This is a genomic window from Streptomyces sp. NPDC058579, from assembly GCF_042718575.1.
GTDB lineage: Bacteria > Actinomycetota > Actinomycetes > Streptomycetales > Streptomycetaceae > Streptomyces.
Window position 1 is genome coordinate 1 of the sequence record NZ_JBHXPI010000003.1, and the last position, 113,288, is coordinate 113,288.

Annotated in this window: 101 protein-coding genes (1 of these 101 running past the window's edge); 50 read left to right on the forward strand and 51 right to left on the reverse strand. The window is 71.7% G+C overall.

Going from position 1 to position 113,288, the window contains the following annotated elements; translation table 11 throughout:
* Nucleotides 1-172 precede the first annotated feature (172 nt).
* From ACFWRO_RS05325 to ACFWRO_RS05350, 6 genes are all read right to left on the reverse strand, one after another.
* Nucleotides 173-1,984 (reverse strand): IucA/IucC family protein, encoded by a 1,812-nt coding sequence (locus ACFWRO_RS05325; RefSeq protein ID WP_384504531.1) that lies wholly within the window; start codon nt 1,982-1,984, stop codon nt 173-175.
* Entirely contained in the window at nt 1,981-2,562 is a 582-nt protein-coding gene (locus ACFWRO_RS05330; protein WP_384504533.1) for a GNAT family N-acetyltransferase, read from the reverse strand. The genes ACFWRO_RS05325 and ACFWRO_RS05330 overlap by 4 nt, the downstream gene beginning before the upstream one ends.
* Nucleotides 2,559-3,842: a lysine N(6)-hydroxylase/L-ornithine N(5)-oxygenase family protein gene (locus tag ACFWRO_RS05335; protein WP_384504536.1), complete on the reverse strand. Its 1,284-nt coding sequence runs from the start codon at nt 3,840-3,842 to the stop codon at nt 2,559-2,561. Before ACFWRO_RS05335 ends, ACFWRO_RS05330 begins: the two co-directional genes overlap by 4 nt.
* The gene (locus ACFWRO_RS05340) at nt 3,829-5,337 is read right to left on the reverse strand and encodes a pyridoxal phosphate-dependent decarboxylase family protein (protein WP_384504539.1); all 1,509 of its coding nucleotides are present in this window, start codon (nt 5,335-5,337) and stop codon (nt 3,829-3,831) included. The genes ACFWRO_RS05335 and ACFWRO_RS05340 overlap by 14 nt, the downstream gene beginning before the upstream one ends.
* Nucleotides 5,338-5,509: 172 nt before the next feature.
* A complete protein-coding gene (locus ACFWRO_RS05345) occupies nt 5,510-6,361 on the reverse strand; it encodes a siderophore-interacting protein (protein WP_384504542.1) in 852 nt (283 codons plus the stop codon).
* A gap of 3 nt (nt 6,362-6,364) precedes the next feature.
* Nucleotides 6,365-7,417, reverse strand: coding sequence for an ABC transporter substrate-binding protein (locus ACFWRO_RS05350; RefSeq protein ID WP_384504544.1), 1,053 nt, complete (start codon nt 7,415-7,417; stop codon nt 6,365-6,367).
* Between the two features lie 217 nt (nt 7,418-7,634).
* Between ACFWRO_RS05350 and ACFWRO_RS05355 the strand changes: the two genes are divergently transcribed.
* Nucleotides 7,635-8,474: a Scr1 family TA system antitoxin-like transcriptional regulator gene (locus ACFWRO_RS05355; RefSeq protein WP_384505416.1), complete on the forward strand. Its 840-nt coding sequence runs from the start codon at nt 7,635-7,637 to the stop codon at nt 8,472-8,474.
* Nucleotides 8,443-8,757: a DUF397 domain-containing protein gene (locus ACFWRO_RS05360; RefSeq protein ID WP_384504547.1), complete on the forward strand. Its 315-nt coding sequence runs from the start codon at nt 8,443-8,445 to the stop codon at nt 8,755-8,757. Before ACFWRO_RS05355 ends, ACFWRO_RS05360 begins: the two co-directional genes overlap by 32 nt.
* A gap of 707 nt (nt 8,758-9,464) precedes the next feature.
* On the opposite strand, the gene ACFWRO_RS05365 is transcribed toward ACFWRO_RS05360, so the two are convergent.
* Entirely contained in the window at nt 9,465-9,911 is a 447-nt protein-coding gene (locus ACFWRO_RS05365; protein WP_384504550.1) for an anthrone oxygenase family protein, read from the reverse strand.
* 91 nt (nt 9,912-10,002) lie between these two features.
* Between ACFWRO_RS05365 and ACFWRO_RS05370 the strand changes: the two genes are divergently transcribed.
* The gene (locus tag ACFWRO_RS05370; RefSeq protein WP_384504553.1) at nt 10,003-10,581 is read left to right on the forward strand and encodes a TetR/AcrR family transcriptional regulator; all 579 of its coding nucleotides are present in this window, start codon (nt 10,003-10,005) and stop codon (nt 10,579-10,581) included.
* A 774-nt stretch (nt 10,582-11,355) separates the two neighbouring features.
* Here ACFWRO_RS05370 and ACFWRO_RS05375 read toward each other — a convergent pair.
* From ACFWRO_RS05375 to ACFWRO_RS05390, 4 genes are read right to left on the reverse strand one after another with little or no spacing between them, the layout of a single operon-like run.
* Nucleotides 11,356-12,522 carry an acyl-CoA dehydrogenase family protein gene (locus ACFWRO_RS05375; protein WP_384504556.1) on the reverse strand — a complete coding sequence of 389 codons (1,167 nt, stop codon included), beginning with the start codon at nt 12,520-12,522 and terminating at the stop codon, nt 11,356-11,358.
* 8 nt (nt 12,523-12,530) lie between these two features.
* Nucleotides 12,531-13,466, reverse strand: coding sequence for a hydroxymethylglutaryl-CoA lyase (locus ACFWRO_RS05380; RefSeq protein WP_384504558.1), 936 nt, complete (start codon nt 13,464-13,466; stop codon nt 12,531-12,533).
* Nucleotides 13,463-15,652: an acetyl/propionyl/methylcrotonyl-CoA carboxylase subunit alpha gene (locus tag ACFWRO_RS05385; protein WP_384504561.1), complete on the reverse strand. Its 2,190-nt coding sequence runs from the start codon at nt 15,650-15,652 to the stop codon at nt 13,463-13,465. The genes ACFWRO_RS05380 and ACFWRO_RS05385 overlap by 4 nt, the downstream gene beginning before the upstream one ends.
* Before the next feature lie 14 nt (nt 15,653-15,666).
* Nucleotides 15,667-17,274, reverse strand: a complete 1,608-nt coding sequence (locus ACFWRO_RS05390; protein ID WP_384504564.1) for a carboxyl transferase domain-containing protein — start codon at nt 17,272-17,274, stop codon at nt 15,667-15,669.
* A gap of 87 nt (nt 17,275-17,361) precedes the next feature.
* Here ACFWRO_RS05390 and ACFWRO_RS05395 point away from each other — a divergent pair, with 87 nt between their 5' ends.
* Both ACFWRO_RS05395 and ACFWRO_RS05400 read left to right on the forward strand, forming a co-directional pair.
* On the forward strand, nt 17,362-17,958 hold the full coding sequence (locus ACFWRO_RS05395; RefSeq protein WP_384504567.1) for a TetR/AcrR family transcriptional regulator: 597 nt from the start codon (nt 17,362-17,364) through the stop codon (nt 17,956-17,958).
* A gap of 81 nt (nt 17,959-18,039) precedes the next feature.
* Nucleotides 18,040-18,819: a phosphatase gene (locus ACFWRO_RS05400; RefSeq protein WP_384504570.1), complete on the forward strand. Its 780-nt coding sequence runs from the start codon at nt 18,040-18,042 to the stop codon at nt 18,817-18,819.
* On the opposite strand, the gene ACFWRO_RS05405 is transcribed toward ACFWRO_RS05400, so the two are convergent.
* The 4 genes from ACFWRO_RS05405 to ACFWRO_RS05420 all read right to left on the reverse strand — a co-directional run bounded on the left by ACFWRO_RS05405 (nt 18,789) and on the right by ACFWRO_RS05420 (nt 23,153).
* Entirely contained in the window at nt 18,789-19,826 is a 1,038-nt protein-coding gene (locus ACFWRO_RS05405) for a cation diffusion facilitator family transporter (RefSeq protein WP_384504572.1), read from the reverse strand. The two genes, ACFWRO_RS05400 and ACFWRO_RS05405, sit on opposite strands and share 31 nt — an antisense overlap.
* Before the next feature lie 23 nt (nt 19,827-19,849).
* The gene (gene tesB, locus ACFWRO_RS05410; RefSeq protein WP_384504575.1) at nt 19,850-20,710 is read right to left on the reverse strand and encodes an acyl-CoA thioesterase II; all 861 of its coding nucleotides are present in this window, start codon (nt 20,708-20,710) and stop codon (nt 19,850-19,852) included.
* Entirely contained in the window at nt 20,711-21,868 is a 1,158-nt protein-coding gene (locus ACFWRO_RS05415; RefSeq protein WP_384504577.1) for an acyl-CoA dehydrogenase family protein, read from the reverse strand.
* A 124-nt stretch (nt 21,869-21,992) separates the two neighbouring features.
* Nucleotides 21,993-23,153: a helix-turn-helix domain-containing protein gene (locus ACFWRO_RS05420; RefSeq protein WP_384504579.1), complete on the reverse strand. Its 1,161-nt coding sequence runs from the start codon at nt 23,151-23,153 to the stop codon at nt 21,993-21,995.
* Between the two features lie 170 nt (nt 23,154-23,323).
* On the opposite strand from ACFWRO_RS05420, the gene ACFWRO_RS05425 reads away from it, so the two are divergent.
* Nucleotides 23,324-23,935, forward strand: coding sequence for a hypothetical protein (locus tag ACFWRO_RS05425; RefSeq protein ID WP_384504582.1), 612 nt, complete (start codon nt 23,324-23,326; stop codon nt 23,933-23,935).
* A 9-nt stretch (nt 23,936-23,944) separates the two neighbouring features.
* Here the strand turns inward: ACFWRO_RS05425 and ACFWRO_RS05430 are convergent, their stop codons facing one another.
* Nucleotides 23,945-25,462 carry a PucR family transcriptional regulator gene (locus ACFWRO_RS05430; protein WP_384504584.1) on the reverse strand — a complete coding sequence of 506 codons (1,518 nt, stop codon included), beginning with the start codon at nt 25,460-25,462 and terminating at the stop codon, nt 23,945-23,947.
* Nucleotides 25,463-25,660: 198 nt separating this feature from the next.
* Between ACFWRO_RS05430 and ACFWRO_RS05435 the strand changes: the two genes are divergently transcribed.
* The 6 genes from ACFWRO_RS05435 to ACFWRO_RS05460 all read left to right on the forward strand — a co-directional run bounded on the left by ACFWRO_RS05435 (nt 25,661) and on the right by ACFWRO_RS05460 (nt 36,055).
* Nucleotides 25,661-27,193 carry a sodium:solute symporter gene (locus ACFWRO_RS05435; RefSeq protein ID WP_384504587.1) on the forward strand — a complete coding sequence of 511 codons (1,533 nt, stop codon included), beginning with the start codon at nt 25,661-25,663 and terminating at the stop codon, nt 27,191-27,193.
* An 82-nt stretch (nt 27,194-27,275) separates the two neighbouring features.
* Nucleotides 27,276-28,253, forward strand: coding sequence for an agmatinase (gene speB, locus ACFWRO_RS05440; protein ID WP_384504590.1), 978 nt, complete (start codon nt 27,276-27,278; stop codon nt 28,251-28,253).
* Between the two features lie 92 nt (nt 28,254-28,345).
* Nucleotides 28,346-30,028 (forward strand): thiamine pyrophosphate-binding protein, encoded by a 1,683-nt coding sequence (locus ACFWRO_RS05445; protein ID WP_384504592.1) that lies wholly within the window; start codon nt 28,346-28,348, stop codon nt 30,026-30,028.
* 180 nt (nt 30,029-30,208) lie between these two features.
* The gene (locus ACFWRO_RS05450) at nt 30,209-33,952 is read left to right on the forward strand and encodes an ABC transporter ATP-binding protein (RefSeq protein WP_384504595.1); all 3,744 of its coding nucleotides are present in this window, start codon (nt 30,209-30,211) and stop codon (nt 33,950-33,952) included.
* A gap of 88 nt (nt 33,953-34,040) precedes the next feature.
* Complete coding sequence (locus tag ACFWRO_RS05455) at nt 34,041-34,448, forward strand: hypothetical protein (protein ID WP_384504598.1); 408 nt, start codon at nt 34,041-34,043, stop codon at nt 34,446-34,448.
* A gap of 155 nt (nt 34,449-34,603) precedes the next feature.
* Nucleotides 34,604-36,055: an aminopeptidase gene (locus ACFWRO_RS05460; RefSeq protein WP_384504600.1), complete on the forward strand. Its 1,452-nt coding sequence runs from the start codon at nt 34,604-34,606 to the stop codon at nt 36,053-36,055.
* Between the two features lie 83 nt (nt 36,056-36,138).
* Here the strand turns inward: ACFWRO_RS05460 and ACFWRO_RS05465 are convergent, their stop codons facing one another.
* The 3 genes from ACFWRO_RS05465 to ACFWRO_RS05475 all read right to left on the reverse strand — a co-directional run bounded on the left by ACFWRO_RS05465 (nt 36,139) and on the right by ACFWRO_RS05475 (nt 39,741).
* Nucleotides 36,139-36,759 carry a hypothetical protein gene (locus ACFWRO_RS05465; protein WP_384504602.1) on the reverse strand — a complete coding sequence of 207 codons (621 nt, stop codon included), beginning with the start codon at nt 36,757-36,759 and terminating at the stop codon, nt 36,139-36,141.
* A gap of 76 nt (nt 36,760-36,835) precedes the next feature.
* A complete protein-coding gene (locus ACFWRO_RS05470; RefSeq protein WP_384504604.1) occupies nt 36,836-38,710 on the reverse strand; it encodes a glycoside hydrolase family 3 protein in 1,875 nt (624 codons plus the stop codon).
* A 116-nt stretch (nt 38,711-38,826) separates the two neighbouring features.
* Complete coding sequence (locus tag ACFWRO_RS05475) at nt 38,827-39,741, reverse strand: LysR family transcriptional regulator (protein WP_384504606.1); 915 nt, start codon at nt 39,739-39,741, stop codon at nt 38,827-38,829.
* Nucleotides 39,742-39,870: 129 nt separating this feature from the next.
* Between ACFWRO_RS05475 and ACFWRO_RS05480 the strand changes: the two genes are divergently transcribed.
* Nucleotides 39,871-40,821 carry an EamA family transporter gene (locus ACFWRO_RS05480; RefSeq protein ID WP_384504609.1) on the forward strand — a complete coding sequence of 317 codons (951 nt, stop codon included), beginning with the start codon at nt 39,871-39,873 and terminating at the stop codon, nt 40,819-40,821.
* Nucleotides 40,822-40,970: 149 nt separating this feature from the next.
* Here ACFWRO_RS05480 and ACFWRO_RS05485 read toward each other — a convergent pair whose 3' ends face one another.
* Nucleotides 40,971-42,017, reverse strand: a complete 1,047-nt coding sequence (locus ACFWRO_RS05485; RefSeq protein WP_384504612.1) for a LacI family DNA-binding transcriptional regulator — start codon at nt 42,015-42,017, stop codon at nt 40,971-40,973.
* Nucleotides 42,018-42,209: 192 nt separating this feature from the next.
* Between ACFWRO_RS05485 and ACFWRO_RS05490 the strand changes: the two genes are divergently transcribed.
* From ACFWRO_RS05490 to ACFWRO_RS05500, 3 genes are read left to right on the forward strand one after another with little or no spacing between them, the layout of a single operon-like run.
* Nucleotides 42,210-43,370: a Gfo/Idh/MocA family protein gene (locus tag ACFWRO_RS05490; RefSeq protein WP_384504615.1), complete on the forward strand. Its 1,161-nt coding sequence runs from the start codon at nt 42,210-42,212 to the stop codon at nt 43,368-43,370.
* Nucleotides 43,367-44,560 (forward strand): dihydrodipicolinate synthase family protein, encoded by a 1,194-nt coding sequence (locus ACFWRO_RS05495; RefSeq protein WP_384504617.1) that lies wholly within the window; start codon nt 43,367-43,369, stop codon nt 44,558-44,560. The genes ACFWRO_RS05490 and ACFWRO_RS05495 overlap by 4 nt, the downstream gene beginning before the upstream one ends.
* A complete protein-coding gene (locus tag ACFWRO_RS05500) occupies nt 44,557-45,369 on the forward strand; it encodes a sugar phosphate isomerase/epimerase family protein (RefSeq protein WP_384504620.1) in 813 nt (270 codons plus the stop codon). The genes ACFWRO_RS05495 and ACFWRO_RS05500 overlap by 4 nt, the downstream gene beginning before the upstream one ends.
* A 12-nt stretch (nt 45,370-45,381) precedes the next feature.
* Here the strand turns inward: ACFWRO_RS05500 and ACFWRO_RS05505 are convergent, their stop codons facing one another.
* Nucleotides 45,382-45,846 (reverse strand): DUF937 domain-containing protein, encoded by a 465-nt coding sequence (locus ACFWRO_RS05505; protein ID WP_384504623.1) that lies wholly within the window; start codon nt 45,844-45,846, stop codon nt 45,382-45,384.
* Nucleotides 45,847-45,993: 147 nt separating this feature from the next.
* Here ACFWRO_RS05505 and ACFWRO_RS05510 point away from each other — a divergent pair, with 147 nt between their 5' ends.
* Both ACFWRO_RS05510 and ACFWRO_RS05515 read left to right on the forward strand, forming a co-directional pair.
* A complete protein-coding gene (locus tag ACFWRO_RS05510) occupies nt 45,994-48,219 on the forward strand; it encodes an ATP-dependent RecD-like DNA helicase (protein WP_384504625.1) in 2,226 nt (741 codons plus the stop codon).
* 237 nt (nt 48,220-48,456) lie between these two features.
* Entirely contained in the window at nt 48,457-49,746 is a 1,290-nt protein-coding gene (locus ACFWRO_RS05515; RefSeq protein WP_384504628.1) for a citrate synthase, read from the forward strand.
* Between the two features lie 461 nt (nt 49,747-50,207).
* Here the strand turns inward: ACFWRO_RS05515 and ACFWRO_RS05520 are convergent, their stop codons facing one another.
* Together ACFWRO_RS05520 and ACFWRO_RS05525 are read right to left on the reverse strand one after the other, a co-directional pair.
* On the reverse strand, nt 50,208-52,439 hold the full coding sequence (locus ACFWRO_RS05520; RefSeq protein ID WP_384504631.1) for a heavy metal translocating P-type ATPase: 2,232 nt from the start codon (nt 52,437-52,439) through the stop codon (nt 50,208-50,210).
* 119 nt (nt 52,440-52,558) lie between these two features.
* Complete coding sequence (locus ACFWRO_RS05525; protein WP_384504634.1) at nt 52,559-52,792, reverse strand: heavy-metal-associated domain-containing protein; 234 nt, start codon at nt 52,790-52,792, stop codon at nt 52,559-52,561.
* 154 nt (nt 52,793-52,946) lie between these two features.
* Here ACFWRO_RS05525 and ACFWRO_RS05530 point away from each other — a divergent pair, with 154 nt between their 5' ends.
* On the forward strand, nt 52,947-54,161 hold the full coding sequence (locus ACFWRO_RS05530; RefSeq protein WP_384504637.1) for a cation:proton antiporter: 1,215 nt from the start codon (nt 52,947-52,949) through the stop codon (nt 54,159-54,161).
* Here ACFWRO_RS05530 and ACFWRO_RS05535 read toward each other — a convergent pair.
* Nucleotides 54,139-54,837 (reverse strand): TetR/AcrR family transcriptional regulator, encoded by a 699-nt coding sequence (locus ACFWRO_RS05535; RefSeq protein ID WP_384504639.1) that lies wholly within the window; start codon nt 54,835-54,837, stop codon nt 54,139-54,141. The genes ACFWRO_RS05530 and ACFWRO_RS05535 overlap by 23 nt on opposite strands.
* Before the next feature lie 418 nt (nt 54,838-55,255).
* Between ACFWRO_RS05535 and ACFWRO_RS05540 the strand changes: the two genes are divergently transcribed.
* On the forward strand, nt 55,256-57,475 hold the full coding sequence (locus tag ACFWRO_RS05540) for an MMPL family transporter (RefSeq protein ID WP_384504642.1): 2,220 nt from the start codon (nt 55,256-55,258) through the stop codon (nt 57,473-57,475).
* 4 nt (nt 57,476-57,479) lie between these two features.
* Here the strand turns inward: ACFWRO_RS05540 and ACFWRO_RS05545 are convergent, their stop codons facing one another.
* Both ACFWRO_RS05545 and ACFWRO_RS05550 read right to left on the reverse strand, forming a co-directional pair.
* Entirely contained in the window at nt 57,480-57,677 is a 198-nt protein-coding gene (locus ACFWRO_RS05545) for a helix-turn-helix transcriptional regulator (RefSeq protein ID WP_384504645.1), read from the reverse strand.
* A gap of 249 nt (nt 57,678-57,926) precedes the next feature.
* On the reverse strand, nt 57,927-58,835 hold the full coding sequence (locus ACFWRO_RS05550) for a sugar phosphate isomerase/epimerase family protein (RefSeq protein ID WP_384504648.1): 909 nt from the start codon (nt 58,833-58,835) through the stop codon (nt 57,927-57,929).
* 164 nt (nt 58,836-58,999) lie between these two features.
* Between ACFWRO_RS05550 and iolC the strand changes: the two genes are divergently transcribed.
* The 5 genes from iolC to mmsA all read left to right on the forward strand — a co-directional run bounded on the left by iolC (nt 59,000) and on the right by mmsA (nt 65,331).
* The gene (gene iolC / locus ACFWRO_RS05555; RefSeq protein WP_384505419.1) at nt 59,000-59,947 is read left to right on the forward strand and encodes a 5-dehydro-2-deoxygluconokinase; all 948 of its coding nucleotides are present in this window, start codon (nt 59,000-59,002) and stop codon (nt 59,945-59,947) included.
* A gap of 230 nt (nt 59,948-60,177) precedes the next feature.
* Nucleotides 60,178-61,119: a deoxyribose-phosphate aldolase gene (locus tag ACFWRO_RS05560; RefSeq protein WP_384505422.1), complete on the forward strand. Its 942-nt coding sequence runs from the start codon at nt 60,178-60,180 to the stop codon at nt 61,117-61,119.
* 29 nt (nt 61,120-61,148) lie between these two features.
* Nucleotides 61,149-61,940 carry a 5-deoxy-glucuronate isomerase gene (gene iolB, locus ACFWRO_RS05565; protein ID WP_384505425.1) on the forward strand — a complete coding sequence of 264 codons (792 nt, stop codon included), beginning with the start codon at nt 61,149-61,151 and terminating at the stop codon, nt 61,938-61,940.
* The gene (gene iolD / locus ACFWRO_RS05570) at nt 61,937-63,805 is read left to right on the forward strand and encodes a 3D-(3,5/4)-trihydroxycyclohexane-1,2-dione acylhydrolase (decyclizing) (RefSeq protein ID WP_384504651.1); all 1,869 of its coding nucleotides are present in this window, start codon (nt 61,937-61,939) and stop codon (nt 63,803-63,805) included. The genes iolB and iolD overlap by 4 nt, the downstream gene beginning before the upstream one ends.
* Before the next feature lie 14 nt (nt 63,806-63,819).
* A complete protein-coding gene (gene mmsA / locus ACFWRO_RS05575; RefSeq protein WP_384504653.1) occupies nt 63,820-65,331 on the forward strand; it encodes a CoA-acylating methylmalonate-semialdehyde dehydrogenase in 1,512 nt (503 codons plus the stop codon).
* A gap of 57 nt (nt 65,332-65,388) precedes the next feature.
* Here mmsA and ACFWRO_RS05580 read toward each other — a convergent pair whose 3' ends face one another.
* The 3 genes from ACFWRO_RS05580 to ACFWRO_RS05590 form a co-directional block, all read right to left on the reverse strand.
* Nucleotides 65,389-67,995 (reverse strand): hypothetical protein, encoded by a 2,607-nt coding sequence (locus ACFWRO_RS05580; protein WP_384504656.1) that lies wholly within the window; start codon nt 67,993-67,995, stop codon nt 65,389-65,391.
* A 255-nt stretch (nt 67,996-68,250) separates the two neighbouring features.
* Nucleotides 68,251-69,432: a S8 family peptidase gene (locus ACFWRO_RS05585; RefSeq protein WP_384504658.1), complete on the reverse strand. Its 1,182-nt coding sequence runs from the start codon at nt 69,430-69,432 to the stop codon at nt 68,251-68,253.
* A gap of 112 nt (nt 69,433-69,544) precedes the next feature.
* Nucleotides 69,545-69,970, reverse strand: a complete 426-nt coding sequence (locus tag ACFWRO_RS05590; protein WP_384504661.1) for a GNAT family N-acetyltransferase — start codon at nt 69,968-69,970, stop codon at nt 69,545-69,547.
* A gap of 132 nt (nt 69,971-70,102) precedes the next feature.
* Here ACFWRO_RS05590 and ACFWRO_RS05595 point away from each other — a divergent pair, with 132 nt between their 5' ends.
* Together ACFWRO_RS05595 and ACFWRO_RS05600 are read left to right on the forward strand one after the other, a co-directional pair.
* Nucleotides 70,103-72,769: an alpha/beta fold hydrolase gene (locus ACFWRO_RS05595; RefSeq protein ID WP_384504664.1), complete on the forward strand. Its 2,667-nt coding sequence runs from the start codon at nt 70,103-70,105 to the stop codon at nt 72,767-72,769.
* Nucleotides 72,766-73,647: an ABC transporter permease gene (locus ACFWRO_RS05600; RefSeq protein ID WP_384504666.1), complete on the forward strand. Its 882-nt coding sequence runs from the start codon at nt 72,766-72,768 to the stop codon at nt 73,645-73,647. The genes ACFWRO_RS05595 and ACFWRO_RS05600 overlap by 4 nt, the downstream gene beginning before the upstream one ends.
* 15 nt (nt 73,648-73,662) lie before the next feature.
* Here ACFWRO_RS05600 and ACFWRO_RS05605 read toward each other — a convergent pair whose 3' ends face one another.
* Nucleotides 73,663-74,349: a DNA-binding response regulator gene (locus ACFWRO_RS05605; protein ID WP_384504669.1), complete on the reverse strand. Its 687-nt coding sequence runs from the start codon at nt 74,347-74,349 to the stop codon at nt 73,663-73,665.
* Nucleotides 74,350-74,589: 240 nt separating this feature from the next.
* On the opposite strand from ACFWRO_RS05605, the gene ACFWRO_RS05610 reads away from it, so the two are divergent.
* From ACFWRO_RS05610 to ACFWRO_RS05645, 8 genes are all read left to right on the forward strand, one after another.
* Nucleotides 74,590-76,194, forward strand: coding sequence for a von Willebrand factor type A domain-containing protein (locus ACFWRO_RS05610; protein WP_384504671.1), 1,605 nt, complete (start codon nt 74,590-74,592; stop codon nt 76,192-76,194).
* A gap of 89 nt (nt 76,195-76,283) precedes the next feature.
* A complete protein-coding gene (locus ACFWRO_RS05615; RefSeq protein WP_384504675.1) occupies nt 76,284-76,751 on the forward strand; it encodes a DUF1772 domain-containing protein in 468 nt (155 codons plus the stop codon).
* Between the two features lie 206 nt (nt 76,752-76,957).
* The gene (gene crcB, locus ACFWRO_RS05620; RefSeq protein WP_384504677.1) at nt 76,958-77,380 is read left to right on the forward strand and encodes a fluoride efflux transporter CrcB; all 423 of its coding nucleotides are present in this window, start codon (nt 76,958-76,960) and stop codon (nt 77,378-77,380) included.
* Nucleotides 77,377-77,730, forward strand: a complete 354-nt coding sequence (gene crcB / locus ACFWRO_RS05625) for a fluoride efflux transporter CrcB (protein ID WP_384504680.1) — start codon at nt 77,377-77,379, stop codon at nt 77,728-77,730. The genes crcB (ACFWRO_RS05620) and crcB (ACFWRO_RS05625) overlap by 4 nt, the downstream gene beginning before the upstream one ends.
* 93 nt (nt 77,731-77,823) lie before the next feature.
* On the forward strand, nt 77,824-78,315 hold the full coding sequence (locus tag ACFWRO_RS05630) for a DMT family transporter (protein WP_384504683.1): 492 nt from the start codon (nt 77,824-77,826) through the stop codon (nt 78,313-78,315).
* 3 nt (nt 78,316-78,318) lie between these two features.
* On the forward strand, nt 78,319-78,765 hold the full coding sequence (locus tag ACFWRO_RS05635) for a DMT family transporter (protein ID WP_384504686.1): 447 nt from the start codon (nt 78,319-78,321) through the stop codon (nt 78,763-78,765).
* 145 nt (nt 78,766-78,910) lie between these two features.
* On the forward strand, nt 78,911-79,708 hold the full coding sequence (locus ACFWRO_RS05640) for a BTAD domain-containing putative transcriptional regulator (RefSeq protein WP_384504688.1): 798 nt from the start codon (nt 78,911-78,913) through the stop codon (nt 79,706-79,708).
* Between the two features lie 86 nt (nt 79,709-79,794).
* On the forward strand, nt 79,795-81,768 hold the full coding sequence (locus ACFWRO_RS05645) for a GAF domain-containing protein (protein WP_384504691.1): 1,974 nt from the start codon (nt 79,795-79,797) through the stop codon (nt 81,766-81,768).
* Here ACFWRO_RS05645 and ACFWRO_RS05650 read toward each other — a convergent pair.
* From ACFWRO_RS05650 to ACFWRO_RS05705, 12 genes are all read right to left on the reverse strand, one after another.
* Nucleotides 81,729-82,958, reverse strand: coding sequence for an IS701 family transposase (locus ACFWRO_RS05650; protein WP_384504694.1), 1,230 nt, complete (start codon nt 82,956-82,958; stop codon nt 81,729-81,731). The genes ACFWRO_RS05645 and ACFWRO_RS05650 overlap by 40 nt on opposite strands.
* A 216-nt stretch (nt 82,959-83,174) precedes the next feature.
* Nucleotides 83,175-84,359, reverse strand: a complete 1,185-nt coding sequence (locus ACFWRO_RS05655) for a 3-hydroxybenzoate 6-monooxygenase (protein ID WP_384504697.1) — start codon at nt 84,357-84,359, stop codon at nt 83,175-83,177.
* A gap of 8 nt (nt 84,360-84,367) precedes the next feature.
* Complete coding sequence (gene aroA / locus ACFWRO_RS05660; protein WP_384504700.1) at nt 84,368-85,645, reverse strand: 3-phosphoshikimate 1-carboxyvinyltransferase; 1,278 nt, start codon at nt 85,643-85,645, stop codon at nt 84,368-84,370.
* Nucleotides 85,646-85,765: 120 nt separating this feature from the next.
* Nucleotides 85,766-86,098: a hypothetical protein gene (locus tag ACFWRO_RS05665; protein WP_384504703.1), complete on the reverse strand. Its 333-nt coding sequence runs from the start codon at nt 86,096-86,098 to the stop codon at nt 85,766-85,768.
* Nucleotides 86,086-87,978 carry an anthranilate synthase family protein gene (locus ACFWRO_RS05670; RefSeq protein WP_384504706.1) on the reverse strand — a complete coding sequence of 631 codons (1,893 nt, stop codon included), beginning with the start codon at nt 87,976-87,978 and terminating at the stop codon, nt 86,086-86,088. Before ACFWRO_RS05670 ends, ACFWRO_RS05665 begins: the two co-directional genes overlap by 13 nt.
* 29 nt (nt 87,979-88,007) lie before the next feature.
* The gene (locus tag ACFWRO_RS05675) at nt 88,008-88,664 is read right to left on the reverse strand and encodes an isochorismatase family protein (RefSeq protein WP_384504709.1); all 657 of its coding nucleotides are present in this window, start codon (nt 88,662-88,664) and stop codon (nt 88,008-88,010) included.
* A gap of 22 nt (nt 88,665-88,686) precedes the next feature.
* Entirely contained in the window at nt 88,687-89,457 is a 771-nt protein-coding gene (locus tag ACFWRO_RS05680) for a 2,3-dihydro-2,3-dihydroxybenzoate dehydrogenase (protein ID WP_384504712.1), read from the reverse strand.
* Between the two features lie 56 nt (nt 89,458-89,513).
* Entirely contained in the window at nt 89,514-90,686 is a 1,173-nt protein-coding gene (locus ACFWRO_RS05685; protein ID WP_384504715.1) for a 3-deoxy-7-phosphoheptulonate synthase, read from the reverse strand.
* Between the two features lie 261 nt (nt 90,687-90,947).
* Nucleotides 90,948-91,250, reverse strand: coding sequence for a response regulator transcription factor (locus ACFWRO_RS05690; protein ID WP_384504718.1), 303 nt, complete (start codon nt 91,248-91,250; stop codon nt 90,948-90,950).
* Nucleotides 91,251-91,350: 100 nt separating this feature from the next.
* Nucleotides 91,351-91,929: a TetR/AcrR family transcriptional regulator gene (locus ACFWRO_RS05695; RefSeq protein ID WP_384504721.1), complete on the reverse strand. Its 579-nt coding sequence runs from the start codon at nt 91,927-91,929 to the stop codon at nt 91,351-91,353.
* Between the two features lie 119 nt (nt 91,930-92,048).
* A complete protein-coding gene (locus ACFWRO_RS05700) occupies nt 92,049-92,465 on the reverse strand; it encodes a RidA family protein (RefSeq protein WP_384504724.1) in 417 nt (138 codons plus the stop codon).
* A gap of 45 nt (nt 92,466-92,510) precedes the next feature.
* Entirely contained in the window at nt 92,511-93,482 is a 972-nt protein-coding gene (locus ACFWRO_RS05705) for an alpha/beta hydrolase (protein WP_384504727.1), read from the reverse strand.
* 145 nt (nt 93,483-93,627) lie between these two features.
* On the opposite strand from ACFWRO_RS05705, the gene ACFWRO_RS05710 reads away from it, so the two are divergent.
* Complete coding sequence (locus ACFWRO_RS05710; RefSeq protein WP_384504729.1) at nt 93,628-94,923, forward strand: helix-turn-helix domain-containing protein; 1,296 nt, start codon at nt 93,628-93,630, stop codon at nt 94,921-94,923.
* Between the two features lie 142 nt (nt 94,924-95,065).
* Nucleotides 95,066-96,301: a Cmx/CmrA family chloramphenicol efflux MFS transporter gene (locus tag ACFWRO_RS05715; RefSeq protein ID WP_384504732.1), complete on the forward strand. Its 1,236-nt coding sequence runs from the start codon at nt 95,066-95,068 to the stop codon at nt 96,299-96,301.
* 77 nt (nt 96,302-96,378) lie between these two features.
* Here ACFWRO_RS05715 and ACFWRO_RS05720 read toward each other — a convergent pair whose 3' ends face one another.
* A complete protein-coding gene (locus ACFWRO_RS05720; RefSeq protein WP_384504734.1) occupies nt 96,379-97,140 on the reverse strand; it encodes an SDR family NAD(P)-dependent oxidoreductase in 762 nt (253 codons plus the stop codon).
* 189 nt (nt 97,141-97,329) lie between these two features.
* Here ACFWRO_RS05720 and ACFWRO_RS05725 point away from each other — a divergent pair, with 189 nt between their 5' ends.
* Genes ACFWRO_RS05725 through ACFWRO_RS05735 form a run of 3 tightly spaced genes read left to right on the forward strand, consistent with a single transcriptional unit; the run spans nt 97,330 to nt 99,565 of the window.
* Complete coding sequence (locus ACFWRO_RS05725) at nt 97,330-97,812, forward strand: cupin domain-containing protein (RefSeq protein WP_384504737.1); 483 nt, start codon at nt 97,330-97,332, stop codon at nt 97,810-97,812.
* Nucleotides 97,812-98,609 (forward strand): arylamine N-acetyltransferase, encoded by a 798-nt coding sequence (locus ACFWRO_RS05730; protein ID WP_384504740.1) that lies wholly within the window; start codon nt 97,812-97,814, stop codon nt 98,607-98,609. The genes ACFWRO_RS05725 and ACFWRO_RS05730 overlap by 1 nt, the downstream gene beginning before the upstream one ends.
* Nucleotides 98,609-99,565 carry an amidohydrolase family protein gene (locus tag ACFWRO_RS05735; RefSeq protein WP_384504742.1) on the forward strand — a complete coding sequence of 319 codons (957 nt, stop codon included), beginning with the start codon at nt 98,609-98,611 and terminating at the stop codon, nt 99,563-99,565. The genes ACFWRO_RS05730 and ACFWRO_RS05735 overlap by 1 nt, the downstream gene beginning before the upstream one ends.
* Before the next feature lie 95 nt (nt 99,566-99,660).
* Here ACFWRO_RS05735 and ACFWRO_RS05740 read toward each other — a convergent pair whose 3' ends face one another.
* From ACFWRO_RS05740 to ACFWRO_RS05755, 4 genes are read right to left on the reverse strand one after another with little or no spacing between them, the layout of a single operon-like run.
* A complete protein-coding gene (locus ACFWRO_RS05740) occupies nt 99,661-100,341 on the reverse strand; it encodes a DsbA family protein (protein WP_384504745.1) in 681 nt (226 codons plus the stop codon).
* A complete protein-coding gene (locus ACFWRO_RS05745; protein WP_384504747.1) occupies nt 100,338-100,817 on the reverse strand; it encodes a nucleoside deaminase in 480 nt (159 codons plus the stop codon). Before ACFWRO_RS05745 ends, ACFWRO_RS05740 begins: the two co-directional genes overlap by 4 nt.
* A gap of 14 nt (nt 100,818-100,831) precedes the next feature.
* A complete protein-coding gene (locus ACFWRO_RS05750; RefSeq protein ID WP_384504750.1) occupies nt 100,832-101,149 on the reverse strand; it encodes a DMT family transporter in 318 nt (105 codons plus the stop codon).
* Nucleotides 101,150-101,207: 58 nt separating this feature from the next.
* Nucleotides 101,208-101,630 (reverse strand): multidrug efflux SMR transporter, encoded by a 423-nt coding sequence (locus tag ACFWRO_RS05755; protein WP_362006776.1) that lies wholly within the window; start codon nt 101,628-101,630, stop codon nt 101,208-101,210.
* A gap of 139 nt (nt 101,631-101,769) precedes the next feature.
* On the opposite strand from ACFWRO_RS05755, the gene ACFWRO_RS05760 reads away from it, so the two are divergent.
* The 7 genes from ACFWRO_RS05760 to ACFWRO_RS05790 all read left to right on the forward strand — a co-directional run bounded on the left by ACFWRO_RS05760 (nt 101,770) and on the right by ACFWRO_RS05790 (nt 107,505).
* The gene (locus ACFWRO_RS05760; RefSeq protein ID WP_384504754.1) at nt 101,770-102,210 is read left to right on the forward strand and encodes a MarR family winged helix-turn-helix transcriptional regulator; all 441 of its coding nucleotides are present in this window, start codon (nt 101,770-101,772) and stop codon (nt 102,208-102,210) included.
* A gap of 271 nt (nt 102,211-102,481) precedes the next feature.
* Nucleotides 102,482-103,951: an AMP-binding protein gene (locus ACFWRO_RS05765; protein ID WP_384504756.1), complete on the forward strand. Its 1,470-nt coding sequence runs from the start codon at nt 102,482-102,484 to the stop codon at nt 103,949-103,951.
* Complete coding sequence (locus tag ACFWRO_RS05770; protein ID WP_384504758.1) at nt 103,948-104,223, forward strand: acyl carrier protein; 276 nt, start codon at nt 103,948-103,950, stop codon at nt 104,221-104,223. Before ACFWRO_RS05765 ends, ACFWRO_RS05770 begins: the two co-directional genes overlap by 4 nt.
* Before the next feature lie 99 nt (nt 104,224-104,322).
* Nucleotides 104,323-104,697 (forward strand): ectoine synthase, encoded by a 375-nt coding sequence (locus ACFWRO_RS05775; RefSeq protein WP_384504761.1) that lies wholly within the window; start codon nt 104,323-104,325, stop codon nt 104,695-104,697.
* Between the two features lie 78 nt (nt 104,698-104,775).
* Nucleotides 104,776-105,894: an acyl-CoA dehydrogenase family protein gene (locus ACFWRO_RS05780; protein WP_384504764.1), complete on the forward strand. Its 1,119-nt coding sequence runs from the start codon at nt 104,776-104,778 to the stop codon at nt 105,892-105,894.
* 79 nt (nt 105,895-105,973) lie between these two features.
* A complete protein-coding gene (locus ACFWRO_RS05785; RefSeq protein WP_384504767.1) occupies nt 105,974-106,651 on the forward strand; it encodes a transglutaminase family protein in 678 nt (225 codons plus the stop codon).
* A 14-nt stretch (nt 106,652-106,665) separates the two neighbouring features.
* On the forward strand, nt 106,666-107,505 hold the full coding sequence (locus ACFWRO_RS05790; RefSeq protein ID WP_384504769.1) for a maleate cis-trans isomerase: 840 nt from the start codon (nt 106,666-106,668) through the stop codon (nt 107,503-107,505).
* Nucleotides 107,506-107,599: 94 nt separating this feature from the next.
* On the opposite strand, the gene ACFWRO_RS05795 is transcribed toward ACFWRO_RS05790, so the two are convergent.
* Entirely contained in the window at nt 107,600-108,496 is an 897-nt protein-coding gene (locus ACFWRO_RS05795) for a ScbA/BarX family gamma-butyrolactone biosynthesis protein (protein ID WP_384504772.1), read from the reverse strand.
* Between the two features lie 167 nt (nt 108,497-108,663).
* Between ACFWRO_RS05795 and ACFWRO_RS05800 the strand changes: the two genes are divergently transcribed.
* Nucleotides 108,664-109,290, forward strand: coding sequence for a ScbR family autoregulator-binding transcription factor (locus ACFWRO_RS05800; RefSeq protein ID WP_384504775.1), 627 nt, complete (start codon nt 108,664-108,666; stop codon nt 109,288-109,290).
* Nucleotides 109,287-110,249, forward strand: a complete 963-nt coding sequence (locus tag ACFWRO_RS05805; protein WP_384504777.1) for an NAD-dependent epimerase/dehydratase family protein — start codon at nt 109,287-109,289, stop codon at nt 110,247-110,249. The genes ACFWRO_RS05800 and ACFWRO_RS05805 overlap by 4 nt, the downstream gene beginning before the upstream one ends.
* Before the next feature lie 122 nt (nt 110,250-110,371).
* On the opposite strand, the gene ACFWRO_RS05810 is transcribed toward ACFWRO_RS05805, so the two are convergent.
* The 3 genes from ACFWRO_RS05810 to ACFWRO_RS05820 are packed head-to-tail and all read right to left on the reverse strand — an operon-like array spanning nt 110,372 to nt 112,845.
* Nucleotides 110,372-111,163 (reverse strand): ABC transporter permease, encoded by a 792-nt coding sequence (locus tag ACFWRO_RS05810; protein WP_362006753.1) that lies wholly within the window; start codon nt 111,161-111,163, stop codon nt 110,372-110,374.
* Nucleotides 111,160-112,119 (reverse strand): ATP-binding cassette domain-containing protein, encoded by a 960-nt coding sequence (locus tag ACFWRO_RS05815; protein WP_384504781.1) that lies wholly within the window; start codon nt 112,117-112,119, stop codon nt 111,160-111,162. Before ACFWRO_RS05815 ends, ACFWRO_RS05810 begins: the two co-directional genes overlap by 4 nt.
* Nucleotides 112,120-112,173: 54 nt before the next feature.
* Nucleotides 112,174-112,845, reverse strand: a complete 672-nt coding sequence (locus ACFWRO_RS05820) for a DUF4097 family beta strand repeat-containing protein (protein WP_384504784.1) — start codon at nt 112,843-112,845, stop codon at nt 112,174-112,176.
* A gap of 259 nt (nt 112,846-113,104) precedes the next feature.
* Here ACFWRO_RS05820 and tsaD point away from each other — a divergent pair, with 259 nt between their 5' ends.
* Nucleotides 113,105-113,288 carry the start of a tRNA (adenosine(37)-N6)-threonylcarbamoyltransferase complex transferase subunit TsaD gene (gene tsaD / locus ACFWRO_RS05825; RefSeq protein WP_384505428.1) on the forward strand. Its footprint extends 878 nt past the window's final position, so the window shows 184 of its 1,062 coding nt (coding positions 1-184); its start codon is at nt 113,105-113,107; the stop codon falls past the right edge of the window.

Below are 113,288 nucleotides of genomic sequence, written 5' to 3' on the forward strand. Positions count from 1 at the left end.
GGGCCGCGCTGGTGCCGGTTTTTGTGGCCCTGGTGAACCAATACTCCCGGGCCCCGCCGGGGCCAGGGCCTGCGGCGCGTTCACACCGCGAGGGGCGCCCCCGGTGCCCCGTACTCCGGGGGCGCCCGCCCTGTTCACGCCACCGGGGGCTCTGCCCCCGGACCCCCGCTCCTCAAACGCCGGAGGGGCTGATTTTGAACCGCGCGATCGGGTTCACCAGGTCGCCGACCAGCTGGAGGGCCGCCGACGGGTCCGCCAGGTCCACCATCTGCTTGTTGTCGCGCAGTTGGAGGCGGTTGAGGGCGGAGAGCGCGAAGGTCTCCGCGAACATGTCGTACCGCTCGAACTTCTCCGCCAGCTCCGGCTTCGACTCCTGGTACGCGCGCACGCACTCCGCGACTGTCCGCCAGAAGGCGTCCTCGTCGAGCGTGCCCTCCGCCGCGAGGGTCGCCGCGAAGAAGCGGAAGAAGCAGTCGAAGACGTCCGTGAAGATCGACAGCAGCTTCATGTCCTCGGGGACGTCCGCCCGGATCCGCTCCACGGCCGGCGGCAGCACCGCCGTCGGGTCCATCACGCAGATCTCCTCGGCGATGTCCTTGAACACCGCCCGGATCACCGCGCCCTGCTCGTCGAGGACCAGGATCACGTTCTCGCCGTGCGGCATGTAGACCAGGTCGTACACGTAGAAGCTGTGCAGCAGCGGAAGCAGGTACGCGTCCAGGTAGCCGCGCAGCCACGCCGTCGGCTCCAGACCCGAGTCCGCGATCAGGGCGCCCGCGAAGGACGCGCCCGCGTGGTCGACGTGGAGCAGCGAGGCCATCGTCGCGAGCCGCTCGCCCGGCGCCAGGGAGGCCACCGGCGACTCGCGCCAGAGCGCGGCGAGCATCTTGCGGTACGGGGAGTACCGGTCCGTCGCCGCCTCGTACTCCAGGTGCCGGTAGCCGACCGCCGCCCGCTCGCGGATGATCGAGAACCGCGCCTCCTTGAAGACGGCGTCGGCGTCGATCAGACCGGCCAGCCAGTCGTTGATCGCCGGGGTCGCCTCCATGTACGCGGCCGAAAGGCCGCGCATGAAGCCCATGTTGAGGACCGAGATCGCCGTCTTGACGTAGTGCTTGGCCGGATCCGCCGTGTTGAAGAACGTACGGATCGACTGCTGCGCCAGGTAGGCGTCGTCGCCCTCGCCCAGGTACACCAGGCGCTGCTGGGCGATCTCGGCGGCGAAGGTGACGGCGAGCTTGTTCCACCACTGCCAGGGGTGGACCGGCATCAGCAGGTAGTCGGCCAGGTCCAGGCCCCGCTCGGCGAGGGTCGCGGCGAAGCCGTCGACCGCGCCGTCGCCCAGCTCGGCGCGGACGAAGGCCTCGTACTCGACGTCCGCGCAGCCCGTGAAGGTGGTGCGGTCGCGGCGCGCGGCCAGCCAGATCAGCCGGATCGGGGCGGCGGCCTCGGGGGCGTACGCGTGGTACTCGTCGACGCCGAAGCCGAGCCGGCCGTTGTTGGCGACGAAACAGGGGTGACCCTCGGTCATCCCGGTCTCGATCGCCTGGAAGTCCGCGCGCGCCAGCTCGGCGGCGGTGACCGGCGGCTTGGTGGCCTTGTACGCCGTACCGGACAGGGTGGAGGAGATCTCCTCCAGGTAGACCGGCAGGACCTCGTCGCTCAGACCGAGCGAGCCGCGCAGCTCGGTGATGAACAGCAGCGCGTCGAGCGGGAGATGCTCGTCGCCGCGGTGGCGGGTGATCGACGAGGCGTCGACCTGCCAGTGGTCGAGGGCGTACCGGTCGGCGGCGAAGCGGTACTCGACGGTGCCGTCGTCGCTGCGGACCCGGTAGCGGTTCCCGCCCAGCTCCTGCGGGTTGAGCAGGCGCTCGTGGGCGAACTCGGCGAGGCCCTTGCGGATCAGCGCCCGGTTGGCGTCGGCCCAGCGGGCCGGGGTGAGGTGCGCGACGGGGTCGGCGACGGGGGACGGGCGGCGGCTCATACGGTGGCTCCCACGGCGGCCTCGAACTGGGCGCGGGTGCAGAAGGACAGCAGGGCCTTCTTCTCCGGCTTCTGGATCTCGCGCTCGGCCACGAAGCCGACGGCCTCGTTGAGCGCGTGGACGGCCTTGTTGGACACGTCCGGCTCGACGACGACCCGCTCGGTCGCCGGGTCGGCGAACAGCTCCCGCATGACGGCGGTGATCACCCGGCGGGTGAAGCCGTGGACGGGGGTGTCGGTGGGCGCGACGAGGAAGTGCATGCCGACATCGCCGGGGAGCGGCTCGTACAGGCCGACGAGCTCCAGCTGGGAGGGGTCGTACCGCTCCATGAGGATCGCGGGCTGCTCGTCCACGAGACCGATGAAGGCCTCGTGGTACGGGTTCGCGGCGAACGCCATGTACTCGCGCTCGACGTCCTGGAGCGCGGCGTCCTGCATCATCCAGAACGCGGCCTTGGGGTGCGTGACCCAGGCGTGGATCAGCTCGGCGTCCGCGAGCGGGTCGAGGGGCCGGAAGCGGATGGTGTCGGTAGTGATGGTGGTGACGGTGGTGATGTCGGCGGTCGTCTCGGCGGTCACGCGGCGAACTCCTGGAACGCGATGGTCTTCTCGACGGGGTAGTACTCGCGGCCCAGCATCGCTCCGATGATGTACGCGTTGCGGTACGCACCCATGCCCAGGTCGGGCGAGGTGATGGAGTGGGTGTGGACGCTCGCGTTCTGCACGAAGACGCGGCGGCCTGTGGTGTCGACCGAGTAGTTCCGGGCCACGTCGTAGCGGCCCTGGGAGTCCCAGCGGAGCTGGTCGCGGACCGGCTCCAGGAACGCGGGGACGGAGTACTTGTAGCCGGTCGCGAGGATCAGGCCCTCGGTGTCGAGCGTGAAGTCCGTGCCCTGCTCCTCCTGGTGGAAGCCGAGCGTGTACATGCCGCTGGATTCCTCGTACGCGGCGGAGTGCAGGGCCGCGTTGGTGAGCAGCCGGGTGGGGACCGGGCCGGCCAGGTTCTTCTGGTAGAGCAGGTCGAAGATGGCGTCGATCAGCTCACCGTCGATGCCCTTGAACAGGTTCTTCTGCTGGTTCTCCAGCCGGTAGCGGGTCTGCTCGGGCAGCGCGTGGAAGTAGTCCACGTACTCCGGCGACGTCATCTCCAGCGTCAGCTTGGTGTACTCCAGCGGGAAGAAGCGCGGGGAGCGCGTCACCCAGTTCAGCCGGTAGCCGTGGACGTCGATCTCGGAGAGGAGGTCGTAGTAGATCTCCGCCGCGCTCTGGCCGCTGCCGACCAGGGTGATCGACCGCTTCTTCTGGAGCGCCTCCTTGTTCGGGAGGTAGCGGGAGTTGTGGATCAGGTCGCCGCCGAGGCCCTGGCAGGAGTCGGGGACGTGCGGCGGGGTGCCGGTGCCGAGCACGATCCGGCGGGCACGGAAGGTCTCCCCGGCCTCCGTGGTCACCACGTACTCGTCGCCGGCCTCGTCGTAGGTGACGGTGGCGACGGTGGTGGAGAAGCGGATGGAGCGCAGCTGGTCGGCGGCCCAGCGGCAGTAGTCGTTGTACTCGACGCGCAGCGGGTAGAAGTTCTCGCGGATGTAGAAGGAGTAGAGCCGGCCCTTCGCCTTCAGGTAGTTCAGGAAGGAGTACGGGGAGGTCGGGTCGGCCATCGTGACCAGGTCCGACATGAACGGCGTCTGGAGGTGCGAGCCTTCGAGGAACATCCCGGAGTGCCACTCGAAGTCCGGCTTGGACTCCAGGAACAGGCCGTTCAGCTCGTCGATCGGCTCGGTCAGGCAGGCGAGACCGAGGTTGAACGGACCGAGCCCGATGCCGATGAAGTCGTACGTGCTGGTCGTATCAGGCGTGGACAAGGGTCTCTCCCAGGTACTGCTCGGCGTGGCCGGCTATCAGATCGAGGACGGTGGCGATGTCGGCCAGGGTCGTCTCGGGGTTGAGCAAGGTGAACTTGAGGTACTGGCGGCCGTCGACCTTCGTCCCGGCGACGACGGCCTCGCCGGAGGCGAAGAGCGCCTTGCGGGCGTAGAGGTTGGCGCGGTCGATGTCGGCGGGGGAGGTGACGGCCTCCGGGATGTAGCGGTAGACGAGCGTGGACAGCTGCGGCTGGACGACCACGTCGTAGCGCGGGTCGGCGGCGATCAGGTCGAAACCGTCCCGGGCCAGGTCGCAGACCTCGTCGAAGAGCTCTCCGACGCCGTCGGCGCCCATCACGCGCAGGGTCATCCACAGCTTCAGCGCGTCGAAGCGGCGGGTGGTCTGGAGGGACTTGTCGACCTGGTTGGGGATCTGCTCGGCGACTGTGGTGGGGGTCCCCCCTGCTCGAGCGGAGCCGAGAGCTTGGGGGAGCGGGTTGAGGTAGTCCGCGTGGTACGTGGCGTGGCGCAGGGTGGCCCCGTCCCGGACCAGGAGCGCGGAGGAGCTCACCGGCTGGAAGAAGGACTTGTGGAAGTCGACGGTGACGGAGTCGGCCCGCTCGATGCCATCCAGGAGGTGGCGGCGCGTGGGCGAGGCGAGCAGCCCGCAGCCGTAGGCGGCGTCGACGTGCATCCAGGCGCCGTACTCCTCGGCCAGGGCGGCGACCTCGTGCAGCGGGTCGATGGAGCCGAAGTCGGTGGTGCCGGCGGTGGCGACGATCGCCATCGGCGTCAGGCCCTCGGCGCGGCAGGCCTCCAGCTCGGCGGCGAGGACGACGGACTGCATGCGCCGGGTCCGGTCGACCGGGATGGAGATGACGGCGTCGGGGCCGAGGCCGAGGAGGCCGGCGGACTTCTGGACGCTGAAGTGGCTGCAGTCGGAGGTGAAGACGCGGAGCTTGGAGAGGTCGGTGGTCTTCGCCTCCTCGCGGGCCAGGAGGAGGGCCTGGAGGTTGGACTGCGAACCGCCGCTGGTGAAGACGCCGTCGGAGGAGCGGCCTTCGGAGAAGCGGCCGTCGGAGGAGCGGCCGAAGCCGATCCGGGAGTTCGTCCAGTTGATGAGCTTGCGCTCGATGAGGGTGCCGCCCGCGCTCTGGTCCCAGGTGTCGAGCGAGGAGTTGACGGCGGAGAGGACGGCCTCGCCGAGGACGGCGGGGATCACGACCGGGCAGTTGAGGTGGCCCAGGTAGCGGGGGTGGTGGAAGTAGACGGCGTCGCGGAGGTAGACGCTCTCCAGCTCGTCGAGGGCGGCGGAGGAGTCGCCGAGCGGCTTGTCGAGGTCGACGGCGTCGACGGTGGGGGCCAGCGCGGCGGGGGTGACACCGGTGAACGGGCGGCGCGTCGTGGCGAGTTTCCTCGCCACCCGCTCGACTCCTTCGGTGACGGAGCGCCGGTAGCTCTCCGCCGTGGCGTCGTTGAGCAGGTGCGAGCGCATGGGGATGGTCCTCCGGGGACGGGAGAGGTGAGGGGTGAGGGGTTGCGACAGCGCGCCAAGAGTGGCGGTGTGTAAGTAAGGTTAGCCTAACCTAAGTTTGCGACGCAAAGAACCCCCCGCCCGTGAGGGGTGAGGGGTCCTGGGAGGGGTGTTGAGACCTTCTGTGAGTCCTCTACTGGTCGTCTTCCTGCGGCGACTCGCGCAGGGCGTCCTCGGAGAGGCCCTTGCGCCAGTAGCCGACGAACGTCACACGCCTGCGGTCGAGTTCGCGATCGCGTACGAAGTGACGGCGCAGCTCCTTCACTGAGCCGGACTCGCCCGCGATCCACACGTACGGTGCCTCGCCCGGCAGTTCGGCGGCGCGCACCGCGGCCACGGCGGACGGCGCGCCCTCCTCCCGTACGAGCCAGGTGACGGTGGCGTCGGCCTCGGTGGTCAGCTCGATCCGGTCGCCGGAGAACGGCACTTCGAGATAGACCTGCGCCCGCGTCCCGGCCGGCAGCCACTCCAGGATCGCCGCGGCGGCCGGCAGGGCCGTCTCGTCGGCCCAGAGGAGTACGGAGTCGGCGTCGGCCGGAAGCTGGAAGCGGACGGCGGTGTTCTCGGCGACCGCCGGGCCGAGTACGACGACCCGGTCGCCGGGCTTGGCGCCCTGCGCCCAGCGGCAGGCGGGGCCGCCGTCCTCGTGGAGCGCGAAGTCGATGTCGACCTCGTTCGGTCCGTCGGGCTCGGAGCGCTGCTCCCGGACGGTGTACGAGCGCATCACGGCCCGCTCGTCGTCCGGCATCGCGCGCCAGGCGCCCAGGATCGCGTACATGTCCGGGTCGTCCAGCGGCGGCAGGACGGGGGCCTCCTGGCCGGGGTGCGGCAGGAAGAGGGAGAGCGACTGGTCGCGGCCCCCGGAGGCGAAGGACTTGAGGTCATCCCCGGTGAAGGTCACGCGGACCAGGGACGGGCCGAGCCGCCTCGTCCGGTCGACCTGGAGGGAGAAGAACTGGAACGGGGCGGTCTCGGCGTTCGCCATGGGTCAGGACACCTTCTTCGCGTTCTCCAAGGCCTTGGCCAGGTCTTCCAGGAGCGGGGCGCACTTGGCGTACGAGTAGATCGGCTCGGTCACGCGCGGAATGACCTGGCCGGCCTTGACGGCGGGCAGCGCGGCCCAGGTCGGCTTGGCCTTGAGCGCCTCCGGCTGGAGGGCGGAGGTGCGGTTGTCGAGCATGATGATGTCGGCCTGGTACTTGCCGACGTTCTCCCAGCTGAGGCCCTCGAACCAGCCGCCCTGGTCCAGCTTGTCGGGCGTGACGAGGTTGACGCCCAGCTCCTTGAAGTAGACCGTGTCGGTCGGCCGGACCGGGGTGGAGACGTAGAACAGGTCGGGGGAGCCGGAGCCGATCAGGACCTTGATGTCCTTCTTGCCCTTGGCGGCCTGACGGACGCGCTCGGCGGCGGCCTCGAAGCGGGCCTTGTCGTCCTTGAGCTTCTGGGTCTTCACGTCGGCGCCGAGGGAGGCGGCCAGGTCGACGTGGCGCTGGAGCACGGCCGGCATGGACTTGTCCGAGGCCCAGAGGGCGACGCTCGGGGCGATCTTGAGGATCTTGTCCTTCTGCTCGGCCGGGACGTACCAGAGGTCGTTCTTCTCCCACATGTCCGTGATGAGGAGGTCAGGGTTGAGCTTGAGGTACTCCTCGATCTTGAACTCGCCCCAGACGTTGCCGATGACCGTGACCTTCGCGATGTCGAGGTCACCGGCCTGGACGTCCGGCTTCTTCGCCTTGGTCTTCGGGTCCTCGACGTAGGTCGGGCCGAAGACGCCCTTCACCTCGATCCCGAAGTCCTTGAGGGCGGCGGCCATGCCGGTGAAGGCGACGATGTTCTTCGGGGTGGACTTCGCCTCGACGGCGGTGCCGCGGTCGTCGGTGAACTTCCACGGCCCGGCCTTCTCGGAGGCCCCGGCGGCGCTGCCGCCGCCGTCCTCGGTCTTGGTCCCACAGGCGGCGAGCGCGGCACCGAGCCCGAGGGCGCCGCCGGCGGCGAGCAGGCCGCGACGGGTGAGGGAGGTGGCTCGGGCGTTGCTGGGCATGGCGGAGTCGCTTTCGGTACGTGCCGGGGGACGGCCTGGGCAAGTCGAAGGTAGGTTAGCCTAACCTCACATTGGCGCCTTGATCGACCCCAGGGTGAAGCTCCGCCCGGTGGGGCTCGGTTGCGACATTCCCGCCTCCGGGGTGAGGCGGCTTGGTTACGCTCGGCTACGGACCGGCACGAACGCAGTGATGCGTGAGCATAGGGGTGACCTCGTCGTGGTCAATATCCGTAGCCTCGATCCCAGCGCCTCTCCGCTGGACTACTACGGCTGGGAGCTTCGCCGGTTGCGCGAGGAGGCGGGCCTCAATCAGCAGCAGTTGGGCGACATCGTCTTCTGCTCGGCGTCGCTGATCGGTCAGGTGGAGACGGCGAAGAAGGTCCCCACGCGGAAGTTCTCGGAGCAACTGGATGCCGCGTTGATGACGGGCGGGTTGTTCGCGCGGTTGGTGGGGGTGGTCCTGAAGAGCCAGTTGCCGAAGTGGTTCCAGCCGTACGCGGAGATGGAAGCGAAGGCGACGTACATCTCGACGTACCAGGCGCAGCTGGTCTACGGCCTGCTTCAGACGGAGGACTACGCGAGGGCGGTGCTGAGCGTCGACCACCGGGAGAAGCTGGACGAGATGGTGGCGGCTCGGATGGAGCGCCAGCGCATTCTGGATCGGGAGCATCCGCCGGTGGTGTGCGTGGTGCTGGACGAGGCGGCGCTGCGGCTGGAGATCGGGGGCCGGGAGGTCATGCGGGCGCAGCTCCAGCATCTGTTGGACTGCATGCGGCGGCCGTGGATCCAGATCCAGGTGCTTCCGTTCAGTGCCGGCGGGCATGCCGGGATGATGGGTTCGTTCAACCTGTTGAGGTTCGAGGACGACCCGGATATCTGCTACATGGCGGGCTATGGCGCGGGGCAGATGACCACCAATCCGCAAGTGATCAGGGAGCGTTCCGTCGCTTACGCTCGGCTGCAGGCTTCGGCCCTCTCTCACGAGGACTCGGCAGCGCTGATCACACGCGTGATGGAGGAGCGGTATGGGCACCAGCCAGGTCCCACGGTGGCGTAAGTCGTCGTACAGCGGCGCCGACGCCGGCGACTGCATAGAGTGCGCCCCCGTCGGCAGCGCCGCCTGGCGGAAGTCCTCATGCGGCGGCTTCGGCGGCTTCAGTGGCTTCGACGGCTTCGACGGCTTCGGCGGCTTCGACGGCGGCGAGTGCATAGAGGTCGCCGACCTGGCTGCCCATGTCGCGGTCCGAGACTCCAAGGCCCCCGAGGGGCCTGCGTTCCTGGCGACTCCAGCGGCGTTCACGGCGTTCGTGACGGCCACGGCGGGGGGTTTCCTCGGCTGACGTGGCGCGGGGGGTCTGGTGGGCTTCTGGTTCGGCCGCCCTCGTTCTGAGTGTGGCGACCTCCGGTGGTGCGTCAAGGGCGCTCCCTGCGGTCGCGTCGGCTTCGCCGATTGCGCTTCGCTCCACCCTTGACCCACCACCTCCGGTCGCCTGCTTTTACTCGGGGGGCGGCCGGGGGCGTGGCCACCGGGAAGGCCGGGGATCGCTGCGGTGGCGGGGGCGGGGTGGCGGCCGGTGGGTGGGGGGCCGGGTATCGCTCCGGTTGTGGGGGCGGCCTGCGGGCCGGTGGGTGGGGGCTCGGGGATTGGCCGGGCGGGGCGAGTCTCTTGCGCCCGGTGGGGTGCGGGCCGGGTATCGCTTCGGTCGTGGGAGCGGCCGCTGCCCGGTGGGTGGGGGCTTGGTTCGCGGCGGGGGTGGGGGAGTTGGTGCGGGGCGGCTCGGGGTGCGCGGCAGTGGCGTGGGGCGGTGGCGGCCCCGGCTCAGCGTCCGGCGGCTGCCGTTCGGTCGGGCTTCATGCCCCGCCGACCGCTTCCCTGTAGGTCCCAAATCCCCTGAGGGGAGCCGCTGTCGTGCCGTAAGTGCAGCGAACTTCGCATAGCCGCATACGGATGGCGGCGATTGCCAGGTATGTCGGCTATGCGGTGGCGACTTCGGGGGGAAACGTGCGCGCTTGAGGTGTGTCGCTGGCGCGGTGTCGGGTCGTGGGCTCAGGTGAGGGCGGTGGCCAGTAGGGCGAAGGCGGCGATGATGACGGCGACGCGGACGTAGTGGAAGCGGTCCCAGCGGTTCTTCTGGTCCTTCCAGTCCTCGGGCCGGTTGTCGGGGGTCCACGTCTTGCCCCGGTTGTTGATCGGGACGAGCAGCAGGACCGACATGATCACGCTGACTATCAGCAGCGCGCCGGAGGTGACGAGGAGTCCGGCGCCGTCTTGGCCCCATCCGGCGACGGCCAAGACCGCGACGAGGACGAGCGAGGTGATGTACCAGACCGGCATCACGGCGCCGAGCATCCGGCCCCCGTGGGCGCGGCCGAGTATGCCGCTGTCCTCCGGGAGGGCGTTGAGGATCGGGTTGATGACGAAGGCGACGGAGAACTCCACCCCCACCATCAGGCCGACGACCACGGTGGTGAAGACCTCGAGTGCGTTGAGCATGGTGACCCCTCCTGGGATCTAGCGCTGCTAGCTGATGAGGCAACGCTAGCGCTACTGCCGCTCGATTGTCTAGCGGTGCTAGGATCGAGTTATGTCGGTACAGGAACGCAAGCAGCGTGAACGGGCGGACCGTGAGCGGCTCATCGTGGCGACGGCCCGCGAGCTCGCCGAGCAGCTGGGCTGGGACGCGGTCACCACCCGCCGGCTGGCCGAGCGCATCGAATACAGCCAGCCCGTCCTCTACAGCCATTTCCGCGGCAAGCGCGAGATCATCGGTGCCGTAGCCCTTGAGGGCGCCGCCGAGATGGCCGCGGCGGTGCGGGCCGCGACCTCCGCCGCGGACGGCCCTCGCACCCGGGTCACCGCCCTCGCCCGCGCCTACCTCGACTTCGCCGAGCGCAACCCGGCGGTCTACGACGCCATGTTCCAGCTCGACGGCGGCCTGGCGTTCGCGCACGAGGACACCCCGGAGCCCCTGAAGAACGCCTTCGCCGCACTGCTGGAGAGCCTGGGAGAGGTCGCGGGGGACGGCGTCCACCCGGGTCTGTTCACCGAGGTGTTCTGGGCCGCACTGCACGGGCTGGCGACCCTGACCAGGGCGGGACGGCTGCCACCGGAGGACACCGAGCGGAGAATGGCGCTGCTGGTAGACCGCCTCGCCGTGGCCTGACCCCGCCAACCGGGAGTGAACCGGGGGCCGTACAGGGATCCAGGCCCGGCTGCCCACTCGCCATCGGACGCCGAGCCGGTGTCGTCACGCGTCAGCACCTCGCGCGTGCACGGTTGCCCCCGAAGTAGCCACCGCATAGCCGACATACCAGGCAACTGCTGCCATCCGTATGCGGCTATGCGAAGTTCGCTGCACTTACTGCACGACAGCGGCTCCCCTCAGGGGAATTGGGACCCACCGGGAGCGAACAGCGGGGCATGAGGCCCGATCGGGCGACGGCCATCAGTCGCTGAGCCGGGGCCGTCACCGCCCCATTCCACTGCCGCGCACCCCGAGCCGACCGGCACCAACTCCCCCACCCCCGCCGCGAACCAAGCCCCCACCCACCGGGCGGGAGGGACCCGTCCGGCCGGAGCGATGCCCGGCCCCCCACCCACCGGGCCGCAGGCCGGTCCCGTCACCGCAGCGATCCCCGGCCTCCCCCGTGGCCACGCCCCGGGGCGCCCTCCGAGAGTGTTTTCGCGCCTGGAGGCGCCGGGTCAAGGGGGGCCGTAGGCCATCGCGGAGCGACGCGACCGTAGGGAGCGCCCTTGATGCGGCGGTGGAAGGTGCGACTCTCGGAGAGAGGGCGGCCCCGCCAGAAGCTCACCGGGGCCAGGGCCCGGGTCCGGTGGGAAGCCAGATGCGCTTAAGGCCCCCCGCCTCCCGCCCCAAGCGCAACGCCCGCCACCCCCAGGCGGGGTGACAGGCGTTCTCGGGCGCTACGAACCCCGGTCAGGCCGGAGGCGTCAGGCCCAACTCCCTCGCGATCAGCATGCGCTGGACCTCGCTCGTACCCTCGCCGATTTCCAGGATCTTGGAGTCGCGCCACATGCGGGCCACGGGGTACTCGTTCATGAAGCCGTAGCCGCCGTGGATCTGGGTGGCCTCGCGGGCGTTGTCGACCGCGACCGTGGAGGAGTACAGCTTCGCGATCGCCGCCTCCTTCTTGAACGGCTCCCCGGCGACCAGCCGGGACGCCGCGTCGCGCCAGCCGATCCGGGCCATGTGGGCCCGCATCTCCATGTCCGCGATCTTGAACTGGATGGCCTGGTTGTCGCCGATCGGGCGGCCGAAGGCGTGCCGTTCCTTCGCGTACTTCACCGACTCGTCCACGCAGCCCTGGGCGAGCCCGGTGGCGAGCGCCGAGATCGCGATCCGGCCCTCGTCGAGGATGCGGAGGAACTGCGCGTACCCACGCCCCTCCTCACCGAGCAGGTTCGCGGCCGGCACGCGGACGTTGTCGAAGGACAGCTCGCGCGTGTCCGAGGCGTTCCAGCCGACCTTGGAGTACGGGGCGGCGACCGTGAAGCCCGGGGTGCCGGACGGGACGATGATCGAGGAGATCAGCGGGCGGCCGTCCGCCTTGCGGCCGGTCACGGCCGTCACGGTCACCAGGCCCGTGATGTCCGTACCGGAGTTGGTGATGAAGCACTTGGAGCCGTTGATGACCCAGTCGTCGCCGTCGCGGACGGCCGTCGTCCGGGTGCCGCCGGCGTCGCTGCCCGCGCCGGGCTCCGTGAGGCCGAACGCGCCCAGGATCTCGCCGCTGCACATCCTCGGCAGCCACTCCTGCTTCTGCTCCTCGGTGCCGAAGCGGTAGACCGGCATCGCGCCGAGCGAGACGCCCGCCTCCAGGGTGATCGCCACGGAGGAGTCGACGCGGGCGAGCTCCTCCAGTGCGATGCCGAGCGCGAGGTAGTCGCCGCTCATGCCGCCGTACTCCTCCGGGAAGGGCAGGCCGAACAGGCCCATGCGGCCCATCTCGCGGACGATCTCGTACGGGAACTCGTGGCGCTCGTAGTAGTCGCCGATCTTCGGCGCGACGACGTCGTGCGCGAACTCCTCCACGGTGCGGCGGAGTTCCTCGTGCTCTTCGGCGAGCCGGTGGTCGAGGGACATGGGTGACGTCACTCCTTGTGGGAGAGGGCGCGGACGGTACGGGACGGGCTCGGTCGGCCCAGTTGTTCAGCCATCCACACGCTGGTGGCGGTGAGGGCGGTCAGGTCGACACCGGTCTCGATGCCGAGGCCGTCGAGCATCCACACGAGGTCCTCGGTGGCGAGGTTGCCCGTGGCGCTCTTGGCGTAGGGGCAGCCGCCGAGGCCGCCGGCGGAGGCGTCGACGGTGGTGACGCCGTGCTGGAGGGCGGCGAGGGTGTTGGAGAGGGCCTGGCCGTAGGTGTCGTGGAAGTGCACGGCGAGCCGGCGGGTCGGCACTCCGGCCTCGTTCAGGCTCTGGAGGAGCTGGGTGACGTGGCCCGGGGTGGCGACACCGATCGTGTCGCCCAGGCTCAGTTCGTCGCAGCCCATCTCGGCCAGGGCCTTCGTGACGCGGACGACCTGCTCGACCGGGACCGGGCCTTCCCAGGGGTCGCCGAAGCACATGGAGAGGTAGCCGCGGACGCGGAGGCCCTGCTCTATGGCGCGGGTGACGACGGGCTCGAACATCGCGAGGGCTTCGTCGACGGTCCGGTTGAGGTTGGCCTTCGCGAAGGACTCGGTGGCGGAGGCGAAGACGGCGACGTCGCGGGCGCCGAGGGCGAGGGCGCGGTCGAGCCCGCGCTCGTTGGGTACGAGTACGGGAAGCCGGGCGGCCACGTCCTGGAGCTGCGGGAACAGCGCCTCGGCGTCGGCGAGTTGAGGCACCCACTTGGGGTGGACGAAGCTGGTCGCCTCGACGGTGGAGAGCCCGGCGGTTGCGAGCCGCCGTACGAACTCGGCCTTGGTGGCGGTCGGGACGACGGTCTTCTCGTTCTGGAGCCCGTCGCGGGGGCCGACCTCGTGGATCCGGACGCGGGCGGGGAGGCCGGGGGCGGGCACGCGCATGGGCAGGCCCGTGGTCATGATTCCTCCCTGGGGGTCACCACGGCGAGGATCTGGTCCATGGCGACGGTGGAGCCGGGGGTGACGTCCAGCTCGGTGACGGTGCCGGCGTGCGGGGCGGAGATGACGTGCTCCATCTTCATGGCCTCGACCACGAGCAGGCTCTGCCCGGCGACGACCTCGTCCCCGACGGCGACCTTGACCACGGTGACGGTTCCCGGCATGGGCGCGGCGAGTGTGTCGGCACCGCCGTGCCGGGCGCCGCTGAGGGCGGCGGCGACGGGGTCGTGGTCCTGGAGGTGCCAGGAGTCACCGTCCCGGCCGAGCCAGAGGCCCTCGGGGGAGCGGGCGACGTGGAAGTGGTGGACGACGCCGTCGAGGTGAACGGTCACGTGGTCGGCGGAGATTTCCCCCACCCCACCCCTTCCCGAAACCCTGCCGGGGGCTTCGGGGCTGCTGCCGAGCGCGGCAGAGAACGCCCCGGCTGCGCCGGGGAGCGCCCGAGCTGCGCCGGGCGCGAGCCGCGACACAGCGCTCGCGTCCGGGGACGCCTCGGCCCCGCCTGCGAGCGGCAGCTGCGCGCCGCCTGCGTCCGAGGACGCCCCCGCCGTCCCCTCGCCCAGCAGCAGCTCAGCACTCCCCGCCGTGCCGCGGAGGCGGCACAGGACCGGGTCGTGCCCCGCCACGCGGAAGTGGCGTGGGGTCCAGGCCGGTTGGCCGCCGAGGCGCCAGGCGGTGGGGGCGTCGAAGGGGTCCGTCCAGCCGGGTGCGGGAGGAGTCGGGGGGAACTGGCGCAGCAGTGCCACCGCCGCGTACACCTCCGGTGGGACCGACCCATCGGTGAGGCTCTCCGCGTCCCGCTCCACCAACCCCGTGTCCAGGTCGCCGCTCACCACCGACTCGTGGGCCAGCAGGCGGCGCAGGAAGCCCGCGTTCGTCGGGACGCCGAGGGTGACCGTGTCCGCGAGGGCCGCGCGGAGGCGGCGGAGGGCTGTGGGGCGGTCCGGGGCGTGGACGATGACCTTCGACAGCATCGGGTCGTACAGGCTGCCGACCTCCGTGCCCTCGCTCAGGCCCGAGTCCGTGCGCACCCCTCCCCCAAGCTCTCCGAGCAGGGGGGACCCCCAGCCCTGCGGCTCGCGCAGGGAGAGGACCGTGCCGCCCGACGGGAGGAAGCCCCGCGACGGGTCCTCCGCGCAGATCCGGGCCTCGATCGCCCAGCCGTCCAGGCGGATGTCCGACTGGCCGAAGGCGAGCGGCTCGCCCGCCGCCACCCGTAGCTGCCACTCCACCAGGTCCAGGCCCGTGATCAGCTCCGTCACCGGGTGCTCCACCTGGAGCCGGGTGTTCATCTCCATGAAGTAGTACGAGGACGGGTCCTTGCCCGGCACGATGAACTCCACCGTGCCCGCGCCCACATAGCCGCACGAGCGCGCCGCCTCGACCGCCGCCGCGCCCATCTCCGCCCGGAGTTCGGGTGTCAGCAGGACGCTCGGGGCCTCCTCGATGATCTTCTGGTGGCGGCGCTGCAGCGAGCACTCGCGCTCGCCCAGGTGCACCACCCCGCCGTGCGCGTCCGCCAGGACCTGGATCTCGATGTGGCGCGGGCGGTCGATCCACCGCTCCACCAGGAGGGTGTCGTCGCCGAAGGACGACCTCGCCTCGCGGCGCGCCGCCGCGATCTCGTCCGTGAGGACAGCCAGGTCGCGCACCAGGCGCATGCCCTTGCCGCCGCCGCCCGCCGAGGGCTTCAGGAGGACCGGGGCGCCCAACTCGCGTGCGGCCGACTCCAGTTCAGGGTCCGCCGCGCCGGGGACGACCGGGACCCCCGCCGCCTTGACCGTCTCCTTCGCTCGGATCTTGTCGCCCATCAACGAAATCGCCGAGGCCGGTGGGCCGATGAAGACCAGGCCCGCCTCCTCGCACGCCTTCGCGAAGCCCGCGTTCTCCGCCAGGAAGCCGTACCCCGGGTGGACCGCCTGGGCCCCCGTGCGGCGCGCCGCTTCGAGCAGGGCCGGTACCGACAGGTACGACTCCGAGGCCGGCGGCGGGCCGATCCGTACCGCCGTGTCCGCCTCCCGGACGTGCCGGGCCTCCGCGTCCGCGTCGCTGTACACCGCGACCGAGCGGACGCCGAGCGTCCGCAGCGTGCGGATGACGCGGACCGCGATCTCGCCCCGGTTGGCCACAAGGACTGTGTCGAACATCTGCTGTGGTCCCCTCACATCCGGAAGACGCCGAACTGGGGGTCACCCAGCGGCGCGTTGGCACAGGCCGTCAGGGCGAGGCCCACCACCTGGCGGGTCTCCATCGGGTCGATGACCCCGTCGTCCCAGAGCCTGGCCGTCGCGTAGTAGGCGTTGCCCTGGGTCTCGTACTGCGCGCGGATCGGGGCCTTGAAGGACTCCTCGTCCTCCGCGCTCCACTCGTCGCCGAGCTGGTCCCGCTTGACGGTCGCGAGGACCGACGCCGCCTGCTCGCCGCCCATGACGGAGATCTTGGCGTTGGGCCACATCCACAGGAAGCGCGGGGAGTACGCCCGGCCGCACATCGAGTAGTTGCCCGCGCCGTACGAACCGCCGACGACCACCGTCAGCTTCGGCACGCGCGTGGTGGCCACCGCCGTGACCATCTTCGCGCCGTGCTTGGCGATGCCGCCCGCCTCGTAGTCCTTGCCGACCATGAAGCCCGAGATGTTCTGCAGGAACAGCAGCGGGATGCCGCGCTGGTCGCACAGCTCGATGAAGTGCGCGCCCTTCTGGGCGGACTCGGAGAACAGGATGCCGTTGTTGGCGACGATCCCGACGGGGTGGCCGTGGATCCGGGCGAAGCCGGTGATCAACGTCTGTCCGTACTCGGACTTGAACTCCTGGAAGCGGGAGGCGTCCACGATCCGCGCGATGACCTCACGGGCGTCGTACGGGGTACGGGAGTCCACCGGCACCGCGCCGTAGAGCCCCGCCGGGTCCACCTTCGGCTCCTCGACCGGCTCCACCGACCAGGGCAGCGCCCCGCGCGCGGGGAGCGTCGCGACGATGTTGCGGACGATCCGCAGCGCGTGCGCGTCGTCCTCGGCGAGGTGGTCGGTGACTCCGGACGTACGGGAGTGCACCTCGCCGCCGCCCAGTTCCTCCGCCGTGACGACCTCGCCGGTCGCCGCCTTCACCAGCGGCGGTCCGCCGAGGAAGATCGTGCCCTGGTTCCGTACGATCACGGCCTCGTCGCTCATCGCCGGGACGTACGCGCCGCCGGCCGTGCAGGAGCCGAGGACGGCCGCGATCTGCGGGATGCCGGCGCCGGACATCCGGGCCTGGTTGTAGAAGATCCGGCCGAAGTGCTCCCGGTCGGGGAAGACCTCGTCCTGCATCGGCAGGAACGCGCCGCCCGAGTCCACCAGGTACAGGCAGGGGAGACGATTCTCCATCGCCACCTCCTGGGCCCGCAGGTGCTTCTTCACCGTCATCGGGTAGTACGTGCCGCCCTTGACGGTCGCGTCGTTGGCGACGATCACGCACTCCCGGCCGGAGACCCGGCCGATGCCCGCGATGACCCCGGCGGCCGGGGCCGCGTCGCCGTACATCCCGTTGGCCGCGAGCGGGGCCAGCTCCAGGAACGGGGAACCCGGGTCCAGGAGCGTGTCCACCCGGTCCCGCGGCAGCAGCTTGCCCCGCGCGGTGTGCCGGGCGCGGGCCTTCTCACCGCCGCCGAGCGCGACCGCGGCGAGCTTGGCGCGGAGCGTCGCGGTCAGCTCCTCGTGCGCCGCCTCGTTGGCCTGCCAGGCCGCGGACGCGGGATCCGCCGCGCTCGTCAGCACAGGTGCCTGCTGCATCCCTCGAGCTCCCTTGCTCGGTTAATGAGCGTTAACGTATGTCCTTCAGGTTAACGACCGCTAACCCCGTTGTCTAGAATCGTCTTCATGACGACCACCGCCAGGACCGACGCCCCCACGCGACGCGAGCAGATCCTCAAAGAGGCCGCTCGCCTCTTCGCCGAGCGCGGCTTCCACGGCGTGGGCGTCGACGAGATAGGGGCCGCGGTCGGCATCAGCGGCCCCGGGCTCTACCGCCACTTCCCGGGCAAGGACGCGATGCTCGCCGAGCTGCTCGTCGGCATCAGCGAGCGCCTCCTCGACGGCGGCCTGCTGCGGGTCGGCGACGCCGCCGGTGACCCGCGGGCACTGCTCGGCGCGCTCATCGACGGACACATCGACTTCGCGCTCGACGACAGGCCCCTGATCACCCTGCACGACCGCGAGCTCGACCGGCTCAAGGACGAGGACCGCAAGCGGGTACGACAGCTCCAGCGGCAGTACGTCGAGCTGTGGGTGACGGTCGTACGGGAGCTGTACCCGGTGGCCTCCGAGGGCGAGGCGCGCACCGCCGTCCACGCCGTCTTCGGGCTCCTGAACTCGACCCCGCACCTCGCCGCCCTCGGCCGCGACGCGATGGAGGAGCTGCTGCGACGCCTCGCGCACGGGGCCTTCGGCGCCCTCGCGGGGGAGCCGGGGGAGTAGGGGCCCGGCTCGGACACCGGTCCAGGAGGTGAAACCGGGCGGACGCCCGCCCTGCGGCCCGGCAGAATGAGCATCATGCCGATGCCGATACTCAGTCGCCCCGCCCTGGTCGAGCACCTCGTGCGGACCCGGATCGCCGGAGACGTCGCCACCCCGCGCGACAACAACCTCTCCCACTACCGCAAGCTCGCCAACGGCGACCGGCACTACTGGCTCGGCCTGGAACTCGGCGACCGGTGGGCCGACGAGCAGGACGTGCTCGCCGTGATGGCCGAGCGGTGCGGGGTGAACGACGACCCCGCCCACCGCGCCGGCCAGGACACCATCGACCCCGAGCTGACCGTCGACGCCCTCGACCGGGCCGCCGCCCGGCTGCGCAAGGCCGCCGCGGGCAAGCAGCGGGTGCTCTTCGCGACCGGCCACCCGGGCGCGCTGATCGACGCCCACAGCCGCGTCGCCGCCGCGCTGCGGGCCCAGGGCTGCGACATCGTACGGATCCCCGGCGGGCTCACCGCCGACGAGGGGTACGTCGTGCAGTTCGCGGACGTGGCCGTCTTCGAGCGGGGCGCGACCCTCTGGCACACCCATTCGCCGGAGCCGATGAACGCGATCCTGGACGGCCTGGAGGCCCTGGGCGAGGCCCGGCCCGACCTCGTTGTCGCCGACCACGGCTGGGCGGGCCGCGCCGGCCAGCGCGGGATCGACTCCGTCGGCTACGCCGACTGCAACGACCCCGCCCTCTTCATCGGCGAGGCCGAGGGCACGATGCAGGTCACGATCCCGCTGGACGACCACGTCATCGACCCCCGCTACTACGAGCCGCTCACCGACTACCTGCTCGACGCGTCCGGCCTGCTCTGACGCGGTCCGCCGCCCGGGCCAGGGCCCGGTCCATCGCCCCGACCCGGTCCATCGCTCCGGCGCTGGTCAAGGCCCGGTGTCGGGTCCAGGTACACCCGCTTGACGGCCGGAAAGCGCTCCCGCAGCTGCTCTTCGGCCTCCTCGCAGGCCCACTCGACCTGCTCGGCCGACGACACGTCCCGGAAGTCGACCTTCGCCGCGATCATGACCTCGTCCGGTCCCTGGATCAGCGTCGTCAGGTCCAGCACGTCGATGATGTGCGGCACCGACAGCAGTTCCTCGCGGATCTCCGCCCGCATCCGCTTCGGCACCGGGCGGCCGATCAGCAGCTCCGCGTTCGAGCGGCCGAGCACCCAGGCCACGTACACGAGCAGCGCGCCGATGAGGATCGAGGCGACGCCGTCCCAGACGCTGTCGCCGGTGAGCTCGACGCCGAGCAGTCCGCCCGCCGCCAGCATCAGCCCGCACAGGGCGGCGGAGTCCTCCATCACGACGGCCTTGACGGTGGTGTCGGGGGTGAGCCGCAGATAGCGGCCGAAGGGCGCCTTCATCCGCTCCGCCTCGCCCTTGACCTGACGGAGCGCGGTCCGCAGGGAGAAGCTCTCCAGGACGAAGGCGACGCCGAGCACGATGTACGAGACGAGCGGGTCGCCGACCTCCTCGCCGTGGGTGAGGGTGTGGATGCCGTCGTAGACGGAGAAGACCGCGCCGCCGACGAAGGTGGCGACGGCGGCCAGCATCGCCCAGACGTAGCGTTCCTGCGCGTAGCCGAGCGGATGGTCCTCGTCGGCCGGCTTCTCGCTCCGCTTGAGCGCGGTGAGCAGCATGACCTCGGTGACCGTGTCGGCGACCGAGTGGGCCGCCTCGGAGAGCATGGCGCTCGATCCGCTGATGACGCCCGCGACGGCCTTGGCGGCGGCGATCCCGAGGTTCGCCACCGCCGCCACGATCACGGTGACGGTGCTCTCGCCGTTCCCTTGGTCCTTCTCTGAGCCGTTCTCCGCCATGAATCGGACGGTATGTCCGATCATCAGCGCGGGACGCGAACGACACCCTCCTGGATGACGGAGATCGCCAACCGCCCGTCCTGCGTGTAGATCCGGGCCTGGCCGAGTCCGCGGCCGCCCGAGGCGGACGGTGACTCCTGGTCGTACAGCAGCCATTCGTCGGCCCGGAAGGGCCGGTGGAACCACATCGCGTGGTCCAGCGAGGCCCCGACGACGTCCCCGACCGCCCAGCCGCCGCGCCCGTGGGCGAGCAGCACCGAGTCGAGCAGCGTCATGTCGGAGACGTACGTCGCCAGGCAGACGTGCAGCAGCGGGTCGTCCGCCAGCTTGCCGTTCGTACGGAACCAGACCTGCGAGCGCGGCTCGCGCGGCTCACCGACCGAACCCCACGGCGGGGTGTCGGCGTATCGCAGGTCCACCGCGCCCCGCGCCTCGACGAGCCGAGCGGCGACGTCCGCCGGGAGGTGCCGGGGCAGCATCTCGGCGGCCGTCGGCAGGGACTCCGGGTCCGGCGCGGCCGGCATGTCGTACTGGTGCTCAAGCCCCTCCTCGTACGTCTGGAAGGACGCGGAGAGGTGGAAGATCGGCTGCCCGTGCTGGACGGCGACGACCCGGCGGGTGGTGAAGGACCGGCCGTCGCGGATCCGGTCCACGGTGTAGACGATCGGCGCGCCCGGGTCCCCGGCGCGCAGGAAGTACGCGTGCAGGGAGTGGGCGAGCCGGTCTTCGGGGACGGTCCGGCCCGCCGCCACCAGCGCCTGGGCGGCCACCTGGCCACCGAAGACGCGGGGGACGACGGCGGAACGGGACTGTCCCCGGAAGAAGTTCTGCTCGATCTGCTCCAGGTCGAGCAGATCGAGCAGGGCGTCGAGAGCCTCGGGCACTTACAGACCCATCGACTTCGCGATGATCGACTTCATGATCTCGCTGGTGCCGCCGTAGATGCGGTTGACGCGGTTGTCGGCGTAGAGACGCGCGATCGGGTACTCGTTCATGTAGCCGTAGCCGCCGTGCAGCTGGAGGCAGCGGTCGATGACGCGGTGCGCGACCTCGGTGCAGAAGAGCTTGGCGCTCGCGGCCTCGGCCGGGGTCAGCTCGCCCGCGTCCAGGGCCTCCAGGGCGCGGTCGGCGACGGCCTCGGCCGCGTCCACCTCGGCCTGGCAGGCGGCCAGCTCGAACTTGGTGTTCTGGAAGTGCGCGACCGGCTTGCCGAAGACCGTGCGGTCCGTGACGTACTGCTGGGCGAAGCGGACGGCGGCCTTGGCCTGCGCGTAGGCGCCGAAGGCGATGCCCCAGCGCTCGGAGGCGAGGTTGTGGCCGAGGTAGTGGAAGCCCTTGTTCTCCTCGCCGAGGAGGTCCTCGACCGGCACCTTCACGTCGACGAACGCCAGCTCGGCGGTGTCGGAGGTGCGCAGGCCGAGCTTGTCCAGCTTGCGGCCGATGGAGTAGCCCTCGGACTTGGTGTCCACGGCGAAGAGGGAGATGCCGAAGCGGCGGTCCTCGGCCGTCGGGGCGGACGTACGGGCGCAGACGATCACGCGGTCGGCGTGGACGCCACCGGTGATGAAGGTCTTGGAGCCGTTGAGGACGTAGTGCGTGCCGTCCTCGGAGAGCTTGGCGGTGGTCTTCATGCCCGCGACGTCGGAGCCGGTGCCCGGCTCGGTCATCGCGAGGGCCCACATCTCCTCGCCGGAGACGAACTTCGGCAGGTACTTCTTCTTCTGCTCGTCGGTGGCGAGCATCTTGATGTAGGGCAGGGCGAGCAGCACGTGCACGCCGGAGCCGCCGAACTGCACGCCCGCGCGCGAGGTCTCCTCGTAGAGGACGGCCTCGAACTTGTGGGTGTCCAGGCCCGCGCCGCCGAACTCCTCGGGGACGTTGATGCCGAAGATGCCCAGCTCACCGAGCTTGTCGTAGAACTCGCGCGGCGCCTGGCCCGCGGCGAACCACTCGTCGTAGACGGGGACGACCTCGGCCTCGATGAAGGCGCGGATGGTCTCCCGGAACGCCTCGTGGTCCTCGTTGAATACGGTACGGCGCACGGTGCGACTCCTCCGGATGTGCGGGCCCATGTATGGCTAAGCGCTTGCTCAGTCAAGTTACCCATCGGTTCTGGCCGCTGTCCAGGGTTGTGGACGCATGGTTGCCCACATCACGTCCGGTTGATCAGGAGGACGGGATCCAGCCACGGGTGAGGGTGTCGTACGCGTACACCGGCCCCCGGAGCCCGCTCGTGCGGAACGGCCGGCCGCCGTCGTCGATCCGGACCGTGCCGGTGCGGCCCCCGCCGCTCCACTCAAGCTCCAGGTACCAGCGGCAGTCGCAGCCCGCCGTCCGGGCCTTCACCAGGAACTCCTCGGGGGCGGAGGCGGTGACGGCGTACGGGAGGGAGACCGCGGGGATCGGCCGGCCGGTGCTCCCCGAGGCGTCGTAGCCCGCGACGGACCGGGCGACGGGGCGGGGCATGTCGAGGTTCACGTCGAAGAGGCGCGGGGAGACGGCCCCGCCGCACCCGTTGTCCATCCGGTACGCGGGCCGGTCGAGGGCCTCCGCCCGGCCGACCACCCGCACGTGCAGGGCCTGGAGCACGACCGCCTCGGTCGGGGACCGGCCCTGGACGGAGACCCGCAGCAGGGTGTCCCGGCCGTGCACGGCCTCCTGTGCGCTCGCCCACGGCACCGCGTCCTGCGCCGCAGGGGGCGGGGGCACGCGGTCGGGGGCACGGTCGACGAGGTAGGTGTGGCCGCACCCCTCCTGCCAGACGTGGGAGGCGACGGTCCAGGTGAAGGGGGGTGTGGGTGTGGGTGTGGGTGTGGTGACGCTTTTTGGGGCGGACGTGGACGTGGGCGCGGGGCCCGGTGCGGTCGACGGGCCGAGCGTGGTCGACGGGCCGAGCGCGAGGAGCGCCAGAGCGGCGGTGACGGCCGCGACCGCTCCGGTGAGCCGCCGGGTCCGGCGGCGGGTGGGGTCGGCGGTGGGCGCGGCGGGTGCCGTGGCGGGGTGGGGCGCTGGAACCGGAGCCGGAGCCGGAGCCGGAGCCGGAGCTGCCGCCCGTACCGGCACCGGCGGGCGTCGTACCCCGTCCGCGCGCGTCCAAGCCCGCCGTAGCGTGCGCCGCTCCTCCTCCGTCGCGTCGCAGAGCCGGGCCAGTTGGTCGAGGACGGTGAACCGTTCCGGCACGGTCTCGCCGGAGCAGTAGCGGAAGAGAGTCGACGTGCTCACATTGAGGCGGCGCGCGAGGGAGCCGTAGCTGCGGCCGGAACGCTCCTTGAGCGCGCGTACCTGCCGGGCCAGTTCCTCGACCGCCGGGTCCTTAGTCTGTCCCACGGGCGTTCCACCCCCTTCTGCGTACTCCCACGTCAGTGGGGGTGGAACGGTTCCGGCACGGCGTGCGCACGTGCCGCTCTTGCCCGGAACGGCCGAACGCCCGGACGCTGGTGGTGTCTTGACGACCCGTACGACTCGTACGACCCGCACGTCACAGGGGGATGCCCACCATGGTCACGTTCCGTTCCGCAGTCGCCGCCACCGGCGCCGCCGCTCTCGGCCTCGTCGCGCTCGCCGCCTCGCCGTCCGCCACCGCCGCGCCCGCTCAGCCGGCCTTCCTGGCGGCCGCCCAGATGCCGCCGTCCAGCACGCCGTGGACGGCCGACCCGGTCACCCCGGGGGTGCCGGAGGTGGGCGTGTTCTGCAGCCCGGACGCCTTCCCGGCGGCCGGCACCCGGTACCGCGCCTTCCGTACCGAGCTGGACACCGGAGGCGTCCAGGTCACCACCGTCGCCGCGACCGAGGCCAAGGCCGTCGCGCTCGTCGACAGGCTGCGCCAGGCGCTGCTCAGCTGCGGGGAGCGCATCGAGCGCGAGTACCCGGAGGTGGACGCGAGCAGCCGCTACCACGGGAAGGTGGCGGTGGAGGAGGGCGCGTACGTCTACAGCCTCGACACCGCGAACCGCGAGATCGGCAACACGGACATCCACCTCTTCTCCGTGGGCCGGGACGGACGGACCGTCACCTATGTCCAGTGGGGGCAGATGGGCGACCTGGCGGACGCCCCGGTGACCGCCTTCAAGGCCACCACCCGCACCGCCGTGAACAAGCTCCACCCCTGACCCGAAGGGTCACAGCCGGCCGAGGGCGAACCACAGCTCCATCCGTACGTCCGCGTCGTCCAGGTCCATGGCCAGGAGCGTCGCGCAGCGCGTGATGCGCTGGCGGACGGTGTTGCGGTGGATGTCCAGGGCGACGGCCGTGCGGTCCCAGTTGCCGTGCAGCGAGAGCCAGGTGCGCAGCGTCTCGGTCAGCGGTTCGCCGATGGGGGCGAGGAGGGTCCGGGCGTACGCGGTGGCCTCCGTCCCGTCCATCAGCCCGCCGAACCCGGCGGGCCGGTGGCGTACGAGGTCCGTGCGGGTCGCCTCCGCCCGGCGCAGCGCCCGCGCGGCCTGCGCGTCGCCGACCGCCAGGTCGCCGGCCTCGACGGGGGCGCTGACCCCGAGGGTCCAGCCGGGCTGGGCGGTGACGGGGGAGGAGGCGGGGAGCAGCAGTCGTACGGACACGGGGGTGCCGTCCGGCCGGGTGCTCCCCGTCTCCGCCGCGTCGGCGCTCCCGGGCGCGCCCCCAGCCGTGCTTCCCCCGCCCGCGTCCACCAGCGCCGTCCCCAGCGCCGCCCCCAGGCTCGGGGCCGCGAACGGGGTGCCGTCGCCGCCACGGGCATGGACGACCGTCCAGGGGCCCGGGCCGAGGGAGCGTGAAGCCTCCTCGACCTCGGCCCCGAGGAGCAGGCGGACCAGGGCCGTGTCGCGGGCCGAGACGTCCGCGCCGCGGTGCGGGGCGGTGAGCAGCGAGAGCAGGACGACGGCGACGCCCGCGATCGTGTGGTCCCCGGGCTCCCGGCTCTCCGTGGCGACCCCGAGGGTCAGCCCGTCGCCGCCGCCCAGCGCGTACGCGGCCAGGCGCAGCCCCTCGCCCTCGCCGCTCGCCGTGGCAGGGCCGCCCGGCCGGTGGCCCACCACCCCCGCCAGCTCCATGAGCGCCCGGGACACCGTGCCCGGCAGCTCGCGCCCCGCCGCCGCGTAGGGCGTGCCGTCCGCCGCGTACAGCACCGCGCTCCCGCCGAGCCGGGAGGCGAGCGCCCCCAGGACCGCCGGGACGGGCGCGGGCCGGGCGGCCGCCACCGCGAGCGACTGCTGGGCCTCCGTCACCCGCCGCAGCTCTCGGTGGCGGGCCTCCGCCATCAGCCGCCAGACCGCCCGGGCCACCGCCGTGAACGGCGTCTGCGGCGGCACTTCGAGCAGCGGCAGCCCGTGCCGCTCGCACGCGGCGACGAGGGCGGCCGGGACGGTGTCGTACACCGGCGCGACGCCGAAACCGAGCGCCGCCGCGCCCGCCGCCACCACCCGCTCGACATAGTGCGCCGGGTCCGGGAGCTGCACGCCCGCCGTCATCAGCAGCTCGCCGCCGAGCAGGTACGGGTACGGGTCGGCCATCTCGGAGGTGTGCACCCAGTGGACGGCGGCGTCGGCCGGGCCCGCCAGGAGCCGCAGCCCGAGGTCCTTCCGGCCGAGCAGTGCGGCCAGGGAGACGGGCGGGGCCGGTGGTGTCGATGTGGGGGGTTCCTGTGCGGGGGGCATCGCGGTCATCGCTCTGGGCCTATGGACCTTTCGTACATCGCACGGGATTAACAGTGGATGAAACTTACGCTTCATCGTCGCTTTCCGGCCACCTAGCCTCGTCCCATCCAGCGGCCGCGGGTACGGGCGGATGTCCTCGCGAACTGTCACTGGTCGTCACTCCACCGCACGACACGCCACCGGAACGAACGAGGGAGGGCCCACCCCATGGCCGTCGACTACACAGTGATCGTCCTGTACTTGGCCGGCATGCTCGCGATGGGCTGGTGGGGCATGCGCCGCGCCAAGTCCAAGAGCGAGTTCCTGGTGGCGGGCCGCCGGCTCGGCCCCTGGATGTACTCCGGGACCATGGCGGCCATCGTCCTCGGCGGCGCGTCGACGATCGGTGGTGTGGGCCTGGGCTACAAGTACGGCCTCTCCGGCGCCTGGATGGTCTTCGCCATCGGCCTCGGCCTGCTGGCCCTCTCGATCTTCTTCTCCGCCCGGATCGCCCGGCTGAAGGTCTACACCGTCTCCGAGATGCTCGACCTGCGCTACGGCGGCCGGGCCGGCGTCATCTCGGGCGTGGTCATGTGGGCGTACACGCTGATGCTCGCGGTCACCTCGACCATCGCGTACGCCACGATCTTCGACGTCCTCTTCGACCTGCCCCGTACGGTCGCGATCGTGCTCGGCGGCGCCATCGTCGTCGCGTACTCGACGCTCGGCGGCATGTGGTCCATCACGCTCACCGACATGGTGCAGTTCGTGGTGAAGACCATCGGCGTGCTGATCCTGCTGCTGCCGATCGCCGTCATCAAGGCGGGCGGCTTCGCCGAGATGAAGGCCCAGCTGCCCACCGAGTACTTCGCGCCGCTCGGCATCGGCGGCGAGACGATCTTCACGTACGTCCTGATCTACACCTTCGGCATGCTCATCGGCCAGGACATCTGGCAGCGGGTGTTCACCGCGCGGACCGACAAGGTCGCCAAGTGGGGCGGCACGGTCGCCGGTACGTACTGTCTCGTCTACGCCCTGGCCGGCGCCGTCATCGGCACCGCCGCCAAGGTGCTCTACCCGAACCTGCCCAGCGCCGACGACGCCTTCGCGACGATCGTCAAGGACGAGCTGCCCATGGGTGTGCGGGGCCTCGTCCTCGCCGCCGCGCTCGCCGCCGTGATGTCGACCTCCTCCGGCGCGCTGATCGCCTGCGCCACCGTCGCCAACAACGACATCTGGTCGCGCCTGCGCGGGCTGACGTCCAAGGGGGGCGGGGCTGAGGATCACGACGAGGTGAGGGGGAACCGGCTCTTCATCCTCATCATGGGCATCGCCACGATCGCCATCGCGATCGTCCTCAACGATGTCGTCCAGGCGCTGACCGTGGCGTACAACCTGCTGGTCGGCGGCCTGCTCGTGCCGATCCTCGGCGGTCTGCTGTGGCGCCGGGGCACCGTGCAGGGCGCGCTCGCGGCGGTCACCGTCGGCGGCCTGTCCGTGATTGGCCTGATGTGGGCCTACGGAATCCTTGCAAATGAGCCTGTTTACTATGGTTTGTTGGCCTCGCTCGCCGCATATGTGATCGTTTCCCTGGCGACCCGCCCGACGGACGCCGCTGTGCTCGCCCACTGGCGTGACCGGCTGGCGGGCCGGAACACCCCCGAGACGGACACCGGTGACGGCGCCGACGGCACCGGTACCAGCACCGACGCCGACGACCCGACGACGCCGGAGACCGTGCCGGCGCCGACGACCGGCTGACGGCACCAGACTCCCGGCCGGGGCCCGAGACGACCCTCGGGCCCCGGCCGGACACCACCGACACACCCAGGAGGACCCGACCATGAGCAGCAGCGACCAGAACGCCTTCCGCGGCCCCACCGACTCGTCCCGCATCCCGCGGTACGCCGGTCCCGCGACGTTCGCCCGGCTGCCGCGACTCGACGAGGTCGGCACCGCCGACGTCGCCGTGGTCGGCATCCCCTTCGACAGCGGTGTCTCCTACCGCCCCGGCGCCCGCTTCGGCGGCAACGCGATCCGCGAGGCCTCCCGCCTCCTGCGCCCGTACAACCCGGCGCAGGACGCCTCGCCGTTCGCCCTCGCGCAGGTCGCGGACGCCGGTGACATCGCCGCCAACCCGTTCAACATCAACGAGGCCGTCGAGACGATCGAGGCCGCGGCCGACGACCTGCTCGGCACGGGCGCGCGCATGATGACCCTCGGCGGCGACCACACCGTCGCGCTCCCGCTGCTGCGCTCCGTCGCCAAGAAGCACGGCCCCGTCGCGCTGCTCCACTTCGACGCGCACCTCGACACCTGGGACACGTACTTCGGCGCCGAGTACACCCACGGCACCCCGTTCCGCCGCGCCGTCGAGGAGGGCATCCTCGACACCTCCGCCCTGTCGCACGTCGGCACCCGCGGCCCGCTGTACGGCAAGCAGGACCTGACCGACGACGAGAAGATGGGCTTCGGCATCGTCACCTCGGCGGACATCTACCGCCGCGGCGCCGACGAGGTCGCCGACCAGCTGCGCCAGCGCATCGGCGACCGCCCGCTGTACATCTCCATCGACATCGACTGCCTCGACCCGGCCCACGCCCCCGGCACCGGCACCCCGGAGGCGGGCGGCATGACCTCGCGCGAGCTCCTGGAGATCCTGCGTGGCCTGTCCTCCTGCAACCTGGTCTCGGCGGACGTGGTGGAGGTCGCCCCGGCCTACGACCACGCGGAGATCACGGCGGTCGCGGCCTCGCACACGGCGTACGAACTGACGACGATCATGTCCCGCCAGATCGCGGCGAGCCGCGAGGCGAAGTAGCCCGTAGACCGGGGCGGGGGCGTCCGGGAACGGTGCCCCCGCCCCGACCACCGGGCCGCACCCGACCACCGAGCCACGCCCAGAGGGACCTCATGACCCACGACCACGACCTGGTACTCCGGCCCACCGCCGCGCAGACGGAGGCCGCGCTCAACCCGCCCGCCGGGCGCAACGGCGGTGACCTCGTCGTCGAGACCCTGACCGGTCTCGGCGCGACGACCGTCTTCGGGCTCCCCGGCCAGCACGCGCTCGGCATGTTCGACGCGCTGCGCCGCTCCTCGCTCACGTACGTCGGGCTGCGCGTCGAGAACAACGCGGGTTTCGCGGCGGACGCGTACGGCCGGATGACCGGCGAGGCGGCCCCGCTGCTGCTCTCGACGGGCCCCGGCGCGCTGATGTCGCTCGCCGCGCTCCAGGAGGCGGCGGCCGCCTCAGCGCCGGTCCTCGCGATCGGCAGCCAGGTCCCGGTGGCGGGGCTCGGCGGCGGGCGGCACGGGTACCTGCACGAGCTGCGCGACCAGCAGGCGTCCTTCCGGGACGTCGTGAAGTCGGTGCACACGGTCCGTACGCAGTCCCAGATCCCGTCCGCGATCGCGGCGGCCTGGGAGTCCGCGCTGACCGCCCCGCACGGGCCGGTCTGGGTGGAGATCCCGCAGGACGTGCTGCTCGCGGAGACGACCCTGCCGGTCGTCACGGCGATGGACGCGACGCCGGAGGAGGTCGTGCCGCGCCCCGAGCTGACGGCGGTGGCGGCGCACCTGCTGGCGAACGCGGAGCGGCCGGCGATCATCGCGGGCGGCGGGGTCGTGCGCTCCGACGCGACCGGCAAGCTCCTGGCCCTGGCCGAGCGGATCGACGCTCCCGTGGTCACGACCTTCGGCGGCAAGGGCGCCTTCCCGTGGGAGCACCCGCTGTCGCTGCAGTCCTGGCTGGAGGACCGGCACACCACCGACTTCCTTGAGGACGCGGACGTCCTGCTCGTCGTCGGCTCGGGCCTGGGCGAGCTGTCGTCGAACTACCACACGTTCGCGCCGCGCGGCCGGGTGATCCAGATCGAGGCGGACGCGGGCAAGCTGGAGTCCAACCACCCGGCGCTCGGCATCCACGCGGACGCCCGCCTGGCGCTCCAGGCGCTCCTGGAGACGGTGGAGGAGCGTACGGACGCGACGGCCCCGGAGCGGGTGGCGGCCGTCCTGACGAAGGTCAGGGACCGCATCGCGGCGCAGGACCTCGGCCTGGAGCAGCGGATCGTGGCGTCGGTGCGGGAGGCGCTGCCGGACGACTCGCCGAGCTTCTGGGACATGACGATCCTGGCGTACTGGGCCTGGTCGGCCTTCGACGCCCGCCACCCGAACACCATGCACTCGGCCCAGGGCGCCGGCGGCCTCGGCTACGGCTTCCCCGCCGCCCTCGGCGCGGCGGCGGCCGACCCGACCCGCCCGGTCCTCGCGGTCTCGGGCGACGGCGGCGCGATGTACTCGATCGCGGAGCTGGCGACGGCGAAGCAGTACGGCTCGAACGTCACGTGGCTCATCGTCGACGACGGCGGCTACGGCATCCTGCGCGAGTACATGACGGAGGCCTTCGGCGAGCCCACGGCCACCGAACTGACCCGCCCGGACTTCGTGGCCCTGTCGGAATCCTTCGGCGTCCCGGCCCTCCGCACCACCCCGGAGACCCTGACGGAGGACCTCACCAAGTCCCTCGCCACCCCGGGCCCCTCGGTCGTGGTCCTCCCGGCCCTCCTGCGCATGTTCGAGCCCACGCACCTCTGACACTCCGGGTCCCGGGCCGGACACTCCGGGTCCCCGGGACCGGACACTCCGGGTCCCGGGCCGGACCACGGTCCTAGGACCAGCGACCGGTCTTGTCGCACGGTTTGTTGCGGCGGGATGAAATCGCAGTCCAGCCGCGTTGGAGCCTTCCGGTAGAGCAGGACGAACGGGAGGCACCACGTGGCCGTGGCGGGGCAGAAACAGGCGGATCGGCAGGCGGAGCCGCACGCGCAGGGGTGGGCGCGGAGGCTGAGTGCGTACGCCTGGCGGTACAAGGCCAATGTCGTGCTCGCCCTCGGCTCCTCCCTCGCCGGGATGGCCGTCCTCGCGCTCGTGCCGCTCATCACCAAGGTCATCATCGATGACGTCATCGGTGCGAAGACACGGTCCCTGGGCCTGTGGACCGGCCTTCTCGTCGGCGCCGCCCTCCTCGTCTACGTCCTCACCTACGTCCGCCGCTACTACGGCGGCCGGCTCGCCCTCGACGTCCAGCACGACCTCCGTACCGAGATGTACGGCACCATCACCCGGCTCGACGGCCGCCGGCAGGACGAGCTGTCCACCGGGCAGGTCGTCGGCCGCGCCACCAGCGACCTCCAGCTCATCCAGGGCCTGCTCTTCATGCTCCCGATGACGATCGGGAACGTCCTGCTCTTCCTGATCTCGCTGGCCGTCATGGCCTGGCTCTCCCTCCCGCTCACCCTCGTCGCCCTCGCCGTCGCCCCCGCCCTCTGGTTCATCGCCAAGCGCAGCCGCGCCCGCCTCCACCCCGCCACCTGGTACGCCCAGGCCCAGGCCGCCACCGTCGCCGGAGTCGTCGACGGCTCCGTGACCGGCGTCCGCGTCGTCAAGGGCTTCGGGCAGGAGGACCAGGAGACCGGGAAGATCCGCGAGGCCAGCCGCAAGCTCTTCGCCGGACGCCTGCGCACCATCCGGCTCAACGCCCGCTACACCCCCGCGCTCCAGTCCGTGCCCGCCCTCGGCCAGGTCGCCGTCCTCGCCCTCGGCGGCTGGCTCGCCACCCGCGGTGAGATCACCCTCGGCACCTTCGTCGCCTTCTCCGCCTACCTCGCCTCCCTCGTCGGCCCCGTCCGCATGCTCGCCATGGTCCTCACCGTCGCCCAGCAGGCCCGCGCCGGCGTCGACCGCGTCCTGGAGCTCATCGACACCGAGCCGGTCATCAAGGACGGCACGAAGGAGCTGCCGGCCGACGCCGAGGCGACCGTCGAGTTCGACGACGTCTCCTTCGCGTACGACGACGGGCGCCCCGTCCTCGACGGGTTCTCCCTGGAGATCCGCGCCGGCGAGACCGTCGCCGTCGTCGGCGCCTCCGGCTCCGGCAAGTCCACCGTCTCCCTGCTCCTGCCGCGCTTCTACGACGTCGACCACGGCGCCGTCCTCGTCGGCGGCCACGACGTCCGCGAGCTCACCCAGGACTCCCTGCGCGCCGCCATCGGGCTCGTCCCCGAGGACAGCTTCCTGTTCTCCGACACCGTCCGCGCCAACATCGCGTACGGCTACCCCGACGCCACCCAGGAGCAGATCGAGACCGCCGCGCGCGCCGCCCAGGCGGACCGTTTCATCGCCGAGCTGCCCGACGGCTACGACACCAAGGTCGGCGAGCACGGCCTCACCCTCTCCGGCGGCCAGCGCCAGCGCGTCGCCCTCGCCCGCGCGATCCTCACCGACCCCCGGCTGCTCCTCCTGGACGACGCCACCTCCGCCGTCGACGCGCGCGTGGAGCACGAGATCCACGAGGCCCTCGCCTCCGTGATGGCCGGCCGCACCACCCTCCTCATCGCCCACCGCCGCTCCACCCTCGGCCTCGCCGACCGGATCGCCGTCCTCGACGACGGCCGGCTCTCCGACATCGGCACCCACGCTGAGCTGGAGAAGCGTTCCGCCCTCTACCGGCGGCTCCTCACCGACCCCGACGAACTCGGCGGCGTCTCGCCCGGCCACACCGTCCCCGTAGAGCTGCCCGAGGACCGCACCCTGCGTGCCGAGCTCGACGCCGAGTTCGACGCCGAACGCGGCATCACCCCCACCCTCTGGGTACGCGAGGAGGCCGAGAGCGAGGAGTCCCAGACCCCCGGGGCCACCCCCGAACTCCTCGCCGCCGTCGAGGCGCTGCCGCCCGCCACCGACACCCCCGACATCGACGAGGCCCGCGCGGTCACCCCCGAGGAGTCGTACGGACTACGCCGCCTGCTGCGCGGCTTCCGCACCCCCCTCCTCATCAGCCTCGGCCTCGTCGCCGTCGACGCCGGCATGGGCCTGCTGCTGCCGGTCCTGATCCGGCACGGCATCGACGACGGCGTGAACAAGCTCGCCATGGGCGCCGTCTGGGCCGCCTCCGCGCTCGCCCTGATCACCGTCGTCGTGCAGTGGTTCGCGCAGACAGCCGAGATCAAGATGACCGGCCGCACCGGCGAACGCGTCCTCTACGCCCTGCGCCTGAAGATCTTCGCCCAGCTCCAGCGGCTCGGCCTCGACTACTACGAGCGCGAGCTGACCGGCCGGATCATGACCCGGATGACGACGGACGTCGACGCCCTGTCGACCTTCCTCCAGACGGGTCTGGTCACCGCCTTCGTCTCCGTCACGACCTTCTTCGGCATCATGGGCGCGCTGCTCGTCCTCGACCTCCAGCTCGCCCTGGTCGTCTTCGCGACGCTCCCGGTCCTCGCCGTCGCCACGTACTTCTTCCGCCGCTCCAGCGTGAAGGCGTACGAGCTGGCCCGGGACCGGATCAGCGTCGTCAACGCCGACCTCCAGGAGTCGGTCTCCGGCCTCCGCATTGTCCAGGCGTTCCGCCGCGAGAACTCCGGCGTCGCCCACTTCACGGCCCGCAGCGCCGACTACCGCGAGGCCCGCGTCCGAGGCCAGTGGCTGATCTCGATCTACTTCCCGTTCGTCACGTTGTTGTCTTCGGTGGCGGCAGCCGCGGTCATGATCGTGGGCGCGAACAGAATCGAAGCCGGCACGCTGACGACGGGCGCCCTGGTCGCGTACCTCCTCTACATCGACCTCTTCTTCGCCCCGGTCCAGCAGCTCTCCCAGGTCTTCGACGGCTACCAGCAGGCCACCGTCTCCCTCAAGCGCATGCAGGAACTGCTCCAGGAGCCGACATCGACGGCCGCCGCGGCCGAGCCCCTCGAAGTCCTCTCACTGCGCGGCGAGATCGCCTTCGAGGACGTGTCCTTCGCGTACGGGGACGAGGAGGAGGCTCTGACCGCCGTCGACCTGCGGATCCCGGCAGGCCAGACGGTCGCGTTCGTGGGCGAGACGGGCGCAGGGAAATCCACCCTGGTGAAGCTGGTGGCGAGGTTCTACGACCCCACTTCCGGCCGGGTCACGGCCGACGGCACCGACCTCAAGAACCTGGACCTCACCTCGTACCGCCACCGGCTCGGCGTCGTCCCGCAGGAGGCGTACCTCTTCGCCGGGACGGTCCGTGACGCCATCGCGTACGGCCGCCCCGAGGCGACCGACGCCGAGGTCGAGGCGGCGGCCCGCGCGGTCGGCGCGCACGACATGATCGCGACCCTGGACGGCGGCTACCTCCACGAGGTCGCCGAGCGCGGCCGTAACCTCTCCGCGGGCCAGCGCCAGCTGATCGCCCTCGCCCGCGCCGAACTCGTCGACCCGGACGTCCTGCTCCTCGACGAGGCCACCGCAGCGCTCGACCTGGCCACCGAGGCCCAGGTCAACCAGGCCACCGACCGCCTCGCGGGCCGCCGCACGACCCTGGTGGTGGCCCACCGCCTGACGACGGCGGCACGCGCGGACCGCGTGATCCTCATGGCCCACGGCCGGGTTGCGGAGGACGGCACGCACGAGGAGCTCCTGGCCAGGGGCGGCCACTACGCGACGCTCTGGAAGGCGTTCATCGGCGAGGAGGAGCCGGCACGGGCGCTCTGAGGACTGCGGGCCGCGGACTGAGGACGCAACCGCTGGGCCCCCTCCTGCGTCGTACGCACGTACGGCAAAGAGTCGGGAGGGGATCCAGGTGTTCGGTGGGTTCGGCGTGACGGCACACGGCAGGCGGCTGCTCGGTTACGCACTGACAGTCCTGCTCACGACCACCACCGTCACCCTCGCCGGCCCAGCCGTCGCGAGCGCCGACGCCGCCTCCCTCTGCGCGGGCCGCCCGACCAAGACCGTGGCCTTCCCCGGCGGCGAACTCCGCCTCTACCGCAGCCGCCAGTACGCCTGCGCCACCACGGTCGCCACCCACCCCGGCACCCGCCGCGCGATGTCGATCTCCCTCCAGCCCCGAGGCGGCCACCCCGCCGTAGACACCGGCCGCTACACCCGCCAAGCAGGCCCGATAACCGTCCACGCCCTCAACCGCTGCGTCCGAGCCACGGGCTCGATCGCGGGGCGGAGCGCGTCGACGGGGTGGGTGCTGTGCTGACGGGCGGGTGACACGAGCGCGGCCTGCCGTGGCTGGCGGGAGTTTAGGTGATGGTTACATGGATCTTGATCGCGGGTAAGGAACAACTGGGTCTGGCGGTACGCACGTTGACCCCGCTAGGTTCGCGACACCGTTGTGAACCAAGGGGAGGGTGAATGCGCAAGTCGCTGAGATGGCTGATGTCGCTCACGGTGCTCATAGGCACCGTCGGCGCGGGTGGTGCGGCTACCGCCGCCGAGCCGGCCACCGGCAGCCCGGCCGCCGTCGCGGACAGCGCCGTCGGTACGGACATCAAGGACCGCATCCTGGCGATCCCCGGGATGAGCCTCATCGAGGAGAAGCCGTACGCCGGTTACCGCTTCTTCGTCCTCGAGTACACCCAGCCGGTGGACCACCGCCGCCCCTGGAAGGGCACGTTCAAGCAGCGGCTCTCGCTGCTGCACAAGGACACCGACCGGCCGACCGTCTTCCACACCAGCGGCTACGGGCTGAGCACCACCCCCAGCCGCCGCGAGCCCACCCGGATCATCGACGGCAACCAGGTCTCCATGGAGTACCGCTTCTTCACGCCGTCCCGGCCGCAGCCCGCCGACTGGACCAAGCTGGACATCTACCAGGCCGCGAGCGACCAGCACCGCATCTTCACCGCGCTGAAGAAGATCTACGGCAAGAAGTGGCTCTCCACCGGCGCCTCCAAGGGCGGCATGACGGCGACGTACTACGAGCGCTTCTACCCCCGTGACATGGACGGCGTCGTCGCCTACGTGGCGCCGAACGACGTGAACAACAAGGAGGACTCGGCCTACGACCGCTTCTTCGAGACCGTCGGTACCAAGGAGTGCCGCGACCGGCTCAACGCGATGCAGCGCGAGGCGCTGATCCGCCGCGAGCCGCTGCAGAAGAAGTACAAGGAGTGGGCGGAGACCGAGGGCGCGACCTTCAACACCGTCGGCTCCCTGGACAAGGCGTACGAAGCCGTCGTCCTCGACTTCGTCTGGGGCTTCTGGCAGTACTACGGCCAGGACGTCTGCGCCGACGTCCCGGACGCCGCCACCGCGACCGACGACATCGTCTACCAGACGATCGACGCCTACTCGGGCTGGTCCTTCTACTCCGACCAGGGCCTCGACCCGTACACCCCGTACTACTACCAGGCCGCCACCGAGCTGGGCTCGCCCAGCATCAAGCTCCCGCACCTCAAGGGCCTGACCCGGTACGGCTACCAGCCCGCGCGGAACTTCGTGCCGCGCGAGATCCCGACCACGTTCAAGCCGGCGGCCATGCGGGACGTCGACAGCTGGGTCCGCCACAACGCGAACCAGATGCTCTTCGTCTACGGCGGCAACGACCCGTGGGGAGCCGAGCCGTTCCGCATCGGCAAGGGCGCCCGTGACAGCTACGTCTTCACGGCCCCCGGCGCCAACCACGGAGCCCAGGTCGCCGGTCTCGTCGAGGCCGAGCGTACGAAGGCCACGGCCCGCATCCTCGCCTGGGCCGGGGTCGAGGCCCCGGCCGTCCAGGCCGGACAGCCGCTGGCCCGCTTCGACGCCCGTCTCGACAACGCGACGGACGACGAGCTGAAGAGGGAGCACGGTCTGCGTCCGTAGGGACGTAAGACGGTCGTAGGGCCTGTAAGACGGTCGTAGGACCCGTAGGACCCGTACGGCCCGTGGGCTGTGCCCGGCTGCCTCTACAGCCGCCGGGCGCAGCCCACCGGCCTCTCCCCGCCCAGCGACACGAACAGTGCGGTGGTGGGCGGGCAGTGGTCCCGGCTGGTGACCGCCGACGCGACCCGGAACGCGGGCGGCCGTTCCCCCGAGCCGTCGCAGGCGGTCTCCTTCACCCGGCCCTCGCCAGAGGAGCCCGAGGGCGCCACGCAGTCCCCGACGACGGTGTGCGGCCCGCCGCCCTGCCCGGGGTCGCCCGGATGCGGCGGTTCCAGGTTGCGCATGCAGGCGTAGCCGCGCGGTACCGAGCCGTCGCCGTTCTCGTCCGCCGCCGGGCGGCTCTCCGAGACGTGCAGGACGAAGTCCGTGGTCGGCGGGCAGGTCGGGGCGTCCGAGGTGAGCCCCTGGTACCGGGTGGTCACCCGTGCGACGGCCTTCTCGCTCGTGCACGGGACCTCGCGGAACACCGTCCCGCGCGTGGAGCAGTCCCCGGGCCCCAGGAACGACGCCCCGGGGTCGTGGGGCGTGCTCGTGTACGTGACGGGGAGCGGCGGCCCGCCGTCAGGGGCCTGCTGACATCCGGTCAGGGCGAGGAGCAGCAGCAGCCCCGCGGTCCACGCCGCGGGGCTGATGAGAGCGCGCATGAAAGACCCCCCGTCTCCTCGGTTCCAGCGTCGCCCGCCGGGGCGGGCGGACGCCAGGGAGAACGGGGGGCCTGCGTCACTGGTTACGTCTCACGTAGGACAGGCCGTGGCCGACCGGGTACAGCACCCGCGCCGGATCGTCCGCCCGCTGTACGGGAACGGGCAGACGGCCCTGCGGCCGGGCGTGCCCGGCGATCACCCGGACGGCGGCACGCAGTTCGACGTCGGTCCACGAGTACGCGGCGAGCGTGGCCCGCTGCCCGGAGAGCTGGGCGATGTCGTACGGGTTGCGGATCGCGACCGTCACGACGGGCACCCCGGTCGCCACGAGCCGCTCGACGAGGGTGCGTTGGGGGCTGGTCGCCGAGACGTTGTACGTGCCGACGACGACCAGGTCCTTGCCCGCGGCGGCCGCCACCGCCTCCTCGATCTTCGCCGCCGTCGGGGTGATCCCGGTGGACAGCGCGGTGGCGGTGAAACCGAGCGAGGTGAACTCGGCGGCCAGGGCGGTGGTCGGCGGCCCCGTGGTGCCGGAGGGGGAGGCCGGGTCGGCGCCGACGACCAGGACCGCGGAGTGGCTGCGGCGGCTGACCGGCAGGAAGCCGCGCTCGTTGAGGAGCAGGGTGGTGGTGGCCTCGGCGATCCGGTCGGCCCGGGCGAGATGCGCGCGGGTGCCGACCGTACGGTCCACTCCGCCGCCCGTCACGTACGGGCGGCGGAAGAGCCCCAGCTTCGCCTTGAGGCGCAGGATCCGCAGGATCGACTCGTCGAGCCGCGCCTCGGTCAGCTCGCCGTCCTGGACGGCCTTGAGGACCGCGTTCCAGGCCACGTCCAGCTTCGGCGGGTTGAGCAGCTGGTCGACACCGGCCTTGAGCGCGAGGACGGGCACGCGCTCGTCGCCGTACTTGGTCCGTACGCCCTCCATACCGAGGGAGTCCGTCACCACCACACCGTCGTAGCCGAGCTGTTCGCGCAGGATGCCGGTGAGGATGGGGCGGGAGAGGGTCGCCGGGTCCTCGCTCGGGTCGAGCGCGGGGACGACGATGTGCGCGGTCATGATCGAGTCGATGCCGGCGGCGATCGCGGACCGGAACGGCGGGGCGTCGAGCTCGGTCCACTGCTCGCGGGTGTGGGTGATGGTCGGCAGGCCGTAGTGGCTGTCGACGGCGGTGTCGCCGTGCCCGGGGAAGTGCTTGGAGGTCGCCGCGACCCCGGCCGACTGGTACCCCCTGACCTGGGCCGACACCAGGTCGGCGACGGCCTCGGGGTCGGAGCCGAAGGAGCGGACGCCGATGACCGGGTTGGCGGGGTTGACGTTGACGTCGGCGACGGGCGCGTAGTTCTGCCGGATGCCTACGGCGGCCAGTTCGGCGCCCGCGATCCGGGCGGCCTCGCGGGCGTCGGAGCGGGAGCCGCCGGCGCCGAGCGCCATCGCGCCGGGGACCAGGGTGGCCGGTTCGCCGACCCGGCAGACGACGCCGTGCTCCTGGTCGGTGGAGATGAGCGCGGGGACGGGTGTGGGTCCAGCGAGGGCGGCCCGCTGGATGCCGTTGGAGAGGTCGGCGATCTGGTGCGGGTCGCGGGTGTTGTGTGCCCAGGAGAAGTAGATGACGCCGCCGACGTGGTACCTCTCGACGAGTTCGGCGGCGGTGCGGACGCCGATCTCCTTGAGGTTCAGGTCGATGTCGGCCTGGTCGGGGGCGGTGGCGGAGTGGCCGTACACCCGCATGACGAAGAGCTGGCCGACCTTCTCTTCGAGGGACATCCGGGCGATGAGCGCTTCGAGCGTGCGCTCGCTCGTCGCGTCGCCGGTCGCGTGCGCGGGGGTACCGACTCCGGTGACGGCGGCAGCGGCGGCTGCGGCGGAGACCGTGAGAAGGGTGCGTCTGGAGGGGGTGGGGGATGGGGAGGGGGAGGTAGAGGCGGTGGGGGAGGGGGCGCGGTGGTGCACTGATGCTCCTTCCGGCCGTGCGGGGTGGGGAGGGAAGTCGGTGAAGGAAACTTCCAAGGAGCACGGATAGCCCGAAAGTAACTGCCAGGTCAAGGACCTGAGCAGGAATCGGCCCCTCAGGTCGCCGCCGACGCCACCTCCGGCCAGTGCTCCTGGAGCGTCCTGACGGTCTCGGTGATCGCCGGGCGGCGGGCCGCGCCCGTGCGCCAGAGCGCGTGCAGCCGGCGCGTCGGCACCGGGTCGAGCCGGACCGGGGTCACCTCGGGCGGCAGCGTCCCGCGCCCGAGGCGCGGCACCATCGCGATCCCGAGGCCGGCCGCGACCAGGGCGACCTGGGTGTGGTTCTCCTCGGCCTGGTGGACGACGTGCGGTTCGCAGCCGGTGGACCGCAGGGTCTGCATCAGCCAGTCGTGGCAGACGGAGCCCGGCGGCTGGGTGATCCACCGCTGCTCCGCCAACTCCTCCCGCCGCACCGACGTCCGGCCCGCCAGCGGATGGCCGCGGGGTACGAGGACGTCGCACAGGTCGTCGCCGATCACCGCCTGTTCGAGCCCGGGCGGGGACGGCATCGGGGAGATGTCCCAGTCGTGGGCGACGGCGAGGTCGATCACTCCCCGCCCGACGAGCTCGATGGAGATGTGCGGGTCGACCTCCGTCAGGCGGGCGTCGAGCGCGGGGTGACGGGCCGCCAGGTCGGCGAGGACCCGGGGCATCAGACCGCGTGCCGCGCTCGCGAAGCAGCCGATCGAGAGCCGCCCGGCGGGCAGCCCGCGCCGCTCCTCGAGCCGCACCTCCGCCTGCTCGACGATCGACAACAACTGCTCGGCGGTGGCGGCCAGTTGATACGCCTCGTCGGTGAGCCTGACCCCGCGGCCCCGGCGTTCGAGCAGGGTCGTACGGGTCTCCCGCTCCAGCTTCGCGATCTGCTGGGAGACTGCCGACGGGGTGTACCCGAGGGCGGCGGCCGCGGCGCCGACGGACCCGTGGACGGAGACGGCGTGGAGGGCGCGCAGGCGGCCGAGATCGAGCATGGGCGGGCTCCTCGGGGCGGTGAGGGCGGTGAGGGCGGTGGGGGCGGTCGCGGATGAAGCGTTGCTAAATCCAACCATGAAGAGATACGAGCTGGTGCTACACGTTCATGGTGGGCGACGCTCTCTTCCATGCGCCCTGCCCACATCGCCCTGGCCGCGTTCGTCGCCGCCGTCTGGGGAGTCAACTTCGTCGTCATCGAGATCGGCCTCGACCACTTCCCGCCGCTGCTCTTCTCCGCCCTCCGCTTCCTCGTCGCCGCGCTGCCCGCGGTCTTCCTGGTCGGCCGGCCCACGGTCGCCTGGAAGTGGATCGTGGGGGTCGGACTCGCCCTGGGCGTGGCGAAGTTCGGGCTGCTCTTCACGGGCATGGACCTCGGCGCCCCCGCCGGGCTCTCCTCGCTGATCCTGCAGATCCAGGCGGTCTTCACGGCCCTGTTCGCCTTCGTCGCGCTCGGCGAACGGCCCGGGAAGGTGAAGGTCGCGGGCATGGCGGTCGCGCTCGCGGGCATCGGGGTCGCGGCGGTCGACGAGGGTGCGTCCGGCCCGCTGGTGGGCTTCGCGCTGTGCATCGCGGCGGCGGCCTGCTGGGGCGTCTCCAACGTCCTGACCCGTAAGGCATCCCCGCCCGACGCCCTCAACTTCATGGTCTGGGTCAGCACCGTGCCCGTACTGCCGCTGCTCGCCCTCTCGCTCCTCCTGGAGGGCCCGGAGCGCGACCTCGAAGCGCTGCGCGGGCTCGACTGGACCGGCGCGGGCGTCATCGTCTACTGCGCCTGGGTCGTCACCGTCTTCGGCTTCGGAGCCTGGGGCTGGCTCCTGCGCCGCTACCCGGCGTCCTCAGTGGCCCCGTTCTCCCTCCTGGTCCCCGTCTTCGGCATGTCGTCGGCGGCCCTGTTCCTGGGCGAGGCCGTCTCACCCCTGCGCTGGTGCGCGGCGGCGCTGCTGGTCGGGGGAGTGGCCCTGTCGACGCTCTCGTGGGGCCGAGGCGGCGCGGCGAAGGGGGACACCTCCGCGTCCGCGACCACCCCGGAGGCCTCCGTGTCCGCGACCCCAGAGGTGCGTGCCCGCGCGCGAACCTAGAGGCGCGTGCCCGCGCTTGACCCTGGAGGCGTCTGTCCGCGCTACGCCGGAGGCGCCTCTGCCCCGCGCGACGCAGAGGCGCCTGCCCACGCGCGACCCCGGAAGCGCGCCCCCGCACGCGACCCCGGAGCCGCCTCGCGGGCGCGCCCTCACCCCCGCGGGCGCGCCGTCGACTCCCGTACCAGCAGTTCCGCCGGGATCGTCGTCACGCCGCCAGGCGGGGGCTCCTCCGTGCCGACCGCGAGGCGGCCCGCGCGGGCGCCCGCCTCGTGCAGGGGCAGGCGTACGGTCGTCAGCGCCGGGACCGCGTCGATCGAGAACGGGAGGTCGTCGAAGCCCGCAACCGAGACGTCCTCCGGGATCCGCAGCCCCTGGTCCCGCAGCGCCGCGCACGCGCCCAGTGCGACCGTGTCGTTGGCCGCGAGGACGGCCGTCAACTCCGGTTCCCGGCGCATGAGTTCGAGCGTCGCGTCGTAGCCCGAGCGCCGGTCGTACGGGCCGTGCACCGTCGGCCCCTCCGGCAGCCCGGCCGCCGCGAGGGCGTCCCGGTGGCCCTCGAGCCGGTGCCGGGTCGTCGTCCGGTCCGCGGGCCCCGCCACGTAACCGATCCGCCGGTGGCCCAGCGAGAGCAGGTGCTCCGTGAGCCGGCGCGCGCCCGCCCGGTTGTCGAAGGTGAGCGCCGCCAGGCTCGCGTCCCCCGTCACCGGCGGCCGGCCGCACAGCACGATCCGGGTCCCCGCGTCCGTCAGCTTCGCGAGCTTCGTCGAGACCGCCGCCACATGGTCCGGATCCTCCAGCGCCCCGCCGGTCAGGATGACGGCGGCGGCGCGCTGCCGCTGGAGCAGCGTGAGGTACGTGAGCTCGCGCTCCGGGGAGCCGCCCGTGTTGCAGACCACCGCCAGTTTCTCGCCACCCGCCCGGCCCGGCGCACCTTCGCCGATCGCGCTCTGCGCCGCGCCCGCCATGATCCCGAAGAAGGGGTCGGCGATGTCGTTGACGAGGATGCCGACCAGGTCCGATGTGGCGGCGGCGAGCGAGCTCGCGGGGCCGTTCAGGACGTAGTCCAGCTCGTCCACCGCCCGCAGCACCCGCTCCCTGGTGGAGGCGGCGACGGGGTAGTTGCCGTTCAGGACGCGGGAGACGGTGGCGGGGGACACCTGGGCACGCGCGGCCACATCCGACAGCGTGACGGTCATCGCGTACCTCCGGGAAGAGCGGGAAGAGCGGGAAGAGCGGGCGAGAGCCGGGGCGGGGGCGTCGAGGAGAGTCCGGCGGACCCCTTGTCCGGTGTGTTGTCGGCAGGCTAGCGTCTTCGTTCGTAGAAAGCGCTTTCTGTTTGAGGTTGTGTACGTGATGTTTGAGGTTGAGTACGTGATGGAGGCACCTTCGTGACACGCAGGACGGTCCGTATCGCCATGAACGGCGTCACCGGACGCATGGGCTACCGCCAGCACCTCGTCCGCTCGATCCTCGCCCTGCGCGAGCAGGGCGGCCTCGACCTGGGCGACGGCACGACGCTGTGGCCGGAACCCGTCCTCGTCGGCCGCCGCGAGCCCGCCCTGCGCGCGCTCGCCGAGCGGCACGGCCTCACCGAGTGGTCCACCGACCTGGACGCCGTGCTCGCCGACGAGACCGACCGGTCCGTCGACATCTACTTCGACGCCCAGGTCACCTCGGCCCGCGTCGAGGCCATCCGCAAGGCCGTCGCCGCCGGCAAGCACGTCTACACCGAGAAGCCCACGGCCGGTGACCTCGCGGGCGCCCTCGACCTGGCCCGGTTCGCCGCCGAGAAGGGCGTCAAGCACGGCGTCGTCCAGGACAAGATCTTCCTGCCGGGCCTGCTCAAGCTGAAGCGCCTGATCGACGGCGGCTTCTTCGGCCGGATCCTCTCCGTGCGCGGCGAGTTCGGCTACTGGGTCTTCGAGGGCGACTGGCAGGACGCCCAGCGCCCCAGCTGGAACTACCGCGCCGAGGACGGCGGCGGGATCGTCGTGGACATGTTCCCGCACTGGGAGTACGTCCTCCACGAGCTCTTCGGCCGGGTCACGAGCGTCACCGCGCACGTCGCCACGCACGTCCCGGAGCGCTGGGACGAGCACGGCAAGCCGTACCCCGCGACCGCCGACGACGCCGCGTACGGCATCTTCCAGCTGGAGGGCGGCGCGGTCGCCCAGGTCAACTCCTCCTGGACGGTCCGCGTCAACCGCGACGAGCTGGTGGAGTTCCAGGTGGACGGCACGCACGGCTCGGCCGTCGCCGGCCTGCGCAACTGCCGCGTCCAGCACCGCTCGGCCACCCCGAAGCCGGTCTGGAACCCGGACATCCCGGCGACCGAGCCCTTCCGCGAGCAGTGGCAGGAGGTCCCGGACAACGCCGAGTTCGCCAACGGCTTCAAGGCGCAGTGGGAGCTGTTCCTGCGCCACGTCGTCCTCGACGAGCCGTACCACTGGGACCTGCTCGCGGGCGCGCGCGGCGTGCAGCTCGCCGAACTGGGACTGCGCTCCTCGGCCGAGGGCCGGCGCCTCGACGTCCCGGAGGTCACGCTGTGATCCGGCTGCCCGACGAGTCCGGCGGGGTACGGGAGTACAGCCCGCGCCCGCTCGCCCCCGCGGCCGGCGTGCACCAGACCCCCGCCCCGGCCCCCGTGGGCGGCGCGCCGACCTCCGGCGTCCTGACCTCCCGTACGGTCTTCTCCGCGGCCCACGTCGTCGCCGACCCGTACGCCGACACCACCCCCGACGGCCCGGCCGCCGTCGACTGGGACGCCACGCTCGCCTTCCGCCGGCACCTCTGGTCGCACGGCCTGGGCGTCGCCGAGGCCATGGACACCGCCCAGCGCGGGATGGGCCTGGACTGGGCGGGCGCGGCCGAACTGATCCGCCGCTCGGCGGCCGAGGCGAAGGCGGTCGGCGGCCGGATCGCCTGCGGCGTGGGCACGGACCAACTGACCGGCCCCGCCGACCTGGTGGCGATCCGCGCGGCGTACGAGGAGCAGCTCGCCGTCGTCGAGGAGGCCGGCGCCCAGCCCATCCTCATGGCCTCGCGCGCCCTCGCGGCGGCGGCCGGGAGCCCGGAAGAGTACGTGGACACGTACACCCACCTCCTGCGCCAGACGAGCGAGCCGGTGATCCTGCACTGGCTCGGCCCGATGTTCGACCCGGCGCTCGGCGGGTACTGGGGCTCGGCCGACCTGGACGCGGCGACCGAGACCTTCCTGGAGGTCATCGCGGCCCATCCGGACAAGGTCGACGGCATCAAGGTCTCCCTCCTCGACGCCCAGCGCGAGATCGATCTGCGCCGCCGCCTCCCGGAGGGCGTCCGCTGCTACACGGGCGACGACTTCCACTACCCCGAGCTGATCGCGGGCGACGACCGGGGCTTCAGCCACGCGCTGCTCGGTATCTTCGACCCGCTGGGCCCGCTGGCGGCGGAGGCCGTACGGATCCTGGACACGGGGGACGCGAAGGGGTTCCGGGAGCTGCTCGACCCGACCGTGGAGCTGTCCCGGCACCTCTTCGAGGCGCCGACCCGCTTCTACAAGACGGGAGTCGTGTTCCTGGCGTGGCTCGCGGGCCACCAGGACCACTTCACGATGGTCGGCGGCCTCCAGTCGGCACGCTCGCTGCCGCACCTGGCCCGGGCGTACGAACTGGCCGACGGACTTGGCCTGTTCCCGGATCCGGAGCGGGCGGAGTCGAGGATGCGGTCCCTTCTGACGGTGTACGGAGTCGAGCGATGAGTCCGCTTTCGCGTTTCAGCATCAACCAGATGACCGTGAAGCAACTGTCCCTGCCGGAGCTGGTGGCGAACTGCGTTCGGCTCGGCGTCCCGGGCGTGGGCCTGTGGCGGGAGCCGGTCGCGCGGCACGGCCTGGAGGAGACGGCGAAGCTCGTACGCGACGCGGGCCTGACGGTCACGTCGCTCTGCCGGGGCGGCTTCTTCACCACGGCCCAGTGGCTCGACGACAACCGCGCGGCGATCGACGAGGCGGCGGCCCTGGGCACGGACACCCTGGTCCTGGTCTCCGGCGGCCTCGCCCCGGGCAACCGCGACCTGACGGCCGCCCGCGCCCGGATCGGGGAGGCGATCGCCGAACTCGCCCCGTACGCGGGGGAGCGGGGCGTCCGGCTCGCGATCGAACCCCTCCACCCGATGTACGCGGCGGACCGCTGTGCGGTCTCCACCCTGGACCAGGCGCTGGAGATCGCCGAGCGCTTCCCCGCCTCGCAGGTCGGGGTGGTCGTCGACACGTACCACGTCTGGTGGGACGACCGCGCCCCGGCGGCGGTCGCCCGCGCGGGCGCGGCGGGCCGCATCCACGCCTTCCAACTGGCCGACTGGACCACCCCCTTGCCGGCCGGCGTCCTCAACGGCCGCGGCCGCCTCGGCGACGGCGCGATCGACCTCCGGCGGTGGCGCACCCTCGTGGAGGCGGCCGGGTACACGGGCCCGATCGAGGTGGAGCTCTTCAACGACGAGCTGTGGGCCAGGAACGGCGTCGAGGTGCTGGAGGAGACGGCGGCGGGCTTCGTACGAGAGGTGGGCTGACCTCGGGGCCCGCTACTTCTTGGGCCCGCCCAGGATGTCGCCCAGGCCTCCGGCCCCCGCCTTCTTGCCCGCCGCGCGCCTGGTGATGACGGCGAGGACCACGGGGACGAGCAGCTCGATCGCGCGGGAGACCGTCGCCGGGGGGAGGCCCGTCTTCTTGGCGACGGCGTTGGCCGCGGGCTTCGCCAGCTTGCCGAGCACCCCGGCCATGAGGCCGCCGCTCACCAGGCCGCCGAAGCCCGCCACGCCCTGGAGCGGCGGCTCGGCGGAGCCGGCCTCCTCGACGGCCTGCCGTACCTCGTCCGCGCTGCCGGGCTCGGAGGCCGCCTGCCGCAGCTCCCCGGAGAGCGCGGACACCGAACTGCCCACGACCTCCTGCGCCCCGGCCGCGTCCGTGCCGAGCAGCCCGGCGATCTCCTGGAGCCGGTCGTCGCCGAGCTCGTGCAGCACGTCGTCCTGGAATGATTCGTCGCTCATGCCGGAAGCGCTACGTTTCCCCCGACGTCTCGGCACGTCGGAGCGCAGCCGCGCAGGCCCGCGCGAACCGACAACCCCCTATGGGTTGTCCACAGGCTCCCGCCCACCCCTACCCCCGATGTCCGTGCCCTTCGCTACCTTCGGGTCATGTCCAACGAGGGTCGGGGTCACGGTCACGCGGTACTGGAAGGGGTGCTGGAGCGGGTCACGTACGCCAACGAGGAGAGCGGGTACACGGTCGCCCGCGTCGACACCGGGCGCGGTGGCGGCGATCTCCTCACGGTCGTCGGGGCGCTGCTCGGGGCCCAGCCGGGGGAGTCGCTGCGGATGGAGGGGCGTTGGGGCTCCCATCCTCAGTACGGCAGACAGTTCACGGTCGAGAACTACACGACGGTGCTGCCCGCCACCATCCAGGGCATCCGCCGCTATCTCGGCTCCGGGCTCGTCAAAGGCATCGGTCCCGTCTTCGCCGACCGCATCACCCAGCACTTCGGCCTGGACACCCTCGACATCCTCGAGGCCGCCCCCGCCCGACTGATCGAGGTGCCGGGCCTCGGCCCCAAGCGGACGAAGAACATCACGGCCGCGTGGGAGGAGCAGAAGGCCATCAAGGAGGTCATGGTCTTCCTCCAGGGCGTCGGCGTCTCCACCTCCATCGCCGTGCGGATCTACAAGAAGTATGGGGACGCCTCGATCTCCGTCGTCCGCAACCAGCCCTACCGGCTCGCCGCCGACGTCTGGGGCATCGGCTTCCTCACCGCCGACCGGATCGCCCAGGCCGTCGGCATCCCGCACGACAGCCCCGACCGGGTCAGGGCCGGGCTGCAGCACGCCCTGTCGCAGTCCAGCGACCAGGGCCACTGCTTCCTGCCCGAGGAGCGGCTCATCGCCGACGCGGTGAAGCTGCTCCAGGTCGACACCGGCCTGGTCATCGAGTGCCTCGCCGAGCTCGCGGCGGACCCCGAGGGGGTCGTACGGGAGTCGGTGCCCGGGCCCGAGGGGGAGCCGGTGACGGCCGTGTACCTGGTGCCGTTCCACCGCGCCGAGCTGTCCCTCGCCGGGCAGATCGGCAGGCTGCTGCGCACCGGGGAGGACCGTATGCCCGGCTTCCAGGACGTGGCCTGGGACAAGGCGCTCGCCTGGCTCGCCGACCGCACCGGGGCCTCACTCGCGCCCGAGCAGGAGGAGGCGGTGCGGCTCGCCCTGACCCGTAAGGTCGCCGTGCTCACCGGCGGCCCGGGGTGCGGGAAGTCGTTCACGGTCCGCTCGATCGTGGAGCTGGCCCGGGCCAAGCGGGCCAAGGTCGTCCTCGCCGCGCCCACCGGCCGGGCCGCCAAGCGCCTCGCCGAGCTGACCGGCGCCGAGGCCTCGACCGTCCACCGCCTCCTGGAGCTGAAGCCGGGCGGGGACGCGGCCTACGACCGGGACCGGCCGCTCGACGCCGACCTGGTGGTCGTGGACGAGGCGTCCATGCTCGATCTGCTCCTCGCCAACAAGCTGGTCAAGGCCGTGGCACCCGGTGCCCACCTCCTCCTCGTCGGGGACGTGGACCAGCTGCCGTCGGTCGGCGCGGGGGAGGTGCTCGGCGACCTGCTCGCGCCCGACAGCCCGGTTCCGGCCGTCCGGCTGACCCGGATCTTCCGCCAGGCCCAGCAGTCCGGGGTCGTCACCAACGCCCACCGGATCAACGCCGGTCAGCCGCCCGTCACCACCGGCCTGCCGGACTTCTTCCTCTTCGTGGAGGACGAGACCGAGGACGCCGCCCGGGTCACCGTCGAGGTCGTCGCCCGACGAATTCCCGCCAAATTCGGTCTCGATCCGCGCCGGGACGTGCAGGTGCTGGCCCCCATGCACCGGGGCCCGGCCGGCGCGGGCGCGCTCAACGGACTGCTCCAGCAGGCCGTCACACCCGCCCGCCCCGACCTCGCCGAGAAGCGGTTCGGCGGCCGGGTCTTCCGTGTCGGCGACAAGGTCACGCAGATCCGCAACAACTACGAGAAGGGCGCCAACGGCGTCTTCAACGGCACGGTCGGCGTCGTGACCTCGCTCGACACCGTCGAACAGCGCCTGACCGTACGCACGGACGAGGACGAGGAGGTGCCGTACGACTTCGACGAGCTGGACGAGCTGGCCCACGCCTACGCCGTCACGATCCACCGTTCGCAGGGCAGCGAGTACCCGGCGGTGGTGATCCCGGTCACCAACAGCGCCTGGATGATGCTCCAGCGGAACCTGCTCTACACGGCCGTCACCCGGGCCAGGAAGCTCGTCGTCCTGGTCGGCTCCCGCAAGGCGATCGCCCAGGCCGTACGGACGGTTTCCGCAGGCAGACGCTTCACCGCGCTGGCCCACCGGCTCTCGGCGGCCAGGTGAGCGGGCAGGTGAGCGGCAGTGCGGTGGCCGTGCGAGCGGCCGGGTGGCGACGGTGCGAAAGACCACCCCGGACTTCCGGAAGCGGGGCGAAGGGGGCAAGATGAGCAGGTTGGCGGCACTGAGTGCCGCCAATTGGCCCAATGGTCGACCCCGAGTGCACTCTCCTGAGCCAAATGGGGGATGGTAGAGACAGTCAGGGCACCTCGAAGAAGAGGCACTACGTCGGTGAGGGATGACGTGAGCGACAACTCTGTAGTACTGCGGTACGCGGACGGTGAATACACCTACCCGGTGGTCGACAGCACCGTCGGTGACAAGGGCTTCGACATCGGGAAGCTCCGAGCCCAGACCGGTCTGGTCACCCTGGACAGCGGTTACGGCAACACCGCCGCCTATAAATCCGCGATCACCTACCTCGACGGCGAGCAGGGCATTCTGCGGTACCGCGGCTACCCCATCGAGCAGCTGGCGGAGAGCTCCACCTTCACGGAGGTGGCGTACCTGCTGATCAACGGTGAGCTCCCCAAGGTCGACGAGCTGGCGACCTTCAAGAACGAGATCACCCAGCACACGCTGCTGCACGAGGACGTCAAGCGCTTCTTCGACGGGTTCCCCCGGGACGCCCACCCGATGGCGATGCTCTCCTCCGTGGTCTCCGCGCTGTCCACCTTCTACCAGGACAGCCACAACCCGTTCGACGAGGAGCAGCGGCACATCTCCACGATCCGGCTGCTCGCCAAGCTGCCGACGATCGCGGCGTACGCCTACAAGAAGTCGATCGGTCACCCCTTCGTCTACCCGCGCAACGACCTCGGGTACGTCGAGAACTTCCTGCGCATGACCTTCTCGGTCCCGGCCCAGGAGTACGACCTGGACCCGGTCGTGGTCTCCGCGCTCGACAAGCTCCTGATCCTGCACGCGGACCACGAGCAGAACTGTTCGACCTCCACGGTCCGCCTGGTCGGTTCGAGCCAGGCGAACATGTTCGCGTCGATCTCCGCCGGCATCTCCGCCCTCTGGGGCCCGCTGCACGGTGGCGCCAACCAGTCGGTCCTGGAGATGCTCGAGGGCATCAAGGCCAACGGCGGCGACGTCGACTCCTTCATCAACAAGGTGAAGAACAAGGAGGACGGCGTCCGCCTGATGGGCTTCGGCCACCGGGTGTACAAGTCCTTCGACCCGCGCGCCAAGATCATCAAGGCGGCGGCGCACGACGTGCTCTCCGCGCTCGGCAAGTCCGACGAGCTGCTGGACATCGCGCTCAAGCTGGAGGAGCACGCGCTCTCCGACGAGTACTTCGTCTCGCGCAACCTCTACCCGAACGTGGACTTCTACACGGGCCTCATCTACCGCGCGATGGGCTTCCCGACCGAGATGTTCACCGTGCTCTTCGCGCTCGGCCGGCTGCCGGGCTGGATCGCCCAGTGGCACGAGATGATCAAGGAGCCGGGCTCCCGCATCGGCCGCCCGCGCCAGATCTACACCGGCGAGGTCCTGCGCGACTTCGTCCCGGTCGAGGGCCGCTGACGCCTGACGCCTGACCTCGTCGACGCCTGACGCCTGGCCTCGTCACGAGGCCGCCTGGCCTCGTCACGAGGCGCCGCGCTCGGCGGCGCCGCACGAGCGCGCAACGAAAAGCGCCCCGCTGTCGATCCCCCCACGGGTCGACGAGCGGGGCGCTTTCCATATCCCCGGTGCGGATTCCCCCCACGGGATCCGGGCCGGGCGTCTGCCGGGTTCAGCAGAAGCTACGCGGGCCGCGCGGTCTGCCGGGGTACGTACGTACGGGAGGGCCGCTCAAAGCTCCCCGGTGCACGTGCCCCGGCCAACGCTGCTGCCTGAGACGTCCCCCAAGACATCCCATGAACGTCCCCCAAGACGTTCTTGGCATCGCCCACTTAGACTCGCGAACGGCCCGAATGGTTACCCCCAAATATCTGTGATCTAGGTCTCTTTGTGAAGGTCCTGTGCGTCACGTGTAGGTCAATTCACGTGAAGCGTCGAAGCCGCAGGCTGTTTGTCACGACAAAGACGGACGAAAAGGCCATGGCCAATCCGGCGATCATCGGGTTCAGCAGACCGAGGGCGGCCAGCGGGAGCGTCGCCACGTTGTAACCGAACGCCCATCCCAGGTTTCCCTTGATCGTCGCCAGGGTCCGGCGGGCGAGCCTGATGGCGTCCGCCGCCACCCGCAGGTCCCCGCGGACCAGCGTCAGATCGCTCGCCTCGATCGCCGCGTCCGTCCCGGTGCCCATCGCAAGACCCAGATCGGCGGTGGCGAGCGCGGCGGCGTCGTTCACGCCGTCCCCGACCATCGCGACCGTCCGGCCCTCCGCCTGGAGGCGGCGGACCACCTCGACCTTCTCCTCCGGCAGGACCTCGGCGAAGACCCGGTCCGGGTCGATGCCGACCTCCGCCGCCACGGTCTCGGCCACCGCCCGCCCGTCGCCGGTCAGCAGGACCGGCGTCAGGCCGAGGGCCTGCAGCCGCGTGACCGCCTCCGTGCTGGTCTCCTTCACGGCGTCGGCGACCGTGAGCGCCCCGCGCGCCCGCCCGTCCCAGGCGACCTGTACGGCCCCCGGCTCCGGCACCCCCGGCACCTCGATCCCCTCGGCCGCCAGGAGCGCCGGGCGGCCCACCAGGACGGCGTGGCCCTCCACCGTGCCGCGCACCCCGAGACCGGGCACGTTCGCGAAGGACTCCGGTACGGGCAGCTCGCCGAGCTTCTCGGCTGCGCCGGCCGCGACCGCCCGGGCCACCGGGTGCTCGGAGGCGTGCTCCAGGGCGCCCGCGAGGCGCAGCAGCTCGGCCTCGTCCACACCCTCGTACGCGTACACCTTCGTCAGCCGCATCCGGCCGGTCGTGACCGTGCCGGTCTTGTCGAGGACGACCGTGTCGACGCGCCGGGTGGACTCCAGAACCTCGGGGCCCTTGATCAGGATGCCCAGCTGCGCGCCGCGCCCGGTGCCGACCATGAGCGCGGTCGGGGTCGCGAGGCCCAGGGCGCAGGGGCAGGCGATGATCAGTACGGCGACGGCGGCGGTGAACGCGCCGGTGGTGTCCTCGACCACGAACAGCCAGGTCAGCAGGGTGGCGAGGGCGATGTAGAGGACGACGGGCACGAAGACGGCCGAGATCCGGTCGGCGAGGCGCTGCACCTCGGCCTTGCCGTTCTGGGCGTCCTCGACCAGCTTGGCCATCCGGGCCAGCTGGGTGTCGGCGCCGACCCGGGTCGCCTCGACGACGAGGCGTCCGGAGGTGTTGAGGCAGCCACCGGTGACCGGGTCGCCGGCTGTCACGTCGACCGGCACGGACTCGCCGGTGAGGAGGGACGCGTCCACGGCGGAGGCGCCCTCCACGACCGTCCCGTCGGTGGCGATCTTCTCGCCGGGGCGGACGACGAAGCGGTCACCGGCCCGCAGCTCGGCCACCGGGACCCGTACCTCCGTACCTCCCCTCAGAACGGCCACGTCCTTGGCACCGAGCTCCATCAGGGCGCGCAGCGCCGAGCCGGCCTTCCGTTTGGCGCGAGCCTCCAGATAGCGGCCGAGGAGGATGAAGGTGATGACCCCGGCCGCGACCTCCAGGTAGATGGAGGAGGCGCCGTCGGTGTGCTCGACGGTGAGGTCGAAGCCGTGCCGCATGCCCGGCATACCCGCGGTGCCGAAGAACAGGGCCCAGAGCGACCAGCCGAAGGCGGCCAGCGTCCCGACGGAGACGAGGGTGTCCATGGTCGCCGCGCCGTGCCGCAGATTGGTCCACGCGGCGCGGTGGAACGACAGCCCGCCCCAGACGACGACCGGCGAGGCGAGGGTCAGGGAGAGCCACTGCCAGTTGTCGAACTGGAGGGCAGGGACCATCGCGAGCAGCACCACCGGAGCCGACAGCACGGCCGAGACCGTCAGGCGGCGGCGGAGCGCGGTCAGTTCGGGGTCCTGCGCCCGTGTGCTTTCCGGGGTGTCCGACGCCTCGGGGTCCGGCACCGGCGGTGCGGGCTCCTCGGCGGTGTAACCGGTCTTGACGACCGTCGCGATCAGATCGGCGACGGCGGTCTCCGGCGGGTGGGCGATCCGGGCCTTCTCCGTCGCGTAGTTGACGGTCGCCGTGACGCCTTCCATCCGGTTGAGCTTCTTCTCGACGCGGGCGGCGCAGGAGGCGCAGGTCATCCCGCCGATGACGAGCTCGGTCGTCTCGGTGGCGGTCGCGGTGCTCGGAGTCATGTGCGGTTCCAAAGGGGAGCAGGGCCGTACCGGTCAACGGTACGGCCCTGCGGGGGTGGTGTGGGAGCCGGTCCGAACGAGAGGCTCTTCTAGGACTGGCCGGCCGGTCCTGGGACGGGCTAGGCCTGGTCGACGAGCTCGTAGCCGGCCTCGTCGACGGCGGCGCGGACGGCCTCCACGTCGAGGGCGGCCTCGGAGACCACGGTGACCTGGCCGGTGGAGGCCACGGCCTTGACGGAGGAGACCCCGGCGATCTCGGAGATCTCGCTGGAGACCGCGCCCTCGCAGTGCCCGCAGGTCATTCCCTTGACCTGGTACACGGTGGTGAGTGCGGTCGTCGTCTCGGCGGTCATGACGGTCTCCTCTTCGAGGGCGTGCTGGTGCGGACTCGTACTGAAACACAGATTATACCCCTAGGGGGTATAAATTCCACTCCCGTGGAGATGCGACGTGGGTTCGGGGAGGTCACCCTGCGCGTCGACGCGCCAAGGGTGATAGATACCCGATATGTCGCATTCGGGGACCACGCTGATCCTGATCATGTCGATCGCCGTCCTGGCGCCGCTGCTCGCCCACGCGGTGGGGCGCCGACTGCCCGTCCCGCTCGTCATCTTCGAGATCCTGCTCGGCATCCTGATCGGCCCCGACGTCCTCGGCTGGGCGCACACGGGCGCCCTCATCGACGGACTCTCGCAGCTCGGGCTCGCGATGCTGATCTTCCTCGCGGGGTACGAGATCGAGTTCGGGAAGGTACGGGGCGACATCCTCAAGCGCTCGGTGTGGGCGTGGCTGATCGCCCTGGTGCTCGGCCTCGGGACCGGGGTGCTCCTCGGCGACGGGTTCCACAACGGCGTCTTCATCGGCGTGGCGCTCACCAGCACCGCGCTCGGCACCGTCCTGCCGGTGCTGCGGGACGCGGGCGAGCTGCGCGGCCGGTTCGGCTCGGTGGTGATGGCCTTCGGCGCGGTGGGGGAGTTCGGGCCGATCATCGCGATGGCGCTGCTCCTCAGCGGCCGCGGCGCGGCCGAGTCGACGGCGCTGCTCGCCGTCTTCGCGGCGCTCACGGCGGGGGCCGTCTTCTGGGCGCTGCGGCCGAGGCCGCCGTGGTTCTCGACGGTCATCCGCAAGACCCTGCACACCAGCGGCCAGTTCGCGGTCCGCTTCGTCTTCCTGCTGCTCGCGCTGATGCTGGGCGCCTCCCAGGCCCTCGGACTCGACGTGCTGCTCGGCGCGTTCGCCGCCGGAATGATCACCCGGCTCGTCCTGACCGGCGCCGCGCCGGAGGCCGGACCGGCGATCCTGGAGAAGGTCGAGGCGGTCGGCTTCGGCTTCCTGGTGCCGGTCTTCTTCATCGTCACCGGCATCGAGTTCGACCTGGCCTCGCTGCTCGACGGCGGCCGGACGCTGCTCCTGCTGCCGCTCTTCCTGCTGCTGTTCCTGGTGGTGCGCGGCGGCCCGGTCTGGTTCCTGGCCCCCGGCGACCTGACGCGCAAGGGGCGCGGCGCGCTCGTGCTCTACGAGTCCACGGCCCTGCCGCTCGTCGTCGCGATCACCACCATCGGCGTGGACGACAAGGCGCTCTCGGCGGGCGAGGCGGCGGCGCTGGTCGGGGCCGGGATGCTCTCGGTCCTCGTCTTCCCGCTCGTCGCGCTGAAGATCCGGGCGGGGTCGGGCGAGAAGGCCCTGCCGAAGGACGCGATCAGGGGGTCGGAGTCGTGGTGACGCTGTCCGTGGTGACGCCGTACATGGTGACGCTGTCCGTGGTGAGGCCGTCCGTGAGGACCGAGCCGACGACCGGGTCGAGGTAGCGGAAGAGCACCCGCTTCAGCTCGGCGGAGGCGGCGTCCCGCTCCGGGCCCTCGGGCGCGGCGAGGACCAGGGCGAGGCCGCCCTTGAAGACGGCGAAGGTCATGTCGGCGACGAGGGCGCGCTCCGCCTCCGGCATGTCCGGGATGTAGTGGCCCAGCAGGTCCCGGATGCGGGCCAGGAGGGAGACGTGCAGGGCGTCGTGCTCCTCGGCGATCCGGCCGGGGACCTCGGAGCCGTGCATCAGGGCGAGGAAGGCCGGGTTCTGGCAGTTGAACTCGATCATCGGGTCGACGACGGCGTCGAGCATCTCGGGCAGCGGCAGCGCGAGGTTCTCCGGCCTGAACGCCTGGCCGTGGGCCTCCCGCATCTCGTGCAGGAGGCGGTCGCCGAGCTCGATCGCGATGGCTTCCTTGTTGGGGAAGTACTGGTAGAGCGTGCCCGGCGAGACGTGCGCCTCGCGGGCGATGGCGTTGGTGCTGGTCGCTGTGTACCCCTGCGCGCAGAAGACGCTCGCGGCGGCCTGGAGCAGCTGCGCGATGCGGCGCTCGCCGCGGGCCTGGCGGCGGCGCGGCTTCGGTTCTTCGGACATGGCTGTCCACAGCCTCCTCGACGCGATTGACAAATGCGAGTGGTCGCTCGCATTCTTGGGAAACGCGAGTGGTCGCTCGTGTTTGCCAGTTTATGGCAATGGTCGACCCATGCGGCCTGCCGGGGAGCGGAGCGCATGGGTCAGGTGAAGGGGACACCGCGTCATGGCCGAAGTCAAGAAGACAGCGCCTGGTCAGGCGGGTCCGCCGGGTTCTCCGGGGGGTCCGTCGGGTAGGCCGGCGGGCGGTCAGTCGGGAGGTTCTCCGGGTGGGCCGGTGGGCGGGTCGCCGGGGGGTTCCCGGGGCGGCTCTCGCAACGGTTCCCGGGCCGGTTCTCCGGGCGGGTCGCCGCGTGGGTCTGCGGGCGGGTCCGCGGGCGGCTCCGCGGGAGGTTCCCGGGACGGGGCGTGGACGCGGTTCGTGACGGCGCGGCCGCGGCTGTCCCTGCTGGTCGCGCTCGTGATCACCGCGCTCGCCGTCCTCGCGGGCGGCGGTGTCGCCGACCGGATGGGCAGCGGCGGCTGGGAGGACCCGGACGCCGAATCCACGTACGCGACACAGGTCCTGGAGCGGGAGTTCCCCGCCTCCCAGCCCAACCTGCTCCTGCTCGTGGACGCGGGGAAGGGCAAGGTCGACGATCCCGCCGTGGCCGCCGAGGCCCGTCGGCTCGCCGAGCGGCTCGACGCGGAGCCGGGCGTGAGCGGCATCGGCTCGTACTGGGGGACCGGCGCCCCGGCCCTGCGCTCCGAGGACGGCCGGCAGGCCGTGATCGCCGCCCGGGTCGAGGGCGACGAGAAGGCCGCCGGCGAGATCCTGGAGCGGATCGCCCCGGAGTACCGCGGGACGCACGGGCCGGTCGAGGTCTCCCTCGGCGGTCCGCTGGCCGTGCAGCACGAGATGCAGACGGTCATCCAGGAGGACCTGCTGCGCGCCGAGCTGATCGCCCTGCCGGTGACCCTCGTCCTGCTCGTCATGGTCTTCGGCAGCGCGGTCGCCGCGCTGCTTCCGCTGGGGATCGGCATCGTCGCCATCCTGGGGACGAACGCGGTGCTGCGCGGTCTCACGGAGTTCACCGACGTCTCGGTCTTCGCGCAGAACCTCACCACCGCCCTCGGGCTCGGACTCGCCATCGACTACGCCCTGTTCGTGGTCCGTCGCTTCCGCGAGGAGCTCGCGGCCGGGGCCGAACCCCGGACCGCGATCGGCATCACGCTGCGCACCGCCGGGCGGACGGTCATGTTCTCGGCGCTCACCGTGGCCGTCTCGCTCGCCGCGATGCTCGTCTTCCCGCAGTACTTCCTGCGCTCCTTCGCCTACGCCGGCATCGCGGTCGTGCTGCTCGCGGCGGCCGCCGCGCTGATCCTGCTGCCCGCCGCGCTGCTGCTGCTCGGCGACCGGGTCAACGCGCTCGACCTGCGCCGCCTGTTCCGCCGCCGCGCCGCTTCGGGACCCGATGCCGACGGCGCCGAGGTGACCAAGGGCGCCGAGCCCGGGGCCGGGTGGGCGCGGACGGCGGCGCTCGTGATGCGACGGGCGCCGGTGTTCGCCGTGGCCACTGCCACCGGTCTGATCCTCCTCGGACTGCCCTTCCTGGGCGTGAACTTCGGCACGGTGGACGACCGCCAGCTGCCCACCACCGCCGAGTCCCGGGTCGTCCAGGACGAACTGCGCGCGGGCTTCCCCGGCCGCCCCGGCGGCGGGCTCACCGTCCTCGCCGAGGGCGGTGCCACACCGGACGCGTACGCCGGATACCGCGAGCGGATCCAGGCCCTGGACGGGATCGTCCGGGTGGACGGGCCCGTGACCGCCGGCGCGGGCGGCGGCGCGGGCGGCGCCGGGCACCACGCGTACTTCACCGTGGTGCCGGAGGGCGAGGGCGTCGGTGAGACCGCCCAGCGCGTCGTGGGCGAACTGCGCGCCGCACCCGCCCCGTTCGACACCTCGGTGACCGGCCAGGCCGCCGTCCTCGTCGACTCCAAGGACGCCATCGCCGACCGGCTGCCCTGGGCGCTGGCGATCGTCGTGATCGTCACCCTGGTCCTGGTCTTCCTGCTGACCGGCAGCGTGGTGATCCCGATCCAGGCCGTCGTCCTCAACGCCCTCAGCCTCACGGCGATGTTCGGCGCACTCGTCTGGGTCTTCCAGGAGGGCCACCTCTCCGGGCTGCTGGGCTTCACCCCGACCGGCGACATCGAGACGAACCTGCCGGTGCTGATGTTCTGCGTCGCCTTCGGACTCTCCATGGACTACGGCGTGTTCCTGCTCTCCCGGATCAAGGAGGAGTACGACGCGACGGGCGACCACGACCACGCGGTCCGCTTCGGGCTGCGCCGCACCGGCGGCCTCATCACCGCCGCCGCCGTGATCCTCGCCGTCGTCATGGTGGCCATCGGCACCTCCCGGGTGACCAACACCAAGATGCTGGGCCTCGGGGTGGCGCTCGCCGTGCTGATGGACGCGATGGTGGTCCGCAGTCTGCTCGTGCCCGCCGTGATGAAGCTGACCGGCCGGCTGACCTGGTGGGCGCCGGGCCCGTTGCGCCGCTTCCACGACCGGTTCGGGATAAGCGAGGGCGGCGCCCCGGCGACGCCGCCCCCCACCCCTGTGACCGAACGGGCCAAGGAGCCCGTCGGCGGCTGACGGATCAGTCCCGGCGGCTCCGGTTGCCGGGGCGGTTCGCGACCCAGGAGTGGATCGTGTCCGCGTACCAGAAGGGCTTGCCCGACTCGACATGGTCGGGCGGCGGCAGGAGGCCGTGCTTCCGGTAGGAGCGGACGGTGTCCGGCTGCACCCTGATGTGCGCGGCGATGTCCTTGTACGACCAGAGCCTTCTGTCCGTCATGCGTGGCACCTCCCTGCCCGCCTCGCAGCGGCACGGCGGGGGTGCCGTTCGGGGGAGCTGCGGGGGCGGACGCTGGCGATCACTGAGCCTGTGCCCCCTGCAACGACCCCTTGCAACGGGAGGAGAGCGGCTGTCGAACGGCTGTGACGTAAAGCCCGCGTAATGGAGACATGTGTGACGACAGGAGGACGGATGTGACGTAAGTGACGCATGGTCACATCGGCGTGGCGGAAGGCGCTCCGGAGGTTCCTACGCTCCGCAGGAGCGCAGGAAGCGGCGGGTGCGGACCGCGATGGGGTACGGCTTGTCGGGCTCGCACGGGTACATGTCCTGCTCGACGATGGCGAAGAGCTCCACGTCGAGCGCCTGCGCAGCCGCCAGGACCGGTTCCAGGGCGGGCACACCCGAGGGTGGCTCGCACATCACGCCCCGGGCCACGGCGGGCCCGAACGGCACCTCGTCGGCGATCACCCCGGCGAGGACCTCCGGGTCGACCTGCTTGAGGTGGAGGTAGCCGATGCGCTCGCCGTACGTCTCGATCAGCTTGACGCTGTCGCCGCCGCAGTACGCGTAGTGCCCGGTGTCCAGGCAGAGGGAGACCAGGTCCGGATCGGTCGCGTCCAGGAACCGGGCCACGTTCTCCTCGCTGTCGATATGGGTGTCCGCGTGCGGGTGGACGACGATCCGCAGCCCGAAGCGGTCCCGGACCTCGCGGCCCAGACGCTCGGTCAGACCGGTGAGATTCCGCCACTGTTCGGGGGTGAGCGTGCGGTCCTCCAGGACCTCGCCCGTCTTGTCGTCCCGCCAGAAGGACGGGATGACGACCAGGTGCTCGGCGCCCATCGCCCGCGCGAGCGCCGCGTTGTCCGCGACGTGGGCCCAGGTCTTCTCCCAGACGGCCGGTCCGTGGTGCAGCCCGGTGAAGACCGTGCCCGCCGAGACCCGCAGGCCCCGGCGGCCCGTCTCCTCGGCCAGGACGGCGGGATCGGTGGGGAGATAGCCGTACGGGCCGAGCTCGATCCACGCGTACCCTGCGTCGGCGACCTCGTCGAGGAAGCGCTGCCAGGGGACCTGCCGGGGGTCGTCGGGGAACCAGACGCCCCAGGAGTCCGGGGCGGAGCCGATACGGATGCGGGACAGCGGCGACGGCTTCGTCATGAGAGCCACCTTGACCGCGCCCGGAACGACGCGTCAAGACGCTCGTCCGAATGTAAGGACATAGCGTTGACAGGGTTCGGGGCGGACGGCTAGACCTGGGTGCGGGGCCGAGGTGAGAGGTGGCGCGCGTGGATGCGGAGCCGGAGCCGTACGAGCTGATCACGATGGGGCGTCTCGGGGTGGACCTTTACCCGCTCCAGGTCGGTGTTCCGCTCGCCCGGGTGGAGACCTTCGGGAAGTTCCTGGGCGGTTCGCCCGCGAACGTGGCCGTCGCGGCGGCCCGGCTCGGCCGGCGGACGGCGCTTGTGAGCCGGACGGGGGCGGACCCGTTCGGGGAGTACCTGCACGAGGAGCTGCGCGGCTTCGGGGTCGACGACCGGTGGGTGACGGCGGTCGGGGAGTACCCGACGCCGGTCACGTTCTGCGAGATCTTCCCGCCCGACGACTTCCCGATCCACTTCTACCGCCGTCCCAAGGCGCCGGACCTGGAGATCCGCCCGGAGGAGCTGGACCTCGCGGCGATCCGGGCGGCCCGGGCGTTCTGGGTGACCGGGACGGGGCTGAGCGTAGAGCCGAGCCGGACGGCGACGCTGGCCGCGTTGCGGGAGCGTGGCGGCGCGGACCTGACCGTGCTCGACCTGGACTGGCGCCCGACGCTCTGGCCCGACCCGACGGAGGCGGGACCGCTCTACCGGGAGGCCCTGGCCTCGGCGACGGTCGCCGTGGGGAACCTGGACGAGTGCGAGGTCGCGACGGGGGAGCGCGAGCCGTACGCGGCGGCCCGCGCGCTGCTCGCCGCCGGGGTGCGGCTCGCGGTCGTCAAGCAGGGCCCCAAGGGCGTCCTGGCCATGACCGCCGACGGGGAGAGCGCGGAGGTCGCGCCGCTGCCGGTCGACGTGGTCAACGGCCTCGGCGCGGGCGACGCGTTCGGCGGGGCGCTCTGCGACGGGCTGCTCGCCGGCCGGGACCTGGACCGCACCCTGCGCCGGGCCAACGCGGCGGGCGCCATCGTGGCCGGCCGCCTCGCCTGCTCCCCGGCGATGCCCTACGCCGACGAGATCGACCAGGCCCTCACCACCGGAACCGGCACGCTCCCGGAGCGCACCCCATGACCCACGACCCCGCCGACACCTGGCGCACCCGAGCAGCCCACCGCCGCGCGAGCGGCCCGAAGGCGCCGCCCGTGTCCGCACCTTCGGAGCCCCCGCCCTCCTCGGGCGCCCCGGAGCGGCGGCCTCCCTCCCCGCCCGAGGGCAGCCCACCGGGCGCGCCGGACACCCCCACCCCCGACCCCCTCCGCCACGCCGCGCACCCCGCGCCGCCGAGGCGGTTCGCGCGTGCCGTGCCCTTCGCCGGGGCGCCCGAGGCCGTCGACGTCGAGTGGCTTGTCGACGTGCGGGCGCGGCGGCCTGAGGCGGTGGCCGCGGCGGCGGCGCGGCGGCGGACGCGGGGGTTGTTCGAGGAGCGGGACCGGCTGCTGATCGTCGCCGCCGACCACCCCGCGCGGGGCGCCCTCGGCGTCGGGGCGCGGCCGTACGCGATGGCCGACCGCGCCGACCTCCTCGGGCGGCTGCGGCTCGCGCTCTCGCGGCCCGGCGTCGACGGCGTCCTCGCCTCCGCCGACATCCTCGACGACCTCCTCCTGCTCGGCGCCCTGGACGACCGCCTCGCCGTCGGCTCGATGAACCGCGGCGGCCTCGCCGGCGCCTCCTTCGAACTCGACGACCGGTTCACCGGCCACCGCCCCCAGGACCTCGCCCGGCTCGGCTTCGACGCCGGCAAGCTCCTGCTGCGGATCGACCCGGACGACCCCGGTTCGCTCGACACCCTGCACGCCGCCGCCCGTACCGTCGACGAGATGGCCGCCCTCGGCCTGCCCGTCTTCGTCGAGCCCTTCCTCTGCCACCGCGACCACGACGGCAGGCTCCACAACGACCTCTCCGCCGAGGCCGTCATCACCTCCCTCACCGTCGCCTCCGGCCTCGGCGGCACCTCCGCCTACACCTGGCTCAAAGTCCCCGTCACCGACCACCCCGAGGACATGGCCCGCGCCCTCGCGGCCACCACGCTCCCCACCGTCCTCCTCGGCGGAGACCCGGGACCGGGCCCGGACGCCCAGGAGGTCACGTACGAGAAATGGCGCCGGGCGCTGCGTCTGCCCACCGTCCGGGGCCTCGTCGTCGGCCGCGCCCTGCTCTACCCCGAGGACGGCGATGTGGCCGGAGCCGTCGATACCGCTGCGCGGCTGCTGCGCGAGACGGTAGGAAGGACCCTGCACGCGTGAACGATCACCACGAGCACCACCAGCTCCATCTGCCCGCCGGGAGCGCCTCCCACGGGCCGTACACGCTCCACGTCGACCCCGAGCGGGCAGGCTGGGAGCACTCCGCACTGCGCGTCCTCGACCTCGCTCCAGGAGCCACCCACCTCCTGGACACCGGGGAAAGCGAGTGGATCGTACTTCCGCTCACCGGCGGCTGTACGGTGCAGATCGACGGCCAGACGCTTCAACTCCTGGGCCGCGAGAGCGTGTTCGGCGGAGTGACCGACTTCGCCTACGTGCCCCGCGACGCACGGGTCCAGATCGCCTCCGGTGCGGGAGGCCGCTTCGCTTTGGCAGGAGCGAAGTGCGAGCGACGACTCCCCGCCCGCTACGGCCCCGCGCCGGAGGTACCCGTCGAGGCCCGCGGCAGCGGCAACCAGGCCCGGCGGGTACGGAACTTCGCCGCCGCCGGCGTCTTCGAGGCCGACCGCCTGATCGCCGTCGAGGTGATCACCCCCGGCGGGAACTGGTCCTCCTACCCGCCCCACAAACACGACGAGCACCGCCCCGGCGTCGAGTCCGTGCTCGAGGAGATCTACTACTACGAGATCGCCGGCGACGGAGTCGGCTACCAGCGGATCTCCCCCTCCCGACCCGGCGGCGCCGACCTGCTCGCCGAGGTCCGCACCGGCGACGCCGTACTCGTACCCGACGGCTGGCACGGCCCGTCGATCGCGCAGCCGGCCCACGACATGTACTACCTGAACGTGATGGCCGGACCAGGACCGGACCGGGAGTGGAAGATCTGCTTCCACCCGGACCACGGGGAGGGATACACGTGACCACACTGACCGTCGCACAGGCCCTGACGCGGTTCCTCGCCGCGCAGTACACCGAACGCGACGGCGTCCGCCGCCGGTTGATCGCCGCGACCTGGGGCATCTTCGGCCACGGGAACGTCGCCGGGATCGGCCAGGCCCTCGTCGAGTACGCCGACGAGATGCCGTACCTCCAGGGCCGTAACGAACAGGCCATGGTGCACGCCGCCGTCGGCTACGCCCGCCAGTCCAGCCGGCTCTCCGCGCACGCCGTGACCACCTCCATCGGACCGGGCGCCACCAACCTCGTCACCGGCGCCGCACTCGCCACGATCAACCGCCTCCCGGTCCTGCTCCTGCCCGGCGACACCTTCGCCACCCGCCCCGCCGACCCGGTCCTCCAGCAGCTGGAAGTCCCGTACGCCGGCGATGTGTCGGTCAACGACTGCCTGCGTCCGGTCTCCGTGTACTTCGACCGGATCACCCGTCCCGAGGCGCTGATCCCGGCCGCGCTCGCCGCCGCGCGGGCCCTCACCGACCCCGCCGCGACCGGGGCGGTCACCCTCGCCCTGCCGCAGGACGTGCAGGCGGAGGCGTACGACTGGCCGGAGGAGTTCTTCGCCGAACGGGTCTGGCGGGTGCGCAGGCAGCAGCCGGACGAGGCCGAACTGGACGCGGCCGTACGGGCGGTCAGAGCCGCGGACCGCCCGCTGATCGTGGCCGGCGGCGGGGTCAAGTACAGCGGCGCCGAGACCGCCCTCGGGGTCTTCGCCGCCGCCACCGGCATCCCGGTCGCCGTCACCCAGGCCGGCAAGGGCGTCCTGCCGCACGGCCACCCGGCCGACGTCGGCGCCCTCGGCCACACCGGCACCGCGACCGCGAACGGACTCGCCCGCTCCGCCGACCTCGTCCTCGGGATCGGCACCCGCTACTCCGACTTCACCACCGCGTCCTCGACGCTCTTCGCCGACCCCGACGTCCGCTTCGTCAACCTCAACGTCGCGTCCTTCGACGCCCACAAGCTGGCCGCGCGCCCACTGGTCGGGGACGCGCGCGAGGGCCTCGAACTCCTCCACGCCGAGCTGGACGGCCACACGGTCGCCCCGGCGTACGCGGAGGCGTACCGCGAGGAGCGGACGCGCTGGGAGCAGCGGGTCACCGCCGCGTACACCGCCGCCGACGAGGAGGCCAGGCCCACCCAGGCGCAGGTCCTCGGCGCACTCGACACTCTGGTCGACGACAGCGACATCCTGATCAACGCGGCCGGCTCGCTCCCCGGCGACCTCCACAAGCTCTGGCGGGCCCGGTCCTCGGACCAGTACCACGTCGAATACGGGTACTCGTGCATGGGCTACGAGATCCCGGCGGCGATCGGAGTGGCGATCGCGGCCCCCGGCCGACCGGTCTGGGCGCTGGTCGGAGACGGTACATACCTGATGAATCCCACCGAGATCGTGACAGCTGTCCAGCAGGCTCTGCCCATCAAGGTGGTCATCCTGCAGAACCATGGGTACGCGTCCATCGGAGGGCTTTCCGAGGCGGTGGGAGGTGAGCGCTACGGCACGGCGTACCGCTTCCGGGCGAGGGACGGCGGTTTCACCGGCGCGCCGCTCCCGGTCGACCTGGCGGCCAACGCGGCCTCTCTCGGGATGCGGGTACTGACCCCCCGTACCGTACGTGACCTGCGAGAAGCCCTCGCCGACGCGCGTTCGTCCACCGTCCCCACATGTGTCTACGTGGAGACCGAAACGGCAGACACTGTGTCGGGCCCGCCTCCCGCCCAGGCATGGTGGGATGTGCCCGTGGCCGAGACCTCGACCCGCCCGTCGGCGGTCAAGGCCCGGGAGGAGTACGACCGGCACGTCACCGCCCGACGCCGCCATCTCTGAAGGAGCATTTCGTCATGACGAACACCGTCAAGACCGTCAACCACTGGATCGGTGGCAAGACCGTCGAGGGCACGTCGGGCAACTGGGGCCCGGTCACCGACCCGGCCACCGGCGCCGTGACCACGCAGGTGGCGCTCGCCTCTGTCGAGGAGGTCGACGCGGCGGTGGCCGCCGCGAAGACAGCCTTCGAGACCTGGGGCACGGCGTCGCTCGCGCAGCGCACCACGATCCTGTTCAAGTTCCGCGCGCTGCTCGACGCCAACCGGGACGCGATCGCCGAGCTGATCACCGCCGAGCACGGCAAGGTCCACTCGGACGCGCTGGGCGAGGTCGCCCGCGGCCTGGAGATCGTCGACCTGGCGTGTGGCATCACCACCCAGCTCAAGGGCGAGCTGTCGACGCAGGTGTCGAGCCGCGTCGACGTGGCGTCGATCCGCCAGCCGGTGGGTGTCGTGGCCGGCATCACGCCGTTCAACTTCCCGGCGATGGTGCCGATGTGGATGTTCCCGCTCGCCATCGCGTGCGGCAACACCTTCATCCTCAAGCCGAGCGAGAAGGACCCCTCGCCGTCCCTGAAGATCGCGGAACTCCTTGCGGAGGCGGGCCTGCCGGAGGGCGTCTTCAACGTCCTGCACGGCGACAAGGTGGCGGTGGACCGCCTCCTGGAGCACCCGGACGTAACGGCGATCTCCTTCGTGGGTTCAACGCCGATCGCTCGCCACATCCACACCACGGCCTCGGCGGCGGGCAAGCGAGTCCAGGCCCTGGGCGGCGCGAAGAACCACATGCTGGTCCTCCCGGACGCGGACCTGGACGCGGCGGCGGACGCGGCGGTCTCGGCGGCGTACGGCTCGGCCGGTGAGCGCTGCATGGCGATCTCGGCGGTCGTCGCGGTCGGCGCGATCGGCGACGAGCTGGTGGACAAGATCCGCGAGCGCGCCGAGAAGATCAAGATCGGCCCCGGAAACGACCCGACCTCCGAGATGGGCCCGCTCATCACGGCCGTCCACCGCGACAAGGTCGCCTCGTACGTGAAGGGCGCGGCCGACGAGGGCTGCGAGGTCGTCCTCGACGGCACGGGCTACACCGTCGACGGTCACGAGAACGGCCACTGGATCGGCCTCTCGCTCCTGGACCGGGTCCCGACCACGGCGAAGGCGTACCAGGACGAGATCTTCGGCCCGGTCCTGTGCGTGCTGCGCGCGGAGACGTACGAGGAGGGCGTGGCCCTCATCAACGCCTCGCCGTTCGGCAACGGCACCGCGATCTTCACCCGCGACGGCGGCGCGGCCCGCCGCTTCCAGCTGGAGATCCAGGCGGGCATGGTCGGCGTGAACGTCCCGATCCCGGTCCCCGTCGGCTACCACAGCTTCGGCGGCTGGAAGGACTCCCTCTTCGGCGACCACCACATCTACGGCAACGACGGCGTCCACTTCTACACCCGCGGCAAGGTGGTCACCACCCGCTGGCCGGACCCCTCGGACGCCCCGGCGGGCGTGGACCTGGGCTTCCCGCGCAACCACTGACACAAGTCCTGTGACCCCCGTCGGCTCTGGCCGGCGGGGGTTTCTGCTGTGCCGAGGTCAACTGGCGTGGCGGAAGCCGGCCGGCACCCTGGTCCTGACCGTGGCGAGGAGCCGCCACGCCCCATCCGGTTCGTGGAGCCCGTGCAACGCTCTGGAGAAGGCCAACTCATGGTCCTCGGGATCGAGCTGGTCACGCAGCGCCCGCCAGGTGCTCTCGTAGTCCGCACACACCTGGTGCACTGCGGCCTGCATCACGAAATTGGGGAACGTCCCACTGTGCTTGACCGCCTCGACCCACTGATCGCTCCGGCGGATGGGTGACATCGAGTTGGAGGGCCCGCCGATCGCTCGGCTCAGAACTTGCAGCCGCTCCTCGATGGTCTCCTCGAATCCCTTGAGGCTCTCCTTGGCCGCCCCGATGTCGAGCCACGTCGCCTCGTCCAGGAGGTCGTCCAGTTCGGGCAGCTTTGACGGGAGGCCGTACTTCGCCAGCATTGTCGAGTCGGCGAGCTCCCGGACGGTCTGCAGGAGCTTCTCCCGGTCGCGCCAGTCCCGGCCTTGATTGGCGGCCACACGATGGACGCACTGCCAGACCAGTTTCTCGGTGATGAACCACTGGGCGATCAGGTGTGACTCGGCGGGGAGGAGCTTTCCGCGCAGGCGCCACATGTGTTCCATGACCTGCGCGGTGCCTCCCAGCAGTTGCTGGTCGTACGCCATCATCTCGGCCCACACCGGACGCTGCGGCCGGTCTCGATCGGGCGCCTCATGTGGATACGTCTCGCGTTCGAAGCGTATGAATCGGGGGCTCGGGCGCAGCCATTCGAGATCAGGATCTTCTGTGAGCAGCCAGGAGCGCATGAGGGGGTGGTAGCTGTTCAAGTCCGCTCTCGCCGCGGCCTCAAGTTCATCCACGGCTTTCACGGCGAGGTCGTCCCGCTTCCGCTCGTCCTTCTGGCCGCTCATCGCCACCGCGTAGATGCATGCCGTGTTGTACCTGTCCTGCCATGGCCGAGGCGGCCACAGCCGCCAGCTCCTGAGCCGCTCCGTCGTCCGCCGCCAGATCCACCAGCCTCGCGCCTGCTCCACCCGCTTCGTGAGTTCGTCCACCTTCGCAGGCCAATAGACGTCATTTCGCAATCCCTTGATATTTCCTTCTGCGGTCTGATCCACGGCCCATCCCAGACGCAGACGCGCCCACACGTCTCGATTGAGTCGGAGGGAGGTCCATGTGAGTCCTCTGCTCCGCCGTTTGCTGGGATGCTTGAGGAAACGGAGGAAGGGGTAGTCACAGGCGAGCTGGTACATCTCCTCCTCGCAAGCAAGCTGAAGTATCAGACTGACCGTCTTCTGGTCGAGACCCTTCTCTCCTAGCTCGCCCTCGAGCCACTCTCGTGCTCCCGCTTCGGTGCAAATGGGCCACCTCCTTCCAGGCGGCGTGAGATGTATGACCGACCGCCAGTACCTCTCGACGAGTGCGGGGGCCAGTGACTTGCGAATCTCCTTCCGGGTGTGGGCGCGCCGTGGGCACTTGCGGTTGTCGGCGGGATCTACGGTCGGCCTGCACCACTGATGAGCGGTACGTTCGGCCATACCAAGCACGACGGCATAGCGGAAGCGCGCTTCGAGCAGGCCGTTGCGCCACCACCGGTAGCGCTTGCAGAGGAATCGACGTGGATTCCAAGGTGCCCTGCTCAGGCGGGTGTTCCGCTCCTCCCTGCTCTGCCCGTCCAGGAGGATCGCTCCGTGGTACGTCTCCAGAGCATCGAGATGCAGCCACAGCTTCTCCTGTGTCCCCGCGATCTGTGTACGCAGGTGAATGTTGGTGGGATCGAGTCGTAGTGCCGCGTAATAGCGGTCGAGGGCATCGTCGAATTTCCGGTCCTGGCTGAGCTCTCTCGCCTCCTGGTAGGCGGCGAACAGCTCGGGCGGGAGATTCCGGCCGTGCCATTCCTGCCAGGGCGCCCCTCGGCTCGCCTGAGTGACCGGCACCAGTGCGGCCATCACCCAGTACCCCGCGGCCTGGACCGCTTCCTCCCATGTCGCTTGCCACCGCGTGTCCGTGCGGCTGCCTCTCAACGCATAGGACGTGACGGTGACGGTGACGCCGTACCTGGGCTCCTCCGTCCGTACGCGCAGGACTCCGCGCACCGTGTAGGCGACCTTCGGCCGAAGGCGACTGAACAGACGCAGGATGCTCGTCCCCAGTTTCTTCGGCTCGAGATCGATGTCGCCGAGCAGGTCGAGGAAGTTCTCCGCCGGGGATTCGGCGGGGAGCGCGGACGGGGGATAGAGGTTCGTTTCCGACAACTGCTTACGCAATTGGGCGGTGAGACCATCCAGGCACGGTTCGCCTTCCGTGGTCGAGGAGACGAGTTGCTGCACGTCCACCGGACCGGGCTTGAACGCGTTGCGCTGGAGCATCCAACGGCGCAGCGCCACGAAGGAGAAAATCAGCAGCAACAAGCACAACAGACGGAGACTCAGTCCGGCTCCGTCCTTGCCGCCGGTCACGACCCGTGCGGCGCCTTCGAAGAACCGCATGAACCACTCGGACACGGCCTGGATCCAGGCGGGCCAGCTCTCTTTGGCTTCCCAGGCCGGTGACACCCAACCCACACCGCAGACAGCGGTGATGAGAAGAACAACGGAGAGAATCGCCAAAGCCCCTGCACGCTTTACGCGAGGTACCGGCAATGATGACGATTCGATCGGGGAGTGCCGCTCGGAACGAGAGGGCATATCGGCCTCTGGTGGTCCTAGTCGTCACCTACCAGTCTTCTACGCATTCCGGCGGGAGCCAAGTCGAGCAGAGCGGCAGTCGCGGCCGGCGAGGTGCGTACGCCGATGCCCGAGGAGCGGCCGTGTCCGGTGGACGCGGAGCTCCTCGGGCATCTGGTGGGCCGGCAGGCCCGGGGTCTAGAAGAGCGAGTGCAGCAGCTTGTTCGGGGAGCCCGAGAGGGGGTTGCCGACCTTGCCGTTCGTCGCGTTGTTGACCAGGGCCGTGGATACCTGGGCCGGGGTCGCCGTCGGGTTGGTCGAGAGGTAGAGGGCCGCCACGCCCGCCGTGTGCGGGGCTGCCATCGACGTGCCCGAGATCGTGTTCGTCGCCGTGTCGTTGTCCTTCCACGCCGACGTGATCGAGACGCCCGGCGCGAAGAGGTCCACGCACGTGCCGTAGTTGGAGAACGAGGCCCGCTTGTCTGCGGAGTCCGTCGCGCCGACCGTGATCGCCTCGGGGACGCGCGCCGGGGAGTAGTTGCAGGCCCGGGCCGGCAGGCCCAGGAAGTTGCCGTTGCCCGCCGCGACCGCGTACGTCACGCCCGACGCGATCGAGCGCTTCACCGCGTCGTCCAGCGAGGTGTTCGCGCCCCCGCCCAGGCTCATGTTGGCGACCGCCGGCTTGACCGCGTTGGCCGTGACCCAGTCGACGCCCGCGATGACCCCGGCCGTCGTACCGGACCCGTTGCAGTCCAGGACCCGTACAGCCACCAGCTTCGCGCCCTTCGCGACGCCGTACTTCGCGCCGCCGACCGTGCCCGCGACGTGCGTGCCGTGGCCCTGGCAGTCCTGACCGTTCTGGCCGCCGCCGACCGTGTCCGTGCCCACCGTCGCCCGGCCGCCGAACTCGCTGTGCGAGGTCCGGATGCCGGTGTCGATGATGTACGCCGTCACGTTCGACGCCTGTGTGTTGTACGTGTACGTCGTCGAGAGGGGGAGGTTCCGCTGGTCCACGCGGTCCAGGCCCCATGTCGCGCCCGGCTGCGTCTCGGTCATGTGGACCGTCGCGTTCTGCTCCACGTACGCCACGCGCGGGTCCTTGGCGAGGGCCGAGGCCTTGGACTTCGACATGGTCGTCGAGAAGCCCTTGAGGACCTTGCTGTACTCGTGCTTCGGCGTCACGCCGAGGTCCGCGGCGCGGGTCGAGCCGTCCTTCAGGACCACGATCCAGCTGTTCTCGATGGCCAGGGAGGTCGGGGCCAGGCGGAGGTCGCCTATTGCCGGGGCGCTCTGCGCCGTGGGGGAGACCGCCAACTGGAGGCCTGCGGCTAGCGCGAGGACGGGCACGAGCGCTACGGCGCGGCGAGGTATTCGCGTCATGTGGTGGGGCACCTGAACCTTTCGTTGTCCGGGTTACCGGCAAGTACGGGGTGCGTGGTGCGCCACAGAGTCTCGCGTTGTCATGGGGCGTACAAGAGTGCCGTCCTTCCCCTCACCGGTCCTTCACCTCGAACTCCCAGGTCAGCATCCTGAACCCGCCCTCGTCCCGTGCCCCCGCCGCCCGGTACGTCCGCAACGCCGCCTCGTTGTCCGGGTCCACCCCCACCCACACGTCGTAACAGCCCCGCTCCCGCCCCTCCGCCACCAGCGCCTCCGTCAGCGCCCGCCCCACGCCCCTCCGCCGGTACGCCTCGTCCACCGACAGCTCGTACAGGCACAGCTCCACCCCCTTGTCCGGGTGCAGCATCTCGATCCCGGAGACCATGCCCGCCGGGAAGCCGTCCTCCGCGTACGCGATCAGCATCAGATGGCCGGGCGCCGCCAGGAACGCCTCCGCCCAGCTCGTCCTCGGCGGGGTGTCGTAGAGGTGGCCCGCCGCCATCAGCTCCGCCACCGTCGTCGCCCGTCTGATCTCCATCCCGCACCTTCGCCTCGTGCCGCGTATACCGCGTCTGGTGTACGGGACGGTACGGCGTACGACTCCAGGAGGCCGCCGATTTCCGCCCCGGGGCAGCCGAGTCGCACAGGCGGCCCGCATACGCTCGACACCATGCCATTCCGACTTCCCCGGTGGGCCGCGGTCACGGCCGCCCTCGCCGTGCTCGCGGGCGCCGGTACCTGGACCGCCGTCGCCTCCGACGAACCACCGCCCGTGCACCGCGCGGACCAGCTGCTCGACATGCCCGGGGCGCGGATCGACACCTCCTACTTCACCTCCGGCGCCGCCTCCGAGCGCAGGCCCGCCGTGCTGCTCGGGCACGGGTTCGGCGGCTCCAAGGACGACGTCCGCGCCCAGGCCGAACAGCTCGCCCGCGACGGCTACGCCGTCCTGACCTGGTCGGCGCGCGGTTTCGGCGCCTCCACCGGGCAGATCGGCCTCAACGACCCCGCCCACGAGGTCAAGGACGTCCAGCGGCTGATCGACTGGCTCGCCAAGCGCTCCGAGGTCCAGCTCGACAAGGCCGGAGACCCGCGCGTCGGCGTCACCGGCGCCTCCTACGGCGGCGCGGTCTCGCTGCTCGCCGCCGGGTACGACACCCGCGTCGACGCGATCGCCCCCCAGATCACGTACTGGAACCTCGCCGACGCCCTCTTCCCCAACGGTGTCTTCAAGAAGCTCTGGGCCGGGATCTTCTTCTCCGCCGGCGCCGATGGAGAGGCCGGTGGAGAGAAGGAGAGCGGGAACGGCGCTTGCGGGCGGTTCAGTGATGAGCTGTGCCGGATGTACGAGCGTGTTGCCGTCTCGGGTGCGCCCGACGCCGCCGCCCGGTCCCTTCTCGAAGACCGTAGTCCCTCCGCCGTCGGCGATCGGATCAAGGTTCCCACCCTCATCGTCCAGGGCCAGAGCGACTCCCTCTTCCCGCTCACGCACTCCGACGCCATGGCCAAGGCGATCGGCGGCAACGGCGCGCCCGTCGCCGTCGACTGGATCTCCGGTGGGCACGACGGCGGCGACCGCGAGACCGAGCGGGTCGAGGCGCGGATCGGCGACTGGTTCGACCGGTACCTGAAGCAGGACGAGGGCGCCGGCACCGGGCCCGCGTTCCGCGTCAGCCGGGCCGGAGGGGTCGACTCCACCGACGGGCAGGCGCAGCTGCGCGGCGCCACCGCCGACCGCTACCCGGGGCTCGTGGGTGGGACGCTGTCCGTCCCGCTCGACGACGCCCGGCCGCAGTCCTTCGCCAACCCCGCCGGAGCCAGCCCGCCCGCCATCTCCGCCGTTCCCGGCATCGGCGGCGGACTCTCCCAGCTCTCCTCGTTCGGCGTCGGGCTCTCCCTCGACTTCCCCGGGCAGTACGCCCGGTTCGACGCGAAGCCGCAGACCGAGCCGGTACGGATCACGGGCACGCCGACCGTCCGCGTCAAGGTCACCTCGGACAGCCCGGACGGCTCCGCCGTCCTCTTCGGCAAGGTCTACGACGTCGGGCCGGACGGCAGGCAGCAGGTGCTGCCCGCGCAGCTCGTCGCCCCCGTCCGCGTCGAGGGCGCGGGCAAGGGCGGCAAGAGCGTCGAGCTGACGCTGCCCGCGATCGACCACGAGGTCGAGGCCGGTCACCGGCTGCGGCTCGTGCTCTCCGCCACGGACCTCGGCTACGCCTCGCCGGCCGCCCCGGCCACGTACACCGCCGCCGTCGAGTCGCCGCTGACCGTGCCGACCGCGCCCGCCGTGTCCACCCAGGCGGCCGCGCTGCCCTGGTGGGTGTGGGGGCTGCCGCTCGCGGGCGCGCTGATCGCCGCCGCGCTGCTCCTGATCGGTCGGCGCCGGGTCGCGGCGCCCGCGCCGGATCCCGAACTCGCCTCCGTACCGCTGCAGATCACGGGGCTCGCGAAGAAGTACGCCAAGTCGTCCGACCGCTATGCCGTACGGGATCTCTCCTTCCGGGTCGAACAGGGGCAGGTCCTCGGGCTGCTCGGGCCCAACGGCGCGGGGAAGACGACCACGCTGCGCATGCTCATGGGGCTCATCACCCCCGACGACGGGGAGATCCGGGTCTTCGGGCAGGCCATCCGCCCCGGCGCCCCGGTTCTCTCCCGGGTCGGCGCCTTCGTCGAGGGCGCCGGGTTCCTGCCGCACCTCTCCGGGCGGGACAACCTGGAGCTGTACTGGAAGGCCACAGGCCGGCCCGCCGAGGACGCGCACATCGAGGAGGCCCTGGAGATCGCCGGCCTCGGCGACGCCCTCGCCCGGGCCGTACGGACGTACTCGCAGGGCATGCGGCAGCGCCTCGCGATCGCCCAGGCCATGCTCGGCATGCCGGATCTGCTGATCCTCGACGAGCCGACGAACGGCCTCGACCCGCCACAGATCCGCGAGATGCGGGACGTGATGATCCGGTACGCGGCCGGTGGCCGGACCGTCATCGTCTCCAGCCACCTCCTCTCGGAGGTCGAGCAGTCCTGCACCCATCTCGTGGTGATGGACCGCGGGCAGCTCGTGCAGGCCGGTCCGGTCGGCGAGATCACCGGCGCGGGCGACACCCTGCTGGTGACCCTCGGCGACACCGTCCCCGATCCGCTCGTCGACAAGATCGGCGCGCTGCCGGGCGTCGGCTCGGCGGTACGGACCGAGGGCGGGCTGCTCGTCCGGCTCGACGGCGGCGACGCCACGGGCCTGATCGGCGAACTCGTCCGCCTGGACGTGCCCGTGACCGGTGTGGGACCGCACCGGCGCCTCGAGGACGCGTTCCTGACCCTGATCGGAGGAGGATCCGCATGAGCACGACCACCGCGGAACCGGCTGAGCTCGTGGAGACCGCCCCCGGCTACCGGGCGGGGCGCACCCTGCCCCTGCGCGTCGAGGCCGTACGGCAGCTGAAGCGGCGCCGCACCCTGGTCATGGGCGCGGTGCTCGCCGCCCTGCCGTTCATCCTGATCGTCGCCTTCGCGATCGGCGGGGAACAGGACGGCGACGGCGGCAACGGCCGGATCACGCTGATGGACACGGCGACGGCGTCGGCGGCGAACTTCGCGGCGACCTGTCTCTTCGTCTCGGCAGGCTTCCTCCTCGTGGTGACGGTCGCGCTGTTCTGCGGGGACACCGTCGCCTCCGAGGCGAGCTGGTCCTCGCTGCGCTACCTCCTCGCGGCACCCGTGCCCCGGGGCAGGCTGCTCTGGTCCAAGCTGGCGGTCGCGCTCGGCTTCAGCGCGGCGGCGCTGGTGCTGCTGCCGCTGGTGGCCCTGGTCGCGGGCACGTTCGCCTACGGCTGGGGGCCGCTGAAGCTGCCCACCGGCGGGGCCCTGCCCGCCGACGAGACCCTGGCCAGGCTCGCGCTGGCCGTCGCCTTCATCTTCGTCTCCCAACTGGTCACGGCCGGGCTCGCGTTCTGGCTGTCCACCCGCACCGACGCGCCGCTGGGCGCCGTCGGCGGCGCGGTCGGTCTGACGATCATCGGCAACGTCCTGGACGCCGTCACGGCCCTCGGCTCCTGGCGCGACTTCGTGCCCGCGCACTGGCAGTACGCCTGGGTGGACGCGCTCCAGCCGCAGCTGGAGTGGGGCGGGATGGTGAAGGGGACGGCGATCTCGGTGACATACGCGGTGATCCTCTTCGCACTCGCCTTCCGGGGCTTCGCCCGTAAGGACATCGTTTCGTAGCGGCCGTCCTCCTGGTCACAGCCATCCCCTTCGAGCCGCTTCCGCGCCCGCGCGGAAGCGGCTCGTCGTGCCCAGGGCGTGCATCAGCTCGCCGACCCGGCGGCTGTACGTCCGCCCCGACATGCCGAGGCGGGCGGCCGCGGTCTCGTCGGTGAGTCCGGCGAGGAGGGCTTCGAGGACCGGGCGGAGCTGTGGGGGGAGCCCGGCCCTCGGGGTCGTCGCGGCGGTCAGCTCCTCGCCCGCGTCCCAACTGGCGTGGTGGGCGCGGACCAGGGCCTGCACGACGACCGGATCGCGGATCAGCAGCAGCCCGTTGTAGAGCAGGTCGAGATCGAGCGGCACGGCCGCGACCGTGCGGTCGACGACGATCATCTTGAACGGGATCGTGTCCGCGAGCCGCGCCCGCCCCGGCATCCGGACCGCGCCCGCCACCTGGGGGAGGGCGTGGCGGGGCACGATCCGTCTGACCTCCGGGGCTCGCTCCGCCGCGGCCCGCATGCACGCTCCCGCCAACTCCAGGAACGGCTCGGGGATCGCACGGCCCACGGAGGCGGCCGGGTCGTCGAAGGTCAGCAACTCGTGGCGCGTGGAGGAGGCCAGCGCGGCCAGCGCCGCGCCGATCCGCCGCGCACCGCGCACGGGACGGCCCGGCGGCCGCTGGGCCTCCGGCACGGCCCTGTTCATCGCCGATCGCGCGAGCATCACGGATCCCGCAGTCTCACCCACCGCTGACCACCCCCGCCCGATCGGTGTGCCACTCCATGTACGCACGCGACTGCGTACGGTGACAACCCCTGTTGAGGAAGCTGGCGAGTCCATGCCACGGGAGAGTGCCCGGGGCGCCGTTGCCGCATTGAGATCCATCCGCAACTCCCTCGTCTGCTCCTTCCGCCCTCCTCGGACGTCACATTCACAAGTGACGGACCTTGAGGGGGAGATGGCATGAGGCGACACGACTGGGCGCGCACGGCGGCCGGGATCCTGGCGGTGGGACTCGTCCTGACCGGCTGCGCGGGCAACGGGAACACCAAGCGGTCGACGGCCGCCGACGGCGGCAACCGCGCGCCCGGCGCGGCCCGCCCCGACGCGGGCGGCACGGTCACCGGCGGCAGCGGCACGGGCAGCGGCGGTACGGACAAGGACGGCGTCGCCCCCGAGGGCGAGCAGCGGGACGCCCGGCCGCCCGCCGACTACCTCTCCACCTTCGCCCTGGACGTCGACACCGCCTCGTACGGCTACGCCCTGCGCACCCTCGAAGCGGGCCGGCTGCCGGACCCGGCGTCCGTGCGGCCCGAGGAGTTCGTCAACAGCTTCCGCCCGGACTACCCGCGGCCGAAGGGCGACGGCTTCGGCGTGACCGTCGACGGCGCCCGGACCGGCGAGGACGGCTGGTCGGTCGTCCGGGTCGGGCTCGCCACCGCGCCGGCGGACCGGCAGGGCGAACGGCCGCCCGCCGCCCTCACCTTCGTCGTCGACATCTCCGGCTCGATGGCCGAGACCGGCCGCCTCGACCTGGTCAAGGAGTCCCTCGGCATCCTCACCGACGAGCTGCGCGACGACGACTCCGTCGCCCTGGTCACCTTCAGCGACGAGGCCGAGACCCGGCTCCCCATGACCCGGGTCAAGGGACAGCGCGAGCGCATCCACGGCATCGTCGACGAACTGCGGACCACCTCCTCCACCAATGTGGAGGCGGGCGTGCGCACCGGCTACGACGTCGCCGTCGAGGGCCACCGCAAGGGCGCCACCAACCGTGTCGTCCTGCTCTCCGACGCCCTCGCGAACACCGGCGACACCGACGCGCAGTCGATCCTCAACCGGATCGAGGAGGAGCGCAGGGAGTACGGCATCACGCTCTTCGGGGTCGGCGTCGGCAGCGACTACGGCGACGCGTTCATGGAGCAGCTCGCCGACAAGGGCGACGGGCACACCACGTACGTCTCCACCCCCGAACAGGCCCGCAAGGTGTTCGTGGACCAGTTGCCCACCCATGTCGAGCTGCGCGCCCGGGACGCCAAGGCGCAGGTCGCCTTCGACCCGAAGACCGTGGAGCGGTTCCGGCTCATCGGCTACGAGAACCGTGAGGTGGCCGACGAGGACTTCCGTAACGACCGGGTCGACGGCGGCGAGGTCGGCGCGGGCCACACCGTCACCGCGCTGTACACCGTGAAGACCCGGCCGGGCCGGAGCGGTCCGCTGGCCACGGCCACGGTCCGCTGGCTGGACCCGAAGAGCCGCGCGCCCCGCGAGGCCTCCGGCAGCGTGGGGACCGGGGCGCTCGCCCCCGCGCTCTGGGCGCCGGGCCACGACAGCCTGCAACTGACCGCCGTCAGCGCCTACTTCGCCGACCGGCTGCGGGGCGGCGCCCTGCCGGGCGCGCCGGCCCTCACTCAGCTCGCGGAGCACGCGCAGGGGATCGCCGACCGGTCGGGTTCCAAGGTGGTCAGGGAGCTGACGGAGGCGATCCGGAAGGCGGCCGCGCTGCGGGGGCCCGAGGCCGATCGGGGCACGGGCGGAGCGGAACCGGGTGATCCGTACAGCGGCTGACGGTGGCCGGCCGCGGCTGATCGTGGATTGTGCACAGGTGCTTGTCCACAGGCGCTGCGCGAGGGTCGCGGGCGCGTCATGATGGGCGCATGGCCACCACGCTGCTCGCCCTCGCGATCGCCTCCACCGGTCTGTACGCCGGGTTCATGCTGATCTTCCTGACCGGGATCATGCCCGCCCTGGCGCGGCTCGACGACGGGGCGTTCGTCGACGCCATGCGGCGGATCAACGAGTACGTGCCGAAGGCGGTGTTCATCGTGGTGTTCCTGGGGGTCGTGGCCTTCCCGGTCGCCGCGTTCTTCGTGCCGATCGACGGGCGCTCCGACACCCAGAAGTGGCTGATCCTGGCCGGCCTTGTCTGCGCGGTCCTGAACCACGTGGTGACGGCCGCGGGGAACATCCCGCTCAACAACGCGCTGGCCGCCTCGGAGCGGACGGGTGAGTCCCCGTCAGCCGTGCGGGCGGCCTTCGAGAAGCGCTGGAACAACCTTCACCTGATCCGTACGGTGCTCATCGTCGCCGCGTTCGGGCTGCTGATCGCGGCCGCGCTGAACTGAACTGACGGACCGACCTGACAGACCGACCTGGCGCACTGACCTGACACACTCCGCGCCCGGTGTTTGACCGGCCTGGGGCCCGGGCCGACCATCTCAGAACGAGGCGGCCGGGCCGGCTCCTGGTTAAATGCCCCAGGCCAGGAGCCGTGCCTGTCCGCCTCGCATGCTTCGCCCGCTCGCTTCGCCCGGACGCATAGCCTGGCCCCATGGACTTCCGCGGACAGCTGCCGGTCGTCGGCGCCGTGGCCGCCGGCGGGGCCCTCGGCGCGACCGCCCGCTACGGCGCCGCGCTCGCCTGGCCCACCCCGGCCGGCGCGTTCCCCTGGACCACGTTCAGCGTGAACGCCGTCGGCTGCGCCGTGATCGGGGTCCTGATGGTCCTGCTCACCGAGACAGCCACCGCGCCCCCGCCGCTCCTGCGGCCCTTCCTCGGCACGGGCATCCTCGGCGGCTTCACCACCTTCTCCACGTACGCCCTCGACACCCAGCGGTTGTTGAGCGCCGGCGAGACGGCCCGCGGCGTGGCGTACCTGGGCGGGACGGCGGTCGCGGCCCTGGCCGCCGTATGGGCCGCGACCGTAGCGACCCGTACCGCCCTCCGGCACACCGACCGGGAGAAGCGCCCGTGAACTGGCTGCTCGTCGTCCTCGGCGCGGCCGTCGGCGCGCCCCTGCGCCACCTCGCCGACCGGGCGTTCAAGTCCCGGTACGGCTCCGCCTTCCCCTGGGGCACGTTCGCCGTCAACGTCGTCGGCTCACTCGTCCTCGGCCTGCTCACCGGGGTCTCCTCCGCCCGGGCGCAACTCCTCCTTGGCGCCGGCCTGTGCGGCGCTCTGACGACGTACTCCACGTTCTCGTACGAGACTTGGAAGCTGTACGAGGACGGGGCGAAGGGGTACGCGGCGGCGAACGTGGTGGGGAGTCTGGCCGCCGGGCTCGGGGCCGTATGGCTCGGTGTGGAGATCGCGGCGGCCTGGTGAGGCGCCGCTCCGCGGTGGCACAGTGCTCCCACCGCGGCCGGGACGCCCGGCCGGACGAGCCTCCGAGGGGCGGAAACCGCACATGAGCTCGACATGACGGCCCGTGTCACCCGGGCCTCCGACTGGCTGCTCGCGCTCGCCGGCGGTGTCCTGCTCACCCTGATGACCCGGTTCAACGGGGAGTTGGCGGCGCACACGACCGCGGTGTACGCCTCGTGGGTCGCGCACGGCACCGGCGCCGTGGTGGCGCTGCTGCTCGTGGCGCTGACGTCCCGGGTACTACGAAGCCGCCGCGACCCCCTGAGCCATGACCCCCTCGCCCAGGACTCGAAGGCGCCGCTCTGGTTCTATCTCGGCGGGATCCCCGGGGCGTTCGTGGTCGTCCTGTCGGCCGTCACCGTCAACAGCAGCCTGGGGCTCTCCGGCACGATCGCGCTGATGCTCACCGGGCAGATCGTCTTCGGGCTCGCCTCGGACCGCTTCGGCCTGCTGCGGATACCCCGGCGGCGGATCACCCGGATGGATCTGACGGTCGCCGGGCTCGTCCTGGCGGGCAGCGTCCTGATCGTGGCCGGCGGTGCCTGAGCCATGACCTTCTACGTCGTGCTCGCGCTGCTCAACGGCGCGCTGATCGGCACGAGCCGGGCGGTCAACGGGCAACTCGCCACCCGCATCGGCCCGTTCCGGGCGTCGGTCTGGAACCACGTCGTCGGGTTCGTCCTGCTGACGGGGGTGCTCTTCGGCCTGTACGGCTGGGCCGGGTCGGGCTCCGTGCCGGTCGCGGCCTATCTCGGCGGCGCGTTCGGCGCGCTCTTCGTGGCCGTCAACAGCTATGTGTTCCCGCGCCTGGGCGCCCTCAACGCCTCGCTGCTCGTCATCAGCGGCCAGGTGCTCTCCGCCGTCACGATCGACTGTGTCGAGGAGCGTTCGCTGCCGAGCGCCCTCCGGCTAGCCGGCGTCGGCCTCGTCCTGGCCGGCCTCGCGCTGCCCCGGATCGCCGCCGCCCGGAAGAAGCCCTCCGCCGGGAAGGGCTGACCCACCGTTACCCCCTGGTAGCTGACCGTTCCTGCCCGATCTTGACCGGCAAATGTTTCCTTGCCGTCAAGATATGCACTCCTCCAAAAACGAAGTGGTCATTATTATCTTATGGTGGCAGTACGTGAACCATGGAGGGGGCGCTATGGATCTGAAGGTGCTGGGCTTGCTCGCTGTCCAGGAGAGGGGGACTCCGATCGTTCCGACGGCGGCACCAGCCCGTCAGCTGCTCGCACTGCTCGCGGCGCACGCCGACCGGATCGTGCCGACGGCCGTCCTGACCCAGGAGCTCTGGCCCGACGGTGCGCCGCGGCACGCGCAGGACGTGATCGAGACCCACGTCCGCCAGCTCAGGGAGCTCGTCGACGACGCGCTTGACCTCGGCCGTGAGGAGGAGGGGGCGGCCACAGGGTCGGGCACGCCCGGACCCAGGACCGCGCGCGACGTCGTGGTCTCGCTGTCCGGCGGCTACCTGCTCGGCACCGGGGGCGGCAGCTCCGACGTCCGGATGTTCCAGCGCGCGGTCGGCGCCGGATACCGGGCCATGGAGCTGGAGGACTACCGGACGGCCGCCGAACGGCTCGGCGAGGCGCTGGAGCTGTGGACCGCCGACGCGTACACCGGGGTGGTCGCCGGACCGCACCTGAGGGCGCACGGCGCCCGCCTCGAACTCTCCCGGCTGCGCGCCCTCGACCTGTGGGTCGAGGCGCAGCGCAGGCTCGGCCGGCGGCACGAGCTCTACTCGGGCCTGTCCGTGTTCCTGTCCCGCTTCCGCAGCTCGCCGCCGCAGTACGCGGCGCTGGTCGCGGAGTTGGAGCGGGGAGGGGCGCAGGGGTTCGCGGGGCGGTCGTACGAGCAGGCGCCGGCGTTCCGGATCGGGCCCGTACTGCACTCCTTGCGTCACGTGCGCACCACCCGTCACCCCCTTCCCGTCGCTGGTTGACCGCAAGATCACCGTCGAACTAGTTTCGGACCGATATCGGACCGATAGCGGGCGAAACGTGTACGACGGGCTGGGGGCTCGCAACCATGACGGATCCACAGATCCATGACACCGGCCTGATGGCCGTCCTCGAACTCCTGGCCGAGCAGGCACCGGCGGGGCGGTTCGACGCGCTCCTGCAGCGCGCCCGCCGCGAGGGCGCCCCCGGCCAGGACCTGGTACGCCTGGAGCGGGCCGTGCACCTGGCCCGGGGGGTGCAGGCCTGGCAGGGGCAGCGCCGCCAGCGCGAGGACGGCCTGGCCGATCTGGTCGACACGGCACGGGACCTGACGTCACCCCATGACGTCGAGTCCCTGCTCGAGGTGGTCAGCCGCCGGGTCAAGCGGCTGCTCAACTTCGACATGACGTCCATCGCCGTCCTGGACCCGGAGGGCAGCCTGCGGGTGGCCGCCTCCAACGGCTCGACCACCGCGCTCGTCACCGGCCACTCCGTGCCCGCCGGGTACGGTCTCGGCCACCGGAGCCTGCTGTCCAGGGCGCCGCTGTGGACGGCCGACTACCTGGACGACGACACGGTCGAGCACGACCCGAGCGCCGACGACGTCGTCCGGGCCGAGGGCCTGCACGCGCTGATGGCCGTACCGATGTGCAACGGCGACCAGACCATCGGCGTGCTCTACGGAGGCAACCGCTCCGTACGCCACTTCAGCCCCGACGAGATAGGCCTGGTCTCCTCGCTCGCCGCGCTCGCCGCCATCGCCCTCGAACGGGCGGGCAGCATCGAGCAGGCGCAGGGCGAGGTCGGCCGGCTCGAACGGGACGGCTTCCGTACGCGGACGAGCCTGGTCCGGCTCCAGCAGCTCAACGAGGCGCACAGCCACACCCTCGGCCTGGTCCTCGCGGGCGCCGACCTGACCACCGTCGCGAAGGCCGCGGGCGACGCCCTCGACTCGGCGCTGCAACTGCGCGACCCGGCGGGCCGGCCGCTCGCCGCCAGCGGCGACCTCGGCGAACTGGACGAGCCCGCCGTCGCCGAGGCGGCCCTCGACGCCCACGCCCATCTGCGCCCCGTCGTCACCGCCGGAGGCACCTGGGTCGCCCCGGTCACCGCGGGCGCCGAGGACCTGGGGGTCCTGGTGCTCCGCCCGACCACGGCGCTCGTCGGCGAGGACGAGGGCCTGCTCCAGCTGACCGCGCAGACCTTCGCGATCCAGCTCCTGCTCAGACGCAGCACGGCCGTCGCCGAGGGGCCCGTGCGTGACGACCTCTTCGACGAACTCCTCGCCACCCACGCCCGCAGCGGGCACCAGACGCACTACCTCGTGCAGCGGGCCCGCGGCCTGGGGATCGACCTGGAGACCCCTCACGTGCTGCTCGTCGCCCACCCCGAGGGCGGCGAGCAGGGCCGCGCCGTGGTGTGGGCCTCCTCGTACGCGCACCGGATGACCGGGCTCAAGACGGTCCACAGCGGCCACATCGTGCTGCTCCTGCCGGGCACCGACGCCTCCGCCGCGGCCCGCGCGGTCGCCGACCAGCTGTCACCGCTGCTCGGCCACCCGGTGTCGGTGGGCGCGGCGGGACCGGGCCGGGGCGCGGCCGACATCGGCCGGATGCACCGGGAGGCGATGCGCTGCCTGGACGCGCTGACCGCCCTGGACGGCACGGGCAGCACGGCCTCGGCGAAGGACCTCGGCTTCCTCGGCCTGCTCCTCTCCGACGACCACGACGTCGACGGCTACATCACATCCGCGATCGGCCCGGTCCTCGACTACGACCGCGACCGGCTGACCGACCTCATCGGCACCCTGGAGTCGTACTTCGCCTCCGGCGGCAGCCAGGCCCACGCCGCCGACGTCCTCAAGGTCCACCCCAACACGGTGTCGCGCCGCCTCGACCGGATCACCGACCTGCTCGGCGACGCCTGGCAGCGGCCGGACAGGACCCTGGAGGTGCAGCTCGCCCTGAGGCTCCACCGCTCACGCGAGGTCCTGCGCCGGCAGCGCCGGGACGACACGGCCCCTCACGCCGAGGCGAGCTCCGCCGGCCGGCCCGTGTCGTAGCCGACGCGGGACAGCACCACGGCCGCGTGCGCTGCGGAGGCCAGGGTCATGTGGCGGTGCCAGCCGGGGAAGGACCGGCCCACGTAGTCCCGCAGCCCGGTCTCCTCGCCCACGCGCGCGTAGTCCGCCTCCACCCGGCGGGTGAGCTTGGTCAGGCGCAGCAGCGGGCCGGGGCCCGGCTGCGTCATCCCGGTGAGCCACAGCGCGGACGGCGGACGCGACGGGTCGCTCCACTCGCCGAGCAGGGAGAGCCCGAGCGGCGCGGCGGAACGGCCCGAGAGGACCACCGGCACCATCGCGGCGAGCGACATCCGCGGGGCGAGCCCGGCGGCCGCGTCCTGCCACGGCACCGGCCGCCGCACGCCCTTGACCAGCTGGAGGATCTGCTGCGCGGGCAGCGGACCGCTCCGGAAGCCGGGCATCGCGCGGTCCGCGACCGACAGCCGCTGCGAGCCGCTGATCCGGACGAGGAAAGGCACCCGGGCCGCGGCCAGCGGGGCCACGGCCGCCGGCGCGTCACCGCCCCGCAGGTCGATCAGGACCGGCCGGCGCGGCCCCCAGTGCCGGCCCGCCTCCAGGGCGACGGCGACGGCGCACTCCTCCGGGCTCTCCGCGCCCGCCTCCGGGGGCACGCCCGCCCGGTCGCGCAGCGCGTGGTCGTGGACCCACTGGTCGGGCAGGACCAGGCGCCAGTCGACGGGAGCGCTCAGCTCCTGCGAGGCGAGCCACACACCGGCGGACTGCTGGCCCCGGAACGACTGCCGTACGTGCGGGGCGAACCCCCGGTCGACACCGACGGAGTGGTCACCGGTCTTCGGCACCGACATCTGCCGTACGACCCAGGCCTGCGGGGCCGCCTTCCGCTCCAGGTGGGCGGCGAGCGCGGCCCGCAGCGGGCGCCAGCTCCAGGTGGAGTCGGCGATGAAGTGATGCAGGGTCTGTTCCGTGGCGGGCGCGCCCAGATGGGCGGCGATGTTCCGGGCGGTCTTGCGTCCTTCGGTGGTGAGCAGCCCACGCAGGTACTGCTCTCCGCGCTGCCGCTGGTCCTTCCTGGGGAAGGAGGAGAACAGGGTCGCGCAGAGTTCGGAGACGGTGTCGTCGGACACGGCGGGCTCGACGGAACGCCGGCCCTGGCGCGGCACCGACAGGGGTCGGACCGAGTCCCGTCGTCTGATGACTGCTGTGTTCACGACACTCCAACCATGGGGGGTGGCCTGCTTCGATGCACCTCCACGATCGCTCCGGGCGGGTGCCGCGGACGAGGTGTCCACGGCACCCACCTGCCGTCCGTCGTGGTCCCTGGACCACTGGTGAACCGGGCATCCGGTACGGAACCGGCCACCGCGCCCCGCACCCTTGGGGCGGGGTGTGGCCGGACCACCACGGGGGGCCCGGCCGGTGCGCGGTCACACACCGGTGAAGGCGCGGTCCCCGTGCAGCCAGGACACCTGGTCGTACAGCTCCTCCTGGGAGAAGGCGGAGAGCATCCGGTTGCGCTCCACCGCCAGTTCGCCCGCCGGGTGGTACAGCTCGGAGCCCATCAGCCGGGCGACCTCCTGCGTGCGGCCGGTCCGCTCGCGGCGCGTCGCGTTGAACTTCTCCAGGCTCGGCACGACGGCCGCGCCGTCCACGTCGGCGAGCAGCTCCGCGAGGACGACCGCGTCCTCAAGTGCCTGGCAGGCGCCCTGCGCCGCGTACTGCAGCATCGGGTGCGCCGCGTCGCCGATCAGGCCGACCCGGCCGTCGGTCCAGCCGTCGACCGGGTCACGGTCGCAGAGCACCCATTCGCGCCATTCGTCGCCGAGTTCGAGCAGCCGCCGGGCGGTCGCGCCGATCCCGGGGAACTGCTCCAGGACGTACGCCCGTTCCGTGGCCCGGCCCGTGACGGGGACGGTCGCGCCGTTGTCGCGGGTGACGGCGAGGTTGAGGTACTCGCCCCCGCCGATCATGTAGTGCACGAAGTGCCACTTGGGCCCCGCCCACAGGGTGACGGTGTTCCAGCGCAGCTCCTCGGGGACCTTCTCGATCGGGATCACCGAGCGGTAGATGGTGTGGCCCGACACGCGCGGTTCGCCGTCGCCGAGCATCTGCGCGCGGACCGTGGAGCGGATGCCGTCCGCGCCGATCAGGGCGGCGCCGGTGAAGCTCCGGCCGTCGGCGGTGTGCACGGTGACGCCCTCGGCGTCCTGCTCGTACCGCTCCACCGAGGCGTCGGGGACCAGGGTCACGCCCGCCAGCTCCTGGCAGGCGGCGAGCAGCGGCTGGTACAGGTCGCCCCGGTGCACGACGGCGTACGGGTTGCCGAACCGCTGCCGGTACGCGCCGGTCAGCTCCATCGCGGCGACCTTCTCGCCCGTGGTGCCGTCCATGAACCGGAGTTCGTCGATGAAGACGGCCCGCGCGCGCACCCCCTCGCCCACGCCGAGCCGGTCGAGGGCGTGGAAGGCGTTGGGGCCGAGCTGGATGCCGGCGCCGATCTCGGCGAAGGTGCCGGCGCGTTCGAGGACGGTGGTCCGGTGCCCGCGCCGGGTCAGCGACAGTGCCGTGGCGAGCCCTCCGATGCCACCGCCGGCGATGAGTATGTGAGCCATGTCGTTCCTCAGATTGTCGGTACGGAGTGGCGGGGGAAGAGCCGGTGCAGCTCCTCGTGGAAGCCGGGGAAGGTCTTGGCGACGCAGCCCGGGTCGTCGAGGGTGATGCCCTCGGCGCGCAGGCCCAGGACGGAGAACGCCATGGCGATGCGGTGGTCGCGGTGGCAGACGATCCGGGCCGGAGCGGGCGTGCCGGGGTGGACGGTGATCCGGTCCGGGCCGGTCTCGGTCCGGATGCCGAGGGCGCGCAGATTGCCCTCGACGGCGGCGACCCGGTCGGACTCCTTCAGCCGGGCGTGCGCGACGCCGGTGATGGTGATCGGGGCGTCGGCCAGCGGCGCGATCGCGGCGAGCGTCATGAAGGTGTCCGAGATCTCGCCCATGTCCACGGAGAACCCGCCGCGCAGGGCCCCGCTCCCGGTGACCGTGGTCGCCTCGTCGGTGGTCTCCACCCGGGCGCCGGTGCGGGCGAGGACCTCCGTGAAGCGCAGGTCGCCCTGGAGGCTGCCGCGGCCGAGACCGGCCACGCGCACGCTCGTCCCGGTGACCGCCGCCGCCGCGAAGACGTACGAGGCGGTGGAGGCGTCGGGCTCGATGGGCAGGTCGGCGCCCCGGTAGCCGGTCGGCCGGACGGTGAACACGCCGGGCGTCGCCTCCTCGACCTCGGCGCCGAAGTGCCGCATCAGGGCGAGGGTCATGTCGATGTACGGCCGGCTGACGAGCTCCGGCACGCGCAGCGTCAGCGGGGTGCGCATCAGCGGGCCCGCCATCAGGAGGCCGGTCAGGAACTGGCTGCTGAGCGAGGAGTCCACGGTCAGCTCCCCGCCGTCGAGCCCCCGCGAGCGGACCCGCAGCGGCAGCCGCCCGCCGGGCGCCGTGGAGACGTCGGTCCCCAGCCGCCGCAGGGCCTCGGCGAGCGGGGCCACGGGGCGGGCGGTGAGCTGCGCGGAGCCCTCGAAGCCGAAGTCGCCGTGCCCGGTCGCCGCGAACGGCGGCAGGAACCGGGCCGCCGTACCGGCGTCGGCGCACCAGACGGTCCCGGTGCCGGACGGACCGCGGCCCAGGCCGCGCACGGTCCAGACCCCGTCGCCCCCGGTCGTGTCGGTACGGACCCCGAGGCCGCGCAGGGCCTCGCGGAACGCCGTGGTGTCCTCGCTGACCAGCGGGGCACCGAGGGCGCTCGTGGCGTCCGCGGCGGCCGCGAGCAGCAGGGCCCGGTTGGTGAGCGACTTCGACCCCGGAATCCGGGCGTCCAGGGCGGGAGTCGCCGGTACGGCGATGGTCATGGCTGTCCTTTGCGAGTACGGCCGCCGCGTGTGCGGCGGTCCGGAGGGAGCGCCGCACACGGAAAGCAAAGGCCGTCCCGGCCCGGTGCGGCCACGGGAGCGAGAGGCCGTTCGACCGTCTCAGCCGCCGACGGTCTCCAGGGCCGCGCCGCGGCCCGCGAGCGCGGCGACCGCGAAGGCGCCCTCGACCGTCGCCTCCACGTCGAAGGAGTGCCGCTCGGTCGGCGGGTACCCGATGAGTTCGGCGGCTCGCTGGGGGATCGCGGCCTCGGCCGTCTCCCAGAGGAGGACGGCCCCCCACCGGTTCGTCGCCGCGTCGGAGATCCAGAACTTCAGCCGTAGCCCCGGCACCTGGGAGAAACGGTCCACCGCCTCGTCCCGCAGGAAGCCCCGCAGCGACTCGACGGTCTGCTCCGACCGCGCCAGGTCCCACCAGACGATCACCGCACGCACGAGCCGGCCACCTCCGCGAGCAGCTCCCCGATGATCCGGGGCCCGTCCACCGTCAGGACGGACTCGGCGTGGAACTGCATGGAGACGAAGCCGGCCGCTCGCAGCCCGTGCACCTCGCCCGTCCCCGCGTCCCGGCTGACCTCGACCCGGCCGTGCACCGGGTGCTCGAAGAAGTCCCCCTCGGAGCGGGCGGCGAAGGTGTTGTAGAAGCCGACCCGTTCGCGCCGGCCGAAGAGGTCGATCACGTGCTGCGCGCCCTGGTTGGGCACCGGACGGCGCACCAGGTCGAGCCCGAGCAGCGTGCTGAGCACCTGGTGGCTCAGGCAGACCGCCATGAACGGCCTGCGCTCCTCCAGGAGCTGGGCCACCGCAGCCCGCAGATGCGCGATCTTGGGGTCGCCCGTCTCGCGCGGATCGCCGGGCCCCGGGCCCATCACCACGAGGTCGTGCTCCTCGAAGCCGTACCGCTCGTCGAAGCGCCGCACGCTCACCTCGCCGCCGAGCGAGCGGATCTGCTGGGCGATCATCTCCGTGAAGGTGTCCTCGGCGTCGATCACCAGGATCCGCCGGCCGGTCAGCGGGCCTGCCGCGCCCAACCGGTCCTCCTGGTCCCTGAGCCAGAAGTCGGCGATGCGCTCGTTGCGCCCGTCCAGGGCCTCGCGGACCGCCGGGTGGGCGCCGAACCGGATCGGCTCCGGGTCGCCGAGCGCGGCGAGCAGCCCGGCCGCCTTGGCGCGGGTCTCGTGCACCTCCGACTCCGGGTCGGAGTGGCGTACCAGCGTCGCGCCGACCCCGATCCGCATCAGGCCCTCGCGGTCGATGTCGGCGGTACGGATCAGGATCGAGGAGTCCAGGGTGCGGCCGCCGGCGGCGTCGCGGCCGATCAGCGCGGCCACCCCGCTGTAGTAGCCGCGGCCCTGCGGCTCGTAACGGCTGATCACCCGGGCCGCGCTCTCCAGCGGGGAGCCGGTCACCGTCGGCGCGAACAGCGTCTCGCGCAGGATCTCCCGTACATCGCGGTCGGTACGGCCCTCGATGAAGTACTCGGTGTGCGCGAGCCGGGCCATCTCCTTCAGGTACGGGCCCACGACCCGGCCGCCCCCGGGGCAGATCCGGGCCATCATCTTCAGCTCCTCGTCGACGACCATGTACAGCTCGTCGGCCTCCTTCCGGTCGGCGAGGAAGCCCATGACCCCGTCGAGGTCCGGTCCCGCCGCCGGATAGCGGTACGTCCCCGAGATCGGGTTCATCACCGCCGTACCGTCGCGGACGCTGATGTGCCGCTCCGGCGTCGCGCCCACGAACGTCCGCTCGCCGGTGTGCACGAGGAACGTCCAGTACGCCCCGGCCTCCCGCTGCACCAGGCGCCGGAAGAACGACAGGGCCGTGGACAGGCCGAAGCCGGGCAGCTGGGCGGTGAAGGAGCGCCGCATCACGAAGTTGGCGCCCTCACCGGTGCCGATCTCGTCCGCGACGACCCGCCGCACGATGTCCGCGTAGGCCTCGTCGTCGACGTCGAAGTGGCCGTCGGCCAGCTTCACCGGCTCGTCCGGAAGGAGCGGAAGCGTCGCGCGCAGCGGGACCGCAGCCTGCTCGCGGACCGTCATCGCGAGCAGCGGCGCGCCGTCGTCGGGGGCGGCGAAGCCCCGCTCGGCGAGCTGGCGGTAGGGGATCAGGGTGAGGATCTCCGAGCGCGCGCCCGGCCCGTCCCCCTCGGGCAGGTCGAGGTCCGCGAGGGACGGGATCTCCGCCACGTCGCCGACCAGCAGTTCCAGGGTGTCCGGGTCCACCGACTCGGGCCGGTGCATCAGTGCGAACGCGCCGGCCGAGCCGTCGAGGATGCGTGCCAGCAGGTCGTGCCCGCTGTGCTGGGTAGCCATGGGGGTTTCCTTTCGGCGGTGGGCGCGGCTCAGCGCGCCGAGCCGCCCGCGTCGAGTTCGCTCAGCACGGTCTTGGCGGACACGACGCGGGCCGCGCGCTGTGCCGCGTAGTCGAGCGCGAGCCGGTGGTGGGAGGCCGAGAAGTCGGCGACGGCGTCCGCCACCAGGAAGGTCTCGATGTCGTTGGTGAAGGCCTCCACCGCGGTCATCAACACGCCCACGTGCGCGTACACACCGCAGACGATCAGCTGGTCGCGCTGGTGGAAGCGCATCCGCTCAAGGAGATCCGACTTGAAGAAGGCGCTGTACCGCCACTTCGTGAACGTCCAGTCCCCGGGCCCCGGTTCGAGCGGCTCGACCACCTTGCGGTGCTCGGGGGTGGCCTTCATGCCCGGCCCCCAGAAGTCCTTCAGGAGCCCGCGCTGCTCGGGCGTCATGTCGCCCGGCTGCGCGGTGTACGCGATCGGTACGCCGAGTTCGAGGCACCGCTCGCGCAGCAGCGCCGAGTTGGCCACCAGGGCGTCACCGGGCGCCTGGGAGCGGGGGAACGGCTTGAGGAAGAACTCCTGCATGTCGTGAAGGAGCAGCACGGCCCGGCGGGGATCCACCTGCCAGCCGACGACGTTCTCCGGCAGCTCGCCCTCGGTGGGCATGGGGTACGACTCGATCGGGGGGATACCGGGCATGGGCCGGCCGTTCCTCTCTTGACTAGACACCGAGCGTGGCACCGCCGTCCACGGTCAGTTCGTGCAGGGTGACGTGGCCCGCGTCGTCGGACAGCAGGAAGGCGACGGCCCGTGCGACGTCCTCGGGCCGGGCGACCTTGCCCAGCGGAATGCCGACGCGGTATGCCTCCGGGGAGCCGGCGATCGACGCCTTGGCGGCCGTGTCGGCGGTGTGCATGCCGCGCAGCATCGGGGTGTCGGTGGAGCCGGGCGCGACCACGTTGCAGCGGATGCCGTACTCCGCCACCTCCAGGCCCAGGCACTTGGTGAACGCCGTCGCGGCCGCCTTGGACGCCGCGTACGCCGCCATCTGCGCCCGGGCCGTGCCCGCCGCGTTCGACGCGACCGTGACGATCGCGCCGCGCCGGCGCGGGATCATGCGGTTGACGACGGCCCGGGAGGTGTGGAACACCCCGTTCGCGTTGACCGCGAACGTGGTCGTCCAGTCCTCGTCGCTCAGGGCGTGCGCCCCGGCCATACGGAGCACACCGGCGGCGTTCACCAGCCGCTCCACCGGACCGAGTTCGAGCTCGACCCGGTCGACCGCGGCCTCGACGTCCGCGCTCGACGTGACGTCGGCCGGGAAGCCGGTCACGTCCAGACCGTCGGCGCGCAGCCGCGCCACCGTGTCGGCGAGCCGGTCCGGCACCAGGTCGACGGCGGCGACCCGCGCGCCGCGCTCGGCCAGCAGCCGGACGACGGCCTCGCCGATGCCGCCGGCCGCGCCCGTCACCAGGGCGACTGTTCCTGCCACGTCCGTAACCTCCGTGTCCACGCCTGTCGTCGGGGTCGTCCGCGCGCCGCGCGCGGTCATCCGCGCCACGCGGAGACGGCCGCGATGGCCTGCTGCGGGTTGAGGCGCGGGTCGCAGAAGCTCAGGTACTTGTCGCCGAGGCTGCCCAGGCCGTCCGCGTCGGCGACGCACTCGGTGACGCTCTCCGGGGTGGTCTCCAGGTGCAGGCCCGCGGCGACGCCGCCGCCCGCGCCGACCGCGTCCTGGAACGCCTCGATCTCCTTCACGACGGTCGTGAGCAGCCGGGTCTTGAGCCCGCCGGGACCGTTGACGGTGTTGCCGTGCATCGGGTCGGAGAGCCAGAGCACCGGGTGGCCGGCGCGGTCGACGGCCTCGACGAGGGCCGGCAGCTTCGTGGCGGCGTTCTCGGCGCCCATCCGGGCGATCAGGGTGAGCCGGCCGGGGCGCCGCTGGGCGTCCAACCGGTCGCACAGGGCGAGGAGTTCGTCGGGCGTCATGGTCGGGCCGACCTTGACGGAGACCGGGTTCGAGACCGCGGCGAGCAGGGCGATGTGGGCACCGTCCAGCTGCCGGGTGCGCTCGCCCACCCAGGGCCAGTGGGTGGAGGTGAGCAGCAGCGAGCCGTCGGGCTCGCGGCGCAGCATGGGCAGCTCGTAGTCGAGCAGCAGGGCCTCGTGGCTGGTCCACACCGGCACGTCCAGCTCGGGGCGGACGGCCGTGCCGCGCCAGCCCAGGTAGTGCATGGTGTCGCTGGCGGCGCGGTAGCCGGTGAGCAGATGGGCCGGGTCGGCCTCGCGCTGCTCGGGGTCGGGCTCGGGGCGGTTGACCATGTGGCCCCGGTAGACGGGGAGTTCGGTGCCGCCGACCGTCTCGGTGGGCTTCGAGCGGGGCTTGGCGTACTGGCCCGCGATCCGGCCGACCCGCAGGACGGGCCTGCCGGAGGCGAGCTTCATCGTTCCGGCCAGGACGTCGAGGAGCGCGGTCTTGCGGTGGACGTCGCCGGGGTTGGCCTCGGCCGGGTCCTCGGCGCAGTCGCCGGTCTGGATCACCTGGACGTGCCCGGCGGCGGCCTCCGCGAGGAGGGAGCGCAGCCGGCGGACGGCCTCGGCGTCCACGAGGGCCGGCATCCGGCCGAGGTCCGTGCGGACCTCGGCCAGACGCGGGTGGCCCTCCCAGTCGGGCTGCTGGAGTGCGGGTAGGGAGCGGAGGTGGGACAGGATGTCGGTCATCGGTTTCCCTCGGCGGGCGTGCCGGATGGACTCCGGCTGGTGGCGGGGGTGGAGGCGGGCGGATGGCACGGACGCGTGCGCGTCGACGTGATGTCCCGCCCGGCGTCTTCCGTCCTGCGGCGGCGGCTCGGCTGGCAGCATCGGCATGCCGGAGCGTCGACGAGTGTGACCGGCGCGGGCCTTGATAAGGCGCGCCGATTCGTACGAAATCCACTATCACCAGGCCCCCCACCGGGCCGCAACGACGGCCCGCCGAGTCCGTCAAGTGGCGTGGATACGGGATGGACCGGCGCTCTCCACGGGCTGCTCGTGCGGGCTCACCTGGTCGTTGAAGACGGTCAGGCGGGCGAGCGAGACGCGGCTGGAGATGCCCAGTTTGATGAAGATGTGGCGCAGGTGACTGTCCACCGTGTGCGGTGAGACGACCAGGTGGGTGGCCACGGCACGGTTGGTCAGACCCTCGGACACCAGGCGGGCCACCCGCAGTTCGGCCGGGGTCAGGCTCGCCCAGCCGAGGACATGTCCGGACGGGTGTTTCCGGTACGAAGCGTTGGCTGTATTCACGCGGCAGACCCTGACGGGACGCCCAGAGGGGTCGCAACGGCGCCCGGTCCACTCTGTCATGTCGTCCGTCAGGTTCCCCGGCCCCGGAAGGGCGGGCCGGCTACAGCGCGGAGAGTGCGCTTTCGACGACGCTGAGCAGGGCGTTACGGTCTTTCTGGACCCGGGCGAGAACGCGCAATCCGTAGTAGGTGCTGAGTACTTGCCTGGCGAGCGTCCGGGTGTCCCCATCGGCCGTGATCTCGCCGGAACGCTTCCCTCGCGCGAGGGTCTGCGCCAGCGCCTCCTCCACGGTGGAGAAGTGCCGAAGGACCTCCTCCCGGACCGCTTCGTCCGCGTCGGCCTTCTCGACCGACGCGTTGATCGCGAAGCATCCGGAGCCTTCCGGGTCCGAGAGATCGTCGTCGATCGCGTGGACCATCAGCTCCCGGAGCCGGTCCTTGACCGGCCCCGGCTGTTCGAGGAGGGCGGTCTGCTCGGCGGTGTGCGTCTCGTAGTAGCGACGCAGGGCCCGCAGATACAGCTCGCGCTTGTCGCCGAAGGCGTTGTACAGGCTCGACTGCCCCATGCCCGTCGAGTCGGCCAGGTCCCGGGTCGAGGTGGCCTCGTACCCCTGGCGCCAGAACGTGTTCATGGCGGCGGTGAGCGCGTGCGTCTCGTCGAACTTCCTGGGCCTGGCCATGGCCGCAGTCTAGAGTTTTTGGAGCGGTCGCACTGAAATTCGGCGGACGACCGTACGGATCAGGCCGCCGCCGCTCTCTCCGCTCCTCTTCACGCGGTCACCGGTCCCGCCGTCCCCGCTCACGCCGTCACCGCGATCGCCTCGATCTCGATCAGCCAGTCCGGATCGGCGAGGGAGGAGACCTCGACGAAGGACTCGGCGATCGTGTGCGGGGCGAAGTGCTCGGCCCTGACCCGGGCGAACGCCTCCTGGTCCCGGGCGATGTCGGTGACGAACACGGTCGCCTTGACGACCTGGTCGAGGCCGGAGCCGGCGTTCTTCAGGACGAGCGCGAGATTGGCCAGAGCCTGTCGGGCCTGGGCCTCGAAGTCGCCCGCGCCGACGGTGGCGCCGTGCGCGTCGATCGGGGCCTGACCCGAGGTGAAGACCAGGTTCCCGAGCCGGATGCCGAGCGCGATGCCGGCGGGTGCGTACCAGTCGGGATCCGCGGTGACGCGGACGCGGTGGGGCGCGTCCTGGGCTGCGTCGTCGGTCATGTGGGGGGCCTCCTCGGGTGCGGAACGCGGGTCTGGAGAGCGGGGTCAGTCGCCCAGCGCTTCGTGGACGGCGAGCACCAGCTCGTCGATCGAACGCTGACCGCTCTCCGTACCGAACGAGTCGAAGATGTGGAAGGCACCGGCCCACTGGTGGAGCGTGACCGGCACGCCCGCCTCCAGGAGCCGTTGCCCGTAGCGCAGGCCCTCGTCGCGCAGCGGGTCGTACTCGGCGGTGACGATGTGGGTCGCCGGGAGTCCGCTCAGGTCGTCGGCGCGGTTGGGCGCCGCGTACGGCGAGGTCTCCCGCTGCTCGTGGCCCTCGCCGAGGTAGTGGCGCCACATCGACACGGACTGCGGCGTCGACCAGACGGGCGTGTCGTGGAAGGCCCGCGCGGACGGGGTGTCCATGCGGTCGTCGGTCACCGGGAAGGTCAGCACCTGGAGCGCGAGCCCAGGACCCCGCCGGTCGCGCGCCATCAGGGCGACGGAGGCGGAGAGCGCCCCGCCCGCGCTGCAGCCCGCGACGCCCAGGCGCGCCGGGTCGACCCCGAGCTCCTCGGTGTGCGCGGCGAACCACTCCAGGGCCGCGTAACAGTCCTCGGCGCCCGCGGGGAACGGGTTCTCGGGCGCGAGCCGGTACTCGACTGAGACCACGACGACGTTGGCGCGGGAGGAGAACCAGACGCACTGGTTGTGCTCGGTCTCCAGGCTGCCCATCACGAAGCCGCCGCCGTGGATCCACAGCAGACCGCCGTGCGGGCCTTCGGTACGGGGCGTGTAGACGCGCACGGCGACGTCGGGGGCGCCCGCCGGGCCGGGTATCAGCCGCTCGGTCACGGTGATGGCGCTGGTGTCGGCCGGCTCCCACTGGGCTTCGAGGTCCTTGAGGGTGCGGCGGGCGACACTCGGCTCCGCGACGTCGAGGTAGGGGATCTGGTCGACGAGCGGTGCCAGGTCGGGACGGAGCCGCATGCGGGTGGGCGCGGGCGTGGCGGATCGGTGGGAGGCGTCACTCATGCGGTCATCGTCCCCCGCGGGCGGGGCCGTGCGCCGCCGACGCCCGTCGCATGTTGGCGCTCCGTAGACACCGATTGGTGCGCCGACCTGACGGAGTGTCGCGGCCGCGGGGATGGCGACAGAGCCCCCGAACTAGCCTGCGCGGATGTACGGACTGACGTCGAGCCCCGCGCACCCGTCCTCAGAGGCGGAGACGGCACCGGCTCTCCTCGCCCGTTTCGACGCGCTCTTCGGCGGCGTCGCGGACGCCGACGAGCTGGTGCGCGCCGCGGCGCGGGTGGCGGGCTGTACCGCCGGGATGTCGGACCACGGCCGGGTGCTGCGGCGATGTCCGGCGGGGGGCGTGCCCGAGGCGGCCGGAGAGGTGGTGCCGTCGACGCGGCGGCTTGTCACCGTGGGCGGCCGCGCGGCGGGGGAGGTCTGGGTCGAACGCCCGGGAGAGCCCCTGCCCTTCGACGCCCTCCTGACCGAACGCATGGCCCTCGCGGCCGCCGTCCTGGTGACGGGCGGCGGGGGCGTGGCCGCCGGAGACCCGGGCGGCGGCGGCCCGTTCGCACCGACGCGCCGCCCGGGCACGGGTACGGTCTCGGCCCAGGGCGGGGGCGGGGGTACGGCCCAGGCCCAGGCCCAGGCCCACGCCCAGGCCCCGGGCGCGGCCCAGGCCCCCGACCACCGGGTCTGGGGTCCCGCCGGGCTCGGGGATCCGGCGCTCGTGCAGGCCGTGCTGTCGGCGTCGATGCCCGAGACGCAGCGGTCCCGCGCGCTGCACCTGCTCGGCCTTCCGCCGGCCGGCCCGATGCGTGCCGTCGCCGTGGTCGTCGCCGAACCACGCGCCCTCCAGGGCGCGTTGCGCTCCTCCGCGGCCGGGTTGTCCGCGCCGCCGACGGCGCGCTCGGGCGGTACGGCCCCGCACGGCGTGCTCTGGCCCCGGGTCGGGGCGATCGTCCTGCCGGGGCCCGGCACCGGGCGCGGCACCGGCGCCGTGTGGCCAGGCCCTGGAGTGGCCGTCGGCCTCGGCCCCGCGGTCGCGCCGGAGCGGCTCCCGGAGTCCTGGGCGCAGGCCCGGCGCGCGGCCCGGTTCGCGGGTCTGGGGCCCACCTGGCCCCGGCTCGTGGACGCCGCCGAGCTGGGCGCGCAGGTCCTCCTCGCCGACATCCCCGAGGACGCGGCGCTCACGCACCCGGACGTGACCGCGGTCGCCCGGTTGGAGGCCGAGCCGGACGGGCCGCAGATGCTGGCGACCCTGGAGGCCGTCTGCCGTACGCGCTCGCTGCGCGAGGCGGCCAAACTCCTCTCCCTGCACCACAGTTCGGTCGCCCACCGGGTGGCCCGCGCCGAGCGCGCCCTCGCGATGTCGCTGAGCGACCCCTCGGAGCGGCAGCGGGCCTACACCGCCGTACTCCTGTGGCGGCTGAACGCTCCCGACAACTGGCGTAACTGAGCCCCGAATTCGGACCGGGGCACGCCGTGGCGTCATTTTGAAGCGAGCGCTCCAAAATGTGCTAGCGTCGCCACGTGGCCGACCGCCCCGCTCGCGGCCGGACCCCAACACCGCTCCACCACCCCGCCTTTGGAGGCACTCCATGCCCCTAGCCGTCTACATCCTCGGCTTGGGAATCTTCACCCAAGGCACATCGGAGTTCATGCTCTCCGGGCTGCTCCCCAACCTCGCCGACGACCTGGGTGTCTCCATCCCCGACGCCGGCCTGCTGATCTCCGCTTTCGCGATCGGCATGGTCGTCGGCGCCCCGCTGCTCGCGGTCGCCACCCTCAAGTGGCCCCGCCGCACCGCCCTGGTCGCGCTCCAGGCCGTCTTCATCGCCGCGCACATCGTCGGCGCCCTGGCCCCCGGCTACGGCGTCCTCTTCGCCACCCGGATCGTCAGCGCCCTCGCGTACGCCGGCTTCTGGGGCGTCGCCGTCGCCACCGCCGTCGCCCTCGTCCCGGCCAACGCCAAGGGCAAGGCCGTCGCGGTGGTCGCCAGCGGGCTGACCCTCGCCACCATCGTCGGCGTGCCCGCGGGCACGGTGCTGAGCCAGTTCGCCGGCTGGCGGGCCGCCTTCTGGGGCGTGGCCGTGCTCACCCTCGTGAGCCTCGCCTGCTCGGTCTTCGCCATCCCCGGCGGCAAGGGCTCGGGTGACGAGGCCCGTACCGTCCGCGCCGAACTGCGCGCCATGGCACGGCCGCAGCTGTGGCTGTCGTACGCCGTGACGGCCTTCTCCTTCGGCGCGGTCATCGTCACCTTCAGCTACCTCGCCTCGCTGCTCACCGACGTCACCGGCCTCTCCGAGGGCTGGGTGCCCGTCCTCCTGGCGCTCTTCGGCGTCGGCGGTCTGCTGGGCATGGTGATCGGCGGCCGGACCGCCGAGGCCTACCCGATCCGCACCCTGGCGCTCGGCACCGGCGTCCTCGCCGTCGCCTCCGCGCTGCTCGCGGTCCTCGCGGAGAACACCGTCGTCACCGTCGCCCTGATCTTCGTCCTCGGCCTCGCGGGATACGTGACCAACCCGATCCTGCAGTCCCGGGTGTTCGTCGTGGCGCCCGGCGCCCCGACCCTGGTGGGCGCCACCAACACCTCCGCCTTCAACGTCGGCAACACCCTCGCCCCGGCGTTCGGCGGCATGACCATCAGCGCCGGGTTCGGCTTCGAGTCGGTGGCCTGGGTCGGCGCCGCGCTCGCCGCCGCCGGTCTGCTCGGCACGCTGTGGGCGGGCCACCTGCAGTACCGGTCCCGGCCCGCCGCCGAGGGCGGAGTGGTCGCGTCCGGCGGGGTCGCGGGCCGCAAGGACGAGGAGCCGGCACGGGCGGGCCGCGTCTGAGCCGCCCCCAGAGAACGCCGTGCCCCGGTCCGCTGACTCCCCCCTGCGGACCGGGGCACGGTTCTGTGCGCGGTGACTCAGGCCGTGATGCCGCCGTCTATCACGAGGTCGTGGCCGAGCGCGAAGCCCGACTCGTCGGACGCCAGGTACAGCACCGCCGCCGCGCCCTCCTCCACCGTGCCGATCCGGCCCACCGGGAACATGCCCTTGGCGCGCGCCGTCCGCTCCTCCGGCGTCTCGTTCTCGAGCAGGGACATGGGGGTGTCCATCGAGGACGGGCTGAGGGTGTTGACCCGGATGCCGTCGGCCGCGTACTCCCGCGCCGCGCTGCGCCCGAGCGCGGCGATCGCCGCCTTGCTCGCCCCGTACGCGCCGGCCCCCGGAATCGTCAGGTGCGCGCCGACCACGGAACCCACGTTGACGATGGCGCCGCCGCCCTGCTCCCGCATCTGCCGGATCTCGTACTTCAACGACCGCCAGGTGCCGAGCAGGTTGATCTCCAGGGTCCGCGCGAAGTCCGCCTCCGCCAGCTCCGCGAGACCGGCCGGTTCGGGCAGGTACCCCGCGTTGTTGACCGCGACGTCCAGCCGGCCGTGACGCTCGACGACCGTCCGCACCAGCGCCTCCACCTCCGCCTCCACGGCGATGTCGGCCGTGACGTGACCGGCCGTACCACCCTCCTTCTCGATCAGCCGGACCGTCTCGACCAGGCGGTCGGCGGTGCGCCCGGCGACCACCACGGTGGCGCCCTCGCGGCCGAACGCCACAGCGGTGGCCCGCCCGATCCCGGACCCACCCCCGGTGACGAGCACCACCTTGCCGGTGAAGCGACCAGTCATCTCTCTCATCCCATCCTCGGTGCATACACGCGTCCGCGCGCACGCACCACGATGGCCGCGCGCGGCGCGCGGGCCATCACGTATTCACGGGAGTGACCGGCCGAAACCACGTGAACACGTGATGCCCGGAGCGGGAGGCGCCCTGTGGACTGGAGCGCGTACGCGCACACCCGCGAGGAAGGTAAAGCCTTGAGCTTCGAGGAATCCGAGGGCATCGTCTACATCCCGCCGAAGGCGGGGCCGGCACGCTGGGTGTTCGGCGACCACTACACCCTCAAGGCGGACAAGGAGAACACGCACGGATCGCTCGGCCTGATCGAGGCCATGGTGCCCCCGGGCGGTGGGCCGCCGCTGCACATCCACCACGACGCCGACGAGGCCTTCTACCTCATCGAGGGCGAGCTGGAGATCTCCAACGAGAAGCGCCGCGCGGTCGTCGGCGCGGGTGCGTTCATCTTCGTGCCCAAGGGCAAGGTCCACGCGTTCAAGAACGTCAGCGACAAGCCCAGCAAGATGCTCATCATCTTCACGCCCGCCGGCTTCGAGCACTTCTTCACCGAGCTCGGCGTGGCCGCCGAGGAGGGCATGCCCGCCCCCGAGGCCGAGCAGTACGCGGCGGACGTCGAGAAGGCCCAGGCCATCGTGGCCAAGTACGCGGCGGAGTACGTCTGATGCTCGACCCCGGGACCGTGGACGCCTACCTCGGCCGGATCGGCGCGAAGCGGCCCGAACGCCTCGACGGCGAGGCACTGGCCCATCTGCACGAACGGCACGTGCTCAGCATCCCGTTCGAGAACATCGACTTCGCCTTCGGCCGGCCCAGCCTGCCGATCGGCCTCGGCGAACCCGCCCTGGAGAAGATCATCGGGCGCGGCCGCGGCGGCTGCTGCTACGAACTCAACGGCGCCTTCTACACCCTGCTGACCACCCTCGGCTTCGACGTGGAGCCGCTGGGCGGCCGCGTCCTGGAGGACGGCGTGTTCGGCCCGCTCCTGGGCCACCTGTGCCTGCGCGTACGGACCGAGGACAGCGAGGCGCCCTGGCTGGCCGACGTCGGCTACGGGCACGCCTTCCGCTTCCCGCTGCGCCTGGAGCCGGGCACGGCCAAGGAGGACCCGCAGGGCACCTTCGAACTCGTCGAGGCGCCCAAGGGCGACCTGGACCTGTACCGCGACGGCGAACTGCAGTACCGCGTCGAGCCGCGCGCCCGTGAACTCGCGGACTTCGCCCCCACCATGTGGTGGTTCCGCAGCGCCGACGACTCGCCGTTCCTGGCCCGCCAGGTCTGCTCCATGCCCACCCCCGACGGGCGGGTCACCCTCGCCGGCCGGACCCTGACCCGTACCGAGAACGGGGTCAGGACCAAGGAGGAGCTGGCCGACGACGACGCCGTCCGGGCCGCCTACCGCACCTGGTTCGGCGTCGAACTCGACGCACTGCCGGACCGCAAGACCGACGGAGAACACTGATGCACGACGTGACCGGACTCATCGACGTCCACCACCACGCGATCCCCCCGACCTACCGCGCCGCGCTCGGCGACAAGGTCGCCATCCCCGGCGTCGACTACCCCACCTGGACCCCCGAGGAGTCCCTGGAGGTGATGGACCGGCACGGCATCGCCGCCTCCGTCCTCTCCGTCACCGCGCCGGGCGTCACCTTCGCGCAGGGCGCCGAGAGCCGCCGCCTGGCCCGTGAGGTCAACGAGTACTACGCCGCCCTCATCGCCGAACACCCCACCCGCTTCGGCGCGTTCGCGATCCTGCCGCTGCCCGACGTGGCCGCGGCCAAGGACGAGCTGACGTACGCGATCGACGAACTCGGCCTCGACGGCGTCGGGCTGCTCACCAGCTACGGCAACCGCTACCTCGGTGACCCGGAGTTCGAGCCGCTGCTCGCCGAGATCGCCGACCGCGGCCTGCCCGTGCACGTCCACCCCGGCACCCCGCCGGCCAAGGACGTCGCCACCTTCGACCTGCCGCCCTCGCTCTACGACTTCACCTTCGAGACCACCCGCACGGTCGTCGACCTGCTCTTCAGCGGCACCCTCGAGCGGCTGCCGCACCTGAAGCTGATCGTCTCGCACGCGGGCGGCACGCTGCCGTTCCTGGCGCAGCGGCTCACGTACGGGCCGACGATCGGGAAGTACCTGACCGAGCGGGCGCCCAAGGACGTCGTCGGGGCGCTGCGCGGGCTGTACTACGACATCGCGATGTCCGCCAACCGCTTCGCGCTGCCCGCGCTCACCGAACTGGCCGCGCCGGACCGGATCCTGTTCGGCAGCGACTTCCCGTTCATGCCGGCCGCGCACACGACGGAGAACGTCGAGGGCTTCCGTACGTACGCGGGCTGGAACGCGGAGCAGCGCACGGCCATCGGCCGCACCAACGCGCTGAAGCTCTTCCCGCGCCTCGCCGGCCAGTAACAGCACCGGCCCTCGTACACGAAATACACGCGATACGCGAAGGAGCCGGCCGCCTCGGGGGAGGTGGCCGGCTCCTTCGCTGTCGTACGCGGTCGTCAGCAGACGCCGTCGATGCCGCACGCGGCGCCGAAGGACTCGTCCCGCTGCTCCTGCTGTCGCGCCTGGGCGTCCAGGATCGCCTTGCGCAGCTGGGGCGCCGAGGGCACCCCCTCCATGCGGATGTCGCCGATCAGGAAGGTCGGGGCGACCTGGACCCGGTGGGCGGCGGCCTCCCTGAGCGCGTCCTTGTGCCGGGCGGTGTACGTGCCCTGCTCCAGGGCCGTACGGAACTCGTCCTGGTCCAGGTCCAGTTCGCCGGCGAGCTTGGTCAGGATCTCGATCTCGCCGAGGTCCAGGTCCTCCTGGAAGAAGGCGCGGAACATCCGCCGGGTGTACGCGTCGCCCTTGCCGTGGTCCTGCGCGTACTGGAAGCCCTCGAACGCGAGCCGGGTGTAGGGCTGCGGGGAGACGGTGGGCAGCGTGATGTCCACGCCCATCCGCCGGGCCATCGGGTAGACGGCCCGCTTCCAGATGTCGGGCAGGTACGGGTCCTCCGGGCGGAGCGTGGGCTGCGGGTGCTCCCGCAGCTCGAACGGCTTCCACTCGATCTCGACGTCCAGGTCCTCGGTGGCCGCCTCCAGCGGTCCCTCCGCGAGCATGCAGAAGGGACAGACGTAGTCGGACCAGATCTGGATCTTCACCGGCTCGTGGCCGGTCGCCGGCTCCTGGACAGTCATCGGACTCCGCCCCTCTGCGCGGTCAGGAACTCCTGGAACGGCACCTCGTGGCCCTCGACCGGGGCGTGCGTGACGCGGATCGGCCACTGGGTGGGGTCGGTCGCGAAGATCCCGTACGAGCTGCCGTAGTCGAAGCCGTAGGCGCCGGCGGTCTTCCGGTCGGCGGCGAAGACGATGTGCCCGACTCCGAAGTAGCGCGCCACCATGTAACACATGGCGCAGGGCTCCCCGGAGGCGATCAGGGTCGAGCCGGCGACGGCGAACACACCGGCCTTCTTGGCCGCCTCGCGCAGCGCGACGACCTCCGCGTGCGCGCTGGCGTCGTGGTCCTCGCGGACCCGGTTGAACCCGGTGCCGAGGACCCTGTCGTCCTGGACGACGATGCCCGAGAAGGGGATGCCGCCCTTGGCCACGTGCTCCCGGCTGATCCGTACGGCCTCGTGGACGTGCGGCAGCAGGGCGTCGATGTCAGTCATGGCGTACGCGCCGATCAGACGGACGTGATGCGGAGCAGGACGGCGCCGCCGATGATGGACGCGAAGGAGAGCAGCCGGGCGGGGGTGATCTTCTCCTTGAAGATGATCGCGCCGCAGATGACCGTGCCGACGCCGCCGATGCCGGTCCAGATCGTGTAGCCGACGGAGACGTCGAGCTCACGCAGGGCCAGGGACAGGGTGTAGATGCCGCCGGCGGCGGCGGAGAGCGTGAGCACGGAGGGCCACAGGCGGGTGAATCCCTTGGTGGCGTTGGTGCCGAGCGCGAAGAGGACTTCGAAGACGATGGCGATGCCGAGGTAGACCCAGGTCATGGTGGTGACTCGTTTCGGGAAGGTGGGACGGAGCGGAGGTCGGGGAAGCGGCGGTGGGTCAGCCGACGGGCTGCGCGGCGGGGGCCTGCGCGGCCTCGGCGGCGGCCTGCTTCTTCGCGGCCACGTTGTCGGAGATCCGCAGGCCGAGGGCGCCGCCGATGATCAGGATGAAGGCGAGCACCTTCCAGATGGTCATCTTCTCGTCGTAGATCAGGGTGCCGAAGACGACGGTGCCGACGGCGCCGATACCGGCCCAGACGGTGTAGCCGACGCCGACGTCGACGGTCTTCAGGGCCATGGAGAGCGTGAAGATGCCGCAGGAGGCGGCGGCGACGGTGAGCAGGGACGGGCCGAGCTTGGTGAACCCGTCGGTGGCCTCGGTCGAGAGCGCGAAGGTGATCTCGAACAGCGAGGAGAACAGGAGCCAGGCCCAGCCGACGTTGGCGTTCTGCGGCGTTGCCTGCGGGGAGGGGGACGTCATGGAACTCACTCTCCAGGAAGTTGTTTGTCCGTGCAAGTTCTTCGGGGCGTAGTCGGCCGGTGACGGACTGACGCGGCGCCCATGAGGTTGCATGAGCATGTACCCTGTTGTCAACTCTCGATGAAAGGTGCGTCACCTTATGGTCGCTACCCACACCGCGTCGTCCGACCAGGTGGTCTGGAGCCGCCTTCTCGTCCTGCACTCGCGCGTCGAGCGGGAGTTGGCGCAGGCGCTCCAACGGCGCCATGGGATCGGCCTGTCGGAGTTCCGCGCGCTCGAATCGCTCACCCAGGCCGCGGACAGCGAGCTGCGCATGCAGGACCTGGCCGACCGGGTCGGTCTCGGCCAGTCCTCGGTGACGCGCCTGGTCGCACGCCTCGAAGTGGCCGGATTCGCCTTCAAGGACCTCTGTCCGTCCGACAAGCGCGGGGTCTACGCGGTGATCACGGACGAGGGCCGCGAGCGGTTCGCCGCCGCCCGTACGACCTACGCGGACGTGCTCTCCTCGGCGCTCAACGCGCTGACCGCCGACCCCGAATACGCCGCCACGGTCCAGTCGCTGCGCGCCGCCGGCGTCTGACGGGCACCCGGCCCGCACCTCCGGACAGAGTCGGTTCGGCACTCTCCCTCAACCCCTGACGCGCTGTCAATCGCGGGATCTCGGCATAGCGCGCCAGGGGTGCTTTCGTTGCATGATCAAGCGTAACGAGAACGCGGTTCCCGGTTCTCGACTCGTCAATCTCGTCGCGAGATTCTCGCGATGTCATTGCATGACGATGCAAGCACTGCCCTCGCAGGGCGATGCAAGCACCTGATCTCAACGACTCGAACGTCTCGGGGGAGAGACCGCCGTGCCATCGACACTTCTCGCCGCATCCATCGACGCCCACAGCCGGGAACGCGCCGGCCGCGTCGCCCTCTCGTACGACCGGCGCACCGTCACCTACGAAGAGCTGGGCGCCACCACCCGCGAGCTCCGCGACCAGCTGGGCCGCCTGGAGCTGCCGGCCGGCAGCACCGTCTGCGTCCCGGCCCACAAGAACCCGGAGACGATCGCCCTCCTGACGGCGGTCTTCCACGAGGGCCTGATCGCCCTGGCGCCCTCGCCCGACCTGGGCATCGCCGCCCGGACCAGGCTGGCCCAGCAGGCCCGCGCCTCGCACACCCTCACCGTCTGCGCCGAAGGCGACCTGGTCGCCGAAGCGGTCGTCGCCAACGCGGTGGAGGCCGAGGGCTTCGACCGGGCGGACGCCGGCCGCACCCGCCTCCTGCTCACCACCTCGGGCTCCACCGGCACCCCGAAGATCGTGCCGATCCCCGCCGAGGGCTTCGACGCCTTCGCCGACTGGGCCACCGCCGAGTTCGGGCTCACCGGGGACGACGTGGCGCTCTCCTACGCCCCGCTCAACTTCGACCTCGCCCTGCTCGACGTCTGGACCTTCCTGCGCCTCGGCGCCCAGGTCGTCCTGGTCGAGAAGGACCGGGCCACCGAAGCCCCGCACCTGCAGGGCCTGGTGGGCGGCCGCGGCGTCACGTTCGTCCAGGGCGTGCCCATGCTGCACCGCCTCCTGGTCCAGGACGGGCCGGAGTTCGCGGCCGTCCGCACCCTCATCACCACGGGCGACTCGCTCGCCCCCGAACTCCTCGCGCCGATGACCCGGACGTTCCCGAACGCCGGCTTCCACAACATCTTCGGCTGCACGGAGACCAACGACTCCTTCCTCCACCCCATCGACCCGCACGCGGCCGCCGCGCCGCCGATCGGCCGCCCCCTCGCCGGGGTGCGCGCCCTCGTGGTCGACGCCGGCGGACAGGTCGTCACGGGCGCAGGAACCGGCGAACTCCTCGTCTCCACACCGTTCCAGACCGCCGGCTACCTCAGGTCCGCCCTGAACGAGCAGGCGTTCACGGTCCGGGACGGCCGGACGTACTACCGGACCGGCGACATCGTCTCCCGTACCGAAGAGGGCCTCTTCCGCCTCGAAGGCCGGGCGGACTGGCAGGTCAAGGTGCGCGGCGTACGCACCAACCTCCAGGAGGTCGAGACCGTCGTCGCCTCCCACCCGGACGTCGCCGAGGCCGTCGTCGTGGCCCTGCCCGACGAGCAGACCGGCGTCCGCCTGCACGCCCACGTCACCCGGCACCCGGCCACCGCGCTGACCGGACTGCGCCTGCGGACCCACATCAGCAAGCACCTCCCGCGCCACGCGATCCCGTCCTCGGTGCACGTCACGGAGGCCCCGATGCCCCGGACGTCGACGGGAAAGCCCGACCGGAACCTCATCAGGAACAACCGCATGAAGGAGAACCAGACCGCATGAGCGAGACCGGCGCCACCCACGTGACCGCGGAGATCCGTGCGTACCTCGTCACCGAGTTCCTGGCGGGCGAGGACTCCTCGGACCTCACCGACGACTACGACCTGATCGACTCCGGAGTGATCGACAGCCTCGGCCTCGTCCGGCTGATCTCCCACATCGCGAGCCGCTACGGCCTGGCCGTGGACGACATCGACTTCGGCCCGGACGACTTCCGGACCCTCACCGCGATCACCCGCCTCGTCCGGGAGAACGCGCCCGCCACGGCGGCGTAGCGAACTGCTCCACCCGGCGCCCCCGCTCGACCGGCGCCACCCGCTCCACCGCACATCCGCTCACCACACCCGCTCACCACACCGTAGGGAGTAACCCGCATGTTCACCCGCAGCGTCGACGACGTCGTCCCCGTCCAGTGGGGCAACGGAACCAGCCACCGCCTCCTCACCAAGACCGACGGCATGGGCTTCGCCGTGGCCGTGACCCTCGTACGTCAGGGCACCACGAGCGCGCTGCAGTACCGCGACCACCTGGAGGCCTGCTACTGCGTGGCCGGCTCCGGTGAGGTCGTGGAGAAGGACGGCACCCGCCACAAGATCACGCCGGGCACCATCTACGCCCTGGACGAGAACGACCCGCACTACCTGATCGCGTCGGACTACGAGGACCTGCACCTCATCTCGGTCTTCAACCCCCCGATCGTCGGCACCGAGAAGCACAGGCTGTCCGCCGACGGCTTCTCCCAGTACTGAGCCACCCCGCTCCGGGACGGCGCGCGCCCGCGCCGTCCCGGGGCACCCCTCCCCACCCGATGTGACAAGGACCAGGCTGTGACCGACGACCTCTTCCACCTCGCCACCCCGTGGGCCGACAAACTCAACGCCGACCTCGGTGAACTGGACCGCAGCGGCACGTTCCCCACCGACAAGTGGCCCGCCGTCCAGGACTCCGGGATCCTGCGGACCCCCTTCCACCCCGACTACGGAGGCCACGGCCGGTCCCTGACCGAGACCATGCGCGTACTGGAAGGCCTCGGTCACACCTCCCACGACGCCGGCCTGTCCTTCTCCACGTCCACCCAGATCGTCTCCGTGGGCATCCCGCTCCAGCAGTTCGGCAGCGAGGAGCTCAAGCGGCGCCACCTCCCGCGGATCATGGCCGGTGACGTGATCACCGCCCACGCCATCACCGAGGAGTCCGGCGGCTCGGACGCGATCAACTCCACCACGACGGCCGTCCTCGACGGCGACCACTACGTGGTCGACGGCAGCAAGATGTTCATCACCAACGCCCCCGTCGCCGGCCTCTTCCTGCTCTACGTGCGCACCGGCGCCCCGGGCCCGTTCGGTCTGACCACCCTGCTCGTCGAGGCCGGCACGCCCGGCCTCACCGTCGGACCGGCCATGGACAAGATCGGCCTGCGTACCAGCCCGATCGGCACGCTCGCCTTCGACGGGCTGCGCGTCCCGGTGTCCCAGCGGGTCGGCCGGGAGGGCTCCGGCTTCCGGGTCCTGGACTACGTCATGAAGCGCGAGGTGCTCTTCGCCTTCTCGATCACGCTCGGCGAGATGACCCGCCGGCTCGCGGACACGATCCGGTTCGCCAAGTCCCGTACGCAGTTCGGCCAGACCATCGGCTCGTACCAGGCCGTCAGCCACAAGATCGCCGACATGAAGATCAGCCTGGAGACGGCGCGCAAATGGCTGCGCGACACCGGCGCCAAGGTCGAGGCCGGGCAGGACGCCGCCATCGACCTCGCCGCCACCAAGACCGTCGTCTCCGAGGCGAATCTGAAGATGGCGCTCGACGCCGTCCAGATCCACGGCGGACGCGGCGTCCTCACCAGCCACGGCGTCGAACGCGAACTGCGCGACTCCGTCGCCGGAACCATCTACTCCGGCACGAGCGAGATCCAGCGCAACCGCATCGCCGCCCTCCTCGGCCTCTGAACCGGCCGCTGCCCCGCCCTCTGAGCGGGCCTCTGAACCGGCCTCCGACCGGCCTTCGATCCAAGGGAACACGACTGTGATGACCCTCGACCTGTACGACCGGCTGACGCAGCCCACCGAGTTCCTCGACTACGAGACCGACGCCGTCCAGACCTTCATCGACGGCGTGGTCAAGGACCGCGCGTCCGACAAGCGCACCATGGCCATCGAGCTCTACTACGCCGTCCGCGACGGCGTCTTCTACGAGGTCTACGGCGCCGACCTGTCCCCGGACGGGCTGAAGGCCTCCCGCACCGCCACCACCAAGTCCGGCTTCTGCCTGCACAAGTCGGCCCTCTACGCCGCCGCCGTCCGGGCCCTCGGCATCCCCTCCAAGCTCGTCTACGGCGACGTACGCAACCACCTCGCCTCGCCCCGGCTGATCGAGCACATCGGTGGCGACGTCTTCTTCCACGGCCTCACCCAGGTCTACCTGGACGGCAAGTGGGTCAAGGCCACGCCGGTGTTCAACAAGATGCTCTGCAAGCTCTACGGCATGGCGGCCCTGGAGTTCGACGGCCTCGAGGACAGCCTCTACCACCCGTACGAGGGCGGCGCCGGCGCCATGGAGTTCCTCACCGACCACGGTGCCTTCGACGACGTCCCGTACGAGTTCGTCATCGGCTCGATGCGCGCCCGGCACCCCAAGTTCCTCAGCGACTCCGACTCCGGCACGAGCACGGTGGCAGGCGGCCGGCTGGCCGACGAAGCGAAGTAAGGAGCAGTACACCCATGACCCAGGTCACCGAGGCCGCCCACGCGCCACAGGCCGCCACGCCCACCGACGGCTGGGACGCCGCCATCCGGATCGGCGTCGTCGTCCCGCACGCCGACGTCGGCCCCGAGGCCGAACTCCAGGCCATGGCCCCCGCGTCGGTCTCCATCCACGGCTCCCGCGTCCACTTCGGCGCGATGCGCGCCGGTGGCGAGATGGACGAGAAGATCCCGCACGACCCGGTCCGCGCGTTCGTCGAACCGCCCTTCCTGGACCACGCCGTCGAGCAGCTCGCCGCCTCGCCCCTGCACGCCCTGACCCTCGGCTTCACCTCCTCCAGCTACGTGCTGAAGGCGGCGGGGGAGCGGGAGCTGTACGAGCGGCTGCGCCCGGTCACCCGGGAGCTGCCGATCACCGGCACGACGAGGGCCGCCCGGGCCGCCTTCACCGCGCTCGGCGCGAAGCGCATCGCCCTCGTCAACCCGCCGTGGTTCGACGACAAGCTCTCCGGCCAGGGCGCGGACTACTTCCGGGAGTTCGGCTTCGACGTGGTCCACCACGGACCCTGCGGGCTGCCCTCGAACCAGAAGGCGATCACGCCGCAGAACCTCTCGGAGTGGCTCCGTACCACCGTCGCCTCCCACAGGCCGGACGCCGTCCTGGTGGCGGGCAACGGTATCCGCGCCGTCGGCACCATCAAGCCGCTGGAGGAGGAACTGGGCTTCCATGTCGTGACCGCCAACCAGGCGATCTTCTGGCACGCCCTGCACCTGGCCGGCGCGACGGCCATCAGCGAGGGCGTCACCGAGTACGGCGCCCTCTTCGCCACCCGCCCCGCGCCGGCGGACGAGGCCTGATCCACGCGCGCGTGAGCCCGGACGGCCGACGGCCGCCCGGGCTCCGCATGTGCGGGGACCGCTCAGAAAGCGGTGGGATCAGAGTGCGGTGGTATCAGAGCGCGATGGGCACCTCGTACAGCGCGACGACCGAGGTGAAGATCTCCTCGCCGTTCTGCTCCGCCGTCACCAGCATCCACCGCCGCCCGTTGGGGTCGTCAGGCAGCGCCCTCGCGGTGATCCAGCACGGCGCGTCGAGCTCGGCGTACCGGGTGAAGTCGCAGCTCATGCCGGTGACCAGGGTCTGCCGCGGCTGGGACGCGGCCTGCGCCGCCTGGCGCGCGGCTTCCAGGAGCAGCATGCCCGGGGCGTGGTCGACGGGGTGGTCGAAGAGGACGGGGTGCGAGGTGTCCGTCCGCAGCTGCCAGCGCAGCGGGACGTCGGTGCAGGAGAGCACGACGTCCTGGAACCGGGTCCGGCCCGTCTCGTGCGTCGGGGACGGCGGCGGCAGCGGAAGGGTGCGCGCGTTGGCGCTCGCGATGTCGGCGTACGGCCCGCGCAGCCGCTCGTAGACCGCCCGGTCCTGGATCGTGAACCGCGTCCGGGCCGTGGCGAGCCGGCGCCCCGCGCGCGTGGCCTCGACGGAGAGGGTGAGGGCGGTCGCCCGCCCCTTGCGGTACTTCACGTCCGAGCAGGTGATGTGCAGTTCGACATGGGCGTCCCGGCCGTCGTCCCACAGCTCGTCCGGGTCGATGTCCCAGGCGAAGTCCTTCCACAGCAGCTGGTGTCCGAACGGGACGTCGTACGCGGCGTGGGAGAGCATCGGCAGGGTCTGACGCACGGTCTCCGTCAGGAACAGGGGGTCGTACCTGCCATGCCGCGCCAGGTAGAAGGTGTGCTCGCGCGGCCAGCGGGCGGTGATGGTGAAGGTGTCGTCCCCGGTCCGGCACCAGCTCACGAGGAGCACCTCGGCCGGGTCGGTCTTGTGGGTGTACGACATCGGAACGGGCACGGGACCGGTGGTCGTCCGGTCTGGTGCGAGCTCTATCGGAGGCACAACAGTTCTCCCCTGACTGTTTCAAGATATTCGCGGGCCTGCACACTGGTGTGGTGGCAGGCCGCTCACATAAGATAGTGGTCACTCTTTTTCTTTGTCGATGTATACGGGGTAAAGGCGCAGTGGCGGAACACAGGCAGGAACGGGCGGTCCGCACTCGGGAGTTGGTGCTCCGAGCTGCGGCGGAGGTGTTCGACGAGGCCGGATACCTCGGCGCGAGCATCACCAAGATCCTCGACCGGGCGGGCGTCACGGCGGGCGCCGTGTACTTCCATTTCCGGTCGAAGGAGGGACTGGCCCGCGCGGTCATCCTGGAGCAGGCGGCCGATCTGAAGTTCCCCGAGGGGGAGGGCGGCCTCCAGCAGCTCCTGGACATGACCGGCTACCTCGCCGTCGAGATGCAGCACAACACCCTGCTGCGGGCCGGCGTCCGGCTCGCCGTCGAACAGGGCGTCGTCGGCCCGCAGGAGTACGCGATCTACGAGTGGTGGGCCGACCACTTCCACCAGGAGTTCGGCCGGGCCCGGGAGATGGGCCAGCTGCTCGACGGCGTGGACGAGGCCGCCTTCTCCCAGCTCCTCGTCGCCGCGTACACCGGTACGCAGGTCATGTCCCAGCTCGCCACCGGCCGCGCCGACCTGCCCCGCCGGATCAGCGACATGTGGCGATGTCTGCTGCCCGCTCTCGCCCCCGCCGACGTCATCGCCGGGCTGCGTATCCCCGCCGACGACCCCGTGGGCGCTTCGTGAGCGCAGTGCGCGTCGTCCTGACCGGGGCGACCGGCTTCGTCGGTTCCCGCGTTCTGCACGCCCTGACCTCGACCGCCCATGACACCGGCCGGACGTTCTCCGTCCGGGCGCTCGGCCGCTCGGCCACCGCCCCCGACTCCGCCCCGCCGGGCGTGACATGGGTGTCCGTGGACCTGACCGACCGGGCCTCGCTGCGGAAGGCGGCGAGCGGCGCGGACGTCCTGATCCACCTCGCCTCCCGGATCTCCGGGGACGACGCCGAGTGCGCCGCGGTCAACGTCGACGGCACCACGGCCCTCGTCGAGGAGGCCGTCCACTGGGGTGTGGACCGTATCGTCCACCTCTCCACTTCCGCGGTCTACGGACCGGGCCCGCACCGCGGCATCGCGGTGAACGGAATCGTCCCCGCCCCGGTGTCGCCCGCGAGCCGCACCCGCCTGGCCGGCGAGACCCCGGTCCTCGCGGCGGCCGGAACGGTCCTGCGCCCGGGCCTCGTTCTGGGCGCCGGCGACCGCTGGGTGGTGCCCGCACTGGCGGAGCTGCTCGCCCGCGTCCCGGCCCGCTGGGACGGCGGCCGCGGCCTGCTCTCCGTCGTGGACGTGGACGACCTCGCGCGCCTGATCGCCACCCTGGCCGTGTCCCCGGCCGCCCCGCCGCCCGGCGTCCACCACGCGAGCCACCCCGTCCCGGTGAGCAACGGCGACCTGATGGCGGAGCTGGCCGCGCTCGACGTCCTGCCCAAGGTCGAGGACGGGGCCGACTGGTCCTGGGACGCCTGCCTGGACCGGCTCCGTACCGTCCCCGGCCGGACGAGCGAGCGCCAGTTCGCGCTGCTGGCCCAGGACCACTGGTACGCGAGCGAGTCCATCTGGCCCGCCGCCTCCTGCCCCCCGGGCCCGGGCCCCCTGGCCCGCCTGGCCGCGGCGGCCCCCTGGTACCGCTCGTTCCTGACGGGCTGACGAGAGCCCGGTGCGACCGGGCACCACACGAAGAGGGCGGCGCACTCCGACGGTTGGTCGGTGTACGCCGCCCTGGGTGGTAGGGGGGTCGTCGCGGGCTCTGGCCCGCGTGGTCACGGCGACTACTTCGGGTCGTCGTTGAACTTCGAGGTGGACCAGAAGTAGCCGAGGACCGCGAGACCGACGCACCAGGCGACCGCGAGCCAGCCGTTGTGGCCGATCTCGGTGCCGAGCAGCAGACCGCGCAGGGTCTCGATGGCCGGCGTGAAGGGCTGGTACTCGGCGATCGGCTGGAACCAGCCCGGCATCGAGGAGAGCGGGACGAAGGCGCTGGACAGCAGCGGCAGCAGGATCAGCGGCAGCGCGTTGTTGCTGGCGGCCTCCGCGTTCGGGCTGATCAGGCCCATGCCGACGGCGATCCAGGTGAGCGCGAGGGCGAAGAGCACGAGCAGTCCGAAGGCGGCGAACCACTCCAGGACGGTGGCGTCGGTGGAGCGGAAGCCGATGGCCACGCCCACCGCGCCGACGAGGACGACGCTCACGACGGACTGGAGCACGCTGCCGACGACATGTCCGACGAGGACAGAACCGCGGTGGATGGCCATCGTGCGGAAGCGGGCGATGATGCCCTCGGTCATGTCGTTGGAGACGGAGACCGCCGTGCCGATCGTGGTGCTGCCGATGGTCATCAGGAGCAGACCGGGGACGATGTAGGCGATGTACTTGGCACGGTCCGGCTCGCCGCCGCCGATGCCCACGCTCATCGTCTCGCCGAAGATGTAGACGAAGAGCAGCAGCAGCATGATCGGCGTGAGCAGCAGGTTCAGGGTGAGCGACGGGTAGCGCCGGGCGTGCAGCAGGTTCCGCCGCAGCATGGTCGAGGAGTCGCGCACGGCGAGGGAGAGAGAGCTCATCGGACAGCCTCCTTGGGCTGAGTGGGGATCTCGGCGGTGGCGGTGAGGGCGAAGAAGACGTCGTCGAGGTCGGGCGTGTGCACGGTCAGCTCGTCGGCCTCGATGCCGGCCGAGTCCAAGCGGTCGAGGATCGAGCGCAGTTCGCGCTGGCTGCCGTCGCTGGGGAGCTGAAGCGCGAGGGCCTCGTCGTCGCGGGTGGCGTCGTCGCCGAGCGCGGCGCCGGCGGCCTGGTACGCGGCCGGGTCGGAGAAGCGGAGCCGTACGTGCCCGCCCGGGACGATCCGCTTCAGTTCCTCCGCGGTGCCCTCTGCGGCGATCTTTCCGCCGTGCAGCACCGCGATGCGGTCGGCGAGTTCGTCGGCCTCCTCCAGGTACTGGGTGGTGAGGAAGACGGTGACGCCGTCGGAGACGAGCTCGCGGATGATCTTCCACATGTTGTGGCGGCTGCGCGGGTCGAGGCCGGTGGTCGGTTCGTCGAGGAAGATGATCCGCGGGTCGCCGACCAGCGTCATGGCGATGTCGAGCCGGCGCTTCATGCCGCCGGAGTAGGTGGAGGCGGGCTTCTTCGCGGCCTCCACGAGGTCGAAGCGCTCCAGGAGTTCGGCGGCGACCCGCCGTCCCTCGCGCTTGGAGAGGTGGTTCAGGTCCGCCATGAGGAGCATGTTCTCCTCGCCGGTGATCAGACCGTCGACGGCGGAGAACTGCCCGGTGACGCCGATCGCGGCGCGTACGGCCTGCGGGGCGGTGGCCAGGTCGTGGCCGCCGACCCGGATCTCGCCCTGGTCGGCGGAGACGAGCGTGGAGAGGATCTTCACGGCGGTGGTCTTGCCGGCGCCGTTCGGGCCGAGCAGCGCGAACACGGTCCCGGCGGGGATGCGCAGGTCGACTCCGTCGAGGACGGTCTTGTCACCGTAGGACTTGCGCAGTCCGGTCGCCGCGATGGCGAGGTCGTTCATGGGTGGTCACTCCTTGTCGAGGCGGGAGGGGTGAGGTGCGGTGGCCCCGGGGGCTCAGAGGCTGCGGGCCGTGATGTCGCCGAGGGCGGTGGTCGCGTGGATGGTCAGCTCGGCGGCGGCGCCGCCGGAGTTCTGGAGCGCGTTGTGGATCCGGCCGTGGGTGGTGCCGGCGTCGAGGGATGCGGAGACTCCGCGGGCGGCGCCGACGGTGATGGAGCCGGACTCGGTGCGCAGGGTGACCGTGCCGCGCACGGCCTCGGCGACGCGGATGTCGCCCTGCTGGGTGCCGATCTCGGCGGGGCCGCCCAGGCGGGCCACCGAGACGTCGCCGGCCTGGAGCACGAGCCGGGCGTTCGCGGTCTCGTCGAGCTCGACCGTGCCCTGCTGGCCCTCGAACTCGACGTCGCCGAGCCGCCCGGTGGAGCGGAACTCACCGGCGGCCGCCTTCGCCTCGACCCGGGAGCCGGCCGGCAGCTGGACGATCACCTCGATGGAGCCGCTGTTGCCGAGCACCCGGCTCTTCGCCTCGGGGACCTCGACCCGCAGGACGCCGTCGGCGTAGGCGACCTCGGTCACCTCCGCGGCCTTCACGTCGCGGCTCTTGGCCGGGTCGGCGGGCCGGACCTCGACCGTGGTGTCGACCCGGTCGGCGGCGACGAGCCGGATGACGCCGGCGGGGATGTCGAGGACGGCGGTGACGGGGGCGGGGGTCTTGAACGTCTGCATGGTTTTCTCCTTGACCTCGTTGTTTCTGATAGCCGAAACACTACGTTGCGTTCGAGGGTCTGGCAACAAGTCTGTTGCGCAAGAAACCAGTAATCGCAGGTAGTTGGGGCAATTTCGTTGCAACGGGATCGATTGCAATGCAACGGTGAGCTCTCGTTGCGTTGCAATGGAATGAAATTGAACGCTATGCGCCGCTCTTGTTGCACATATATTGCAGGTGCGTAATCAGTGCAGAAGGAGTGGCGCAGTGGGCGGACCAGTGGTGCTCGGGATCGAGTCGTCGTGCGACGAGACCGGTGCGGGGATCGTGCGGGACGGGAAGCTCCTCGCGCACGTGGTGGCGTCGAGCATGGACGAGCACGCCCGCTTCGGCGGCGTCGTGCCGGAGATCGCCGCCCGGGCGCACCTCCAGGCGTTCAACCCGGTCGTGCGGCAGGCCCTGG

Coding starts and splice junctions, on each gene's coding strand:
- ACFWRO_RS05325 (WP_384504531.1), bottom strand. CDS start 1,984: ATGAGCCGCCGCCCGTCCCCCGTCGCCGACCCCGTCGCGCACCTCACC.
- ACFWRO_RS05340 (WP_384504539.1), bottom strand. CDS start 5,337: ATGCGCTCGCACCTGCTCAACGACGCCACGGCGGAGAGCTACCGGCGC.
- ACFWRO_RS05345 (WP_384504542.1), bottom strand. CDS start 6,361: ATGGCGAACGCCGAGACCGCCCCGTTCCAGTTCTTCTCCCTCCAGGTC.
- ACFWRO_RS05350 (WP_384504544.1), bottom strand. CDS start 7,417: ATGCCCAGCAACGCCCGAGCCACCTCCCTCACCCGTCGCGGCCTGCTC.
- ACFWRO_RS05360 (WP_384504547.1), top strand. CDS start 8,443: ATGGGCACCAGCCAGGTCCCACGGTGGCGTAAGTCGTCGTACAGCGGC.
- ACFWRO_RS05365 (WP_384504550.1), bottom strand. CDS start 9,911: ATGCTCAACGCACTCGAGGTCTTCACCACCGTGGTCGTCGGCCTGATG.
- ACFWRO_RS05370 (WP_384504553.1), top strand. CDS start 10,003: ATGTCGGTACAGGAACGCAAGCAGCGTGAACGGGCGGACCGTGAGCGG.
- ACFWRO_RS05375 (WP_384504556.1), bottom strand. CDS start 12,522: ATGTCCCTCGACCACCGGCTCGCCGAAGAGCACGAGGAACTCCGCCGC.
- ACFWRO_RS05380 (WP_384504558.1), bottom strand. CDS start 13,466: ATGACCACGGGCCTGCCCATGCGCGTGCCCGCCCCCGGCCTCCCCGCC.
- ACFWRO_RS05385 (WP_384504561.1), bottom strand. CDS start 15,652: ATGTTCGACACAGTCCTTGTGGCCAACCGGGGCGAGATCGCGGTCCGC.
- ACFWRO_RS05390 (WP_384504564.1), bottom strand. CDS start 17,274: ATGCAGCAGGCACCTGTGCTGACGAGCGCGGCGGATCCCGCGTCCGCG.
- ACFWRO_RS05395 (WP_384504567.1), top strand. CDS start 17,362: ATGACGACCACCGCCAGGACCGACGCCCCCACGCGACGCGAGCAGATC.
- ACFWRO_RS05400 (WP_384504570.1), top strand. CDS start 18,040: ATGCCGATACTCAGTCGCCCCGCCCTGGTCGAGCACCTCGTGCGGACC.
- ACFWRO_RS05405 (WP_384504572.1), bottom strand. CDS start 19,826: ATGGCGGAGAACGGCTCAGAGAAGGACCAAGGGAACGGCGAGAGCACC.
- ACFWRO_RS05425 (WP_384504582.1), top strand. CDS start 23,324: ATGGTCACGTTCCGTTCCGCAGTCGCCGCCACCGGCGCCGCCGCTCTC.
- ACFWRO_RS05430 (WP_384504584.1), bottom strand. CDS start 25,462: ATGACCGCGATGCCCCCCGCACAGGAACCCCCCACATCGACACCACCG.
- ACFWRO_RS05435 (WP_384504587.1), top strand. CDS start 25,661: ATGGCCGTCGACTACACAGTGATCGTCCTGTACTTGGCCGGCATGCTC.
- speB (WP_384504590.1), top strand. CDS start 27,276: ATGAGCAGCAGCGACCAGAACGCCTTCCGCGGCCCCACCGACTCGTCC.
- ACFWRO_RS05445 (WP_384504592.1), top strand. CDS start 28,346: ATGACCCACGACCACGACCTGGTACTCCGGCCCACCGCCGCGCAGACG.
- ACFWRO_RS05460 (WP_384504600.1), top strand. CDS start 34,604: ATGCGCAAGTCGCTGAGATGGCTGATGTCGCTCACGGTGCTCATAGGC.
- ACFWRO_RS05465 (WP_384504602.1), bottom strand. CDS start 36,759: ATGCGCGCTCTCATCAGCCCCGCGGCGTGGACCGCGGGGCTGCTGCTG.
- ACFWRO_RS05475 (WP_384504606.1), bottom strand. CDS start 39,741: ATGCTCGATCTCGGCCGCCTGCGCGCCCTCCACGCCGTCTCCGTCCAC.
- ACFWRO_RS05480 (WP_384504609.1), top strand. CDS start 39,871: ATGCGCCCTGCCCACATCGCCCTGGCCGCGTTCGTCGCCGCCGTCTGG.
- ACFWRO_RS05485 (WP_384504612.1), bottom strand. CDS start 42,017: ATGACCGTCACGCTGTCGGATGTGGCCGCGCGTGCCCAGGTGTCCCCC.
- ACFWRO_RS05500 (WP_384504620.1), top strand. CDS start 44,557: ATGAGTCCGCTTTCGCGTTTCAGCATCAACCAGATGACCGTGAAGCAA.
- ACFWRO_RS05505 (WP_384504623.1), bottom strand. CDS start 45,846: ATGAGCGACGAATCATTCCAGGACGACGTGCTGCACGAGCTCGGCGAC.
- ACFWRO_RS05510 (WP_384504625.1), top strand. CDS start 45,994: ATGTCCAACGAGGGTCGGGGTCACGGTCACGCGGTACTGGAAGGGGTG.
- ACFWRO_RS05520 (WP_384504631.1), bottom strand. CDS start 52,439: ATGACTCCGAGCACCGCGACCGCCACCGAGACGACCGAGCTCGTCATC.
- ACFWRO_RS05525 (WP_384504634.1), bottom strand. CDS start 52,792: ATGACCGCCGAGACGACGACCGCACTCACCACCGTGTACCAGGTCAAG.
- ACFWRO_RS05530 (WP_384504637.1), top strand. CDS start 52,947: ATGTCGCATTCGGGGACCACGCTGATCCTGATCATGTCGATCGCCGTC.
- ACFWRO_RS05535 (WP_384504639.1), bottom strand. CDS start 54,837: ATGTCCGAAGAACCGAAGCCGCGCCGCCGCCAGGCCCGCGGCGAGCGC.
- ACFWRO_RS05545 (WP_384504645.1), bottom strand. CDS start 57,677: ATGACGGACAGAAGGCTCTGGTCGTACAAGGACATCGCCGCGCACATC.
- ACFWRO_RS05550 (WP_384504648.1), bottom strand. CDS start 58,835: ATGACGAAGCCGTCGCCGCTGTCCCGCATCCGTATCGGCTCCGCCCCG.
- iolC (WP_384505419.1), top strand. CDS start 59,000: ATGGGGCGTCTCGGGGTGGACCTTTACCCGCTCCAGGTCGGTGTTCCG.
- mmsA (WP_384504653.1), top strand. CDS start 63,820: ATGACGAACACCGTCAAGACCGTCAACCACTGGATCGGTGGCAAGACC.
- ACFWRO_RS05585 (WP_384504658.1), bottom strand. CDS start 69,432: ATGACGCGAATACCTCGCCGCGCCGTAGCGCTCGTGCCCGTCCTCGCG.
- ACFWRO_RS05590 (WP_384504661.1), bottom strand. CDS start 69,970: ATGGAGATCAGACGGGCGACGACGGTGGCGGAGCTGATGGCGGCGGGC.
- ACFWRO_RS05595 (WP_384504664.1), top strand. CDS start 70,103: ATGCCATTCCGACTTCCCCGGTGGGCCGCGGTCACGGCCGCCCTCGCC.
- ACFWRO_RS05600 (WP_384504666.1), top strand. CDS start 72,766: ATGAGCACGACCACCGCGGAACCGGCTGAGCTCGTGGAGACCGCCCCC.
- ACFWRO_RS05605 (WP_384504669.1), bottom strand. CDS start 74,349: ATGCTCGCGCGATCGGCGATGAACAGGGCCGTGCCGGAGGCCCAGCGG.
- ACFWRO_RS05610 (WP_384504671.1), top strand. CDS start 74,590: ATGAGGCGACACGACTGGGCGCGCACGGCGGCCGGGATCCTGGCGGTG.
- ACFWRO_RS05615 (WP_384504675.1), top strand. CDS start 76,284: ATGGCCACCACGCTGCTCGCCCTCGCGATCGCCTCCACCGGTCTGTAC.
- crcB (WP_384504677.1), top strand. CDS start 76,958: ATGGACTTCCGCGGACAGCTGCCGGTCGTCGGCGCCGTGGCCGCCGGC.
- ACFWRO_RS05630 (WP_384504683.1), top strand. CDS start 77,824: ATGACGGCCCGTGTCACCCGGGCCTCCGACTGGCTGCTCGCGCTCGCC.
- ACFWRO_RS05635 (WP_384504686.1), top strand. CDS start 78,319: ATGACCTTCTACGTCGTGCTCGCGCTGCTCAACGGCGCGCTGATCGGC.
- ACFWRO_RS05640 (WP_384504688.1), top strand. CDS start 78,911: ATGGATCTGAAGGTGCTGGGCTTGCTCGCTGTCCAGGAGAGGGGGACT.
- ACFWRO_RS05645 (WP_384504691.1), top strand. CDS start 79,795: ATGACGGATCCACAGATCCATGACACCGGCCTGATGGCCGTCCTCGAA.
- ACFWRO_RS05655 (WP_384504697.1), bottom strand. CDS start 84,359: ATGGCTCACATACTCATCGCCGGCGGTGGCATCGGAGGGCTCGCCACG.
- aroA (WP_384504700.1), bottom strand. CDS start 85,645: ATGACCATCGCCGTACCGGCGACTCCCGCCCTGGACGCCCGGATTCCG.
- ACFWRO_RS05670 (WP_384504706.1), bottom strand. CDS start 87,978: ATGGCTACCCAGCACAGCGGGCACGACCTGCTGGCACGCATCCTCGAC.
- ACFWRO_RS05675 (WP_384504709.1), bottom strand. CDS start 88,664: ATGCCCGGTATCCCCCCGATCGAGTCGTACCCCATGCCCACCGAGGGC.
- ACFWRO_RS05685 (WP_384504715.1), bottom strand. CDS start 90,686: ATGACCGACATCCTGTCCCACCTCCGCTCCCTACCCGCACTCCAGCAG.
- ACFWRO_RS05695 (WP_384504721.1), bottom strand. CDS start 91,929: ATGGCCAGGCCCAGGAAGTTCGACGAGACGCACGCGCTCACCGCCGCC.
- ACFWRO_RS05700 (WP_384504724.1), bottom strand. CDS start 92,465: ATGACCGACGACGCAGCCCAGGACGCGCCCCACCGCGTCCGCGTCACC.
- ACFWRO_RS05705 (WP_384504727.1), bottom strand. CDS start 93,482: ATGAGTGACGCCTCCCACCGATCCGCCACGCCCGCGCCCACCCGCATG.
- ACFWRO_RS05710 (WP_384504729.1), top strand. CDS start 93,628: ATGTACGGACTGACGTCGAGCCCCGCGCACCCGTCCTCAGAGGCGGAG.
- ACFWRO_RS05715 (WP_384504732.1), top strand. CDS start 95,066: ATGCCCCTAGCCGTCTACATCCTCGGCTTGGGAATCTTCACCCAAGGC.
- ACFWRO_RS05720 (WP_384504734.1), bottom strand. CDS start 97,140: ATGACTGGTCGCTTCACCGGCAAGGTGGTGCTCGTCACCGGGGGTGGG.
- ACFWRO_RS05730 (WP_384504740.1), top strand. CDS start 97,812: ATGCTCGACCCCGGGACCGTGGACGCCTACCTCGGCCGGATCGGCGCG.
- ACFWRO_RS05735 (WP_384504742.1), top strand. CDS start 98,609: ATGCACGACGTGACCGGACTCATCGACGTCCACCACCACGCGATCCCC.
- ACFWRO_RS05740 (WP_384504745.1), bottom strand. CDS start 100,341: ATGACTGTCCAGGAGCCGGCGACCGGCCACGAGCCGGTGAAGATCCAG.
- ACFWRO_RS05745 (WP_384504747.1), bottom strand. CDS start 100,817: ATGACTGACATCGACGCCCTGCTGCCGCACGTCCACGAGGCCGTACGG.
- ACFWRO_RS05750 (WP_384504750.1), bottom strand. CDS start 101,149: ATGACCTGGGTCTACCTCGGCATCGCCATCGTCTTCGAAGTCCTCTTC.
- ACFWRO_RS05755 (WP_362006776.1), bottom strand. CDS start 101,630: ATGACGTCCCCCTCCCCGCAGGCAACGCCGCAGAACGCCAACGTCGGC.
- ACFWRO_RS05760 (WP_384504754.1), top strand. CDS start 101,770: ATGGTCGCTACCCACACCGCGTCGTCCGACCAGGTGGTCTGGAGCCGC.
- ACFWRO_RS05770 (WP_384504758.1), top strand. CDS start 103,948: ATGAGCGAGACCGGCGCCACCCACGTGACCGCGGAGATCCGTGCGTAC.
- ACFWRO_RS05775 (WP_384504761.1), top strand. CDS start 104,323: ATGTTCACCCGCAGCGTCGACGACGTCGTCCCCGTCCAGTGGGGCAAC.
- ACFWRO_RS05785 (WP_384504767.1), top strand. CDS start 105,974: ATGACCCTCGACCTGTACGACCGGCTGACGCAGCCCACCGAGTTCCTC.
- ACFWRO_RS05790 (WP_384504769.1), top strand. CDS start 106,666: ATGACCCAGGTCACCGAGGCCGCCCACGCGCCACAGGCCGCCACGCCC.
- ACFWRO_RS05810 (WP_362006753.1), bottom strand. CDS start 111,163: ATGAGCTCTCTCTCCCTCGCCGTGCGCGACTCCTCGACCATGCTGCGG.
- ACFWRO_RS05815 (WP_384504781.1), bottom strand. CDS start 112,119: ATGAACGACCTCGCCATCGCGGCGACCGGACTGCGCAAGTCCTACGGT.
- ACFWRO_RS05820 (WP_384504784.1), bottom strand. CDS start 112,845: ATGCAGACGTTCAAGACCCCCGCCCCCGTCACCGCCGTCCTCGACATC.